This is a genomic window from Pseudomonas sp. S11P7 (assembly GCF_023195435.1).
GTDB lineage: Bacteria > Pseudomonadota > Gammaproteobacteria > Pseudomonadales > Pseudomonadaceae > Aquipseudomonas > Aquipseudomonas fluorescens_G.
Genome location: NZ_JALPKS020000002.1, coordinates 5,138,530 through 5,253,872, shown reverse-complemented (window position 1 = coordinate 5,253,872; position 115,343 = coordinate 5,138,530). Strand labels below are relative to the sequence as shown.

Sequence of the window (115,343 nt, the reverse complement as noted above, 5' to 3'; positions counted from 1 at the left end):
CGGTCTGCAGCCAGGTCAGAGCGATGGGCCATAGTGTGGCTTGGTATGCGCTGCGAAAAAAGGCGAAATGTCCGACTTGTTGTTCGCCGATGTCCTGCGGCTCGATACGCAGGTGAATTTTTGCCGCGTTGCTGAAGTAGTCGAGCAGGCGTTCGATGGCCGGGATCGTGCCGTAAGGGTCATCGCTGATGCTGATGGCCAGAGTTTGCGCGCGGATGTTGGTGAAGGGCAGGGCACCGGTCTTCTGCATCAGAACGCGACCGCTCGGGCGCTGTTCGAAGCGCGCGGCAGGCGTGCTCCAGTCGCGTACAACGCCCTTTGGCGTGTCTTCCAGCCAGCCGAGCCGCTTACCCGGGAAAAAGCCGCAGAGCAGCGTCAGCAAAGGCATGACCACATGCCATTTGCCCAACATGCGCCAGCGCTGTTCGGGAGCGTAATCGCGCCAGTACGCAAACTGCGCGCCGACGGTGACCAGCCGTCGGATGACTCGCCCGGATTCGGCCAGCCCTGCCGCGCAACCGCCGAAACTGTGGCCAACCACATCGATCGGCTGCCCGGGAAACTCCCGCTGCGCACGTTTGAGCATCGCCTGGAAATCCAGCGCGCCCCAATCCGTCCATGACGCGTTCAAGCCTTTGATCGAAGCGCGGCGCGATTCACCGATGCCTCGATAGTCGTAGGTCATCACGTCGAAACCATGGCTGAACAGATAAGCCGCGAAACGTGAATAGTGACGGCAGCGTACGGACGTGGCGGCATTGATGATGACCACCGGGCGTTGCGGGTCGGGCGAGGTGTGGCGCCAGGTGAAACCGCCGAGTGCATAGCCGTCGTCGGCGGTTTCCTTGAAGGCGATACCTTCGCTTGCAGTCAGAACCGGTTGGCTCAATTCAGCGTTTTGCAGTTCGGTTGTGTGCTGACTGCTCATGGCGCGCGACCTCGGCGGAGAGTTGCCAACGATAGTCTCAGCGTTGTCCGAGAACAATCCAGCTCGTTTATTCAGGGGATTGGGTGAGCAGGCGTTCTTCAATCAGCGCCTGTTCGCGGTTCAGTTCGGCGCGTAACTCTTCTTCGCTCGGCAATATCGTTTTGTAACTGCTGGCGAACAGTTGCTCATTGCCTTTGAGCATCGAATAACGCGCAACCGAGTCGTTGCTCTCGGCGCTCAGAATGATGCCGACAGTCGGCTTGTCGCCCTCGCTGCGCTTGAGCTCGTCGTACATGCGCACATACATGTCCATCTGCCCGACATCGCGGGCGCTGAGCTTGCCGCGTTTGAGGTCGATAATCACGAAGCACTTGAGCAGGTAGTTGTAGAACACCAGATCGATGTAGAGATCAACGCCGTCAGTGCTGATGCGTTGCTGCCGAGCGACAAAGGAGAAGCCTTTGCCCAGTTCAAGCAGAAAGCTTTGCAGGTGATCGATGAGCGCTTGTTCGAGTCCGCTTTCCCTGACTTTTCCCGCCGAGGGCAGGCCAAGGAACTCGAGCATGACCGGATCGCGAATGAATTCCCGTGGGTTGCATTTCATTGCGTTGATATTGGTGGTCGCTTCCTCGATCATCTCGGTTTTGTCCTGACTCATGAGCAGGCGCTCGTAATAGAGCGTCAGGATCTGCCGATCAAGGGCGCGGCTTGACCAGTTGAGGTCGGCACATTCGTTCATGTACCACAGGCGCGCTTTCTCGCTTTCGACGCGTAGCAGGCGACGGTAATGGGTCCAGCTCAATTCGTGACGCAGTGCGTCACGAATTGGAAACGCCTGATAAAAGAGGCGCATGTAGCGCAGATTGGAGGCGTCGAACCCCTTCCCGAACTGCTCCGTCAGATCCTTTGCCAGCAGCGCCAGCAACTGCTGACCATAACCTGCACGCTGGGCGCCCTTCTGTTCTAATTCGACAATGTGCCGGCCGATCTGCCAACACGTCTGCACTTGAATCGTATCAACCGCGCGCAGCACTTTTTGCCGCGCCTGGCGAATCAGCTCGCCCAGCTCGCCCCGCAGTGAATCGATTTTCGGGTCTTGCGTGTCAGCAGGTTTTAGCTGGCTCATGGGGTCTTCCGCGTCAGGGTGAACAGACGTAAAAGCATGACGATTGTCGCCGCTTGAGTATGTCGGGGGAGACGGTGAAGTCCGCAGGAAGAAGAGATTGCCATTGCAGGACGTTGCCGAGGACCGAAGCTTTGCCGGGCTGGCGTCTGTAGTCCGTTTCGTACGCGTGGCGACAACCGTTAGCGCGAGCGCGATTTGCGTTGGGTTCTGGCCGCGGGTTTGTCGAGGCGCGTCAGTCTGTGCCACGCCAGGCCTGCGACCAGCAACAAGACGCCGAAGAGACCTTGAAGTACGACATGGAACCAGTACGCGCCTGGCTGCCCGGCGAGTGTGTAGACCTTGGCCGGCCCGCCGCGCGTGGCGGTGGTGATCGTCTCGTGGATAACGCCGTCGATGGCTGAGTAGCCCAGCAGCGCGCCGGTGCCGATCAGAAACAGGCAAATCACGATTGCCAGTCCTCTGGACACCGGACTTTCCTGGTGCGGCGGCGGATGGGGCAGGGGCACGCGGGTTCGTTTCTGGTTCATTGCGGCAATAGCCCTCTTCCGTAAGGGGTGCTGATGGTAGCGCGGATCAAGGGGCGGGACGCCACCTTCACCAAATCGCAGGCATAAAAAAACCCTGAATCTTGCGATTCAGGGTTTTCGGTATTTGGTGCCCAGAGACGGAATCGAACCGCCGACACGGGGATTTTCAATCCCCTGCTCTACCGACTGAGCTATCTGGGCAACGGGGCGCATTAAAAGGGTTTTTCGGATTTACGTCAACGACTTTTTGAAAATTTCTTAAATTAATTCCGTCGCTTACGAAAAACCCGGGTTATTCGGATGGCGGCACGTAGCCTTCGGCCTTGGCGTATTCCTCGCCGGAGAAGTACTTGTCCATTTCGCCCTGAAGGAATTTGCGGTCTTCGGCATTCATCATGTTCAGGCGCTTTTCGTTGATCAGCAGGGTCTGGTGTTTCTGCCAGTCGGCCCAGGCCTTGGCGGACACGTTGTCATAGATGTCCTGGCCCTTGGCGCCGGGGAACGGTGCGCGTTCAAGGCCTTCGAGTTGTTCTTTGTACTTGCGGCACATTACGGTGCGGGTCATGGCGATACTCCTGCATTCAAGACGGCGGCCGCGCGTTCGAGCAAGGTCTTGACCGGGGCGGCGAGGCCCAGGCGCGGCGGGGTGGCGAGGTTATACCAGAGCCAGTCGGCCTCGGCCACGTGATGGGTGGCCTCCTGTACCTGAACCAGCCAGGGTTCGATCGACAGCTGGAAATGGCTGAACGTGTGGACAAGGCTTGGCAGCGCCTGCTGCTGGCCCATGGTCAGCGAGTGTTGATCGGCCAGATGTTGCAGATCGTCCAGATCATCCAGCTCCGGCAGACTCCACAAGCCGCCCCACAGACCCGTCGAAGGGCGGCGATAAAGCAGAATCGCGCCTTCGCCGTTGGCGAGCATCGGCATCAGCGTGCGCTTTTGCGGGATGGCTTTGCGCGGCTTGGGAATCGGGTAGCGGGTTTCCAGGCCGAGCATGTGCGCTTCGCAGCCACGCTCCAGCGGGCACAGCAGGCAGCTCGGTTTGCTGCGCGTGCACAGCGTGGCGCCGAGATCCATCATCGCCTGGGTGTAGGCGTTGACCCGATCATGCGGCGTGAAGCGTTCAGCGTTGGCCCACAGCTGTTTGGCCACCTTCGGCTCGCCGGGGTAACCCTCCTGCGCGGTAAAACGCGCCAGCACGCGTTTGACGTTGCCATCGAGGATTGGCGCGCGCAGGCCCATGCTGATGCTGGCGATGGCGCCCGCTGTGGACAGGCCAATGCCCGGCAGTTCCGTGAGCTTTTCGACATCGCGCGGAAACTCACCGGCGTACTGGCTGACGACGATCTTCGCGGTCTTTTGCAAATTGCGCGCGCGGGTGTAGTAACCCAGCCCGGTCCACAGATGCAGCACTTCGTCTTCCGGTGCGGCGGCGAGCGCTTCGACGGTCGGCAACGCGGTCATGAAGCGATCAAAGTAATTGAGCACCGTGCTGACCTGGGTCTGCTGCAGCATGATCTCCGACACCCACACCCGATATGGATTGATGTTCTGTTGCCAAGGCAGATCGTGGCGGCCGTGGCGGTCGAACCAGTCGAGCACCGCGGTGGAAAACTGCTCCGCTGTCATCGCTTGAACAGCCCCTTCAATGCGTTCTTCAGTTCCGGGCTGACCTTGTCGCCCAGCTTTTCGTCGATCTTTTCGCTGAGCTTGTCGCCGGCCATTTTGCTCGCGACCTGGCCGAGGCGATCATTGTCGATGCGGCAGGCCTTGGCGCCGAGTTCCAGCGGGCCGCGGCAACGCAGTGGCCATTCGACGCCGACGAATTTTTCGCCGACCTGGCAGGCCGGGTCAGGCATGGCGCTGGTGTCGCCTTCGACGATGATGCCAACGCGATAATCCATGCCGAGTACGCGCAGGTCGATGTCGCCGTCACCGTTGACGGTCATGCCGGGGATGCGCACTTTCAGGTCCGGGTTGCTGGCGATGCCGTTGCGTACGGTCAGGTTGCCCTTGAGTTCTTCGAACGGCGTGTCCTTGCCGCGCGGCTCGCCGCTGAGAGTCTTGCGATTGAGCGTGGCGATGCCTTTGCACAGTTGCTGCTCAAGGTTGGCATTGAGCAGCACGCCGTTGTTGATGACGAAACTGGCGTTGCCGTTCAGCGTGTCGATCAGCGCCTGCTGGCTGTTGCCACTGCCGGTGAAGCTGCTGGTGAGAGTCACCAGACCTTTGACCGGCGGGTTCTTGCCTTGGCTTTCGATGATCTTTTCTGCAGGGACGCGATTGAGTCGGGTCTGCAGATTCAACACCGGCGCGCTCGGGCGCACGTCGAGCGTGCCGTTGGCGACGAATCCGCCGTTGTACAGATCACCGCTGAGGTTGGTCAGAGTCAGCAGGCCACCCTGGCCGCTGGCCTTGAGCGCGGCGTTGTCGATCGGTAGCTTGTCGAGGATCAGTTGGCCGAAGCTAAGGTCAGCGTCCACGTCAAGTTTGGCCAGGCGTTCAACCGGCAGCAGGCGCTCGGTGCTCCAGGCGGTTTTGCTCGGTTTGTCCGGCAGCGGCGTAGTACCTGCGACGGCACCGGCCTCGGTGTTGGCGACTTCGGCCTGACGCGTCTGCGTGGCGCTGTTGGCCTGCGCCGATTTCGGCGGCAGATAACGGTCGGCGTTGAAGGTGTCGGCCTTGAGGATCATCCGCAGCGATTGCTTGGCGAAGTCTTCGACGGCGATACGGCCGCTGATGCTGCTGTCGTCGAGCTTCAGGTTGATGTTGTCGAACGCGACGCTGCTGGGCGTGGCCGCGATGCGGCTGACCAGTTCGACCTTGCTCAGACTGCCTTCGGCCATGGCCGGCAGAGCCTGCCCGACGCTGTCGACGAATTTCGCCAGATCGAACTGGGCAATCGAAATGCCACCGCTGATCTGCGGCGTCTTGTCGAGGTCGTTGGCTTTCAGTTCACCCAAGGCGCGCAGCTGGTTGGCGGAAATCTTGATGCCAGTCCATTCGGCGACATTCGCCGCTTTATCCAGCAACAACTGCCCTTGCGCCGAGAAGGTCATGGTCTTGCCCTGCAGCGGATCGCCGGCCAGTTCGCCCGACAGCTTCAAGTCTTCGAACTTGTAGCGCTGCACGGCGCGTTCGAAGCGCAACTCGCCGCTGAGTTCGGTGCGCACGCGCAGCACCGGTTGATTGGTGCCAAGAAACGCGGTGGCTTTAACCGGAATATTGGTCGAGTCGTGGACCGGGCCAGTGCTCAACTGGATGCTTTCGGCGCTGAACTGCTTGCCGGTCAGCTCGTCGGTGTACTCAACGCGGGCGTTGTTGACGGTCAGGCTGTCGATGTCGAGGCGAATCGGCTGGGCCGGTTTTTCCACGGCTACGGTCGGTTCGCTGGCGGGCGCGTCGGTCTTGGCTGGCGGCGTTGTACCGGGCGCAAACGGCACCTTGCCGATGTCTTCCCAATTGCCGTGGCCGTTCTTGTCGCGGTTCAGGCGCAGGTTCAGGCCCTCGACGCGGACATCGCTCATTTGCACTTCGCGGCGCAGCAGCGGCAGCACGCGCACCGACAGGCCGAGCATCTGCAGGTCGGCGAACGGTTCGGCAGGTTTGGCCAGGGTGGCGACGCTGGCTTCGTGCAATTCCAGGCCGAGCCACGGGAACAGGCTCCAGCCGATATCGCCATTGAGCGTCAGCTCGATGTGGGCCTTGTCGCGAGCTATCTGGCGGATCTCGTCTTTGTAGTCGTTGGGATCGAAGAGGTGGGTCAGGGCAAAGCCTGCCGCCACGATGATCAGCAACAACCCGAGAAGCACCAGACCCAGGATTTTGCCGAACGCTTTCATGGGCGAGTCCTTGTAATGAGTCGAATTCGTAAATTAGCCGGGGAGTATAGCGCTGCAATGGCCCGGTTCGCTGTGGCGTCCTGTTGCCAGTACGTCCAGGGTTATGTGCAATTTGGTCGCGAGCGCTTGCGCCTCGACCTGTCCGGCAGGCGCGAGCAGGCGCAGTTCAGCCCCCGCTTGCGACGCCATTTCCTGCGCTTGGTTCACCAGCCGTTCGGCGACTCCGCGACGGCGGGTAACTTTTCGCACGCATAAATGAGACAAGTACCAGACCTCGTGGTGCCTTTGCAGACGCCCGGCACCGAGCAGGCGATCGTTGAAGCGTGCGGCGATCAGAGCGCCATCGGCGAGGCTGCTTTCGATCAGTTCGCTTTCCCCGGAAAACGGCGCAAACAGCCATGGCAGCGCGTCGCGATAGATCTTCTGCAAGTCCTGCTGATCCTGATAACTGGCGTCTTGGAGCACCTGAACGGTGATCGGCATGGTCGTTTCCTGAGTGGTACGAGAACAGATGACTTGAAAAAAGGTGATATCAGTTTGGTTTTTCTGTCACCTGAGAATGGTAACCTTCGCCAGTTCGTCCGCCCGTCTGCGACTTAAAGTCGCGCCTTCAAGGAGCTTCACCTAAAAAAACGGTCATGCCTGCGTGCATAAGGCCGAGGGTGAGCAGTGGCTGGCGAACCATACTAACAATTGGGGGATACACAATGAGCACGAGCATCACGGCGGACGGCCTGCGCGCCGACCAGCCTGCGTTCCTGTCCAAGGAACGCATCATCGCCAAGCCCGGTTTCAACCGCTGGCTGGTTCCACCGGCCGCTTTGGCCATTCACCTGTGCATCGGCATGGCCTACGGCTTTTCGGTGTTCTGGTTGCCGTTGTCCAAGGCGCTGGGCGTTACCGCTCCGGTGGCTTGCGCACCGGACATGAGTTTCATCGCACAGGTATTTTCTTCGAACTGCGACTGGCCGATCTCCATGCTCGGCTGGATCTACACGCTGTTCTTCATCTTCCTCGGCTGCTCGGCAGCGATCTGGGGTGGCTGGCTGGAACATGCCGGGCCACGCAAAGCTGGCGTTGTTTCGGCACTGTGCTGGTGCGGCGGTCTGTTGATCTCGGCGCTGGGTATCTATACCCACCAGATCTGGCTGATGTGGATCGGCTCCGGGGTGATCGGCGGTATCGGTCTGGGCCTGGGCTATATCTCGCCAGTGTCGACCCTGATCAAGTGGTTCCCGGACAAGCGCGGCATGGCGACCGGCATGGCGATCATGGGCTTCGGGGGCGGCGCGATGGTCGGCGCACCGTTGGCCACTGCGCTGATGAGCCACTTTGCTTCGGCTGAAGGCGTGGGCGTTTGGCAGAGCTTTGTGGCCATGGCTGCGATCTACTTCGTGTTCATGATCGGTGGCGCACTGTCCTACCGCGTGCCGCCAACCGGCTGGAAGCCTGAAGGCTGGACCGCGCCGGCGAAGAAAGCCTCGAACGCGATGATCACCAACCGTCACGTCCACGTGAACGTCGCGTGGAAAACCCCGCAATTCCGTCTGGTGTGGCTGGTGCTGTGCCTGAACGTATCTGCGGGTATCGGCATCCTCGGCATGGCTTCGCCACTGTTGCAGGAAGTGTTCGGCGGCAAGCTGCTGGGCGTTGATGTACCGTTCGGTCAACTTGACGCGGGTCAACTGGCTTCGATCGCTGCGATTGCCGCCGGTTTTACCGGTCTGTTGAGCCTGTTCAACATTGGTGGCCGGTTCTTCTGGGCTTCGTTCTCGGACTACCTGGGCCGCAAGAACACCTACTTCGTGTTCTTCGCCTTGGGTTTTGCCCTGTACGCGCTGATTCCGAACATGGGGCATCTGGGCAACGTTGCGCTGTTCGTGGGCGCGTTCTGCATCATCCTGTCGATGTACGGCGGTGGTTTCGCCACGGTGCCGGCGTATCTGGCCGACTTGTTCGGTACGCAAATGGTCGGCGCGATCCACGGTCGTCTGCTGACTGCCTGGGCTGCCGCGGGCGTGCTGGGTCCGGTGCTGGTGAACTACCTGCGTGAGTATCAGTTGAGCATCGGCGTTGAACGCGCCGCTGCGTATGACATCACCTTGTACATCCTCGCCGGCCTGCTGGTGCTGGGCTTCCTGTGCAACCTGATGGTGCGCCCGGTGGCCGACAAGTACTTCATGACCGACGCCGAACTGGCCGCCGAACAGGCGCTGGGCCATGACAAGGGTGCTGATGGCAGCACTGTCCTTGAGTGGAAAGCCGCACCGGGCAGCAAGCCGCTGGCAATCGCTGCGTGGCTGGTGGTCGGTATTCCGTTGGCGTGGGGTGTGTGGGTAACCCTGCAGAAGACGGCGGTACTGTTTCACTAAGGTCATTTACATTTGATCGTTCCCACGCTCTGCGTGGGAATGCTTCCCGTGACGCTCTGCGTCACATTTGAAGCGGACGCGGAGCGTCCGGGGCTGCACTCCCACGCAGAGCGTGGGAGCGATCATCATCCCTTCTCGCTTGTATGGACATGTCTACCCGCGACCACCGGGCATTCTATCCGTCAGCCATCTCACCTCTCGTGTTTCTGTTTGCCTCCTGCGTGCCTATAATGGCTGCCTTTTTCGCCCAATGATTTTGCGGAGCTGGTGATGGCCGAACGTAAGGCGTCTGTCGAGCGCGACACTCTGGAAACCCAGATCAAAGCCTCGATCAACCTTGATGGCACCGGAAAGGCCCGATTCGATATCGGTGTCCCTTTTCTTGAGCACATGCTGGATCAGATCGCCCGTCACGGGTTGATCGACCTGGATATCGAATGCAAGGGCGATCTGCATATCGACGACCACCATACGGTGGAAGACGTCGGTATCACCCTCGGCCAGGCGTTCGCCAAAGCCATCGGCGACAAGAAGGGCATCCGTCGCTACGGCCACGCCTACGTGCCGCTCGATGAGGCGCTGTCGCGCGTGGTGATCGATTTCTCCGGTCGCCCGGGTCTGCAGATGCACGTGCCGTACACCCGCGCCACGGTTGGCGGCTTCGATGTTGACCTGTTCCAGGAATTCTTTCAGGGCTTCGTCAACCACGCGCTGGTCAGCCTGCACATCGACAACCTGCGCGGCACCAACACTCACCACCAGATCGAAACCGTGTTCAAGGCTTTCGGCCGCGCGCTGCGCATGGCCGTCGAGCTGGACGAGCGCATGGCCGGGCAAATGCCTTCGACCAAAGGCGTGCTGTAATGCAGACGGTTGCAGTTATCGACTACGGCATGGGCAACCTGCACTCGGTGGCCAAGGCCTTGGAGCACGTCGGCGCCGGCAAGGTGCTGATCACCAGCGATGCCAATGTGATCCGCGAAGCCGACCGCGTGGTGTTTCCCGGTGTGGGCGCGATTCGCGATTGCATGGCGGAGATCCGTCGCCTCGGTTTCGACTCGCTGGTGCGTGAAGTCAGCCAGGATCGCCCGTTCCTCGGCATCTGCGTCGGCATGCAAGCCTTGCTCGATACCAGCGAAGAGAACGATGGCGTCGACTGCATCGGCCTGTTTCCGGGTGCGGTGAAGTTCTTCGGCAAAGACCTGCATGAAGACGGCGAGCACCTGAAAGTCCCGCACATGGGCTGGAACGAGGTAAAGCAGAAAGTCAGCCACCCGCTGTGGCATGACATTCCGGACATGGCGCGTTTCTATTTCGTGCACAGCTACTACATCGCCGCCGCCAACGCGCGGCAGGTGGTCGGTGGCGGTCACTACGGTGTCGATTTCGCCGCAGCGCTGGCCGATGGCTCGCGTTTCGCCGTGCAGTTTCACCCGGAGAAAAGCCATACCCATGGCCTGCAGCTCCTGCAGAACTTCGCCGCGTGGGACGGTCGCTGGTAAATGGCCGTCAAGAAGTCCAAGCCGCCGATTCTGACCCTCACTCCCGAACAGGAGAGCGAGGCCAATCGCAAGATTCAGCGATTCATGGAAGACCGTTTCGAACTGGACCTGGGTTCATTCGAAGCGGCGGAAATTCTTGAGCTGTTTACCCGCGAAATTGCTCCGCACTATTACAACAGGGCGATTTTCGATGTGCAGACCCACCTCAAAGAGCGGTTTGAAAGCATCGAAAGCGACCTGTGGGCGCTCGAAAAAAATTAGGAGCAGCGGCAAGCTTCAAGCTACCAGCTGCAAGAAACAGCCATACATGCGTGCTTGCAGCTTATAGCTTGCAGCTTGCAGCTCTTTGACGAAGGAAAAAGCATGCTGATTATTCCCGCTATCGATCTCAAAGACGGCGCCTGCGTACGTCTGCGCCAGGGCCGCATGGAAGATTCCACGGTGTTCTCCGATGACCCGGTGAGCATGGCTGCCAAGTGGGTGGAGGGCGGTTGCCGCCGTCTGCATCTGGTCGATCTGAACGGCGCTTTCGAAGGCCAGCCGGTCAATGGCGAAGTGGTCACTGCGATCGCCAAGCGCTACCCGAACCTGCCGATCCAGATCGGCGGCGGCATCCGTTCGCTGGAAACCATCGAGCATTACGTCAAGGCCGGCGTGAGCTACGTGATCATCGGCACCAAAGCCGTAAAAGATCCGGCCTTCGTCGCTGAAGCCTGCCGCGCGTTCCCGGGCAAGATCATCGTCGGCCTCGACGCCAAGGACGGTTTCGTCGCCACCGATGGTTGGGCGGAAATCAGCACCGTGCAGGTGATCGATCTGGCCAGGCAGTTTGAAGCCGATGGCGTGTCGTCGATCGTTTATACCGACATCGCCAAAGACGGCATGATGCAGGGCTGCAACGTACCGTTCACCGCTGCGCTGGCTGCGGCGACAAAGATCCCGGTGATCGCCTCCGGCGGTATCCACAATCTGGGTGATATCAAGTCGCTGCTCGACGCCAAGGCGCCGGGCATCATCGGTGCGATCACGGGCCGCGCGATCTACGAAGGCACACTCGATGTCGCTGAAGCGCAAGCTTTCTGCGATTCGTACCAAGGCTGAGGACTGACCATGGCGCTGGCCAAACGCATCATCCCTTGCCTGGACGTGGACAACGGCCGGGTCGTCAAAGGTGTGAAGTTCGAGAACATCCGCGACGCCGGTGATCCGGTGGAAATCGCCCGTCGCTACGACGAGCAGGGTGCCGACGAGATTACCTTTCTCGATATCACCGCCAGCGTCGATGGCCGTGACACGACGCTGCATACCGTCGAACGCATGGCCAGTCAGGTGTTCATCCCGCTGACCGTCGGCGGTGGCGTGCGCACCGTGCAGGACATTCGCAACCTGCTCAATGCCGGTGCTGACAAGGTATCGATCAACACCGCAGCGGTGTTCAACCCGGAATTCGTCGGTGAAGCGGCGCAGCATTTCGGCTCGCAGTGCATCGTCGTCGCCATCGACGCGAAGAAAGTTTCCGGCCCCGGCGAAACTCCGCGCTGGGAGATTTTCACCCACGGCGGGCGCAAGCCCACCGGCCTCGACGCGGTCGAGTGGGCGAAGAAAATGGAAGGCCTCGGTGCCGGTGAAATCCTCCTGACCAGCATGGATCAGGACGGCATGAAGAACGGCTTCGACCTCGGCGTGACCCGCGCAATCAGTGACGCGCTGGGCATTCCGGTGATCGCTTCCGGCGGCGTCGGCAACCTGCAGCATCTGGCTGACGGCATCCTCGAAGGCCACGCCAGCGCCGTGCTGGCGGCGAGTATTTTTCACTTCGGCGAGTACACCGTGCAGGAAGCCAAGGCGTATATGGCCAAACGCGGCATCGTGATGCGCTAGTCGCGACGCAAAAAGGTACAGGCCAGTGGACACCATGGCGCACCCAAGGCACTCTTGGGCACGCCATGGATTCCGGTAGCCCGACATGATCAAACGCCTGCTTCTCGTTCTCGCCAGCGCCTCGATGTTGCTCATCCAGACCGCCCGCGCCGAAAACGCTCCCGACACCGATCTGGTGCTTCTCACCGAAAACTTCCCGCCGTACAACATGGCGAAAAACGGCAAGAACTTCGCCCAGGGCGAGAATATCAGCGGCATCGCTACCGATATCGTGCGCGAAATGTTCCAGCGTGCCGGCCTCACCTACAGCCTCACGCTGCGCTTCCCTTGGGAGCGGGTGTACAAACTTGCCCTGGAAAATCCCGGCTACGGCGCCTTTGTCATGGCGCGTCTGCCGGATCGCGAAAAACTCTTCAAATGGGTCGGTCCGATCGGGCCGGACGACTGGATTCTGCTGGCCAAGGCTGACAGCAAGATCACCCTCGCCACACTGGAAGACGCGCGCAAATACAGGATCGGCGCCTACAAGGGCGATGCCATTGCCGAGACCCTGGCCAAGCAAGGTCTCAAGCCAATCGTGGTGCTGCGCGATCAGGATAATGCGAAAAAACTGGTCAACGGGCAGATCGATCTGTGGGCTACCGGTGATCCCGCCGGGCGTTATCTGGCCCGGCAGGATGGCGTGACCGGTCTGAAGACCGTGCTACGCTTCAACAGCGCCGAGTTGTACCTGGCGCTGAACAAGGATGTGCCAGATACAGTCGTTGCCAGGTTGCAGGCTGCGCTTGATCAAATGCGCAAGGACGGTGTTGTCGACGAGATCATGGGACGCTATCTGTAGTCACTGGCAGCTCTGTGCTTGCTGGCAACGCTGTGACTTCGTTATCCGCTTCGTGATCGACTGTTGTGCTTTCCAGGTGCGCGGCCTCGGCAGGCAGGACTGTCGCGTTCGGTTGCGGTGGTGTGTAGACGCTGAAGTGCAGGTTCTTGCCATCGGTGTAGCGGACGGCGCTGCCGATCTGCGTGCCGTCCGCGCGAAGCAGCCTATAGTCACTCTGAATCAGATAAACCGCCATCGCGCTGTTGCTGACCACGATAGCCGCGACGTCGATAGGTGCCGGGTTGAGCCATTCGTTCGAGTGCGTTTCACACAGGGTAAAATCATTGTTCAACCGCGCCGAAAACATAAAGGGGCGCGACAGGTTGCTTTGCCACTGTGCGCCGAATTCGATCCAGGTGGCGTTGCTGAACATGCGCAGTCTGTTGTTTTGCTGCAGGCGGGGTGCGACCCAGTGGACAGTCCTGTTGTTGTTTTCCGTGTTGTGGCAATGGCCAACGAGCTGATAATGATCCGTGCGCTGTAGCAGATACTCAGGTGACTGATCGAGCTGTTGGCGTCGGCTGAGCCTTGGGTCTTTTACGATGAACCATGGCAGTCGAGCGCTGTAAGCAGGTTGCTCGGGCGTCTGCAGGGTGGGTGGTGTTACATCGGCAAGGACTGGCGCGGCGGGGCGCGCATTGGCCTCAATCACAATCGGGATACGCAGGGAATAAAGGTTGAAATTGGCGGGTTTGGAATAACCCTTCACGCCGACGAAGGTGCCTGGTGCCAGATGGATTTCATCCGCAGGCGCCGAAGGCGGAATGGCACTCCATGTGCTGATGCTTTGCCGGGCTCCACTGCCCTTGTCTGTCCACACCGGTACATTGAGGCCAGAAGCAATCACGAGGTCGGCGCGGACGCAGCGCACAGCATTCAAGGAAGGCTTTGCGCGACCGTCGGAGCAGACCGAACCGAGCGCTACGTACCCTGGCGCAGGAATGGGTCGCCAGATCGCCCCGTCCTTTTTCGAACCTGAACCTGAGTCTTGCCAGATCAGTTCATAGTCGTCAGGCCGGCGCAGCGCGCTGCCTTTTGCGGGATCCGCACTGGGTGTCGCCGCTTCGCAAACCACGGCCACTGCATGTCTGTCATTAATGTTGTCATGGTCATCAATTGCCACGTCGCCCAACGGGAAATAACCCGGCAGCACATCGGCAGGTGGCGTGGGCCGCCAGAAGGCCGCCGGTTTCGCTCGGGAACCAGCGGTATCCCAGATGCGCAGAAACTCCGTGGTGAAGCTGATCAGCAAGTTGTCATTGCGGATGGGTTGCGTTTGCCTGGTTGGCAAAGCGGTAGTCTCATGAGTAGGCATTGCATCTCCTGATAGTTGAAAGGCGACGCAAGGGCGTCGCGACCTGTTGCAGGTCGCACTATCGGAAACGGGGACGGTTATCGGGTGGTATTTATGTATTTGCCAACGTCACAGGTTTTACCGGTAAACGCCGTCCTTGCCATGGCCGGCCATGGCGCGGTTGCTGCGTACGCTGATCATTTGCCGGATATCGATCCAGGCGATGCCCTGCGCCTTCAGTTTCGGCAATTCACGCTCGAGCACCGCGAGGGTTTGCGGATACGGATGGCCGATCATCACTGCTGAGCCCTGCTTGTGCGCCAGGCTGATTGCCGTGTGCAACTGCGTGGCGATTGCCGCCTCCGTGCGTTCGTCATCGAGGAATACGTCCCGCGAGACACTCGCCAGATCGATCTTCTGCGCCTGCTGCGCGGCGACCGTCTGGGCGCTGGTGCGGCTGTCGACGAAGAATTTATGACGGCGCTGCAATTCACCCATCAACCACGCCATCGCGGCGGGCTGCGCGGTCATGCGGCTGCCCATGTGGTTGTTGATGCCGGCGGTGAACGGGACTTTCTCGAAGGCGGCGTTCAGGCGTTTTTCGAGCTCTTCGATCGGCAGTTCCGGGTGCCAGGCATACGGCCCGGTGGCCGGGTCCATCGGCATGTGCAGGATGACGATCTTGCCGGCGCGGTGGGCCTCGCGGGCAAACTCGGTGGCGTGTGGGGTGTCCGGCATGATCGCGGTGGTCACCGGGCCGGGCAGGGCGAGCACGCGACGGTCCCGGGGCAGGTTTTGCCCCAGGTCATCGATGATCAGCGTCAGGTAGGCTTTGTGCGGTGCCGGGCTGGCGGGCTCTGCGTGAACAGCACCCGCCAGACAGCACAGCAGAACGAACAGAAAACGCAGCGACATCCTCAACGGCCGGACGTGATGCTCAGCCCTTTGAGCAGGCTCAGGGCCTGGGCCAACTGGTAATCGTCATCCTGCGGCATGGCCTTGGCTTTGCCGCCAGAGCCGGTCGGTTTGTCCGCGCCGCCGTTGCCGTTGCCCAGATGGCCCTGCAGATCGGCTTCCTTGAAGTATTCGCTGTCGGCTTCGTTGGTGATCTTCGCGCGGCGCACTTCGATGTCCGGCACGATGCCCTGCGCCTGGATCGAACGGCCATTCGGTGTGAAGTACAGCGCGGTGGTGATCTTCAGTGCGCGGTCGTTGTTCAGCGGCAGCACGGTCTGCACCGAGCCTTTGCCGAAACTGGTGGTGCCCATGACCACAGCGCGTTTCTGATCCTGCAGGGCGCCGGCGACGATCTCCGATGCCGAGGCGCTGCCGCCGTTGATCAGTACGACCATCGGCACTGCTTCGCTTTCGTCCTTGCCGGTAGCCGAGAAGCGCAATTCGGAGTTGGCGATGCGGCCCTTGGTGTAAACGATCAGGCCTTTGGTGATGAAGTGGTCGACCACTTCCACCGCCGATTGCAGCACGCCGCCCGGGTTGTTGCGCAGGTCGAGAATGATGCCGTTGAGCTTCTTGCCGTTGTCCTTGCGCAGCTTGGCCAGTGCTTTGGAAACTTCGTCGCCGGTCTTGACCTGGAACTGGGTGATGCGAATGTAGCCGTAGCCCGACTCCAGCAGCTGCGCCTTGACGCTCTTCACCTGAATCACTGCACGCGCCAGGGTCACGTCGAACGGCGTGCCGCCATCGCGGACCAGTGTCAGGGTGATTTTCTGGCCGATTTTGCCGCGCATCTTGTCGACGGCTTCGGTCATGGTCTGGCCGCGTGTCGGCTGGCCGTTGATCTTGACGATGAAGTCGCCGGCCTGAATACCGGCCTTCGACGCCGGAGTGTCATCGATCGGCGAGACGACCTTGATAAAACCATCCTCGGCGCCGACTTCGATGCCCAGACCGCCGAATTCACCGCTGGTGCTTTCCTGCAGTTCGGTGAAATCTTCCGGGCCCAGATAGGCCGAGTGCGGGTCAAGGTTGCTGAGCATGCCCTTGATCGCGTTCTCCAGCAGGGTCTTGTCGTCCACAGGTTCGACGTACGCGGCTTTGATCCGGTCCATGACCTCGGCGAAGGTGCGCAGCTCTTCCAGCGGCAGCGGTGCCTTGGCGGTCGCGGCAGTGCCTGCCGGAGCGACGGTCGGGGCCGGTTGCGCGGCGAACGCCAGAGGCGCGCCGATCACCAGGGCGATCGTCAGGGCCAGCGAGGTAAGGCGGGACAAATGCAGCATGTCGAACGAACTCCTGAATTAGGCGGTGCGCTTATCCTTGCGCACGACACCATTGCGCCGGATCACTCGGGTGACCCTGCTGACGAATTGCGAAATACAGCGCGGGTGTGTCCTGGCCGCCACTGTTACCGACAGTGGAGATCGACTCACCCGCTTTGACCACATCACCCGCCGACTTGAGCAGCGTCTGGTTGTGGCCGTACAGACTCAGAAAACCGTTGCCGTGATCGAGGATCACCAGCAAGCCGGCACCGCGCAGCCAGTCGGCAAACACCACGCGGCCGCCATGGACGGCATGCACCTGGCTGCCGGCGGAGGCGCTGATCATCACGCCGTCCCACTTGGTGCGGGCATCGTCGCCGCGGCTTTCACCGAAGCGTGCGAGTAATCGACCATCAACCGGCCATGGAAGTTTTCCCCGGGTTGCAGCAAAAGGCCCGCCAAACGTCTCGCCGCTGCTCGATACCAGGGCGCCGGGGGTTGGTCTGGCGGGTTTTCGTGGGGCGTCGCTGTTATCAGCCTGCGCCTCACGCAAGCGCTTTTTTTCCGCTTCCTGCTGGGCGATCAGCGCTTTCTGTCGCGCTTCTTCTGCCTCACGGGCCTGGCGGGCCAGGGTTTCTTCAATGGTTTTAAGGACTTTAGACAGGTCTGCCTGATCCTGCTCGCGGGCGGCGAGTTTCTGGTCGCGCGCTTTCACATCGTCATTGAGCCTGGCGAGCACCTGCTGGCGCTCCTTGCGCACTTTCTCGAGTGCTTCGCGCTGGGTGTCGAGATCGCTTTTCTGTACCAGCAACTGCGCCTGCTGCAGACCGATGTCTTTTTCGACATTGGCCAGTTGGCGCAGGGTTTCGTTGAAGTTCTTCAGCTGTTCCAGGCGAGCCTGGCTCAGGTAGTCGTAATAGGTCAGGGTGCGGGCGAATTTCTCGGGGTTCTGCTGGTTGAGCAGCAGCTTGAGGTATTCCTGCCGGCCGTTCTGATAGGCCGCTCGGGCCTGAATGGCGATCAGTCGCTGCTGTTCAGTGCGCGCGCTCTGGAGTTTTTTTTTCTCTGCATCGAGCCGCTGCAGCTCGGATTCGCTTTTCTGCAGCTCTTTCTGCAGGGCGTCGACCTGCTTCTGCAGCTTGCCCATCTCGGTTTCGGTGCCCTTGAGCTCTTTCTGCACGCCGGATTTTTCTTCCTGCAGCTTGCCGAGGAGCTTTTTCAGCTCGGCGATATCCTGACGCGTGGCGTCCAACTGTTGTTGGGTTTGCGCGCGCTCGTCGGCGAAGGCCGGCTGGAGCAGACAGGTCAGAGCAAGGGCGATCAGGACGCGAAGCATAGGGGCGGGCGGCACCAGGGTAAGGGACGGCCTAGTATGCCCGCCCGAGGCTGCAAAAAAAACGCCCAATTGGGGCTGTGTGATAACTGGCCTGAAAAACACCACGCACCCGGGTAGGAGTGAGCCTGCTCGCGATGGCATAGTCATATCCGACAGAATAGTTGACTGTTGGATTGCTATCGCGAGCAGGCTCACTCCTACAAGGGTTTTGCGGTGTTTTCCGGATTCGGATCAGACCAGGATCGAGGTACCGGTCATCTCTGCCGGTTTTTCCAGGCCCAGCAGCATCAGCATGGTCGGCGCTACATCCGCCAGTACGCCGCCTTCACGCACCTTGAGATCGCGCTTGCCGACGTAAATGAACGGCACCGGCTCGGTGGTGTGTGCGGTATGCGCCTGGCCGGTGGATTCGTCGGCCATCTGCTCGACGTTGCCGTGGTCAGCCGTGATCAGCGCTTCGCCACCGACTTTTTCCAGGGCTTCAACGATGCGCCCGACGCAGGTGTCCAGGCATTCGACCGCTTTGACCGCTGCGTCGAACACGCCGCTGTGGCCGACCATGTCGCCGTTGGCGTAGTTGACCACGATCACGTCGTAGCGCTGGTTTTCGATGGCATCGACGATGCGGTCGGTCACCTCTGGCGCGCTCATTTCCGGCTGCAGGTCGTAGGTCGCGACTTTCGGCGACGGGATCAGGATGCGCTCTTCGCCCGGAAACGGTTCTTCACGACCGCCAGAGAAGAAAAAGGTTACGTGCGCGTATTTTTCGGTTTCAGCGATGCGCAGCTGGGTTTTGCCGTTTTTCGCCAGATAGTCGCCCAGCACGTTTTCCAGGCTGCCAGCGGCGAAGGCCGACGGTGCAGGAATGCTCGCCGCGTATTGGGTGAGCATGACGAAACCGGCCAGTTTCGGCTGGCGGGCGCGTTCGAATTCCTTGAAGTCGTCCTCGACGAACACGCGAGTCAGCTCGCGGGCGCGGTCGGCACGGAAGTTCATGAACACCACGGCGTCGCCGTCTTCGACTTTGACCGGTTCACCGATGGTCGTGGCTTTGACGAATTCGTCGCTCTCGCCGCGCGCATAGGCGGCTTCAAGACCTTCCTGAGCGGTGGCGGCGTGGAATTCGCTGTTGCCGTCGACGATCAGGTTGTAGGCCTGGGCGACGCGATCCCAACGGTTGTCACGGTCCATGGCGAAATAACGGCCGATGATGCTGGCGATGCGGCCCTTGCCGAGTGCCTGGAAAGTCGCGTCGAGCAGTTCGATCGACGAGGCAGCGCTTTTCGGTGGCGTGTCACGGCCGTCGAGGAAAGCGTGCAGGTAGATTTTTTCCGCGCCGCGCTTGAACGCCAGTTCAGCCATGGCGATCAGGTGATCCTGGTGGCTGTGCACGCCGCCATCGGACAGCAGGCCCATGAAATGCACGGCCTTGCCCGCAGCCACGGCTTTATCCACTGCGGCGCAGATGGTCGGGTTCTCGAAGAACTCGCCGTCGCGGATCGCTTTGGTCACGCGGGTGAAGTCCTGATACACCACGCGCCCGGCGCCCAGGTTCATGTGGCCGACTTCGGAGTTGCCCATCTGCCCGTCCGGCAGACCGACGTCCATGCCGCTGCCCGAGATCAAGCCGTTCGGCACCGTGGCCCAGAGGCGATCAAGAACAGGCTTTTTCGCCGCGAACACGGCGTTCGATTCGGGGCTGTCGCTGTGACCGAAGCCGTCGAGAATCATCAGGACCAAAGGTTTAGGCGTAGTCGTCATGGAATCCACTCGTGGCTAATAAAGAAGAGGGCGATGCAAAACGGAGTTGGAGTTTAAAGCGAAGTTCCGACCGCGTCACCGCCGGACGGGGTTTGGCCGACCATAGTGGCTGTGTATACTGGCCGACATTTTAACGCCCTGGAACCTCCTTCGATGGTTGCTCACCTGATTGAATTTGCCACTAACCACTACATTCTTGTCGGTATCTTCGTCGTATTGCTGGCGCTGCTGCTGGCGCACACGATGCAGGGCGGCGGTAAAAGCCTGAGCACCGGCGAGCTGACCGCGCTGGTCAACAAAGATGCAGGCGTGGTGGTAGACATCCGTCCGGCCAAGGATTTTGCTGCTGGCCACATCGTTGGTGCGGTGAACATTCCCCAGGACAAACTGGCCGCCCGTGCCGGCGAGCTGGAAAAACACAAGGCCAAGACCATCATTCTGGTCGACGCCCTCGGTCAGACTGCTGGCACTCATGCCCGCGAGCTGATGAAATCCGGCTTCACCGCCGCCAAGCTGTCCGGTGGGATTTCCAGCTGGAAAGGCGACAACCTGCCACTGGTGAAATGATATGAGCCACGTCGTCGTCTACTCCAGCGATTACTGCCCTTACTGCTCGCGCGCCAAGCATCTGCTCGCCAGCAAAGGCGTGGCCTTCGAAGAGATCAAGGTCGATGGCAAGCCGCAACTGCGCGCCGAAATGACCAAAAAGGCCGGACGCACGTCCGTGCCGCAGATCTGGATCGGCAGCACGCACATTGGCGGTTGTGATGATTTATATGCTCTGGAGCGCGCCGGCAAACTCGACGCGCTGCTCCAGGGCTGAACGGCTGCACCCACGTACAGCACTCCCTAAAAGACCCAAGATCGATAAGGATCTGAGATGACTGACCAACAGAACACTGCAGCCAGCGAAGAAGAAACCGCACCGCAATTCTCCTTGCAGCGCATCTACGTACGCGACCTGTCCTTCGAAGCCCCGAAAAGCCCGGCGATCTTCCGCCAGCAGTGGGACCCGGCGGTCGCGCTGGATTTGAACACTCGTCAGAAAGCACTGGAAGGCGATTTCTTCGAAGTCGTGCTGACCCTGTCCGTGACCGTGAAAAACGGTGAGGAAGTGGCCTTCATCGCTGAAGTGCAGCAGGCCGGTATCTTCCTGATCAAGAACCTCGACGCCGCTTCGATGAGCCACACCCTGGGTGCGTTCTGCCCTAACATCCTGTTCCCGTACGCGCGCGAAACCCTGGACAGCCTGGTGACCCGTGGTTCGTTCCCGGCACTGATGCTGGCTCCGGTGAACTTCGACGCCCTGTACGCGCAAGAGCTGCAGCGCATGCAGGAAAGCGGCGAGACGCCAACCGTTCAATAAACGGTCTGAGCTGCAACGAAAAAAGCGCCGTAACAGGCGCTTTTTTCTTGGCTGATCGTTCCTGCGCTCCGCGTGGGAATGCCTCTTGTGACGCTCCGCGTCCAGTGACGCGGAGCGTCACGGCTGCATTCCCACGCAGAGCGTGGGAATGATCAGGTGTGGTGTTACTTGAAGTCGTTCTGGCGCCAGGCTTCGTACACGGCGACCGCGACGGTGTTGGACAGATTCAGGCTGCGGCAGCCTTCGCGCATCGGCAGGCGCAGGCGCTGTTCCGACGGCAATGCGTCGAGGACTTCCGGCGGCAAGCCACGGCTTTCCGGGCCGAAGATAAACGCATCGCCCGGCACGAACGCCGCGTCGTGAAACGGCCGCGAGCCCTTGGTGGTAAAGGCGAACAAGCGCGGATTGCCGAGGCTTTCCAGACAAGTGGCGAGGTCCGCATGGCGCTGCAGCGTGGCATATTCGTGGTAGTCGAGTCCGGCGCGACGCAGGCGCTTGTCGTCCATCTCGAAGCCCAGCGGTTCGATCAAATGCAGGTGGCAGCCGCTGTTGGCGCACAGCCTGATAACGTTGCCGGTATTCGGCGGAATTTCTGGTTGAAAAAGGATGACGTGAAACATGCACGGCTCCGAAGGTAAAGATGAGCGGCATTCTACGCCGCCTGTGGACAACCGTTCGAAACTATTCCCGCGGGTGATCGGCTCATTGGCGATTGTCGGCCTGATGGTCGGCTTGATGATCGGTCGCCTGACCACGCCGGACCCCAGCGAGTTGCAAAAGGTCGAGGTCACCGATGGCGGCCTGGTGGTGTGGTTCAACAACGAACCGAAGCTGTACGGCGAGATCATCGACGGTAGCGTGGCGCTGCTGTTTCAGGCTGTAGGCCCCTCGCAAAAAGGCCAGCTCAAGCTCAATGGCCGGGACGTCAACTGGCGCACCCGCAAGAGCGATGGTGGTTTGCTGCTGACAGTGCTGGCGGCACGGCCGCTGAAAGGCGAGTGGGTCGGCAGCGAAGTCGACGACCGCTGGCGGCTGGAGATCCGCTTGAGCGAGCCCTAGCGAATGACCTTTTCTCGGTGTTCACTCCGACGCCTTATGGCGTCATTTCCCACTGCAAGCGTCTCACTTTCCCGTCTCCAACGAACACCGGCTCGCGCTATTGTTCACGCTTTCAAACGGCAGGATGCCGAAACCTTCGCCTCTCGCATGAACGCAGAGCGACTTTTCAAGGAAGAAAAATATGCCAGTCAAACCACCTCGCGGTGGCGGTAGCCACGCAGATGTCCCCGGCAGTTCGCGCTCCACCGACGCGGATAACTTTCAGCCCGGCCTGGCTGGGCGCAGAAACGTCGATACAGGCATGGCTCACGATCCTTTGCAGCCGCAGACCGGATCATCCGGCGCCTCAAGTCTGGATGACGTTCGCGCTGTTGCGGCGGTTGTAGTCCACGCAAATGCCGTTGAAGTTCATCGTCCCGCCCCCTGCCGTCGCTGGACGATTACGCCACCAATGCCCGGGCGATCCTTCCGCAAATCAATGAAGACGGTCTGCGGGTGATCAGCCGCCGCACGTATGCTGACCTGGCCAATGGCGATCTGGTTCTTGTCGCTGCGGATCCCGCCACCGGTTTATATCGCGCTCGGCGCCCGAGCGAATTGCTGCCATCGGGCCCGGTATTGCTACGCGACGTCGCCAGCGGTCATTGGTATCCGCGCCAGTTGGTTGAGCCATCCACGCGCGCGCAGATCAAAAAGTATCTTTCGCAAGCAAGCGATCTCGATGCGGACGCTTTTATCGCCCGGTTTGATGACAAGGATGTGGCGGATGCCGAACTCCAGCGTATCCAGCGTGGTTCGCCTCAGCTGGACAACGAACACATCAGCATCCCGTACCACGAGCCTCGCATGAGCTATGACGGGGAGATGCAGCAGGCATTGGATATGTGGGGCAAGCTGCGGCAAGTGTACAAGTGGCACGGCGAGCCTGATCAGCGAGTCTATAGCGACGGGCGACTGTCAGGTTACAAGCTGGATATCGATCTCACGTTATGGCCGGTCGACAAGCTGCTTTCGTTGAGATTCAGCGCAGTCGTTTCTCTCGCTTTGAAGGGGCACGCGCCGCTGGATGCAGCGGTTTTTTTCAGGCAGTTTCCCAACATCGAAAGTCTGTCGATAACAAGCCAGGCGATAACCAGACGTAGTGCCGGGGGCGGGTTGTTCACGTTCCAGGCCGCTCAATCAAGATTCAGTATGGATTCAAGCTTTGCAGAGCAGTTGACAAGGCTTCCCCGGTTACGGGAGCTGAATCTGCAGAATTGCGACGTGCCGGCAGATTTTTCGTTGAGGGGCTTGAGCAAACTGCAGGTGTTGAGGTTGGTTGATACACGGGTCAAAGTGATGAACGAGTATGCAGGTCCGTGGCGCCCGGGGAACCGGTGCAACACTTGGCTGATTATTCGCAAGTGGAACTGGACTTGTCCGGCATGACCGAGTTACGTGTGTTGGATCTGACTCGCACTGGAATACACCGTCTCCCTTCCGGGCTTGATGCCGGCAATGGACTGTCGAAGCTGGAAGTCTTGAAGCTGGGTGATAATGCGCTATTTGCCGGACCCTCAGTCAAAGCTATGACTGCGCTGCAGGAACTGGATCTTTCCAACATGTGGCTAAAAGGATTTCCAGAGGGCATTACCTCGATGATTCCGGAGAAAGTATTGAATCTGGCGAACAATCGAATCGCAGCGATCCCGGCATCCGTTGAGCTCAGAGCCGGTTTCAATCTCATCGGCAATCCAATAACTGATCCGGCCTCCCTTCGTCGGCTGATACGTGCACGTATCCAGACAGGTACCGACATTTGGCTGGGAACAGAGAGTCATGATGTGTCGGTCGATCTTTGGCTGCAACATGTCCCGGAAGAGCAATTGGATCGAAAGCTAAAGCTCTGGGGCAGCGTTAGACATCTTTCAAGCAGTCTGAAGAAGCTGAGCCGTACGCCGGAGTTTTACGTTGAACGGCCGATTTTGCAGCGGCGCGTCTGGTCGTTTCTCGAGATATACCACAAGGCTGATGTAGACGAGCAGTCGCGACTGAATCGGATTCTGGCTGAGGAACCGAGCCCAGGAAGAATGCTGGACAAGCTGGAAGAGGAAATACGCGTCTACGACAGTGGGCGACAGAACCAGCCCCTGCATCATCTGCCCAAGCGTCCGAAGCCTGGGCCGCAATAAACGCCTCGATTCAGAATGCTGCGCTTGATGATACCGGCAGGATGCCGAACCCGCTCGCGCCTTGCACAAATGCACGGCGCGTTTTTTCAAGGATGAACAGTATGCCAGTCAAACCACCTCGCGGTGGCAGTACCCCGGTGGAGGTCGATGTGCACCTCCAGCCGAACCGGATATCCGACGCGGATGCCCGGCACAATCCCCATCCGGGTCACAAAGGCGCGGAGCCATTGGCTCGTGACGCTGATCCGAAGCGACGTAGTTCGTTACCCGACGATAACGATCCTGATGCAATCCTGCCGGCGCCCAGCGTGACGGTTCGATCGTCGCCGCTTGGCGCTGAAAACCTGCCGGTCATCTCCAGCGCACTGCAAAACTACTGGATAAAGTCTGCCGCCGAGCTGCCGAAAGCCGACGCTGAAGGGTTCAGGCTGTACAGAAATCGTCAATATGTGGATGTACCGGATGGTGGTGTCGTGCTTGTCGCAATAGAGCCGGATACAGGGCTGTGCCGCGCTCGACTGGCAAGCGAATTGACGCCCTCAGGTCCCTTGCTGGTGCGTGATACCGAGAGCGGCATCTGGCATCCGCACAATGACTTCAATGCGCAAACCGTTCCACTGACCGCTGCCAGTCTGCGAAGTTTTCGCACCGGACTCGATTTCAGCGGCGTAGAGCCCGGTAGCGACGGGCTGTTTCGCCATGATGGCAGGCGCTATGTGGTCATCCGTGAGTATGCCTGTCAAGTGATGCAGGATCTGGACGCTTCCAGCCCTGTGCTCAAAGTCTGGCGCCTGGTTAATCCCAGGGATCCCGTCGCCATCGACAGCGCCAATATCTACCGCGCCGGTCGCAGCGGTGAAACCCGAGCCATCGTGCGCAACGAGCACGGCACTTGGGTTTCCATCCTGACTGGATTGAGAGGAGGCATGGATCGCAATGATCCGGCCCCGGCCAATCCGCTTAATCTTCATCGACCCTGGCTCGACAACCCCGGCTCCTCGGCAGCCCAGCCGCCGGTCGTTGCAGCCACGCGGGCACAGGTCAAACGCTACTTCGCCGATGCAACCGATCAGCATGCCGATGACTTCATTGCGCGTTTTGGTGAGGCAACAGTGGCAGAGGCAGAACTCAAGCGACTGCATCTGGAGTTTCCATACCTGGACCGCGAGATTAACCAGTGGGAGAGCGCCTATAAGGGCAGCGACAGCGCCGAGCGCAGTCGGCGGCAGAATATTGGTGCTCGTATGCGTCGGCTGTACAAATGGCAGGGAGATGATTCGCAAAAGGTCTTCCATGACGGACGGCTGGTCGGTTTCAGGCTGGATCTGAACTTCGGGCGCCGGGGAAACCTGGCGCTGCCGGTTTTCGCCACGCGAATCAGCTCTGTGGTTGCTCTTCGACTGGAGGGGACCACGTCGAACAATCTGGGAAAATTGTTCTCGAGTTTTTCTCACATCGAAACCCTTGAGGTACACAGGCTCAGCGGGAAGAACAATGGGCTGGTTGCCGAGCTTGATAAGCTCGGCGCATTGCGGGTCCTGGAGATACGCCAAACCGTCCTCTGGCTGCCGTGAGCCGGGCAGGAGCACTTCACTCGTTTGAGCCAATTGCAGGAATTGAGCCTGACCAATTGCAGTATCTGGCCGCATCTTTCGGTGCGAGGATTGACCAACCTGCGTGTCCTGCGCGCACGTTCCTGTGATTTGCTCCGATTGCCTGCAGGACTCGGCGACATGCCTGCGGCGTCACGTTTACAAGTGCTCGATCTTTACCATAATCCTGAACTGACAGATGCGCCTGATGTGACGCAAATGTCCGAATTGCGGGTTTTGAATCTTGCCTGGACTCGCATTTCCGCGCCGCCGCTCGGGCTTGGTTCGCAGAACGGCCCGTCGCGACTGGAGATATTGGACCTATCGGAAAGCCAACTTGCCGCGACACCGTCACTGCGGGGAATGACAGCGTTGCTGGAGGTCGATCTCAGCCGGACCCATATCAGAAGCTTCCCGGAAGGTGTTACATCCGACATTCCCAGGACACGTCTGGATCTGGTCTATACCGGAATCACGTCAATACCTGAAACCGTTGAACTCAGAAATGGTTTCGACCTGAAATACACGCTGATATCCGACCCCGCCTCTCTTCGGCGGCTCATTGCTGCACGGCGGCGGACAGGCACGGATTTCTGGCTGGCAAGAAATACCAATGATGTGGGGATCGAGCACTGGATGCACAATGTCCCACAGGCGCAACACGCTGCGAAACGTGCGCTTTGGGCCACGTTAACCAACCAGAGCACCATGGCAATGATGGAAAAAATCAGAGATCTGGTTCTCACGCCCGAGTTTCAGGTCGAACGCTCGATTCTGCAGCGTCGGGTCTGGTCGTTTCTTGAGCATTTCAAAGACTCCGATCTCAGCGAACAGGAAGTTTTGCGGAACATCGCGGTTACCGAGCCCAGCCCAGGAAACATGCTGGACAAGCTGGAGGATGAAATGAAGAAGTTCGACCACACGTGGCAGCATCAGCCGCCACATCATTTGCCCAAACATCCGAAGCTCAATTGAGCCTCGGAGCTGGACGCGAGGAATAAAAGCGGGAATCCCTGACCTGCCTGTATCAGGGTTCCCAAAAGAGGCGGACTTCGCTGTGAGCGTCGGTCCGGTGTAAAGAGGGAACCCCCGGCCTGCCTGTACCAAGGATCCCAAAAGGGTGGACGCATCGCGATGCAGCGTGCGCCCGGTGTAAAGAGGGGAATCCCCGGCCTGCCTGTACCAAGGTCCCCGAAACGGGTGGTGAATCGAATCACCTGTGAAGGGTATTGCAGGGGGCGTGCCAGGTTTACATCTGCTGTAACAAAAAGCTTGAACAGAAATACGAAAGCCCCGGAATTCGGGGCTTTCGCGGGTACGGCTTGTGAGGCTTGCAGCTTTTTCAATCGAGAGCGAGGCGATGTCGCTATGCGCGATCTCGGGTCATTGTGCATTGATGCGGTGCACGGCGGCCCTCACCTAACCCTCTCCCGGAGGGAGAGGGGACTGACCGAGTTGCCCGGTCAAGTTACGCCGACCTGGGATACCGAGCCGAACTCAAGCCTCGAAACCACCCGAGATCGGCTCCCTTTCCCCTCTTCCCCTTGGGGAGAGGGCTGGGGTGAGGGGGACCGATCCTGAGTACACGACAAGCCTTAATCGTTAACCCTCATCCCCCTCATCATCATCCCCACCATCAACCTTCATCCCCAATTCCTTGATCTTGCGCGTCAGGGTGTTACGTCCCCAACCCAGCAGCACCGCAGCATCACGGCGGCGGCCGGCGGTATGTTTCAAAGCCGTTTCGATCATGATTCGCTCGAACGCCGGCACGGCGCTGTCGAGCAAACTCGACTGACCACGCGCCAGCGCCTGGTCTGCCCACTGACGCAGCGCCTGCTCCCAGTTGGTCACTGGTGCCGAATCCTGCGGAAGATTCAGCAGTTCTGGCGGCAAATCGCTGATGTGCACTTCGCGCCCGGAGGCCATCACCGTGATCCAGCGGCAGGTGTTCTCCAGCTGACGCACGTTGCCCGGCCATGGCAGGTTTTTCAGGTATTCCTCGGTCTCGCTTTTCAGCAGCTTCGGCTCGACTGCCAGTTCCTGGGCGGCGCGGCTGAGGAAGTGTTTGGCCAGGGTCGGGATGTCTTCGCGACGATCCGACAGGCGCGGGATGTGGATGCGGATCACATTGAGGCGGTGGAACAAGTCCTCACGGAATTTTCCGGCATGCACCAGGGTTTCCAGATTCTGGTGCGTCGCGGCGATGATGCGCACGTCAACCTTGACCGGCACATGCCCGCCCACCCGATAGAATTCGCCGTCGGCCAGCACGCGCAACAGACGCGTCTGGGTATCAGCCGGCATGTCGCCGATTTCATCGAGAAACAGCGTGCCGCCGTCCGCCTGTTCGAAGCGGCCGCGACGCAAATTCGCCGCGCCAGTGAACGCGCCTTTTTCATGGCCGAACAGCTCCGACTCCATCAGATCCTTGGGGATCGCTGCCATGTTCAGCGCAATGAATGGCGACGCCGCGCGGGGGCTGTGGCGGTGCAGGGCGTGGGCGACCAGTTCTTTACCGGTACCGGATTCGCCGTTGATCAGCACGGTGATGTTGGAATGGCTCAGGCGGCCGATGGCGCGAAACACTTCCTGCATCGCCGGCGCTTCGCCGATGATTTCCGGGGTGCGGGTCAGTGCCGGCACGACTTCCAGGCCTTGCTGTTCCTGAGCGTGCTGATTGGCTCGCTTGACCAGCGAAACGGCCTCGTCGACGTCGAACGGCTTCGGCAGATATTCAAACGCGCCGCCCTGATACGAGGCGACCGCGCTGTCCAGATCGGAGTGAGCGGTCATGATGATGACCGGCAACCGCGGGTGCTGTTCGCGAATCCGCGCCAACAGGTCCAGACCGCTGGCCCCGGGCATGCGGATGTCGGAAATGATCACGTCCGGCTGCTGCCGCGCCAGGCGACTCATCACGCCGTCGGCGCTGTCGAAGCTCTGGGTGGTCATGCCTTCCTGCTGCAAGGCCTTTTCCAGAACCCAACGGATAGAACGGTCGTCATCGACGATCCACACGGTTTCACTACGGCTCATGTCGATGTGGCTCCTTGTTCCAGTGGCAGGAAGATCGAAAACGTGGTGTGGCCTGGATGGCTCTCACACTCGATCAGACCCTGATGCTGACTGATGATGTTCTGGGTAATGGCCAGCCCCAGCCCGGTACCGTCCGGGCGTCCGCTGACCATCGGAAAGAAAATGGTTTCCTGCAGCTCCGTCGGGATGCCCGGGCCGTTGTCGATGATCTCGATCTTGGTTACCAGGCGATGGCGGATGTGGCCGATGGTGAACTGGCGCATGGCGCGGGTGCGCAGGCTGATGCGGCCCAGACGCAGCTCGTTCTGGCTGCTGATCGCCTGCATCGCGTTGCGCACGATGTTCAATACGGCCTGGATCATTTGCTCGCGGTCGATCAACACGTCAGGAATGCTCGGGTCGTAGTCGCGCACCAAGGTGATGCAGCCCTGGCTTTCGGCCTCGACCAGTTGGCAGACGCGTTCGAGCACTTCGTGAACGTTGCACATCGCCAGCGACGGCAGCTTGTTGGAGCCGAGCATGCGGTCGACCAGATTGCGCAGGCGATCGGCCTCTTCAATGATCACGTTGGTGTAATCGCGCAGGCTGTCTTCCGGCAGTTCGCGGGCCAGCAACTGCGCCGCGCCACGAATGCCGCCGAGCGGGTTCTTGATTTCGTGGGCGAGGCCGCGCACCAGCATCTTGCTGGTTTCCTGCTTGGACAGCTGCGCCTCTTCCTTGGTGATCCGCAGCAAGCGGTCACGCGGATGGACTTCCAGCAAAAGCAGGGTCTCGCCGTTGCTGAGGATGGGCGTTACCGCGTAATCCACGGTCAGCGTCTGGCCAGTGAGCGCGGTCAGCATCGCTTCGCGCTTGGTAAACGGGTGCGCTTGCTCGACCGCCTGGCGCAGGGAATTGAGCGCCTCGGGGGATTCGGTGAACAGCTCGCTGATGAACTGGCCATGGCTGCGCTGGCCGCTGACGGCCAGCAGCATCTCCGCCGCCGGATTCATGTACTCAAGGCGCAATTGCGCGTCGAGCAGGATGGTCGCGGTGGTCAGGTTGTCGAGCAGCAAACGGTGGATTGCGTCGCTTATGGTCATCTGGACCCCTTTTGGAGCAAGGCGTGCGCGAGAACTAAGCGCTGATACCGGGAAAATGCAAAAACCAAACCAAGGCTCCGAAAAGAAGCGTTTAACCCCTGAAACAGGCGTTTGACGCGCGTTTGTATGGCACGAAGCCAGCTCAATCGGGAAGATTCGAACCAAAATGGGTTGGAATTTGAGTAGGGTGCAGCTTAGCGCACCAATACAGTGCGCATCGCTCGGTGGTGTCAGAAGAAGCGCAGGAAGGGGTTTTTCGGTTCTTCGGGTTTGTCTTTCAGCGGACACTCCGGCCGTACGCCGTAATCGTCCCTGGCGCAGGGTTTGACCTGACGTTTCTGCGCCAGCGAAATGCGCAGCACGTGGAAGGGCTGGTTGGCGGTGCGTTCGACAGTGCGCCCGTCGGCATCGAGAATTTCTGCCGACAGGTTGTGACTGCCGCGATCGATATTGCTCAGCGGGAAGACCGGGCTCAGGCCGGGTTCGCCGGTGGGCTGGCCATCCAGCAGCAAGCGATAGCGGTGGCCCTCCTGAAGACCCGGCTCGCTGGTGATGCTGACGATCAGTTCGCCTGCACTGCTGCGGATAGTTGCGTCCGGTTCGGGCACCAGCACCCGCAGCATGTCGTAATGAAACGGCGGCTGCGGCGTGGCGTTCCTGGTTTTACTGATCGGTGCAGCGATGGTCGGGGTGGCTGACATGCGATTACTGCTGGCGATCGGCACACGCTTGGCATTGCCGCGCGGCTGGTCGGTGTAGACGCGGTTGCCCTGGGCATCGATATAGGTGAACACCTCGGCCGAGGCGGGCAAGGCGAGCAGGCAAAGGATCAGGACCACACCTTTCATGGGCGGTGCACCCGCTGCACGGTGAAGGTCGCGGGTGGGCTTTGCTGGATGACGGTCTGGCCATCGACCACCTGCACCGCGAGACGATGCTCGCCGCGATCGACATTGACCAGTTGCAGGCTCGGCACGTTGCTCGGTTGGCCGTAGGGTTCGTCGTCGAGTACCAGTCTTAATTGATGCGGGGCCTGCAGGCGCGGCTTGATCAGCACATTGACGGTGAAGGTGCCGTTGTTGGCGCGCAACGCTTCGTCAGTGGGCAGGCCGGCCAGTTCAAGGATTTCGTAGGCTTTATGCGGCGGCTGTGGCGTCTTGGCATCAGGCGTTGGCGGTGTGCCCGGCGCTTGTGGCTCGACACGGTTCAATGGCGGCAGCTCAACCGGCTGCGCCTTCACGCCGTCCGGCGAATGATCGCTGTAGACCGTGTTGCCATTGGCATCGGTGTACTTGTAGATCTGCGCAGCGGCGGGCAGGGCGATCAGCAGCAGAATGTAGAGAAAGGTGCGACCCATGAAATCGACCGGGATTGAAAGCGATGGGTGCAGCATAGGTCACGCAGGGCGGTTGGCCAAAACCGTTCATAACTGGAATTGAAAAGACTGGTAGCCACCACACGGATCGTTCCCATGCTCTGCGTGGGAATGCCTCAGGGGACGCTCCGCGTCCAGTGACGCAGAGCGTCACGGGCTGCATTCCCACGTGGAGCGTGGGAACGATCAAGGTGAGCGCACCAAGATCAGTCCCCTCTCTCTCTGGGAGAGGGCCAGGGTGAGGGGCTTTTGATCTGCAATAAAAAGGCCTCCCGAAGGAGGCCTCTTTTTGATCACGCCGCGTTACGCAGCGCTACCGGATCAGCAGCTGTAGTACAGCTCATATTCCAGTGGGTGCACGAAGGTGCGAACCTTGATTTCTTCTTCCGATTTCAGCGCGATGTAAGCGTCGATGAAGTCGTCGGAGAATACGCCGCCCTTGGTCAGGAACGCGCGGCCCTTGTCCAGCTCTTCCAGGGCTTCTTTCAGGCTGCCGCAAACCTGTGGGATCTCTTTCGCCTCTTCAGGCGGCAGGTCGTACAGGTTCTTGTCAGCGGCATCGCCTGGGTGGATCTTGTTCTGGATACCGTCCAGACCGGCCATCAGCAGTGCTGCGAAAGCCAGGTACGGGTTGGCAGCCGGGTCCGGGAAGCGTGCTTCGATACGGCGGGCTTTCGGGCTCGACACGTAAGGAATGCGGATCGACGCGGAACGGTTGCGAGCCGAGTAGGCCAGCATGACCGGCGCTTCGAAACCTGGCACCAGACGCTTGTACGAGTTGGTGGCCGGGTTGGTGAAGCCGTTCAGTGCCTTACCGTGCTTGATGATGCCGCCGATGAAGTACAGAGCGGTATCGGACAGGCCGGCATAGCCTTCGCCGGCGAAGGTGTTCTTGCCGTCTTTCCAGATCGACATGTGCACGTGCATGCCCGAACCGTTGTCGCCGTACAGTGGCTTCGGCATGAAGGTCGCGGTGCGGCCGTAAGCGTCGGCAACGTTATGTACAACGTATTTCAGGGTTTGAACTTCGTCGGCCTTCTTCACCAGGGTGTTGAACTTGACGCCGATTTCGTTCTGGCCGGCAGTTGCCACTTCGTGGTGGTGAACTTCAACCGACTGACCCATTTCTTCCAGTGCGTTGCACATGGCAGTACGGATTTCGTGGTCGTGGTCGAACGGTGGAACAGGGAAATAGCCGCCTTTCACGCCTGGACGGTGACCCTTGTTGCCGCCTTCGATGTCCTGGTCGGACATCCACGAACCTTGCTCGGAGTAGATCTTGAACATCGAGCCGGAGATGTCCGACTTGAATTTCACCGAGTCGAAGATGAAGAATTCTGGCTCTGGACCAGCGAATACGGTGTCACCGATACCGGTGGCTTTCAGGTGCTCTTCGGCGCGCTTGGCGATCGCACGTGGGTCGCGATCGTAGCCTTGCATGCTCGAAGGCTCGATGATGTCGCACACCAGAATCAGCGTCGGGTCTTCGGTGAACGGATCGAGAACGGCAGTTTCGTCGACCGGCATCAGGATCATGTCGGAGGCTTCGATGCCTTTCCAGCCAGAGATGGAGGAGCCGTCGAACATCTTGCCGACTTCGAAGAAGTCATCATCCAGCGCATCGCGAGCCGGCATGGTCACGTGGTGCTGAGTGCCTTTGGTGTCCGTGAAGCGCAGATCAATCCACTTGACGTCATGATCTTTGATGAGTTGAACCGACTTCGACATAGTGTCCTCCGGGTGAATTAGGGCGGGTAGTGGATGCCCTTAATAATGGTGATGCCGGCGCGAATACTCTGCCAAGGCAACCTGCCTCACAAGGGAGCAAATTGCATGCCAGTGCCCCAGCATGGGTTTTTTGCCCCAAATTCACGCTTATTAAGGTGCGCGAGGTACTGAATTGACAAATATCGCCCCGTAATGTTGCGTTTGAATTCGCAAATGACCTGTTTTGGTGCGTGAAAAACCTTCTGCACATTAACTGGTTAAACCTTGAGCAATTTCCGCTATAATCCGCGCCCCCCTTTTTCGGCTGGCCGTTCGCGCGCTGTTTTCATGAAACTAATCGTAAAAGTCTTCCCCGAGATCACCATCAAAAGCCGACCTGTCCGGACGAAGTTCATCCGCCAGCTGGCCAAGAACATCCGCACCGTGCTCCGCGACCTGGACCCGGCAGTGGTGGTGAACGGCGTGTGGGACAATCTCGAGCTGGAAACCCGTGTTACTGACCCCAAAGCCTTGAAAGAGATGGGCGAGCGCCTGACCTGCATGCCGGGTATTGCGCATTTTCTGCAGATCGACGAGTACCCGCTGGGTGACTTCGACGACATCACCGAAAAGTGCAAACAGCATTACGGCGCGGCCCTGGCCGGGAAGATTTTTTCGGTGCGCTGCAAGCGCGCGGGCAAGCACACGTTCAGCTCGATGGACGTGGAAAAATACGTCGGCAGCAAGCTGCGTCGCGAGTGCGGTGCAGCCGGAATCGACCTGAAAGCGCCGGAAATCGAAGTCCGCATCGAAGTTCGCGACAAACGGTTGTTCGTCATCCACAGCCAGCACAACGGTATCGGCGGCTACCCGCTCGGTGCGCTGGAGCAGACGCTGGTATTGATGTCCGGCGGTTTCGACTCGACCGTGGCGGCCTATCAGATCCTGCGTCGTGGCCTGATGACGCACTTCTGCTTCTTCAATCTGGGCGGGCGTGCCCATGAATTGGGCGTGATGGAAGTCGCGCATTTCATCTGGAAGAAGTACGGCAGCTCGCAACGCGTGCTATTTGTCAGTGTTCCGTTCGAAGAAGTGCTGGGTGAAATTCTCGGCAAAGTCGATAACAGTCATATGGGCGTCGTATTGAAGCGTATGATGTTGCGCGCGGCGACGAACATCGCCGAGCGCCTGCACATCGACGCGCTGGTTACCGGCGAAGCGATCTCCCAGGTCTCGAGCCAGACCCTGCCGAACCTGTCGGTGATCGACTGCGTGACCGACAAGCTGGTCCTGCGCCCGCTGATCGTTGCGCACAAACAGGACATCATCGACACCGCCAACGAGATCGGTACCGCCGATTTCGCCCGGCACATGCCGGAATACTGCGGGGTCATTTCGGTCAACCCGAAAACGGCCGCCAAACGCGGTCGGGTTGAGCACGAAGAGCAGGAGTTCGACATGGCGGTGCTCGAGCGTGCGCTCGCCAACGCCAAACTGGTGCCAATCGATCGGGTAATCGACGAACTGGGCCAGGACGTACAGATTGAAGAAGTCAGCGAAGCACTGGCCGGCCAGATCGTGATCGACATCCGTCACCCGGATGCCGCCGAGGATGAGCCGCTGGAACTCGCTGGCGTAGAAGTACAGACGATGCCGTTCTATGCAGTGAACGCTCGTTTCAAGGAGCTGGATCCGACTCGCCAGTACCTGCTGTATTGCGACAAAGGCGTGATGAGTCGCCTGCATGCTCACCATTTGCTCAGTGAGGGGCATGCCAATGTGCGCGTTTATCGACCGAGCTAAGTGCCCGGGGCTGTTTGCCTGTGGCCTGCGTCACCGGCCCCCCGACACCGCCGTCAAGCTGTAACGGCCATGCCGGACACTACTGCTAATCGCTGCCAAGACTTGTCAGCAAACCGAATCCTCTGATCGAGATACACAAGTGATCGAAAATCTACGCAACATCGCCATCATTGCCCACGTTGACCATGGTAAGACCACCCTGGTAGACAAACTCCTGCGTCAATCCGGCACTCTGGAGCGCAACGAGCTCAACGACGAGCGCGTGATGGACTCCAACGACCAGGAAAAAGAACGCGGTATTACCATTCTGGCGAAGAACACCGCCATCAACTGGAACGGCTACCACATCAACATCGTGGACACCCCGGGCCACGCCGACTTCGGCGGCGAAGTTGAACGCGTAATGTCGATGGTTGACTCCGTTCTGCTGCTGGTTGACGCTCAAGACGGCCCTATGCCGCAAACCCGTTTCGTGACCAAGAAGGCTTTCGAAGCCGGCCTGCGTCCAATCGTGGTGATCAACAAGGTTGACCGTCCAGGCGCGCGTCCGGACTGGGTTCTGGACCAGATCTTCGACCTGTTCGACAACCTCGGTGCGACCGAAGAACAACTGGACTTCCAGGTTGTTTACGCTTCGGCCCTGAACGGCATTGCCGGTCTGGACCACACCGCCATGGGCGAAGACATGACTGCGCTGTACCAGGCAGTCGTCGACCACGTTCCGCCTCCGGCCGTTGACCGCGACGGTCCGTTCCAGATGCAGATCTCCGCTCTGGACTACAACAGCTTCCTGGGTGTTATCGGTGTTGGCCGTATCGCTCGCGGTCGCGTCAAGCCGAACACTCCGGTTGTCGCGATCGGTGCCGATGGCAAGCGTCGCAACGGCCGTATCCTGAAACTGATGGGTCACCACGGTCTGCACCGCGTTGACGTTGAAGAAGCTGCGGCCGGCGACATCGTCTGCATCAGCGGTATGGATTCGCTGTTCATCTCCGACACCCTGTGCCACCCGGACACTGTCGAGGCGATGAAGCCGCTGACCGTCGACGAGCCAACCGTTTCGATGACCTTCCAGGTAAACGACTCGCCATTCTGCGGTAAAGAAGGCAAGTTCGTGACGTCCCGTAACATCAAGGACCGTCTGGACAAAGAGTTGCTGTACAACGTTGCACTGCGCGTTGAAGAAGGCGACTCGGCTGACAAGTTCAAGGTTTCCGGCCGTGGTGAGCTGCACCTCTCGGTACTGATCGAAACCATGCGTCGCGAAGGCTTCGAGCTGGCCTTGGGCCGTCCTGAAGTGATCATCCGTGAAGTTGACGGCGTGAAGCAGGAACCGTTCGAAAACGTGACCATCGACATCCCTGAAGAATCCCAGGGCAAGGTCATGGAAGAGATGGGCCTGCGTAAGGGCGACCTGAGCAACATGGTGCCGGATGGCAAGGGCCGTGTACGTCTGGAATACAACATCCCTGCTCGCGGTCTGATCGGTTTCCGTAACCAGTTCCTGACCCTGACCAACGGTGCTGGCATCCTGACCTCGATCTTCGATCGCTACGACACCGTCAAGTCGGGCCACATGTCCGGCCGTCAGAACGGTGTTCTGGTTTCGGTTGAAACCGGCAAGGCACTGACCTACTCGCTGGAAACCCTGCAGGCTCGCGGCAAGCTGTTCGTAGAACACGGCCAGGAGATCTACAACGGTCAGATCGTTGGTCAGAACAGCCGCGACAACGACCTGGGTGTAAACCCGACCAAAGGCAAGAAGCTCGACAACATGCGTGCTTCGGGTAAAGACGAAACCATCGCTCTGGTCCCACCTGTTCGCTTCACTCTGGAACAGGCTCTGGAATACATCCAGGAAGACGAGCTGTGCGAAGTCACGCCTAAGTCGATCCGTCTTCGCAAGAAGATCCTCGACGAAAGCGAGCGTACCCGCGCTGCCAAGAAAGCCAAGGCGTAATCCAGCCCTGGAATAAAAAACGCCCCCGGTCGCGAGACCGGGGGCGTTTTTGTTTGTCTGGGGAAAAGTGGATTAAGCCTTCAAAGATCAAGAACCCCTCACCCTAGCCCTCTCCCGGAGGGAGAGAGGACTGATTGATCGTTCCCACGCTCTGCGTGGGAATGCCTCAACGGACGCTCTGCGTTCGGCTTCAGAAGGACGCAGAGCGTCCCGGGCTGCATTCCCACGCAGAGCGTGGGAATGATCAGGTGCGGTCAGAACTTCTCGATCGCCCGAAAATTCTGCACTCGCTCGACTTCCTTCGGCTTGTACGCGCAATACCCCGGCCGCGGGCCGATCTTCGGGTGGTTGCGGCAGGTGTCCGGGCGTTTGTCATAAATGGTGCACAGGCGGCTCTTACGATCCAGGTAATAGCAATCGTTGTTGCTCATGCGCTGGAGGGTGAAGATCCCCGACTTCTGATTGAAACGCTCGACCAGACCTTCCTTTTGCAAACGCTTGGCGATGTTCTTCGGCGGATCGCCCAGTTCGAATTCGTCGACCACACCGATGCGCACCAGATCCTTGATCTTCACCTCGACCGGCAGCGTGCAGCAGCTGGACATGCACGAGCCGCACATCGGTGCCGAATATTTGGCCCACGTATCGAGACGATCGATCTCGGCGGCGGCGATCAGGTTGGGTTTCATCATCGGGAGTTACCAGAGGTGTATGCATCAGGGCGCGCGATCATACCGGGACGGGTGGATTTTTGAACAACCTTTCGCCAGATTTTTCTCCATGCCGGCACTTTGCCGGGCATTTCGGCATGGCCCCTGCATTCATTGGTTCATCCGCCAAGGTTATGCCGGACCACCTCACAGTCTCAGGAAATACAGCCGAACCAGAGCCGTTACCGTCGGTCAGACCGTCTAGGCTCAGACAATTCCCCGCTCGCTCGAGGTCCAATTGATGACTCAAGAACCACTAGTTCGCGAAGCAGAGGTGGCCGCATTCCGCGACGCCGTCCTGACCAAGCTCACCTACGCGGTGGGCAAGGATCCCGATCACGCCTTTGACCATGACTGGTTCGAAGCCATCGCCCTGGCCGCGCGTGATCACATGGTCGAACACTGGATGGACCACACCCGGCAGATCTACCGCAAAGGTCAGAAGCGGGTGTACTACCTCTCGCTGGAATTCCTCATCGGCCGCTTGCTTTACGACAGCCTGAGCAACCTTGGCCTGCTCGACGTCGCCCGTGAGGCGCTGACCGAACTGGGCGTCGATCTGGAGCGCATCCGTTTGCTGGAGCCCGACGCAGCGCTCGGCAACGGCGGCCTCGGGCGCCTGGCGGCATGCTTCATGGAAAGCATGTCGACCCTCGGCATTGCCGGTCACGGCTATGGCATTCGTTATGAACACGGCTTGTTCCGTCAGGCGATTGTCGATGGCTGGCAGCAAGAGCAGACCGAACACTGGCTGGATTTCGGCAACCCGTGGGAATTCGAACGGCCGGAAGTGGTATACCCGATCGGCTTCGGCGGCAGCGTCGAAACCGTCACCGACGCCAATGGCAAGACCCGTCAGGTCTGGTCGCCGGCGGAAACCGTGCGCGCAATTGCCTACGACACCCCGGTGGTCGGCTGGCGCGGCGCCAGCGTCAATACCTTGCGCCTGTGGCGCGCGCGGGCGATGGAGGAGCTGCACCTGGAGCGTTTCAACGCCGGTGACCACCTCGGTGCCGTTGCCGAAGTAGCTCGCGCCGAAAGTATTTCGCGCGTGCTCTACCCGGCGGACAGCACCGAAGCCGGTCAGGAACTGCGCCTGCGTCAGGAATACTTCTTCGTCGCCGCATCGCTACAGGATCTGCTGCGCCGTCACCGCAACATGCACACCTCGGTGCTGACCCTCGGTGATCATGCGGCGATCCAGCTCAATGACACCCACCCGTCGATTGCCGTCGCCGAACTGATGCGTCAATTGGTCGACGTCTACGACGTAGCGTGGGATGCGGCGTGGCAGGTCACAGTCGACACGCTGTCGTACACCAACCACACCTTGCTGCCCGAGGCACTGGAAACCTGGCCGGTCGGCCTGATGGAACGCATGCTGCCGCGGCACATGCAGATCATTTATCTGATCAACGCCCAGCACATCGACTCGCTGCGGGCCAAGGGCATTCACGATTTCGACGTGCTGCGCGCGGTGTCGCTGATCGAGGAGGACAACGGCCGCCGCGTGCGCATGGGCAACCTCGCGTTTCTCGGCTCGCACAGCGTCAATGGCGTGTCCGGGCTGCACACGCAACTGATGCGCAAAACCGTGTTCGCCGAGTTGCACAAGCTGTACCCGGAGCGGATCAACAACAAGACCAACGGCATTACGTTCCGCCGCTGGCTGTTCCAGGTCAACGCCGAGCTGACCTCGATGCTGGTCGATGCTGTGGGGCCGGAGATACTCGACCATCCCGAAGAGCGTCTGCTTGAACTGGAGCCATTCGCTGAAAAAACCGCGTTCCGTAAAGCCTTTGCCGAACAGCGCCTGCACAGCAAAAAGGCCTTGGCCTACCTGATACACGAGCGCCTGGGGGTTGCGGTCAACCCGGCGGCGATGTTCGACGTGCAGGTTAAACGCATCCACGAATACAAGCGTCAGTTGCTCAATCTGCTGCACACCGTTGCGCTGTATCAAGCGATTCGTGCCGAGCCGGAAGTCGACTGGGTGCCGCGGGTGAAAATCTTCGCCGGCAAGGCCGCGGCGAGTTATCACCAGGCCAAACTGATCATCAAACTGACCAACGATATCGCCCGGGTGGTCAACAACGACCCGACGGTGCGCGGCTTGCTCAAAGTGGTGTTCCTGCCCAACTACAACGTCAGCCTGGCGGAGAGCATCATTCCGGCGGCGGACTTGTCCGAGCAGATTTCCACCGCCGGTTTCGAAGCGTCGGGCACCAGCAACATGAAGTTCGGCCTCAACGGCGCGCTGACCATCGGCACCCTCGATGGCGCCAACGTCGAAATGGCCGAGCGCATCGGTGCCGAACACATGTTTATCTTTGGCTTGAGTGCGCAGCAGGTTGAAGCGCGCAAGCAGAACCATGAGTTCAGCGCCTTGCCGGACATCGCCGCGTCGCATCGTCTGAACGATGTGCTGCAAGCGATCCGCAGCGGTGTGTTCTCGCCGGACGATACTTCGCGTTACACCGGGCTGATCGATTCGTTGATCGACTACGACCGTTTCCTGGTCTGCGCCGATTTCGACTCGTACTGGGAAGCGCAGAAGCGCGTGGAAGCGCACTGGCATGACTCCAATAACTGGTGGCGTTCGGCAGTGCTGAACACCGCGCGGATGGGCTGGTTCTCGTCTGACCGGACCATTCGTGAGTACGCCACCGATATCTGGAAAGCGCTGGAGTAACTTTCCGCAACAAATCTGTGCAAGGCCCAACGTTTGTTGGGCCGGATCGATATACTGAGCGCCGGTTACCGGAAGCTTCAGTCACCACCAATCCAATGTAGGAGTGAGCCTGCTCGCGATAGCGTCATCACATTCAACATCTTCGTTGACTGACTGACTGACTGACAGACCGCTATCGCGAGCAGGCTCACTCCTACAAGGGTTTGTGCCTAGACTGAAGCCATCGCCGGACTCGCCCCGCCCCGGGGCTGCTTAGGGATATCGACCATGCAATGGATGTTCATGTTGATCGGGCTGGTGCTCGGTGGACTGCTCGACGAGTCGTTCAGCGCTGCGCTGTTGGGCGCGCTGCTCGGGCTGGCGATTGCGCAGACGATGCGCATCGCGCGGCTCGGCAAACTGACGGCCGCACAACAGCAACAACTCGAACACGCCAAAGTCGCCTTGCAGGGCGTCGAGCAGCGGCTGTTCCTGCTCGAAGGCGCGCCGCTTCACGCTGCGCCACCGCCGTCTCCTGCGCCCGTCGCTGAGCCTGTCGCCGAGCCCGCCGAAATCCTTGAGCAAGCCCCCGCGCCTGAGCTGATCTGGGAACTGCCGCCCGAGCTTGAACCAGTCGCCGCCGCCACCCGTGAAACCAGCCAGCCGCTGCCGGACGATGTCTGGCGCGCCGAACCGGCCCCTCGTGAACCGCAGAAACCTGCCGAACCCCGTGGCCCGAACCTGATCGAACGTGGCATCAGCGCGGCACGCAACTGGCTGTTCGGTGGTAACACGGTGCTGCGCGTCGGCGTGGTGCTGCTGTTTTTCGGTCTGGCGTTTTTGCTGCGTTACGCCACCGAAGGCATGGTGGTGCCGATCGAGTTGCGTTACGCCGGGGTGGCGGCTGCCGCGTTGGGCCTGCTTGTGCTGGGCTGGTGGCTGCGCCGGCGCAACACCCATTATGCGTTGATGCTGCAGGGTACCGGGATCGCGGTGCTGTACCTGACGGTGTTTGCGGCGATGCGTTTGCATCCGCTGCTCGATCCTTCGGCCGCGCTGGGCCTGCTGGTGGCGGTGACGGTGTTCTCGGCCATTCTGGCAATCACCCAGGATGCGTTGGGGCTGGTGGCAGCGGCGGCATTGGGCGGTTTTGCCGCGCCGATCCTGACCTCAACGGGTGAAGGCAACCACGTCGCGCTGTTCAGTTATTTTGCCCTGCTCAATGCCGGCATTCTGGCCATTGCCTGGTTCAAGGCCTGGCGCCTGCTCAACTTGATCGGCTTCGTTGGAACCTTTGGCATCGGCTTCGCCTGGGGCCTGCGTTCTTATGTTCCGGAACTGTTGTGGAGCACCGAGCCGTTTCTGATCCTGTTTTTCCTGATGTACCTGGCCATCGGCTTGCTGTTTGCCCGACGCAAGCTGCTCGACCTGAGCGATGCCCCGGCGGACGCTGATCGCGAGGCGTTGTTGCACTGGTCGGCGCGCAAGGGCGATTACGTCGACGGTACGATGTTGTTCGGCCCGCCGATCATTGGTTTCGGTTTGCAGTTCGCCATCGTTCAGCACCTGGAGTTCGCGGCGGCGTTCAGTGCCCTGGCGCTGGGCATGCTCTATATGGCGCTGGCCAGGCTATTGATGGGTGGACGCGCAGTGCTGCTGGGCGAAACCTGCTTGGCGCTCGGGGTGATTTTTGCCAGTCTGGCGATTCCGTTGGGGCTCGATGCGCGCTGGACTTCAGCGGCATGGGCCGTCGAGGGGGCAGGGATTTTCTGGCTTGGCCTGCGTCAGCATCGACCATTTGCGCGGGCCTTTGCGCTGTTGCTGCAATTGGGCTCGGCGTTGGCCTTCCTCAGTGAATTACGCGTCGGCGAAAACAGTTTGCTCGACGGTGCGCCACTGGGCGCGTTGATGCTCGGCGGTGCGCTGTTGTTCAGCTTCTACCAATTGCGCAAAGCAGTAGCGGAGCAGACCGCGCGGTGGGAGCGCCAGGCGTTGCCAGTGCTGGCGAGTCTGGGCCTGACGTTCCTGTACCTGCTGGCGCCGCTGTTCTTCTTCACCCAAGGCACAGCGATCAGTTGGGCGCTGGCCGGGCTGGCAACGTTGTGGGTCGGCCTGCGCATTCAATCGCGCACGTTCCTGTTCAGCGCGTTTGCCGTGCAATTGCTCGGCGGCGCGTTGTTCCTGCTGCGGCTGCAAGGCGCGGGCGAGGATTCGTCAGCAGTGTTCAGCGCGGGCTGGAGTGGTTTGCTCAGCGCATCGCTGATCGGTCTGGCATTGATCGCCGGCATGTTGCTGGCGGCGCGCGATGACATGGTACGCAGCGACGTGCGTCTGCTGCGCGGCTTGTCCGTGGTGCTGTTGGCCGGCCTGGTGCTGATCAATCTGGCGGTGCTGTTTGTCCTGCCGTGGCAGACCGCGAGTGCGGTGTGGGCGGCCAGTGGTTTGCTGATCATCTGGCTGAGCCTGTATCTGCAGCAGCGCGTCAGCTTCGTTTTTGGCCTGCTGTTGCAGGTGATCGGCGGCGCTGCATTTTTGCTGGCTGGCCCGGAGCTGCTGGGGCCGTTGTCCAGCGAAGGCTTGAAACCGCTGGCCCATGGTGGATTCTGGACGCCGCTGGTGCTGGGACTGGCGGCGATGGTCGGCGCGTGGCGCTTGCAACTGGGCAACCATGCCTCGGCGTTTGATGCGTTGAGTTTGCAGCGCTTGTCCGAAATATTGTTGGTATGGGGCGCCGCTTGGTGGACGCTGGCGTGGGTCAGTGAGGTGCTGCGCTTTGCCCCGGCCAATCTGCAAGCGACGCTGTTGCTATTGGTCGCGGCGCTCAGTGTGGTGCTGTGGACGCTGGCGTCACTGCGGCTGAAATGGCCGGCGCTGGGTTTGCTTTGCACCTTGCTGATTCCCGCGGCTGCGCTGGTATTGCTCGGTGCATGGCAGTCGCGTTATCACCCGGCGGCCGACTTCGGCTGGCTGGCCTGGACGCTAGTATTTGCCGCGCATTTCTTCAGCCTGCGCCGCCTCGCGCCGATGCTGCCGGCACGCGCTTTAAGTTCCGCGCATGTACTCGGTTGCTGGCTGCTGATCGGCGTGCTGGCGCTGGAGTTGCGTTACGGTCTGCTGCTGTTGTCCGAGCAGTACAACGCTTGGCGCTGGCTGGGCTGGGCGATTCTGCCGAGCGTCTATCTGTTGCTGGCAGCGGCACCGCGCACCTGGCCTTGGCCGGTATCGACGTTTGCCCGCGAGTACCGTTTGTACGCCGCTGCGCCGCTGGCCGTGTTGATGTTGGCGTGGTTCTGGCTGGCTAACGGTGTCAGCGATGGCAATGCCGAACCGCTGCCTTATGTACCGCTGCTCAACCCTCTGGAGCTGGGGCTGCTGTTTGCCTTGTTCGGCGTTTATGTGTGGTCGCGCAGTGCTTTGGCACAACTGTCGATCCGCCGGGACTACGCCGACACCGCCACGCAACTGATTGCCGGAGTTTCGCTGTTCGCCTTCTGCACGGCGCTGGTGACCCGCGCTGCGCATCATTGGGCCGGGATCCCGTTCGAACTGGACACGTTGCTCGCCTCAATGCTGGTGCAGGCCGGGTTGTCGATCGTCTGGACGCTGATGGCGCTGGGGCTGATGATCGGCGGTCATCTGCGCCATCGCCGCGAAGTGTGGCTGATCGGCGCGGCGCTGATTGCGCTGGTGGTGGCGAAACTGATTTTTGTCGAACTGAGCAACCGTGGCGGCCTCGCCCGGATCGTCTCGTTTATCGGCGTCGGCGTGTTGCTGCTGGTGGTGGGCTATTTTGCCCCGTTGCCGCCCAAGCGCGTCGAAGCCGAACCGGCGGCGGACAAACCCGCCACGGAAACCGAAGGAGTTGTCTCTTGAGTCGCATGCTGAATCTGGGTTGGTTGGCGTTGGGCGTGGTGATGGCTGCCGGCGCCCAGGAAAAACCCGCGGGCTTCGCCACGCAGGTGCCACTGTCGGTCAGCGGCAACGGCCCGTGGTATCGCCTCGAATTGCCGCTGAGCGTGCAATTGCAGGCGCGCCAGACCGATCTCGGCGACTTGCGCGTGTTCAACGCCGCCGGTGAACCGCAGGCTTACGCGCTGGCTCGCGAATCCGCGCAGACCCGCGACGACGGTCAGTTGCATGAGGTCAAATGGTTCCCGCTCTACAACGCCGCGGACGCCAGCGAACGCGCGCCCAACGTGCGCGTGCAATCGACCACCAATGGCACGCTGGTTGAAGTGCAGCCGTCCAGTCAGTTGGAGGCCGGCGAAGAAGTACTGCGCGGCTGGCTGCTCGATGCCAGCGCGATCAAAGCGCCGTTGCAGCAGTTGATTCTCGACTGGACCAGCGAGCGCGACGGTTTTCAGCGTTTCAGCATCGAAGCCAGCGACGACCTGCAACATTGGCAGGCGTGGGGTGAAGGCCAGGTTGCACGGCTGACATTCTCTGATGAGCGCATCGAACAGCACGAAGTGACCCTGCCGGGGCAGACCGCGCGTTATGTGCGCCTGCTCTGGGAGTCGCCGGGTTCGGCGCCCATCCTTACTTCGGCGCAACTGAAAAGCAGCGACCCGCGTCATTTACCGCTGCCGTTGGTCTGGTCGCAAACCGTGGCCGGCAGCAGCACCAAGGCCGGGGAATACACCTGGCAGCTGCCGATGGGGCTGAATGTCGAGCGGGTGCAAATCGAGCTGAAGCAGCCAAACAGTCTGGCGCCGGTGACACTGGCCGGCCGCCGCGAGAGCAGTTTGCCGTGGCAGACACTGAGCAGTGGCTTGTTGTATCGCCTGATCCAGAACAATCAGGACGTGGTGCAAAACGAAATCCCCCTCGCCGGGCAGACCGTGCAGCAATTGAAGCTGACCGTGGACGAGCGCGGCGGTGGGCTGGGTGAGCAGGCGCCGGATCTGAAATACGCGGTGCGCGCCACCCAGGTGATTTTCCTCGCCCGGGGCGATGGGCCGTACAGCCTTGCCTTGGGCAATCCCACGGTGAAAACCGCGAACCTGCCGTTGACCACGCTGATCCCGGATTTCAAACCGCAGATGCTGGCGACGCTGGGCAAGGCCTCGGTGCAGGGCGAAGCTGTGGTGACGCAGACCTCGACGACGACCGCGGCGGCGGTGGCCGGTACCAATTGGAAGAAGATCGGACTGTGGGCGGTATTGCTGTTGAGCGTGGTGTTTCTCGGAGCGATGGCGTTCAGCCTGTTGCGCAAGCCGCCCGCCAATACCTGAGAAGGGCTGGCGCTGCGCGCCAATCGCTGGCAAGCCAGCTCCCACAGTGATCTCGGTCGTTCACATATTTTGTGTACACCACACATCCTGTGGGAGCTGGCTTGCCAGCGATGGCGTCCGGTCAAACAACAAAAATTCATCAGACTGCCGCTATCACTCAACCGCCGCCCGCTGCATTTCCAACTACGCTAAATCCGTCACCTGAACTCTCCACCGACAATCACGTCTGATGCAGGCAAATACGCCCCGACGCACGTTAGCGGGCGTCTTCGCTCGCTAGGTTTTCAGACTCCCTGTAAACTGCGCGGGTTTTTAGCCCCCCATTCCACCGGAGCCGTCCATGTCCCGCGTTACCTTGAGTCGCTATTTGATTGAGCAGACCCGCAGCAACAACACTCCTGCCGATCTGCGCTTTTTGATCGAAGTGGTGGCGCGTGCCTGCAAGGAAATCAGCCACGCCGTGTCCAAAGGCGCCCTGGGTGGTGTTCTGGGCAGCATGGGCACTGAAAACGTCCAGGGCGAAGTGCAGAAGAAGCTCGACGTGCTGTCGAACGAAATTCTGCTCGAAGCCAACGAATGGGGTGGTCACCTGGCCGGCATGGCGTCCGAGGAAATGGACAATGCCTACCAGATTCCGGGCAAATACCCGAAAGGCGCCTACCTGCTGGTTTTCGACCCACTGGACGGTTCGTCGAACATCGACATCAACGCGCCGGTTGGCACCATTTTCTCGGTACTGCGTTGCCCGAATGAATACCTGAGCCAGAACGAGCCGCTGAACGAAAAAGCCTTCCTGCAACCAGGCACCCAGCAAGTGGCCGCCGGTTACGCGATCTACGGCCCGCAAACCATGCTGGTGCTGACCCTGGGCGACGGCGTCAAAGGCTTCACCCTCGACCGCGAAATGGGCAGCTTCGTGCTGACTCACGAAGACATCACCATTCCTGAAACCACCCAGGAATTCGCCATCAACATGTCCAACCAGCGTCACTGGGAAGCCCCGGTCCAGCGCTACGTCGGCGAGTTGCTGGCCGGTGAAGAAGGTCCGCTGAAAAAGAACTACAACATGCGTTGGGTCGCAGCGATGGTTGCCGACGTGCACCGCATCCTCACCCGTGGCGGTCTGTTCATGTACCCGCGCGACAGCCGTGAGCCGTCCAAGCCGGGCAAGCTGCGCCTGATGTACGAAGCCAACCCGATGTCGTTCCTTGTCGAACAAGCGGGCGGCGCCTCCACTGACGGCCATCAGCGCATCCTCGACATTCAGCCTGAAGGCCTGCACCAGCGTGTCGCGGTGTTCCTCGGCTCGAAAGAAGAAGTCGCGCGCGCCACGGCTTACCACAAGGAGTAACCGTGACTGCGCCCTGGCAGCTGTTGCTCGACTGGTGGTTCGGACACGCCGAATCACCGGACGCAGTCGCGGCTGACAAGGGCAAGTTGTGGTTCGGCAAGCGAACCAGCCAAGACCTCGAAGCGCAGACGCGTTTCGGGGTCTTTGTCGATCAGGCCCTGGCCGGCGAATTGACCGAGTGGACGCAATGTCCCGAAGGTTGGCTGGCGGTTGTGCTTTTACTCGATCAACTGCCGCGCATGATCCATCGCAACACCCCTAAAGCCTACTCCGGTGATTTGCGCGCGCAGAAACTCGTCGCCCAAGGCATTGCTGCGGATTTCGACCGGCAGTTGAAACCGATCCAGCGTGTGTTCATTTATCTGGTATTTGAACACTGCGAAAACCTCGCGGTGCAGAACGAGGCAGTGTCCCGATTTATCGCGCTGGTGGCTGAACAGCCGGAAGCGCAGAGGGCGGTGTTTGCAGATAATCTGGATTATGCCGAGCGGCATCGCCAGGTGATTGCCCGTTTTGGCCGGTTTCCGCATCGCAATGCGGTGTTGGGGCGGGAATCTACGGCTGAGGAATTGGCGTTTCTTTCTGAGCCTGGGTCGCGGTTTTAAAGGCTTTCCCTCACCCTGACCCTCTCCCGGAGGGAGAGGGGACTGACGGTGTGTTTAAGCATGATGCGTCGACTGCAATTTCTGAGTCGAACTCAGGACTGGAATATTGCCCGATCGGCTCCCTTTCCCCTCGCCCCCTTGGGGGAGAGGGCTAGGCGGGCGGCGTTCCGATGAGGGGGTAAGCCCTTGATCTTCAGATCCTGAAACTACCCACCAACTGCTTCAACCGCGCCGCCTGCTGCTCCAGGTCCGAACACGCGCGCAAGGTCGCCTGCAGGTTTTCCACACCTTCCTGATTCAGCGTGTTGATCTCGCTGATATCCACATTGATCGACTCAACCACGGCGGTCTGCTCTTCGGTCGCGGTGGCCACCGACTGGTTCATGCCGTCGATTTCGCCGATGCGCTGGGTCACGCTGCCGAGGCGTTCGCCGGCCTGGTTGGCGATGCCGACGCTGCTTTCGCTCTCGCGCTGGCTCTCGGTCATGATGCTCACCGCCTGACGCGCGCCGACTTGCAGTTCTTCGATCATCTTCTGCACTTGCTGCGCCGAATCCTGAGTGCGGTGGGCGAGGTTGCGCACCTCGTCGGCGACCACGGCGAAACCACGACCGGCCTCACCGGCGCGCGCCGCTTCAATCGCGGCGTTGAGCGCGAGCAGGTTGGTTTGCTGGGAAATGCTGGTGATCACTTCGAGAATCTGGCCGATGTTCACCGTGTTGCTGTTGAGGGTTTCGATGTTGCCGCACGAATCGCTGATCTTCGCCGACAGCTGCTGCATGGCGTGGATGGTTTTATCCACCACTTGCTGGCCTTCTACGGCGAGGCCGCGCGCATCGCTGGAATGCTGCGAGGCGAGGGCGGCGTTCTGGGCGATTTCCTGGGCGGCGGCGCCGAGCTGGTTGATCGCGGCGGCGACGCTGTTGGTACGGCTGGCTTGCTGGTCGGAGTTATACATCGACGAGTTCGACGCGGCGACCACGCGCAGGGCGACTTCGTTGACCTGGCCGGTAGCCGAGGACACTTCGCGGATCGAGGTGTGAATACGCTCGACGAAGCGGTTGAACGAGGTGCCCAGCGCGCCAAATTCATCGTTGCCGTGAATCACCAGACGCTTGGTCAGGTCGCCTTCACCTTCGGCGATATCGTGCATGGCGCGGCCCATGGTCAGCAGCGGTTGCATCAGCACGCGAATCAGCATGCCCAGCAGGGCCAGAATGATGACCACGGCAATGGCCATGGCGATCAGCGCTGAGGTGCGGAACTCGCTGAGCATGGCGAAAGCGGTGTCTTTATCGAGCACCAGCGCCACATACCAGTCCGCCGACGGCACGCCGTTGACGCGGGTGAAGGAGATCAACTGAGTCTTGCCGTCGAATTCGACTTCCTTCAGGCCCGGGCTGACTTTGGGTGCGCCATTCGGATAGGCCTCGGCGAGGGTCTTGAGCACCAGTTTGCTGTCCGGGTGAATGAGGATTTTGCCTTCAGCGCTGACAATGAACGCATGACCGTGACCGCCGAAGTTCAGCGAGTTGATGATTGCGCTGACACTGGTCAGATCGATATCTGCACCGGCGACGCCGAGCATCTGGCCCTGGCGCTGCACCGGCGTGGCGACGGTAATCACCAGTTTGCCCGACGAAGCGGCGATGTACGGTTCGGTGACGATGGTCTGTTGCGCGGAGTTGGCCGCTTTGTACCAGCCGCGGGCGCGCGGGTCGTAATCCGGCGCGCGATTGCCGGCCGGCACCGAGAACATCACGCCGTCCGCGCCGCCGAAATAGCTGAGCTGAAAATTACCGGTGTAGGCGGGCAGGTCGATGATGCGCTTGAGGCTGGCCGGCGCGTTGCCGTCGACCGCGACCTGCTGGGATAACGATTGCAGCAGCTGGATGCGACTTTCCAGCCAGGTCTGGATGTTGCTGGTGGTCAGACTGCCCAGTTCCTGCATGGTCGCTTCGGTACTGCTGCTCAGGGCCTGACGTTGTCGATAGTCGTTGAACAGAATGAAACAGGCGAATGCAACGGCCACCACGAGGGCGGCAGCCAACAAGATCTTGTGGCTGAATTTCAGGTTTCTGGTCATCGAATGAACTACCGAGCAAGGGCTGGTCAGGAAAGGGCGGCAATTTGCCATATTCCCTGGCGTTGCGCTGCTCTTATTTCGACCGGCGCGCGCCAAAGATTAGGCGTGCTGGCGGAAAATCGACGAAATGCTCAATAGCCCTACAAAGTGTCTGATTTAACCGATAAATGCCGGACGAGCGGATGAACAAATAGCCATCTCGCCAGGGAACCAGAGGAGGGTTTTCTCTTCTAAGCTTCTGGTTGGCACCATGCCAGCCCCCTTCCGCTCCAGGAGTTACACCATGTCGCTGCGATCTCTCGCCCTTCTGTGCTTTTGCGTGCTGCTGGCCGCATGCAGCAAGGTCAATCAGGAAAACTACTCGAAGCTCTCGGCCGGCATGGCCAAGGCCGAAGTCGAGACCCTGCTGGGCAAACCGACTGATTGCTCGGGTGCGCTCGGCATGTCCAGTTGCACCTGGGGCGACAAGAACAGCTTTATCAGCGTGCAGTACGCCGGTGACAAAGTGCTGATGTTTTCCGGCCAAGGCCTGAAGTAAACCGGGGCTTTGCGCCCACGGAGAAAAAAATGAAGCGGTTATTGTTAGTTCTTTTTGCCGGCCTGGTTTTGGCTGGCTGCGCCACTTCCGGCGTCGACTCGTTGGCACCGAAAACCGTCAACAGCGTCAATCTCAAGCGTTATCAAGGCACCTGGTACGAACTGGCGCGTCTGCCGATGTACTTCCAGCGCAACTGCGCGCAATCCGAAGCGCATTACACCCTCAAGCCTGACGGCAACGTCGCGGTGCTCAACCGCTGCCTGACCCCGGACTGGCAATGGGAAGAGGCCAAGGGCACGGCGTATCCGCAAGTGCCGGGCAAGACCGACAAGCTCTGGGTGGAGTTCGACAACTGGTTCTCGCGCCTGCTGCCGGGCGTCGCCAAAGGCGAATACTGGGTGTTGTACGTCAGCGACGATTACAAGACCGCCATTGTCGGCGACCCGAGTCGCAAGTACATGTGGCTGTTGTCACGCACGCCGACCGTCAACGGTGTGGTGCGCGAGGACTTGCTGAGCAAGGCGCGTCAGCAAGGGTATGACACCACCCGGCTGATCTGGCGGGCGACGGATCGGCAGATGGCCAAGACCTCGAATTAAGCATTTGTATTGATCGCTCCCACGCTCCGCGTGGGAGTGTCTCAATGGGACGCTCTGCGTCCGCTTTGGGACGTAGAGCGTCCCGGGCTGCATTCCTGTGCTGCGCGTGGGAACGATCAATCGTCAGCCTAGAAGATCGCGCAGGACTTGGGTGAAGGCTCGGGCGCTGTCTTCTTCGCCGGCATGCCTGCCGTCGCGCACCACCCACTGACCATTGACCATCACATCACGCACCTGCCGGTCGCCACCGGCGAACAACCAGCGATTCAAAATCCCGTCGCCACTGGCTGTCGCCAGATAAGGGTCGTTGCCATCGAGCACAATCCAGTCGGCACGCTTGCCAACTTCCAGTGCGCCAATCGCCTGCCCCAACGCCTGCGCGCCGCCATCCAGCGCAGCGTCATACAGCGTGCGCCCGACCATCGGCTGATCCGCGCCGTACAAGCGATTGCGGCGCTGATCACGCAGGCGCTGGCCGTATTCAAGCCAGCGCAACTCCTCCACCACGCTCAGCGACACATGGCTGTCGGAGCCGATGCCCATGCGCCCGCCCTGAGCGAGGAAATCCACCGCCGGGAAAATCCCGTCGCCCAGGTTCGCTTCGGTGGTCAGGCACAGACCGGCGATGGCGCGACTGTTGGCCATCAGCGTGACTTCTTCCGGGTTGGCGTGGGTGGCGTGGACCAGGCACCAGCGTTGATCGACCTCGACATTTTCATACAGCCATTGCAGCGGCCGACGCCCGCTCCAGCTCAGGCAGTCGTCGACTTCTTTTTGTTGTTCGGCAATGTGGATATGCACCGGGGATTGTTTGTCGCTGGCGGCGAGAACTTCGTTGATCTGCTGTGGCGTCACCGCGCGCAGCGAGTGGAAACACAGGCCCAGCGATTGCGCCTTTTGCTGCGCCAGTAATGGCTGCAGGCGCGATTGCAGATTGAGGTAATTTTCCGTGCTGTTGATAAACCGTCGCTGGCCTTCGTTGGGCGTCTGGCCGCCGAAACCGGCGTGGCTGTAGAGCACCGGCAGCAGGGTCAGGCCGATGCCGCTGTCACTGGCAGCCTGGCTGATGCGCAAGGCCAGTTCGGCCGGGTCGGCATACGGCTGACCGTTGCTGTCGTGGTGCACGTAGTGGAATTCAGCAACCGAGGTGTAACCGGCCTTGAGCATTTCGATGTACAGCTGACGGGCGATGATGCCGAGCTGATCCGGGCTGATTTTTCCGACGAGCCGGTACATCAGATCGCGCCAGGTCCAGAAACTGTCGTTCGGGTTGCCGGCCACTTCGGCTAGCCCGGCCATCGCCCGCTGGAACGCGTGGGAGTGCAGATTCGGCATGCCCGGCAGCAACGGGCCGCTCAGTCGTTCGGCGCGGTCTGCGCTGGCATCGGCCTGGATTTGGGTCAACAAGCCATCGGCGCTGACCTCAAGACGTACATTATTGGCCCATCCATTAGGCAGCAGTGCGCGTTCGGCAAAGAAGGCGGACATGGTTCGGCACCCCATCGTGTGTTATTTGTATATACATATACAGACGTTTGCCTGCCCGGTAAACTCCGGCAAGCTAGCCACTTTCATCCAAGAACAGGGATCCACCGTGCCGACTCCGCCTCCAGTCTCCCCGTTGGCCGCGAACATGGGCGACAGTCCGGCGCCCTTGTACGCCCGCGTCAAACAGATGATCACCCAGCAGATCGACAGCGGTAACTGGCCGCCGCATTACCGCGTGCCGTCCGAGAGCGAACTGGTCAGCCAACTGGGTTTCAGCCGCATGACCATCAACCGCGCCTTGCGCGAGATGACCGCCGACGGCTTGCTGGTGCGTATGCAGGGTGTCGGCACTTTCGTTGCTGAACCCAAAAGCCAGTCGGCGCTGTTCGAAGTGCACAACATCGCTGATGAAATCGCCTCCCGCGGCCATCGCCACACCTGCCAGGTCATCACCCTTGAAGAAGAGGCCGCCGGTTCCGAGCGCGCGCTGGCGCTGGACATGCGCGAGGGGCAGAAGGTGTTTCACTCGCTGATCGTGCATTACGAAAACGACATTCCCGTGCAAATCGAAGACCGCTTCGTCAATGCGCTGGTCGCCCCTGAATACCTCAAGCAGGATTTCACCCTGCAAACCCCTTACGCCTATCTCAACCAGGTCGCGCCGCTGACCGAGGGCGAGCACGTGGTCGAGGCGATTCTCGCTGAGCCGTCCGAGTGCAAATTGCTGCAGATCGAAAAGGGCGAGCCGTGCCTGCTGATTCGGCGCCGCACGTGGTCGGGCCGTCAACCGGTGACCGCTGCGCGCTTGATTCACCCCGGCTCCCGTCATCGTCTCGAAGGGCGGTTCCATAAATGAGTAACGAAGTGAAGGTTCTGCGCGCCGCAGGCTACCCGCGCATGCCATGGAAAAACGGCGGCGGCAGCACCGAAGAAATCACCCGCGATGCAGGTGCCGGTCTCGACGGTTTCGGCTGGCGTCTATCGATTGCCGACATCGCTGAATCGGGCGGCTTCTCGACGTTCGCCGGTTATCAGCGGGTCATCACCGTGTTGCAGGGTGACGGCATGACCCTGTGCGTCGATGGCGAAGACACCCGGCCGCTGTTACCGCTCGACCCGTTCGCCTTCAGTGGCGAAAGTCAGGTGTCGTGCACGCTGCTCGGCGGCGCGATTCGCGATTTCAACCTGATCTACGCACCGCAGCGTTACAGCGCGCGGTTGCAGTGGCTGGAGGGCGAGCAACGCTTGTTCAGTTCGGCGTCGACGCTGCTGGTGTTCAGCGTCAGTGACGCGCTGCAGGTGCAGATCGGTGACAGTGCTTCGCAGTTGGGGCGACATGATTGTCTGCAACTGGACGGTAACACCGGGTTGATCGAAGTCTCGACCTATGCCGCTTGTTGCGTGATCGAGCTGACAGCTCGCTAATGACCCCTTTCTCTTGATCGTTCCCACGCTCTGCGTTGGAATGCATCCATTGACGCTCTGCGTCACCAGCGAACGCGGAGCGTCGTGGCGGCGTTACCACGCAGAGCGTGGGAACGATCCCGAAACCTGTTTCCCGCACGCACCAACTTGTTACCGAACGCCCCAGCGTGGCGCAATACCACGCCCATCTGGCAAACCCCCAATTCACAAAAACACTCCTGCAAAAAATTTCATTCACGCCTGAGCCCTTGATCCAGAGGCTCTCCAGCCCTTTACGCAATTTTTCCTGAACGCCCCTCCAACAAGTTGGCCGCTTGATTGCATATGCTTGTATGTACAAGTAAAGACGTATGCGTATGAGTCGCTCGAGACTCTCCGCAGCGTCCACTGATTCGCTTGTCGCGCATTGATGCACGCAGGCTGCTTACCCACTGCCAGGGTTGGTTTGAATTGATCGCTGAGGAGTCTTTTTCGTGACTGACAATAAGCCTACTAAGGTTCGTAACGTCGAAATCCGTGCATCGCGCGGCAACAAGCTGACCGCCAAGAGCTGGCTGACCGAAGCGCCACTGCGCATGCTGATGAACAACCTCGATCCGGAAGTCGCCGAGAACCCGAAAGAGCTGGTGGTCTACGGTGGCATCGGTCGCGCTGCGCGTAACTGGGAGTGCTACGACAAGATCGTCGAAAGCCTGACCAATCTGAATGACGACGAGACCCTGCTGGTGCAATCCGGCAAACCGGTCGGCGTGTTCAAGACCCACAGCAACGCCCCGCGCGTACTGATCGCCAACTCCAACCTGGTGCCGCACTGGGCGAGCTGGGAACACTTCAACGAACTCGACGCCAAAGGCCTGGCCATGTACGGCCAGATGACCGCCGGCAGCTGGATCTACATCGGCAGCCAAGGCATCGTGCAGGGCACCTACGAAACCTTCGTCGAAGCCGGGCGCCAGCATTACAACGCTGACCTCAAAGGTCGCTGGGTGCTGACTGCCGGTCTCGGCGGCATGGGCGGCGCGCAGCCGTTGGCCGCGACACTGGCCGGCGCCTGCTCGCTGAACATCGAATGCCAGCAGGTCAGCATCGATTTCCGCCTGAAAAGCCGTTACGTCGACGAGCAGGCCAAAGACCTCGACGACGCGCTGGCGCGTATCGACAAATACACCAAGGAAGGCAAAGCGATCTCCATCGCCCTGCTGGGTAACGCCGCCGAAATCCTCCCGGAGCTGGTCAAGCGCGGTGTGCGCCCGGACATGGTCACCGACCAGACCAGCGCCCACGACCCGCTCAACGGTTACCTGCCAGCCGGTTGGAGCTGGGACGAATACCGCGCCCGCGCCAAGACCGAACCGGCCGCGGTGATCAAGGCCGCCAAGCAGTCGATGGCCGTGCACGTCAAAGCCATGCTGGAATTCCAGAAGCAGGGCATTCCGACCTTCGACTACGGCAACAACATCCGTCAGATGGCTCAGGAAGAAGGCGTCGAAAACGCCTTTGATTTCCCAGGCTTCGTGCCGGCCTATATCCGTCCGCTGTTCTGCCGTGGCATCGGCCCGTTCCGCTGGGCGGCATTGTCGGGTGATCCACAGGACATCTACAAAACCGACGCCAAGGTCAAAGAGCTGATCCCCGACGACGCACACCTGCACAACTGGCTGGACATGGCCCGCGAGCGCATCAGCTTCCAGGGTCTGCCGGCACGTATCTGCTGGGTCGGCCTGGGCCTGCGCGCCAAGCTCGGTCTGGCCTTCAACGAAATGGTCCGCAGCGGCGAGCTGTCGGCGCCGATCGTCATCGGTCGCGACCACCTCGACTCCGGCTCGGTCGCCAGCCCGAACCGCGAAACCGAATCGATGCAGGACGGTTCCGACGCCGTGTCCGACTGGCCACTGCTCAACGCCTTGCTCAATACCGCCAGCGGCGCGACCTGGGTTTCCCTGCACCACGGCGGCGGCGTCGGCATGGGCTTCTCGCAGCACTCGGGCATGGTGATTGTCTGCGACGGCACGGACGAAGCGGCCGAACGCATCGCCCGCGTTCTGCACAACGACCCGGCGACCGGGGTCATGCGTCACGCCGATGCCGGTTACCAGATCGCCATCGATTGTGCCAAGGAGCAGGGGCTGAACCTGCCGATGATCACCGGCGGCAAGTAACACACATCCCTGTGGGAGCTGGCTTGCCAGCGATAGCGGTGGCACTGCTGGAGATGATGTTGAAGGTAGCGACGTCATCGCTGGCAAGCCAGCTCCCACAAGGTCCGTGTAAGCCCGAGAGAACTGTTAAAACAATCCACAGAGGTTGAATCATGGCTGTCAACACCGATCGTGCAGGCAACAAACCGTTGATCGAGAGGCGTTCGATCGACTACATCCCGGAAGCGGAAAGACACGGTCGTCTGTTCAGCCAGTTCACCCTGTGGATGGGCGCCAATCTGCAGATCACCGCGATTGTCACCGGGGCCTTGGCCGTGGTGCTGGGCGGTGATGTGTTCTGGTCGTTGATCGGCTTGCTGATCGGCCAATTGCTTGGCGGGGGCGTGATGGCGCTGCATGCCGCGCAAGGGCCGAAACTGGGCCTGCCGCAGATGATTTCCAGCCGCGTGCAGTTCGGCGTTTACGGCGCGGCGATTCCGATCGTGCTGGTGTGTCTGATGTACCTGGGGTTCACCGCGACCGGCACCGTGCTGTCCGGGCAAGCGCTGGGGCAGTTGTTTGGTGTCAGCGACAGCGTCGGCATTCTGCTGTTTGCCAGCGTTATCGTGCTGGTGACCGTGCTCGGCTATCGGGTGATTCACTTCATTGGCCGGGTCGCCAGCATCATCGGCGTGATTGCTTTCATCTTTCTGTTCTGGCGGTTGATGAGCCAGACCGACGTCGGCGCGCTCCTGCAAATCCGTCATTTCAGCTGGAGCAGTTTCCTGCTGGCAATGTCGTTGGCGGCGTCCTGGCAGATCGCGTTCGGCCCGTATGTCGCAGACTATTCGCGCTACTTGCCGAGCAACACCTCGGCGGTGAAAACCTTTTTCGCCGCCGGTGCCGGTTCGGTGCTCGGTGCGCAAGTGGCGATGATCTTCGGCGTGTTCGCGGCGGCTTCGGCCAACGGCCAGTTCGCCGGGCATGAAGTGGCTTATATCGTCGGTCTGGGCGGCACCGGTGCCACTGCGGCGTTGCTGTACTTCAGCATTGCCTTCGGCAAGGTGACCATCTCCACGCTCAACTCCTACGGCAGCTTCATGTGCATCGCGACGATCATCAGTGGTTTCAAAGGCCACTTGACCGTTACGCGCATGCAGCGCCTGGTGTTTGTGCTGGTCATCGTCGGCGCGGCCACGCTGATCGCGCTGCTCGGTCAGCACTCGTTCCTCGGCGCGTTCAAGTCTTTCATCCTGTTTTTGCTCGCGTTCTTCACACCGTGGAGCGCGATCAATCTGGTCGACTATTACTGCATTACCCGTGAGCGCTACGACGTGCCGGCACTCGCCGATCCGAAAGGACGTTACGGTCGCTGGAACCTGTTGGGGATCAGCGTCTACGTGTTCGGTGTGCTGGTGCAGCTGCCGTTCATCTCGACCAAGTTCTACACCGGTCCGCTGGTGGCCGCCCTCGGTGACGTGGATATCTCCTGGATCATCGGTCTGGTGCTGCCTGCCGCCGTTTACTACGTGTGCGCAAAAAAATGGCACAGCGCAGTGCCCGATCAGCTGATTCTGCCAGTCGAGCAGAGCAGCGAAGTACAACCCGAAACAAGCGGGGCCGGTCGCGCTGCGGCGCAGGCCTGATCTGGACGTGGACAGGGCTGGATGCCTCTTGAACTGCCGTAAGCCCATTCATGATTAGGAGCGTCATTACAATGAAATCGAACAAGACCCTGCTGACCACATTGCTGTCCATGGGCCTGTTGGCCAGTGCCGGCGCTACTCAGGCTGCAGGCTGGTGCGAATCGGGCAAACCGGTGAAATTCGCCGGCCTGAACTGGGAAAGCGGCATGCTCCTGACCGACGTGCTGCAAGTGGTGCTGGAGAAAGGCTACGACTGCAAGACCGACAGCCTGCCGGGCAATTCCATCACCATGGAAAACGCCTTGAGCAGCAACGACATTCAAGTGTTTGCCGAAGAATGGGTCGGCCGCAGCGAGGTCTGGAACAAGGCCGAGAAGGCCGGCAAGGTGGTCGGCGTTGGCGCGCCGATCGTCGGAGCGATCGAAGGCTGGTACGTGCCGCGCTACGTCATCGAAGGTGATGCCAAGCGCAAGCTCGAGCCGAAAGCCCCGGACCTGAAAAATATCGCTGACCTGGGCAAATACGCCGCGGTGTTCAAGGATGCCGAAGAGCCGTCCAAGGGCCGCTTCTACAACTGCCCGGCCGGCTGGACCTGCGAGCTCGATAACAGCGAAATGCTGAAAAGCTACGGCCTGGAAAACAGCTACACCAACTTCCGTCCGGGCACCGGCCCGGCACTGGATGCGGCGGTGCTGTCGAGCTACAAGCGTGGCGAGCCGATCCTGTTCTACTACTGGTCGCCCACCCCGCTGATGGGCCAGATCGATGCGGTCAAACTCGAAGAGAAAGCCGGCGTCGACAAGAGCGTGAGCATCAAGGTCGGCCTGTCGAAAACCTTCCACGACGAAGCCCCGGAACTGGTCGCCGTGCTGGAAAAGGTCAACCTGCCGATCGACCTGCTGAACCAGAATCTGGGGCGCATGGCCAAGGAACGTATCGAGTCGCCGAAACTGGCGAAAATCTTCCTCAAGGAACATCCTGAAGTCTGGCATGCGTGGGTCAGTGCAGACGCAGCCAAGAAAATCGACGCGGCGCTGTAGGTCGATACCTCCCGGTCAACCGCGAGGCTGGCCGGGAGATACGCCGTAAACGCTGGATTGAGATTGCTGACTGAGAGCCGCTTATGTTTCCCGAGAGCTTTACCTTTTCCATCGCCGACTGGGTCAACGGTTGGGTCGATTCGCTGGTCACCAACTACGGTGATGTGTTCCGCCATATCTCCGACACGCTGTTGTGGGCCATCGTCAACCTCGAAGGCCTGCTGCGCGCAGCGCCATGGTGGCTGATGCTGGCGATCGTTGGTGTGGTCGCCTGGCACGCCACGCGCAAAGTCGTGACCACGGCGGTCATCGTCGGTCTGCTGTTCCTGGTTGGCGCGGTCGGTCTGTGGGACAAGCTCATGCAGACGCTGGCACTGATGATGGTCGCGACGATCATTTCGGTGTTGATCGGCATTCCGCTGGGGATTCTCTCGGCACGCAGCAATCGCCTGCGTTCGGTGCTGATGCCGCTGCTCGACATCATGCAGACCATGCCCAGTTTCGTGTACCTGATTCCGGTGCTGATGCTGTTCGGTCTGGGCAAGGTACCGGCGATTTTCGCCACGGTGATCTACGCCGCACCGCCGCTGATTCGTCTGACCGATCTGGGCATTCGCCAGGTTGACGGCGAAGTGATGGAAGCGATCAACGCGTTCGGCGCCAACCGCTGGCAGCAGCTGTTCGGCGTGCAACTGCCGCTGGCCCTGCCGAGCATCATGGCCGGGATCAACCAGACCACCATGATGGCCCTGTCGATGGTGGTGATCGCCTCGATGATCGGCGCCCGTGGCCTGGGTGAAGATGTGCTGGTGGGGATTCAGACCCTCAACGTCGGACGTGGCCTTGAAGCCGGTCTGGCGATCGTGATTCTCGCAGTGGTCATCGACCGCATTACTCAGGCGTATGGTCGGCCACGGCATGAGGTGAGCAAATGAGCAACGCAACCGTGAGCAAGATCGAAGTCAAAAACGTCTTCAAGATTTTCGGCAACCGCGCCAAGGATGCTTTGGCGATGGTTGGCCAGGGCAAGACCAAGGATCAGGTGCTGAACGAAACCGGTTGCGTGGTCGGAGTGAATGACCTGTCGCTGAGCATCGGCACCGGAGAGATCTTCGTGATCATGGGCCTGTCCGGCTCGGGTAAATCGACGCTGGTGCGCCACTTCAATCGCCTGATCGATCCCACCAGCGGGGCGATCCTCGTCGACGGCGTGGACATCCTGCAATACGACATGGACGCGCTGCGCGAATTTCGCCGGCACAAGATCAGCATGGTGTTCCAGAGCTTCGGCCTGCTGCCGCACAAGAGCGTGCTCGACAACGTCGCCTACGGTTTGAAAGTGCGCGGCGAGAGCAAGCAGCTGTGTACCGAGCGCGCGCTGCACTGGATCAACACCGTGGGCCTCAAAGGCTACGAAAACAAATACCCGCACCAGCTCTCCGGCGGCATGCGCCAGCGTGTCGGTCTGGCCCGCGCTTTGGCGGCGGACACCGACATCATTCTGATGGACGAAGCCTTCAGTGCGCTCGACCCGCTGATCCGTGCCGAGATGCAGGACCAGTTGCTGGAGCTGCAAAAGACCCTGCACAAGACCATCGTGTTCATCACTCACGACCTCGACGAGGCCGTGCGCATCGGCAACCGCATTGCGATTCTCAAGGATGGGAAGTTGATTCAGGTCGGTACGCCGAGAGAGATCCTGCATTCGCCGGCGGATGAGTATGTCGACCGGTTCGTGCAGCGGCGGGCGGCAGTAGTCTGATCTGAACAAAGCGTTGCACCGACTGGCCCCATCGCTGGCAAGCCAGCTCCCACAGGGATTGTGTGAACACTGATGACTCTGTGGGAGCTGGCTTGCCAGCGATGGCGCCGGTGAAGCTGCATCAATATCAAGGTTGAGGTTTTAGATGTCCCAGGCTGAAAAAATCATCATCACCGGCGACCACCTGCAATGGCAGGACGTGGTCGCCGTGGCTCGGCGCGGTGCGCAACTGGAGCTGTCGCAGGGCACCTGGGCGCGTATCGACAACGCGCAGGCCATCGTTCAGCGCATCGTCGAAAGCGGCGAGCGGGCCTATGGCGTCAACACTGGTCTGGGCGCCTTGTCCAACGTCTCGCTCAAAGGCGAACAGCTCAGCCAGCTCTCGCGCAACACCTTGCTCAGCCATGCCTGCGGCGTCGGCCCGGTGCTTAGCGACGAACAGACTCGGGCGATCATCTGCGCGGCAATCCACAACTACAGCCACGGCAAATCCGGCATTCATCGCCGTGTGGTCGAAGGCCTGCTGGCGCTGCTCAATCGCGGCATCACCCCGCAGGTGCCGTCGCAAGGTTCGGTGGGCTACCTGACGCACATGGCGCACATCGGTATCGCGTTGCTGGGCGTCGGCAACGTCAGCTATCGCGGGCAGATTGTGCCGGCGCAACAGGCGCTGACCGCAGAAGGCTTGCAACCGGTGCAGCTTGGTGCCAAGGACGGTTTGTGCTTGGTCAACGGCACGCCGTGCATGACTGGCCTCAGTTGCCTCGCGATCGCCGACGCAACGCGCCTGCTGCAATGGGCCGACGTTATCGCGGCGATGAGTTTCGAAGCGCAGCGCGGACAGATTGCCGCGTTCGACGCCGAGATCATCGCGCTAAAACCGCACCCGGGCATGCAGCAGGTCGGCAGCAATTTGCGCGCACTGCTCGATGGCAGTGAAGTGATCGCCACGAGCAAAGGCATTCGCACGCAGGACGCCTTGAGCATCCGCTCGATCCCGCAGGTGCATGGCGCCGCGCGTGATCAACTGGAACACGCGATCAGACAGGTCGAGATCGAACTCAACGCCTGCACCGACAACCCGTTGCTGCTGGGTACGCCGGAGAGCTTCCGGGTGATGTCGCAAGCCAACCCGCACGGGCAATCGGTGGCGATGGCCGCTGATCTGCTGGCGATCGCCATGGCCGAGATCGGCTCGATCGCCGAGCGCCGACTCGATCGCCTGATCAATCCGCACGTCAGCGGTCTGCCAGCGTTTCTGGTGGCCAATCCGGGGGTCAATTCCGGGATGATGATCGTCCAATACGTCGCCGCCTCGCTGTGTGCGGAAAATCGCCAATTGGCGCAACCGGCGGTGCTCGATAACTACATCACCTCAGGCCTGCAGGAAGACCATCTGAGCATGGGCACCAATGCCGCACTGAAGCTGCATCGCGCCGTGGAAAACTGCACGCAAATCCTCGCCATCGAGTATCTGCTGGCGGCCCAGGCGTTTGAATTTCTCAAGGAGCAACGCTTCGGCGCCGGCACCGATATCGCCTGGCGTCTGCTGCGTGAAAAGGTCACGGCCTACGATCAGGACCGCTGGCTGGCGCCGGACATCGCCGCCGCGGCGAGCGTGCTGAAAGACCCGAATCTGCCACACAACGTTTTACCGAATCTGCACTGACACTACCCCTGCCAGCGTGCCAAGGCGCGGCTCTCCAAAAGATGAGCGGCGACGGACAACGGACATTTCCGGAGCGACTGGTCAGTTAATAAGAAACTCTCAAAAGGAGCACAAACATGACTGCGCTGAACCTGATTCCCGGCCAACTGAGCCTGGCCCAACTGCGTGACGTCTACCAGAACCCGGTCAAGCTGAGCCTCGACAACAGCGCCTCTGCGCAGATCGAGGCCAGCGTCGCTTGCGTCGAGCAGATCCTCGCCGAGAATCGCACCGCGTACGGCATCAACACCGGTTTCGGTCTGTTGGCGTCGACACGCATCGCCAGCGAAGACCTGGAAAACCTGCAGCGCTCGCTGGTGCTGTCCCATGCCGCCGGTGTCGGCGAGCCGATCAGCGATGCGCTGGTGCGGCTGGTCATGGTGCTCAAGGTCAACAGCCTGAGCCGGGGTTTCTCCGGCATCCGCCGCGTGGTCATCGATGCGCTGATCGCGTTGATCAATGCCGAGGTTTATCCGCACATTCCGCTGAAGGGTTCGGTCGGTGCCTCGGGCGATCTGGCGCCGCTGGCGCACATGTCGCTGGTGCTGCTGGGCGAGGGCAAGGCGCGCTACAAGGGCGAGTGGATGGAAGCCACCGAGGCGCTGAAAATCGCCGGTCTGACCCCGCTGACCCTGGCGGCAAAAGAAGGTCTGGCGCTGCTCAACGGCACTCAGGTGTCCACCGCGTTTGCACTGCGTGGTCTGTTTGAAGGTGAAGATCTGTTCGCCGGTGCACTGGCGCTCGGCAGTCTCAGCGTTGAAGCCGTGCTGGGCTCGCGCTCGCCGTTCGACGCACGCATTCATGCCGCGCGTGGGCAGAAAGGCCAGATCGACGCCGCGGCTGCTTACCGCGATCTGCTCGGTGAGCGCAGCGAAGTCTCCGAGTCGCACCAGAACTGCGAAAAGGTCCAGGATCCATACTCTCTGCGCTGCCAGCCGCAGGTCATGGGCGCCTGCCTGACCCAGTTCCGTCAGGCTGCTGAAGTGCTCGCCGTCGAAGCCAACGCGGTGTCGGACAACCCGCTGGTCTTCGCCGCTGAAGGCGATGTGATTTCCGGCGGCAACTTCCACGCCGAACCGGTGGCCATGGCCGCCGACAACATGGCACTGGCCATAGCTGAAATCGGCTCGCTGAGCGAGCGGCGTATCTCGCTGATGATGGACAAGCACATGTCGCAACTGCCGCCGTTCCTGGTTGCCAATGGTGGCGTGAACTCCGGTTTCATGATCGCCCAGGTCACCGCTGCGGCGTTGGCCAGCGAAAACAAGGCGTTGTCCCATCCTCATTCGGTGGACAGCCTGCCGACCTCGGCCAACCAGGAAGATCACGTCTCGATGGCCCCGGCAGCGGGCAAGCGTCTGTGGGAGATGGCCGAAAACACCCGCGGCATTCTCGCGGTGGAATGGCTAGCGGCGGCACAGGGGCTGGACCTGCGCAACGGTCTGAAGACCTCACCGAAGCTGGAACAGGCACGGGCGATTTTGCGCAAGGAAGTGCCGTTTTATGAGAAGGACCGCTTCTTTGCCCCGGATATCAATGCGGCGACTGAGCTGTTGGCTTCGCGGTGTCTGACCGAGCTGGTGCCGGCGAAGTTGCTGCCTAGCCTTTAACCCCACTTACTGATCGTTCCCACGCTCTGCGTGGGAATGCAGCCCGTGACGCTCCGCGTCACTGGACGCAGAGCGTCCCTTGAGGCATTCCCACGCAGAGCGTGGGAACGATCACAATCCAAACGGAGGCCAACAGTGAAAACCCTCTGGCAACACTGCCACGTCGCAACCATGGCCCACGGCGTCTATTCGATCATTGAGGACGCCGCCATCGTCACCTCCGGTGCGCTGATCGAGTGGATCGGCCCGCGCCAGCAATTGCCGTCCGGTGAATACCCGGCGGTCAATGATCTGCAAAACGCATGGGTCACCCCCGGGCTGATCGACTGCCACACCCACACCGTGTTCGGCGGCAACCGCAGCGGTGAATTCGAAAAACGTCTGCAAGGCGTCAGCTATGCCGAGATCGCCGCGCAGGGCGGTGGTATCGCCAGCACCGTGCGTGCGACTCGCGAAGCTACTGAAGACGAATTGTTTGCCAGCGCCGCCAAGCGCCTGAAGAGCCTGATGCGCGACGGTGTGACCACGGTCGAAATGAAATCCGGCTACGGCCTCGATCTGGCCAACGAACGCAAGATCCTGCGGGTCATTCGTCGTCTGCAGAAGGAACTGCCGATCAGCGTTCGCAGCACCTGCCTGGCCGCTCATGCACTGCCGCCGGAATACAAGGATCGCGCCGACGATTACATCGACCTGGTCTGCAACGAGATGCTCCCGGCGCTGGCCGGGGAAGGGCTGGTCGATGCGGTCGATGCCTTCTGCGAATACCTGGCGTTCTCGCCGGAGCAGGTCGAGCGCGTGTTCGTCGCCGCGCAAAAACTCGGTCTGCCGGTGAAGCTGCACGCCGAGCAACTGTCATCGCTGCACGGTTCCAGTCTCGCCGCGCGCCATAAAGCGCTGTCTGCCGATCATCTGGAATTCATGGACGAAGCCGACGCCATCGCCATGGCCGAAGCCGACACCGTCGCCGTGCTGCTGCCGGGCGCGTTCTATTTCCTGCGCGAAACCCAGCTGCCGCCGATGGACGCCCTGCGCAAGCACAACGTGAAAATTGCGATTGCCAGCGACCTCAACCCCGGCACGTCGCCGGCGCTGTCGTTGCGCCTGATGCTGAACATGGCCTGCACCTGTTTCCGTATGACCCCGGAAGAAGCCCTGGCCGGCGCGACGATCCACGCGGCGCAAGCGCTGGGCATGGCTGCCACCCATGGCTCGCTGGAAGTCGGCAAGGTCGCCGATTTTGTCGCCTGGCAGATCGATCGTCCGGCGGATCTGGCTTATTGGCTCGGCGGCGATCTGGACAAGCGCGTCGTGCGCCACGGCGTTGAATCAAATCTGTAGGAGAGCGGTTGTGGATAAGGTTCTGCATTTCAAACAAGGTCGCGTGCCGCTGCTGATCAGCATGCCGCATGCCGGGGTACGCCTGACGCCTGCGGTCGAGGCCGGGCTGATCCCGGCGGCGAAAAGCCTGCCGGACACCGATTGGCACATCCCCAAACTTTATGACTTCGCTGAAGCGTTGGGCGCCAGTACCTTGGCCGCCGAGTATTCGCGCTTCGTCATCGATCTGAATCGTCCATCCGATGACAAGCCGATGTACGCCGGGGCCACCACCGGCCTGTACCCGGCGACGCTATTCGATGGCATTCCATTGTTCCGTGAAGGTCTGGAGCCGTCGAAAGAGGAGCGCGCCACCTATCTGGAGCAGATCTGGGCGCCCTATCATCGCAAGCTGCAAGAGGAGCTGGCGCGGCTCAAGGCTGAATTCGGCTACGCGCTGCTGTTCGACGCGCACTCGATCCGCTCGATCATCCCGCACCTCTTCGACGGCAAGCTGCCGGACTTCAACCTCGGCACGTTCAACGGCGCAAGCTGCGACGCGGACCTGGCCGCTCAACTGGAAGCGATCTGCGCGCAGCACAGCAACTTCAGCCACGTGCTCAACGGTCGGTTCAAGGGCGGCCACATCACCCGCCACTACGGCAACCCGTCCGAAAACATCCACGCGGTGCAACTGGAACTGTGCCAGTCCACCTACATGGAAGAGTTCGAACCGTTCCGCTACCGCGCCGACCTGGCCGAGCCGACGCAGGTGGTGCTCAAGGAGTTGCTGCAGGGCTATCTGGCTTGGGGCCAAAGCCATTACGCAAAATAAAGCCTGGCGCCTACCCCTGTAGGAGTGAGCCTGCTCGCGATAGCGTCCTTTCAGGCAGCATGATCGTTCCCACGCTCTGCATGGGAACGCCTCCAGGGACGCTCCGCGTCCAGTGACGCGGAGCGTCACGGGCTGCATTCCCACGCAGAGCGTGGGAACGATCTGAAACCCTGAGGTTGATCGCTGACAAACGGCGACAACGCACAGGCATGCTCATTGACGTAAATCGGGTTTATGATGCCCAACGGCAGAATAATAGAAGTCCCCTCAGGGATGACCTCGACCCCTTACGGAGCGCGCAATGCAGACTTTGTTTCCGCAGATCAAACCCCACGCCCGGCACGATCTGGCTGTCGATGACACCCATACGCTGTACGTCGATGAAAGCGGCTCGCCCGAAGGCTTGCCGGTGGTGTTCATCCACGGTGGGCCCGGCGCCGGGTGCGACGCGCAGAGCCGCCGCTACTTCGATCCGAACCTGTATCGCATTGTCACCTTCGACCAGCGTGGCTGCGGACGCTCGACGCCTCACGCCAGCCTGGAAAACAACACCACCTGGGATCTGGTCGAAGACCTCGAGCGCATCCGCAAACACCTGGGCATCGACAAATGGGTGCTGTTCGGCGGCTCATGGGGCTCGACCCTGGCGCTGGCTTACGCGCAAACCCACCCGGAGCGCGTCCATGGCTTGATCCTGCGCGGGATCTTTCTCTGCCGCCCGCAGGAAATCGAGTGGTTCTATCAGGCCGGCGCCAGCCGTTTGTTCCCCGATTACTGGCAGGACTACATCGCACCGATCCCGCTGGACGAGCGCGACGACCTGCTCAACGCCTTCCACAAACGCCTGACCGGCAACGACCAGATCGCGCAGATGCACGCGGCCAAGGCGTGGTCGACGTGGGAAGGGCGCACCGCGACCCTGCGGCCGAACCCGCTGGTGGTCGATCGCTTCTCCGAGCCGCAGCGCGCGTTGTCGATTGCGCGGATCGAATGCCATTACTTCACCAACAATGCCTTCCTTGAGCCGAACCAGCTGATTCGCGACATGGCCAAGATTGCGCATCTGCCGGGCGTGATCATTCACGGTCGCTACGACGTGATCTGCCCGCTCGACAACGCCTGGGAACTGCATCAGGCCTGGCCGAACAGCGAACTGCAGGTAATCCGCGATGCCGGCCACGCGGCGTCCGAGCCGGGCATTACCGATGCGCTGGTGCGCGCGGCAAGCAAAATGGCTCAGCGTCTGCTTGATCTGCCCCCTGAAGAAGCATGAAGGGGCTGTTACAGCGGGTGCGCGGCGCGCGAGTCGAGGTCGACGGTGATGTCGTCGGTGTGATCGATCAAGGCTTGCTGGTGCTGGTCGCGGTAGAACCCGACGACACGCGTGCCAGCGCCGACAAACTTCTGCATAAGCTGCTTAACTATCGGGTATTCAGTGACGCCGAGGGCAAGATGAACCTGTCCCTTGCCGATGTCGGCGGAGGGTTGCTGCTGGTCTCCCAGTTCACCCTCGCGGCGGATACCAGAAGCGGCTTGCGCCCGAGCTTTTCGAGCGCGGCGCCGCCGGCCCTTGGCGAGGAGTTGTTCGACTATCTATTGAGCAAAGCGAAACAGGTGCATGGCACTGTGGCATCAGGTAGATTCGGCGCCGATATGCAGGTGCATCTGGTCAACGATGGCCCGGTTACCTTTTTGTTACAGACCTGAAAATGCTTGAAACACCTTCTTTAGGAAATTTCGACTGTTTTTAGGGTGTTTACGCGATAAATACTTTGTTACCCCTGATGCGTTGTCATGCGGGCTACTAGATAATCGCGCGCTACGGGGATCGGCGTTCGTTGGTCCGTTTTGACTTAGGTAGAGACTTGTCCGGATCCGATTGGGGAATCATTTTGCCCCAGCGGAGTCGGAACAATGCTCGCCAACTTGGCAAGGGTGCGCTGGAAGGTCGGTTTTTTATTGCCGAAATCCCCACAGGCACTTCATCTGGCCGTTGGTTTATTGATCTGTTTTCGGCGAGGGTTGCTCGTGATTGTTAGTCCCTGTAATGCAGCAAAAATGTCTGCCAAACGCATGCGAAGTGCCCTGGTAGCGGGTTCGGCGCTCCTGTGCCTGCTCAGCGCCGGTCAGCTTTGGGCGTTCAATCTTGACGATGTGTCGGCCAAGGCCAAAGAGCTGGCCGGGCAGAAGTTCGAAGCCCCGCGCAGCAACCTGCCGAACGAATTCCGCGATATGAAGTTCGCGGACTATCAGAAAATCCGCTTCCTCACCGAGAAGGCTGAGTGGGCCGATCAGAAGACGCCGTTCAAGCTGTCCTTCTATCACCAGGGCATGCACTTCGACACGCCGGTGAAAATCAACGAAATCACGGCGAACACCGTCGAAGAGATCAAATACGATCCGACCCGCTTCGATTTCGGCGACCTGAAATTCGATCCGAAGGCCACCGAACAACTGGGCTATGCCGGTTTCCGTGTGCTGTACCCGATCAACAAGGCTGACAAGCAAGACGAAATCATGACCATGCTCGGCGCGAGTTACTTCCGCGTGGTCGGCAAGGGTCACACCTACGGTCTGTCGGCCCGTGGTCTGGCGATCGACACCGCGCTGCCGTCGGGCGAAGAATTCCCGCGTTTCCGCGAGTTCTGGATTCAACAGCCGAAGCCGGGCGACAAGCATCTGGTGATCTTCGCACTGTTGGATTCGCCGCGTGCCACCGGTGCCTACCGCCTGATCCTGCGTCCGGGCAGCGACACCATCGTCGACGTCAAGGCGCAGATGTTCCTGCGTGACAAGGTCGGCAAACTGGGTATCGCGCCGCTGACCAGCATGTTCCTGTTCGGCGCCAACCAGCCGTCGAAAGTCCTCAACTACCGTCGTGAACTGCACGATTCCAGCGGTCTGTCGATTCACGCCGGCAATGGCGAGTGGATCTGGCGTCCGCTGAACAACCCGAAACACCTGGCCGTGAGCAACTTCAGCGTCGAGAACCCGCGTGGTTTCGGCCTGCTGCAACGTGGTCGCGACTTCAGCCACTACGAAGATCTCGACGACCGCTACGACAAGCGTCCAAGCGCCTGGATCGAGCCGAAGGGCGAGTGGGGCAAGGGCACCGTTGATCTGGTAGAAATTCCGACCGCCGATGAAACCAACGACAACATCGTTGCGTTCTGGAGCCCGGAAAAAATGCCGGAGCCGGGTCAGCCACTGGACTTCGCCTACCGCCTGCACTGGACCATGGATGAAGCCGCCCTGCATGCACCTGACAGTGCCTGGGTTGCACAAACCCTGCGTTCTACCGGTGACGTCAAGCAATCGAACCTGATCCGTCAGCCGGATGGCAGCGTCGCTTATCTGGTCGACTTCGAAGGTCCATCGCTGGCCGCTCTGGCGCCAGACGCCGATGTGCGCAGCCAGGTCAGTGTCGGCGACAACGCCGAACTGGTGGAAAACAGCGTGCGCTACAACCCGGAAACCAAGGGCTGGCGCTTGACCCTGCGGATGAAAATCAAGGACGCGAGCAAGTCGACCGAGATGCGTGCCGCACTGGTTCAGCCGGTGGTCACGGCCGATCTGGCCAAGTCTGCGGTGCCGGCTTCGAACTCGTCGGTGGCCAAAGCCGACAAGGTTGCCGCCAAGCAACAAGAGAAAGCCGACAAGGAAGCCAAGGCCGCCGAGGCCAGACAGGCCGAAGCCAAGCCGGTGACAGAGGCCAAGGACAAGGCCACCAAAGACGCCAAGCAGCCAGCCGCTGCGGACGCGGCCCCAGCCACACCGGAATCGGCACCGACTGAAGAAGTCCTGACCGAGACCTGGAGCTATCAGTTGCCTGCCGATGAGTAACTCTCAAGTACAGCCAGAGACTCTGTCCGAGTATCTGGCGCATCTGCCGATGACCGACGAGCAGCGCGCGGAACTCGCGGGCTGCCAGTCGTTCAGCGAGCTGCATCAACGCCTGTCGTCCTCGACGTTCGACGCGCCTGCCGAAGCCGCCCAGGCTTCGGTGGGCAAGCGCCTGACCCTGAGCACCGCCGAAGAGCTGGAAGAAGCGGAAATGCTGGTGCTCGACGCCAGCGGCCGGATCAGCATGAAAGCCACCCCGCCGATCCGTCGCACCAAGGTCGTGCCGGAGCCATGGCGCACCAATATCCTGGTGCGTGGCTGGCGCCGCCTGACCGGGCGCACCAACCCGCCGCAGCCGCCGAAGGACGAGAATGTCCTGCCGGCCGCGCGCTGGCGCACCGTCGGTTCGATCCGTCGCTACATCCTGCTGTTGCTGATGCTCGGCCAGACCATCGTTGCCGGCTGGTACATGAAAGGCATCATGCCGTACCAGGGCTGGTCGTTCGTCGATCTGGACGAAGTGCTGCATCAGCCGTTGCTGCAAACCGCCACGCAAGTGCTGCCGTATGCGCTGCAAACCAGCATCCTGATTCTGTTCGGGATTCTGTTCTGCTGGGTCTCGGCCGGTTTCTGGACCGCGCTGATGGGCTTCCTAGAGCTGCTCACCGGTCACGATAAATACCGCATCTCCGGGAAAAGTGCCGGCAACGAGCCGATTGCCAAAGACGCACGTACCGCGCTGGTCATGCCGATCTGCAATGAAGACGTACCGCGCGTGTTCGCCGGTCTGCGCGCGACGTTCGAATCGGTCGCCGCCACCGGTGATCTGGATCGCTTCGACTTCTTTGTCCTCAGCGACAGTAACGAAACCGATATCTGCGTGGCCGAGCAACAGGCCTGGCTGGATGTCTGCCGCGAAGCCAAAGGCTTCGGCAAGATCTTCTACCGCCGCCGTCGCCGTCGGGTGAAACGCAAGAGCGGTAACCTCGACGACTTCTGCCGTCGTTGGGGTGGTGACTACAAGTACATGGTCGTGCTCGACGCCGACTCGGTGATGAGCGGCGAATGCCTGACCAGTCTGGTGCGCCTGATGGAAGCCACGCCGGACGCCGGGATCATCCAGACCGCGCCGCGTGCGTCGGGCATGGACACCCTGTATGCGCGCATGCAGCAGTTCGCCACCCGCGTATACGGTCCGCTGTTCACTGCCGGTCTGCACTTCTGGCAGTTGGGTGAATCGCACTACTGGGGTCACAACGCGATCATTCGCATGAAGCCGTTCATCGACCACTGCGCCCTGGCGCCGTTGCCGGGCAAAGGTGCGTTCTCCGGTGCGATCCTCTCTCACGACTTCGTTGAAGCCGCGCTGATGCGCCGTGCCGGTTGGGGTGTGTGGATTGCCTACGATCTGCCGGGCAGTTACGAAGAGCTGCCGCCGAACCTGCTCGACGAGCTCAAGCGTGACCGTCGCTGGTGCCACGGCAACCTGATGAACTTCCGCCTGTTCCTGGTCAAGGGCATGCACCCGGTGCACCGTGCGGTATTCCTCACTGGCGTGATGTCGTACCTGTCGGCGCCGTTGTGGTTCTTCTTTTTGGTGCTGTCGACTGCGCTGCTGGCGGTCAACACGCTGATGGAGCCGCAGTACTTCCTTGAACCGCGCCAGCTCTATCCGCTGTGGCCACAATGGCACCCGGACAAAGCCATCGCGCTGTTCTCGACCACGATCGTGCTGTTGTTCCTGCCGAAACTGCTGAGCATTATCCTGATCTGGGCCAAGGGCGCGAAAGAGTTCGGCGGCAAGTTCAAGGTGACCCTGTCGATGCTGCTGGAAATGCTGTTCTCCATGCTGCTGGCGCCGGTGCGGATGATCTTCCACACCCGTTTCGTCCTCGCCGCGTTCCTCGGCTGGGCCGCCACCTGGAACTCGCCACAGCGTGACGACGATTCGACGCCATGGAGCGAAGCGGTCAAGCGTCACGGCCCGCAGACCCTGCTGGGCTTCTGCTGGGCGCTGCTGGTGATCTGGCTGAACCCAAGCTTCCTCTGGTGGCTGGTGCCGATCGTCGGTTCGCTGATGCTGTCGATCCCGGTGTCGGTGATTTCCAGCCGTGTCGGCCTGGGCTTGAAGACCCGTGACGCGAGCCTGTTCCTCATTCCCGAGGAATACAATCCGCCACAGGCGCTGCTGGCGACCGACCAGTACACCCACGAGAACCGCTACCACGCCCTGAACGACGGCTTCGTCCGCGCAGTGGTCGATCCGCAGCAGAACGCCCTGGCGTGCTCGCTGGCGACCTCCCGTCACGGTCAGGCCGAGCCGATCGAATGGTTGCGTCAGGAGCGCGTGCGGCACGCGGTCAAGGTCGGCCCAGCGGAGCTGAGCAACCATGATCGTCTGCAACTGCTGAGCGACCCGGTAGCGCTGGCGCGTCTGCACGAACAGGTCTGGGCTGAAGGCCTGACCGAGTGGCTGGACGCGTGGCGGGCCTCGGTGAAAGCCGATCCGCATGCACCGCTGCTGCCGTTGCGACCGGCGGCGATGCAGGCGCAACTGGCCTGATGAAAAAACCCCGCTGAGTCAGCGGGGTTTTTTTATGCGTGATTCAAAAGCCCCTCACCCTAACCCTCTCCCAGAGGGAGAGGGGACTGACCACGGGATGCTTGAGAGATACGACTGGTCTTATTGACGTCGCCGAATCCAGACGCGACGCGGTATCTGAGCCTGATGCATAGCGTAAAGACAACTCGGTCGGCTCCCTCTCCCTCGGGAGAGGGCTGGGGTGAGGGGGCGGGTTCGCAGATCAATCAGCCGTTGCTGGAGATCGTCCTTCAGTCATCACACCGCCAATCGCTGGCAGGGGTAGCTCCAACAGGGGTTTGGGGGTGGCCGAGTATCTGGCCGCACCACCGAACCCTGTGGGAGCTGGCTTGCCAGCGATAGCCTCACCTCGGTCGCAAGCGAACCCAGGCGATCCATCACTTCAAACCTTGAACCGGCCCACCAGCGTCTGCAAATGCGTCCCCAATCGCGCCAGCTCAACGCTCGACGCTGCTGTCTCTTCACTCGCCGCCGAGGTCTGATCGGACACATCGCGAACATTCAACACGCTGCGGTTGATCTCTTCGGCCACGGCGCTCTGCTGTTCTGCCGCTGCGGCGATCTGCTGGTTCATCGCCTGAATCGCCGAGACGGTGCGGGTGATGCTTTCCAGTGAACCGCCGGCGCGGCGGGTCAGTTCGACGCTGCTGTCGGTCAGGGTGCGGCTGTTGTCCATGATCGTTGCCACTTGCTGGGTGCCGTTTTGCAGGCCGACGATCAGTTCTTCAATCTCTTCAGTGGACTTCTGCGTGCGCTGGGCAAGGCTGCGCACCTCATCAGCCACCACGGCGAAACCGCGACCGGCCTCACCGGCACGGGCGGCTTCGATGGCGGCGTTGAGCGCCAGCAGGTTGGTCTGCTGGGCCACGGATTTGATCACGTCGAGGACGCTGCCGATCTTGTCGCTTTCGCGCTTGAGTTCGCCCATGGCCTCGGTGGAGTGGCTGACTTCAGCGGCCAGACGCTCGATTTGCGCGATGGCTTCACCGACCACCTTGTCGCCTTCGCGGGCCTGCTGGTCGGCCGCAACAGCGGCTTCCGAGGCTTCCTCGGCATTGCGCGCGACTTCCTGCACGGTGGCGGCCATTTCGTTCATGGCGGTGGCGACCTGGTCGGTCTCGACTTTCTGATTATTGACCCCGGCGCTGGTCTGCTCGGTCACCGCCGACAACTCTTCGGCAGCGCTGGCGATCTGCGTGACGCCGTCGCTGATGCCACCGATCAACTCACGCAGGCCTTGGGTCATGCTTTGCATCGAGCGCTGCAGCTGGCCGAGTTCGTCGCGGCGTAGGGAGACCAGGTTTTGAGTGAGATCGCCGGCAGCGACGCGCTCGGCGACTTGCAGGGTCTGGTTCAGCGGAATGATGATCTGCCGGGTGATCGCCAGGGCAGCAATCAAGCCGAAGACCAATGCCAGCGCGGTGGCGATCAGCAGCATGTTCTTGGCGTGTGCGGCATCGGTATCACGCACCACGGTTTGCGATTCGGTGAGCTTCTTGCTCACGGCGATCAGAATGTCGCCCTGGGCCGACATGGCCGTCAGCGCAGCGGCGTTTTTCACCTGCGAATCGCGGAACTGGCTGACTGCAGCGCGGTAGGCCTTGAGCGAGTCGGTGGCCTGCTGCAGGTTGGCGATGTGCTGTTCCGGCACGCGGCCTGGCAGGCTTTCGAGGTTTTTCAGGGCGTTTTCAATCGCGGTCAGCGCTGGTTGCTCGGCATCGGCCTTGCCGCTGTAGGTGTAGCCGCGCACCTGATAGCGCGCCTGCTGCAACAGTTTGCTCAGCTCGATCACCGCGTTGTATTGCGCCACGCTGTCACCTTGCAACAGCGCCTTTTCGACTTCGCCGACCTTGGCCACGGCGTTGTCGGCATTCGCGCCCAGTTTGCTGCGGGCGTCCTCACGCTGAACGGTGGCCTGGGTCATTTCACCGAAGGCGCGCTTGTACTCGGCCACGGCCGCCAGTTGCTGGTCGACCATCGCCGCATCGGCCGGCTGTTCGATCATGCCGCGCGCCTCTCGCAGACCGCTGTCCAGCTTGGCCAGCAATTCATTGACCGCGCCCGGCCCTTGATCGCCACGGCGCATGTCGTAGTCCATGCGCGCCAGGCGCAGGTCCTTGGTCAGCTCGTTGAGGCTGGAAATGAAGCCGAGTTTATCGCCGCGGCTGATGATGCCGCTCATACCGGTCCAGCCGGTGAACGTGATCAACAGCGTCAGTAACAGCACCAGGCCGAAGCCGATGCCCAGCTTGCGTTTGACGCTGACGTTCCCAAGACTTTCGGCTAACCAACGGTACATGCGACCACTCCCTTCGGACCACTAAATTGGACTTATGGGCAATGTATCGGCTGGAGGATGGCAATCTGTAACACCATCTGTCTGGGGCGGAAAATCAGAACAAGCGGGCGAGCAGGGCGGTGACCGCGGTTTCGACGCGCAGGATCCTTTCGCCGAGCTGCACCGGTTGCAGGCCGGACCTGGCCAGCAGATCGATCTCGTAAGGGATCCAGCCACCTTCCGGGCCGATCGCCAGGGTCACCGGTTCACTCAGCGCGCGAGGGCAGGGCGGGTAATTGCCCGGGTGGCCGACCAGGCCGAGGGTGCCGTCGCTGATCGCTGGCAGTCGATCCTCGACGAAAGGCTTGAAGCGCTTCTCGATGATGATCTCTGGCAGCACAGTATCGCGAGCCTGTTCGAGGCCGAGGATCAGTTGTTCACGAATCGCCTCGGGTTCGAGAAACGGCGTTTGCCAGAAGCTTTTCTCGACCCGGTAGCTGTTGACCAGAATTACCTTCGAGACGCCCATGGTCGCCACCGTCTGAAAAACCCGACGGAGCATTTTCGGGCGTGGCAGCGCCAGCACCAGGGTCAATGGCAGTTTCGCCGGCGGCGGCTGATCGAGGCTGACGCGCAGCTCGGCTTCACCTGCGTCGAGGCGCAGCAGTTCGGCCGAGCCCATCAGCCCGTTGATGCGCCCGACGCGCAGGCTGTCACCGACTTGCGAGCGATGGACTTCCTGCATATGAGTCAGGCGCCGATCACGCAGGACCACACGGTCCGCCGCAATGAAGTCGGCTTCTTCGAGCAGCAGCAGGTTCATGCCTGGGTCGCTGGCGGCTGGTCGTTGTGATCGTCGGCCGGGTTGTCTTCCGGACGTTCGCGCTTACTGATCAGACCGCCGAACAGAATGCCGATCTCGAACAGCATCCACATCGGCACGGCCAGCAGGGTTTGCGAGAAGATGTCTGGCGGCGTGAGGATCATGCCGACCACGAAACAGCCGATGATCACGTACGGGCGGATCTTCTTCAGGTAGGCGACATCGACCACGCCGATCCACACCAGCAGGACCACCGCCACCGGAATCTCGAAGGCGACGCCGAAGGCGAAGAACAGCGTCATGACGAAATCGAGGTAACTGGCGATGTCGGTCATCATTTCCACGCCGGCCGGGGTGGCGGCGGCGAAGAATTTGAAGATCAGCGGAAAGACGAAGTAATAGGCGAACGCCATGCCGGTGTAGAACAGCAGGATGCTCGACACTAGCAGCGGCACGGCGATGCGCTTCTCGTGCTTGTACAGGCCCGGCGCGATGAAGCCCCAGATCTGATGCAGGATCACCGGGATCGCCAGAAACAGCGAGACCATCATCGTCAGCTTCAGCGGCGTCAGGAACGGCGACGACACGTCGGTGGCGATCATCGTCGCGCCGACCGGCAGGTACTGGCGCAACGGCGTCGAGACGAAGGTGTAGATCTGCTGGGTGAAGGCGAACAGCCCGGCAAAGATGATGAAAATCGCCGCCACGCAACGCAGCAGGCGGGTGCGCAACTCGGTGAGGTGCGAAACCAGCGGCATGTGCTGGTCGTTTTCGGGGAGATCGCTCATGGGGCTCGCGGCGGCAGAGTGGAGTCGTGAGGCGCTGGTGCAGTCGGCGCGGCGGTTGGAGCTATGTGTTCAACCGACGTTGGCGCGACAGCAGGCGCAGGTTCGGTTGTCGCTACGGCAGGTGCAGGTGCAGGTCGGTGCAGGTGCAGGTGCAGGTGCAGCAGGCGCATGAATCGTCTGCTCGCCCGCGTGATCAACCGGCGTAGGCTCTTGCTGAACCGGGCTGAAAATCTTCCGCGCCTCCTGCTCCAGCGAGAGGATGTGCTCGTTGTGCAGTTGCCGGCGAATTTCGTCGGCACCGATTTCACGTTCAACTTCCTGTTTGATCGCGTTGAAGCTGCGCTTCAGCCGACCGACCCACAGGCCAGCGGTGCGCGCAGCGCCCGGCAGACGCTCGGGGCCCAGCACCAGCAGGGCGACGAGGCCGACGAGCAGCAGTTCAGAGAAGCTGATACCAAACATTAGTCAGTGCTCACACGTCTTTGCGGATCGGCTCTTCAACTTTCTGCGCCTGCACGTCGATGGTGTGCGGCGGGTTGGCCTGCGCGGTGGTCTGCGGCTGTACCGGCGGCACTGGCTGCGCCGGCGGGGTCACGCTCGGTTCGGCAGGTTTTTCATCGTCGTTCATGGCCTTGCGAAAGCCCTTGATCGACTCGCCGACATCGGTGCCGAGGTTTTTCAGTTTCTTGGTGCCGAACACCAGCACCACGACAACCAGGATGACGATCCAGTGTTTCCAGTCAAAAATGCCCATGTTGCTGTTCCTCTCGAATAGTTGTTCAGGCGGACGGACGCGAGGCTTTCTCGACGTGTCCGGACAGGCCGAAGCGGCGATCCAGTTCATCGAGCACGGCCTGCGGATGCTGCCCCAGTTGGGCAAGCATGACCAGGCTGTGAAACCACAGGTCGGCGGTCTCGTAGATGACATCGCTGCAGTCACCGCTGATGGCGGCATCCTTGGCGGCGATAATGGTTTCGACCGACTCTTCGCCGACCTTCTCCAGAATCTTGTTCAGCCCCTTGTGGTACAGGCTGGCGACATACGAACTGTCGGCGGCTGCGCCTTTGCGCTCTTCGAGCACTTCGGCCAGACGGGTGAGTGTGTCACTCATGCTTGTGTCCTGCGGAATAAATGGCGTGCGGGTCTTTCAGTACCGGGTCGACCGTTTTCCAGTCGCCGTTTTCGAAGACGCGGTAAAAGCAGCTTTGACGGCCGGTATGGCAAGCGATGTCGCCGATCTGTTCAACCATCAGGATGATCACGTCGGCGTCACAGTCCAGACGCATTTCATGCAGGGTCTGTACATGGCCGGACTCCTCGCCCTTGCGCCACAGCTTGCCACGGGAACGTGACCAGTAGATGGCACGATTCTCCGCGGCGGTCAGTTCGAGCGCCTCGCGGTTCATCCAGGCCATCATCAGCACGCGTCCGGTCTTGTGATCCTGAGCGATCGCCGGCACCAGGCCGTCAGCGTCCCACTTGATCTCGTCCAGCCAGTTTTTCATCTTCAAATCTCGAAAAGCAGCAGCAAGCCATGAGCTTCAAGCTGCAAGTAAAAGCAGGTTGCGGTGGACCTGTATCGTCAAGCTCAAGGCTTGCAGCTTATAACTTGCAGCTGATTCGTGCTATCGGCGAACGACCAGATACAAGCCGACCGCCACCATGATTCCCGCTGGCCAGTGCGCCCAATCGGTCAGTGGGCCACCGGCGGCGAGGATTGCTCCGCCGGCCAGATGCGCGCAACCGAGCAGGCGCAGAAACCAGTCATCCTTGCGGCGGTGCCATGGCGGCGGCGGGTCGTTGGCATGTGGCTGCGACATGCGTTCGAGCAGGTCGCGGGCCATGTTGGCCAAGTGCGGAATCTGTTCGAACTGGCTCTGCACGTTGCCCAGCAAGGCTTTCGGGCTGACGCGCTCACGCATCCAGCGTTCGAGGAACGGCTGCGCGGTGTTCCACAGATCCAGATCCGGGTACAGCTGACGCCCGAGGCCTTCGATATTGAGCAGGGTCTTTTGCAACAGTACCAGCTGCGGCTGCACTTCCATGTTGAAGCGCCGCGCCGTCTGGAACAGGCGCATCAGCACCTGACCGAATGAAATATCTTTTAACGGTTTTTCGAAGATCGGTTCGCAGACTGTGCGGATCGCCGCTTCGAATTCGTTGAGCTTGGTTTCCGCCGGCACCCAGCCCGAATCGATGTGCAGTTGCGCGACGCGACGGTAATCACGCTTGAAGAAGGCGAACAGGTTACGCGCCAGATAATCCTGGTCTTCCGGGGTCAGGCTGCCGACGATGCCGCAGTCGATCGCGATGTACTGCGGGCTCCACGGGTTGACGGTGCTGACGAAGATGTTGCCCGGGTGCATGTCGGCGTGGAAGAAGCTGTCGCGAAACACCTGGGTGAAGAAGATCTCCACGCCACGCTCGGCGAGCATTTTCATGTCGGTGCGCTGGTCGGCAAGGGTCGCCAGATCGGTAACCTGAATGCCGTAGATGCGCTCCATCACCAGCACTTTCGGCCGGCACCAGTCCCAATACACTTGCGGCACGTAGAGCAGTGGCGAGCCCTCGAAATTGCGCCGCAGCTGGCTGGCGTTGGCCGCCTCACGCAGCAGATCGAGTTCGTCGTAAATGGTTTTTTCGTAATCCAGCACCACGTCGACCGGGTGCAGCAGACGCGCATCGGCCGAGAGTTTTTCGGCGGCGCGGGCGAGGATGAACAGCCACGCCAGGTCTTGCGCAATGATCGGTTTCAGACCCGGGCGGATCACCTTCACCACCACTTCTTCACCGGACTTCAACTGCGCGGCATGCACCTGCGCCACCGAAGCCGAGGCCAGCGGCTCGACGTCGAAACGGCTGAACACTTCGCTGATCTTCTTGCCCAGCTGCTCTTCGATGAGCTTGACCGACAGCTGCGAATCGAACGGCGGTACCCGGTCCTGCAGGAGCATCAGCTCGTCGGCGATGTCTTCAGGCAACAGGTCGCGGCGGGTCGAAAGAATTTGCCCGAACTTGATGAAGATCGGCCCCAGATCCTGCAACGCCAGACGCAGGCACGCGCCACGGCTCAGCTCCAGGCGTTTGCGCGGCAACCAGCGCCACGGCAGCACGAAGCGCAGCGCCAGCAGAAACCAGGGCAGCGGCAGGGCGAACAGCAGGTCATCGAGGCGGTAGCGAATCACGACGCGCTGGATGCGCAACAAACGGCGGACGGCAAGCAGCTTCATGCGTTATCGCTTGGGTCGAGGGATCGGGAAAGGCGCTCGAAACGCGCCTCGAGTCGTTCCAGATCAAGTTTGATCCGGTCCAGTTCACTGAAGCGCGCTTCGGCTTCGCGCTGCCCGACGAGGGTGCGCGACTCTTCGGCGAGATATTCGGCGAGGTTCTGGTTGAGGCTGGCAAATCCTTGCTGATACCAGCGTGCGCGGCTGCGCAGATGGCCACCGAGCAGTTGCGTGGCGACCGGGCCGAGCCAGCGCGAGAGTTCGTACTCCCAGTCCAGTTCGAGGTCCTGCAGCACACCGGCCAGCTCCAGCAGCACGCCGCTGTCGCCATCGAGTTCGACTTCCGGCGCGTGCAGCACGGCGGTTTTGTCTTTGCTCAGGGCCAGTTTGACCAGGCTCGAAGCCGGCGCACGCAAGGTGCAGTCGACGTCTGCTGCCCACTGCGAAGCGAGCATCAAGCCCTCATCACTGGGCAGAATGAACAATTGCAGCGCCGGGCTGCGGCAATCGACGGCAATCACCTTGCCGGTCAAATGCGCCAGCCGCGGCAGCGCCGTGCTGTCGAGACGCAGCACCCGGTTGAGGCCGAGTTCAACGCTGGCGAGCAGCCCGGTGAGCAACATCAGGGCTTGATGCCGCGGTGCAGGGCAACGATGCCTGCGGTCATGTTGTGATAGGTCACGCGGTCGAAACCGGCGTCGACCATCATCGACTTCAAGGTTTCCTGATTCGGGTGCATGCGGATCGACTCGGCCAGATAGCGATAGCTTTCCGAATCATTGGTGATCAGCTTGCCCATCAGCGGCATGAAGGCGAATGAGTAGGCGTCGTAGGCTTTCGACATCAGCGCGTTGGTCGGTTTGGAGAACTCCAGCACCAACAGGCGGCCGCCGGGCTTGAGCACGCGCAGCATCGAACGCAGGGCGTCCTCTTTGTGCGTCACGTTGCGCAGGCCGAAAGCGATGGTCACGCAGTCGAAATGGTTGTCCGGGAACGGCAGTTTTTCAGCGTCCGCCTGGACGAATTCGACGTTGCCGGCGACACCCAGATCCAGCAGGCGGTCGCGGCCGACCTTGAGCATGGATTCGTTGATGTCGGCCAGCACCACCTGACCGGTCGGGCCGACCAGGTGCGAGAATTTGCGCGTCAGGTCGCCGGTGCCGCCGGCGATGTCGAGCACGCGGTTACCGCTGCGTACGCCGGAGAGTTCGATCGCGAAGCGCTTCCACAGACGGTGCATGCCGCCCGACAGAAGGTCGTTCATCAGGTCGTATTTAGCGGCTACGGAATGGAAAACCTCAGCGACTTTTTCCGCTTTCTGGCTTTCCGGAACGTTTTTGAAGCCGAAGTGAGTGGTGGGTTCGGCATCGCTGCCTTTGCGCTGATCAGTCATATCGCTGTCACCAAAAGAGAATGCGCGACATTCTAATCCCCAAGCCATGCTTTGTCTTCGAATGGCTAAAGGTAAGATGGGCCACCTTCGGGACGATTTGCCGCAGTGGCGGTCAAGATCTACCGACACACCTTCATCTATCAGGAGTCATTCGATGGCCAAAATCAGTGTTGAGCGTGCCCACACCCTGGGCAAGGAAGCCGCCCGCGAGAAGGCCGACAAGCTGGCCAAAAAGCTCAATGAGCAATACGGCCTGGAGCCGCAGTGGTCTGGCGACACCCTGAACCTCAAGCGCTCGGGCGTGAAAGGCGAAGTGCATGTAGCGGACGATTCGATCAGGGTCGACGTTGAACTGGGCCTGATGATGTCGGCCATGAGCGGCATGATCAAAGCCGAGATCGAAAAGGCGTTGGATAAAGCCCTGGCCTGATTTCCAGATTGAAATCCAGTCCCCTGTGGGAGCGAGCCTGCTCGCGAAAGCGGTCCTTCAGTCAGATTATCCGTGACTGACAAACCGCTTTCGCGAGCAGGCTCGCTCCCACATTTGTTTAGAGTTGCTCCCGCTGGTTAGGGTGCCCTTTCTAATTTTTCTACCTACTTTGTGCCTGAGCCCGACACTCGTCCGGCAGTTCCTCAAACCTTCTGCGCGTGAGGTGCACCATGGCCAAAGTTATTTTGAAGAAAAAAATCGACGCTTCGACTTCGACTCTGAGCGACGTCCGATCCTATGCCCGCAAGATCTGGCTGGCTGGCCTGGGTGCCTACGCCAAGGTCGGGCAAGAGGGCAGCGAGTACTTTCAGGAGTTGATCGAAGCCGGTCAAGCTGTTGAAAAGAAAGGCAAAAAGGCTGTCACCGAAAAACTGGTCGCGGCCAACGTCGAGATCGACGAAGCCGCCACTCAAGTCAGCTCCTTCAAAGGTCGCGTCGAGGTTCAACTGGACAAGGTCGAGAAGGCCTTCGACAGCCGCGTAGCAAGCGCCTTGAATCGTATCGGCATTCCGTCTAAACATGACGTTGAGACACTCTCTGCTAAGCTCGATGAGCTGACGGCATTGCTCGAACGCGTCGCGCGTAAATCTTAAGGAGAACGGGATGGCTGGTAAAAAGAACACCGATAAAGAAAGCAGCTCGTGGGTCGGGAAGGTCGAGTCGTACTCCCGCAAAATCTGGCTGGCGGGTTTAGGCGTGTACTCGAAGATCGACACTGACGGCAGCAAGCTCTTCGACACATTGGTCAAAGACGGCGAGAAAGCCGAGAAGCTCACCAAGTCCGCGGTCGGCAAGAAAGTCGAGGACTCGACCTCTTCGGCGAAGTCGCGCATCAGCGGCGTGAAAGATCGCGCAATGGGCAAGTGGGACGAGCTGGAAGGGGCTTTCGACAAGCGCCTGAACAGCGCGATTTCACGTCTCGGTGTGCCGAGCCGCAATGAGGTCAAGGCGCTCAACGCCAAGGTCGATACGCTGACTAAACAGATCGAAAAACTCACCGGTCTGAAAGCCCAGCCTGTAGCGGCGAAAACCGCTGCGGCGAAACCTGCAGCCAAGACTGCGGCGGCCAAGCCTGCGGCGAAAACTGCGGCAAAGCCACTGGCGAAAGCAGCAGCCAAACCTGCAGCGAAAGCCGCCGCCAAACCGGCAGCGAAAACGGCCGCCGCCAAGCCAGCAGCTAAAGCTTCCGCCAAACCGGCGGCCGCTAAAGCCGCGGCGAAACCAGCAGCCAAACCTGCGGTTAAGGCGGCAGCGAAACCTGCGGCCAAACCAGCCGCGAAAGCCGCTGCCGCCAAGCCAGCCGCCAAGCCAGCTGCGGCGAAAAAAGCCTGCGGTGAAAAAACCGGCTGCACCGAAAGCCGCTGCGCCAAAACCGGCCGCTGCTGCATCGACTGCTCCAACCGCTCCGGCCAATGCGGCGAACTCCGCTGCGGCACCCACGGCAGCAGCCACCCCGACTCCGGCATCGACTCCGTCGACGCCATCCAGTCAGTCCTGATTCATCAGGGCAAAACAAAACGCCCGGCCTGTGAAGGTCGGGCGTATTTGTTTGTGCATTCCAAGTCTGCCCTCACCCCAGCCCTCTCCCGGAGGGAGAGGGGGCCGACCGCGGTGTCTTGCGTTATACATCGACCTGAAAAATCCAGTCGATTATGGATTTGCCAGGCGCATTCAACAGCCGATTGTGGATTCAACGAAGCTCGCTCAGGTCGGCGTACCTCTTGAGCATCCCCCTCTCGGTCCCCTCTCCCTCTGGGAGAGGGCTAGGCGGGCGGCGTTCCGATGAGGGGCTTTTGCCGTCAGTCATGATCCTCAAGATACTGCAGCGCCATCCGCTCCGTCGCGACCTTCACCGGCGGCAACAGATGCGGCGCCACCAGCATCATGATCTGATACACCACCAACCGCACCTCACCCTCACGATCGAGAATCCGCTGGTAATCCAGGGAAAACAGCAGCGTCAGGGTGATCTGCTCCACCAGTTGTCCCAGCGCCTGCGTATCGCTGACAAGCTGCCCGGCGGCCTTCAACCGCGCCAGCAATGACGCCAGTGTGCGCTTCAACGCGTTGAGCAGATGACGTATGCCCTTGGCCAGTTTCGGCAGGCGCCCGGCGAGGTTCGACAGGTCCTGGAACAGGAACCGGTATTGCGCCAGGCGCTCGACGATCAGGTGCAGAAACAGCCAATAATCCTCCGGCGCCAGCTCCACGTCCGACGGCGGATCGAGCAGCGGTGCCAGTTCCTGCTGGAAGCGTTCGAACAAGCCAAGTATCAGCGGTTCCTTGCCATGGAAGTGGTAGTAGAGGTTGCCGGGGCTGATCCCCATTTCATTGGCGACCTCCATGGTCGAAACGTTCGGTTCGCCCTTTTCGTTGAACAGGTGCAGCGCACATTCGAGAATCCGGTCGCGGGTTTTCATCCAGTCTTCTTAGAAAAATGTCGTTGAACGTCAGCGCACTCGCACGTAGGTACCGGGTGCGGCTTCCATCGGCGGATAGTTGGGGTTGCCCAGGGTCATGCGGGTTTCGTGCTGCGCGCCCGAGCGCTGTTGAATCCATTCCAGCCACTGCGGCCACCAGCTGCCGTCGACACGTTTGGCGTCGTAGTACCAGGCGCGCGGGTCGCTGCTCATTCTGGCGTTTTCGACGTAATTGGCTTTCGGATTGCTCGGCGGATTGAGGATGCTCTGCACATGGCCACTGTTGGACAGCACGAAGCGCTTGTCGCCACCCAGCAGCAGGGTCGAGCGATACACCGCGTCCCACGGCGTGATGTGGTCGTTCATGCCGGCGACGCTGAAGCTGTCGACATTGACCTTCTGCAGATCGATCGGCGTGCCGCACACTTCCAGCCCGCCGGGATGGGTCAGCGGGTTGTGTTTGAAAAAATCCAGCAGATCGCCGTGCAGCGCTGCCGGCAAGCGTGTGTTGTCGTTGTTCCAGTAGAGAATGTCGAAGGCCGGCGGCTCCTTGCCCAGCAGGTAGTTGTTGACGAAGTAGCTCCAGATCAGATCGTTGGGGCGCATCCAGGCGAAGACCTTGGCCATGTCGCGACCGTCGAGCACACCCTGCTGATAGGAGCGCCGCTTGGCCGCTTCGAAGGTCTGTTCATCGACGAACAGCGTGGCCGGGGTTTCGATCTGGCTGTCGAGCAGGCTGACCAGATAGGTTGCGCTGGCAACACGTCGCAGCTGCCGCTTGGCCTGCAGATGCCCTTGCAGCGCGGCGATGGTCAAGCCGCCGGCGCAGGCGCCCATCAGGTTGACCTCGCGGGCGCCAGTGATCGCCCGGCAGATGTTCATCGCCTCTTCCACGGCCTCGACGTAGCTCGACAGGCCCCATTCGCGATGACGCACATCCGGGTTGCGCCAGCTGATCATGAAGGTCTGCAAGCCGTTTTTCAGCGCGTACTGAACGAAGCTGTTGTGCGGGCTGAGGTCGAAAATGTAGTACTTGTTGATCTGCGGCGGCACCACCAGCAGCGGCTTGGCGTACTGCTTTTCGCTCATCGGCCGGTACTGGATCAGTTCGAGCATTTCGTTGCGAAACACCACCGAGCCGGTGGTGGTGGCAACGGTCTTGCCGACTTCGAATGCCTGCCGGGTGACCTGACGTGGCAGGCCATCGTTGTGCAGCAGATCGTCGAACAGATGGCTGAGGCCGCGCACCAGACTGTGGCCGCCGGAATTGAACAGCTCCTTGACCGCCAGCGGATTGAGCAGCGTGTTGGACGGTGCCACGGCATCGTTGAGCAGGGTGAAGAGGAATTGCGCGCGGGCGCGGTCTTCCGGGCTCATGTCGCTGTCGTCGATCCAGCTCTTGACCTGCTTCTGCCAGGCCAGATACGCCTGCAGGCTGCGCCGATAGAACGGGTTGAGGCTCCAGGCCGGATCGGCAAAACGGCTGTCGTTGGGATGGGTCGGGTGCACGGTTTCGCCGAGCAGCACGCGGCCCAATTGACCGCCCAGTTTCAAGGCATGCTTTGCCGTGTGCACCGGATTGCGCAAGCCATGGGCGGCGACGCTGCGCAAGGTCGAGAGCAGGTCGCGGCCGCGCAGGCCGGTGATCGCATTTTGTGCGTTGATAAACACGGCGGGGCTGGGCACCACGCCCGTCGCTGGTTTGTCGCGCATGACTCAACACTCCTTCGTCTTCAGGGCAAAAACAAACTCACCGAACCAGAACACCATAGACGCTGTTACGGGTTGCTGCCTGCGCGGCGTCCTGCCGCGCACTTGTGGGTAAAGCCCTGCATAAAGCCTGCCGCTGCGTTTAGCCGCCGAGCGGCGTTGGATGCGGATGCATCACCGCGCGCTGACGTTCCTCCTGGAGGAATTTCATGATGATCGGCGCCACGGCTTCGGCGCGGGTGATCAGGAACAGATGACCGTCATCGATGATGTGCAGCTGCGCATTGGGAATTCGCCAGGCGAGCATGCGCATGTTGATCAGCGGGATCAGCGGGTCGTCATCGCCGGCCAGCACCAGCGTCGGCTGATGGATCTTGTGCAGCCAGTGAATGCTGGTCCAGCCGAGGCCGGCGAACAGTTGCCAGTAGTAACCGAGCTTGCCCGCCGAACGCACTTTCGCCGCATGGCTGGCCGCCAGCGTCGGGTCGCGCCGGAATGAGCCGCCGTAGATCATCGGCGCGATGCGAATCACGTGGGACGGCTGAATGTAGCGCCGCGGACTGGCCATCATCCACAGCACTTTCGGTTTGCCCGGCACCATCACCGCACCGGCGGCAGTGGCCGCCAGCACCAGTTTCTTGCAGCGCTCGGGGTAGTCGTAGGCGAACTGCTGCGCCAGCGCGCCACCCCACGACACGCCGATGACGTTGACCTGACCGTAGTCGAGGTAATCGAGCATCCGCGCCGTCAGTTTGGCCAGACCGGGAAAGCGATACGGCCGGTTCGGCGTCGAGGAACCGCCGACCCCGGGAACGTCGAAGGCGATCACTTCCAGATCCGGGTCCAGCGCCGCGACGAACGGAAACACCAGCTCCAGGTTGGCGCCGATGCCGTTGAAAATCAGCAAGGGCGTCAAGTGCGGCTTGCCGGGACGCACCGCCGTGCGAAGGGTCTGGCCATCCAGATCGACGGTGCGGAATATGAACGGTTGCGGCATGGGTCAAACCCTTCGGGTCAGTTGGGAGCAGCTGCAAGCCGCAAGCTTCAAGCAGAACCCGCTCAGCTTGTCGCTCTCAGCTTGACGCTTGCCGCTATCTTTCATGTACATAAGTGCCCGGCGAAGCCTCGCCCGCCGGATACGCCTTGTTGCCCAGTTTCACCGGGGCCTTTTTCAGGTTGCCCGAGCGCTCGGCCAGCCACGCCTGCCAATGCAGCCACCAGGAATCGGTGTGCTTGGTCGAGTTCTCTTGCCATTCATCGGCATTGGCAGCCATTTCTTCACTGGTCATGTAGCGCGATTTCGGATTGCCCGGCGGATTGAGAATGCTCTGGATATGGCCGCTGCTCGACAGCACGAATTCAACTTTTCCGCCGAACAGCTGCGCCGACTTGTAGCAGGACTTCCACGGGGTGATGTGGTCGTTGGTGCCCGCCAGCGAAAAGATGTCAGCGGTGACCTGCTTGAGGTCGATCGGCGTGCCGCACACTTCCAGTGCGTTGGGGCGGATCAGTGGATTGTTTTTGAACATCTCGATCAGGTCGCCGTGGAACGCCGCGGGCAAGCGCGTGGTGTCGTTGTTCCAGAACAGAATGTCGAACACCGGCGGCTCGTTGCCGAGCAGGTAGTTGTTGACCCAGTAGTTCCAGATCAGGTCGTTGGGGCGCATCCAGGCGAAGACCTTGGCCATGTCCTTGCCTTCGAGCACGCCGGCCTGGTACGAGTGGCGCTTGGCGGTTTCCAGAGTCTGCTCGTCGACGAACAGGGCGACGTCGCTGTCCAGGGTGGTATCGAGCACGCTGACCAGCAGAGTCAGTGAGTTGACCTTGTTTTCGCCGATCGCCGCGTAATGGCCGAGCAGGGCGGTGCAGGTGATGCCGCCGGAGCAGGCGCCGAGCATGTTCACGTCTTTGCTGCCGGTGATCGCGGTGACCACGTCGACCGCTTCTTTCAGCGCCTCGATGTAGGTCGACAAGCCCCACTCACGCTGGGCCTTGGTCGGGTTGCGCCAGCTGATGATGAAGGTCGGCACGTTATTGCGCAGGCAGAAACGCGCCAGGCTCTTGTCCGGGCTTAAATCGAATACGTAGAACTTGTTGATCTGCGGTGGCACCACCAGCAAGGGCCGTTCGTGGACCTGCTCGGTGATCGGCCGATACTGGATCAGCTCCAGCACATCGTTGCGAAACACCACCGCGCCTTCGGTCACGCCGAGGCTCTTGCCGACCTCGAACGCACCCATGTTGACCTGGCTCGGCATACCGCCGTTGTGCACCAGATCCTTGGCCAGATGCGAGAGGCCATCGAGCAGGCTCTTGCCGCCGGTTTCGAAGAAACGCTTGACCGCCGCCGGGTTGGCCGCGGTGTTGGTCGGCGCCATGGCCTCGGTCATCAGATTGATGACGAAGTGGCCACGGGCGATATCTTTGGGGGTCAGGCTGCTGTCGTCGATCCAGGCATGGAGCTCCTTGCGCCAGGCCAGATAGGTTTGCAGATAACGTTTGTAGAGCGGGTTCTGGCTCCACGCCGGATCGGCGAAGCGACGGTCGTCACCGGCCGGTTGCAGTTCGGATTTGCCGAACAGCACGTTCTTCAGCTCAAGGCCGAAATGGGTCACGTGTTTGACACTATGGATCGGTTGTTTGATGGCCTGTTTCAGCACCATCCGAGCAGAGGCCAGCAGATCCTTTCCGCGTAGCCCAACGACGGGATTAAGCCCCAGGGTGTTTTCCGAGGCTTGATACTTCAGGTCATCGTTATTCTTGTTACTCATCTACGACGCTCCATTGTCCTGAGACGAGTACCCGGTTTATTGCTGTGCAGTTCCACAGCCAATGCCAGGTACTACTGCTCGGGTGACCGTTGATTCTGCATAGCTGCTTTACAGTCGTAGAGCATTGCAGGGAACTTGCCAGCTCCATTGGTTACCCGAGTTTAATTTTTTTCGCAAGCAGGCCGATCCTCGGCCATACAGCGGAGCATTCAAACAGATGAAGTTAGAAAATGCCCTCTAATGAGCGCAAGGCTCGGGCTAGAGCATCAGCTTGACGAACGACTCGTTCGGATCGCGGGTTTTTCCAGCGGCACGCAACTCGGCGAGATAATCGTCCCAGAGTTCTTTTTGGCGTTTGCCGAGTTCGTAGAGGTATTCCCACGTGAACAAGCCGCTGTCATGGCCGTCATCGAAGGTCAGTTTCAGTGCGTAGTTGCCGGCCGGTTCCAGCTTGCTCAAACCAACGTTGAGCTTGCCGAATTGCAGGATCGGTTTGCCGTGGCCCTGGACCTCGGCGGAGGGGGAATGCACGCGCAGGAATTCGGCGGGCAGGGTGAATTCTTCACCGGACGCGTAGGTGAGCGTCAGGGTTTTCGAGGCTTTGTGCAGTTTGATGTCGGTAGGAATCATAGGAGAAGCCTTTGGCTGCTAGCTACAAGCGGCAAGCTTAACTCAGCTTGCCGCTTGTAGCTTGTAGCTCGCCGCTTTACAGAATGTAGCGGGACAGGTCTTCGTTCTGCGCCAATTCGCCCAGGTGGCTGTTGACGTATTCGGCGTCGATCAGGATCGGCTTGTCGTCATGGGCGCTGGCCAGATCGCCGGCACTGAACGATACCTCTTCGAGCAGACGCTCAAGCAGCGTGTGCAGGCGACGGGCACCGATGTTCTCGGTCTTTTCGTTGACCTGCCAGGCGATTTCCGCCAGACGCTTGATGCCTTCCGGCTGGAACTGGATATGCAGCCCCTCGGTTTTCAGCAGGGCGCAGTATTGCTCGGTGAGCGAAGCGTGCGGTTCGCTGAGGATGCGCTCGAAGTCTTCCGGGCTCAGCGCCTTGAGTTCGACGCGGATCGGCAGACGGCCTTGCAGTTCCGGGACCAGATCGCTCGGCTTGCTCAGGTGGAACGCGCCGGAGGCGATGAACAGGATGTGGTCAGTCTTGACCATGCCCAGCTTGGTGTTGACGGTGCAGCCTTCGATCAGCGGCAGCAGGTCGCGCTGCACGCCTTCACGGGACACATCGGCACCGCCGACGTTACCGCGCTTGGCGACTTTGTCGATTTCGTCGATGAACACGATGCCGTGCTGCTCGACCGCTTCCAGCGCTTTGGCTTTCAGTTCTTCTTCGTTGACCAGACGTCCGGCTTCTTCGTCGCGCACCAGTTTCAGCGCTTCCTTGACCTTGAGCTTGCGCGACTTCTTCTTGCCTTTGCCCATGTTGGCAAACAGCGATTGCAGCTGATTGGTCATCTCTTCCATGCCCGGCGGCGTGGCGATTTCGATGCCGGACACTTCGGCGACTTCGATCTCGATTTCCTTGTCGTCCAGCTGACCTTCACGCAGACGCTTGCGGAACAACTGACGGGTATTGGAATCGCTCGCCGGTGCTTCTTCATTGCTGAAGCCCATGCGTGCCGGTGGCAGCAGCGCGTCGAGGATGCGGTCCTCGGCTGCGTCTTCGGCGCGGTGGCGCACGCGGGTCATTTCCTGCTCGCGGAGCATCTTGATCGCCGCGTCAGCCAGATCACGGATGATCGATTCGACGTCGCGGCCGACGTAGCCGACCTCGGTGAATTTGGTCGCTTCGACCTTGATGAACGGCGCGTTGGCCAGTTTTGCCAGGCGACGGGCGATCTCGGTTTTACCGACACCGGTCGGGCCGATCATCAGGATGTTCTTTGGCGTCACTTCAACGCGCAGCTCTTCAGGCAGCTGCATGCGGCGCCAGCGGTTGCGCAGGGCAATCGCGACGGCGCGCTTGGCATCGTCCTGGCCGATGATATGGCGATTGAGTTCGTGGACGATTTCGCGGGGAGTCATGGACATAATAATTGACGGTCCTCAAGCACAAACAAGCCGTGGCACAAAGGCCGCGACAGGCTTATTCGGCGAGATCCTGCTCCTCAATGGTCTGGGTGTGGTTGGTGAATACACAGATGTCGCCGGCGATGCCGAGTGCGGTCTCGACGATCTCGCGGGCCGACAGGTCGGTCTTTTTCAGCAGGGCGCTGGCCGCGGCCTGGGCGAAAGCGCCGCCCGAACCCATAGCGATCAGGCCGTCTTCGGGTTCGACCACGTCACCGTTGCCGGTGATGATCAGCGAGGCATCCTTGTTGGCGACCGCGAGCATCGCTTCGAGGCGGCTCAGGGAGCGGTCGGTGCGCCACTCTTTGGCCAGTTCGACAGCGGCGCGGATCAAGTGGCCCTGATGTTTTTCCAGCTGGCCTTCGAAACGTTCGAAGAGCGTAAAGGCGTCGGCAGTGGCACCGGCAAAACCGGCGATGACCTGGCCGTGGTACAGGCGACGGACTTTTTTCGCGTTGCCTTTCATCACGGTATTGCCGAGAGAAACCTGGCCGTCGCCGCCCATGACGACTTTGCCGTGACGGCGGACTGAAACGATGGTGGTCAAGGGAAGAGTCTCCACACAGCGGGGCGAAAGTGCCTTATGCCCATTCATATGGGGGTGCTGAAAGGGATTTCAACCTTGGTGCGGGAGAGGGGACGAGCGGTGTCAGTCAACTGATCGTTCCCACGCTCCGCGTGGGAATGCAGCCCGGGACGCTCCGCGTCCCTTTGCTGCCGGGGACGCAGAGCGTCCCTTGAGGCATTCCCACGCAGAGCGTGGGAACGATCAGCGGCGAGTCAGCGGCTCTGGCGTTGTTGTAACAGCAGGTTGCTGAAGCCGGCGCCGGCCAGTTGTTTCTGCGCGGTGGTCAGCTGTTCGCGGTTGCTGAACGGGCCAACCAGAACGCGGTACCAGGTTTCGTCCTTCACCGTGCCGGACTCAACTGCCACGGCCTGGCCCAGCAGAATGATCTGCGCGCGGACCTTGTCGGCATCAGTCTCTTTGCGGAACGAGCCGGCCTGCAGAAAGAACTTGGTCACCGGCGCCGCTTTGCTTACCGGTGGCGCGGGTGGCGGAGTAATCCCGGCCAGTGCAGCCTGAGCGCGCGCGGTGTCGATCTTCGCCGCTTCCGCCGGGGTGACCGGCGTGGTCGGGATCGCCGGCACTTGCGGCGTCGGCAGGGTCTTCTCCGGCACGGCATCCGGCGGCACGATCACTTCCGATTCCGGCAGCAGCGTGTAGAAGTCGTACTTCGGCTTGACCGGTTGCGTCGGGCTCGGCGGGGTCTTGTTGGCTTCGGCGATTTTCGTCGCTTTCTGCTGTTGCGCCTGCTCGACTTTCTCACGCTTGACCGTGTCGCTGCCCTTGCCCGGCTCCAGCTTCATCAAAAACACGATGAACGCGCCGACCGTCAGACCGATGGCCATCCACAGCCAGCCCGGAATCGGTTGCTTCGCCGGAGCCTGATAGCGGCTGGCGCCGCGCTTGGGTGCAGGTTTTTTCTTGGCAGCCAACTTACATACGCTCCAGAGTTTCCAGACCCAACAGCTCCAGGCCTTGCTTGAGGGTGCGACCGGTCAGTGCGGCCAGACGCAGACGGCTCTGCATTTGGGCCGGGGTGTCGGCGGCGAGGATCGGGCAGTTTTCGTAGAAGCTGGAGAACAGGCCGGCAACGTCGTACAGGTAAGTGCAGAGAATGTGCGGCGTGCCCTTGTCGGAGACGTTGTTGAGCACTTCGCCGAACTGCGCGAGTTTCGCCGCCAGCTCCAGTTCATGCTCCGCTTCGAGGACGATCTGGCCGTCGACTTCGCTGAAGTCCTTGCCCAGTTTGCGGAACACACCGGCGACGCGGGTGTAGGCGTACAGCAGGTACGGTGCGGTGTTGCCTTCGAAGTTCAGCATCAGGTCGAAGTTGAAGCTGTAGTCGCTGGTGCGGTGCTTGGACAGGTCAGCGTATTTCACCGCGCCGATGCCGACGACTTTGGCGATGTTGCGCAATTCGTCTTCGGCAAGCTGCGGGTTTTTCTCTTTGACCAGGTTGTAGGCACGTTCCTGCGCTTCGGTGAGCAGGTCGATCAGCTTCACGGTGCCACCGTCACGGGTCTTGAACGGACGGCCATCGGCGCCGTTCATGGTGCCGAAACCCATGTGCTCCATTTCCATCGGATGGGTGACGAAACCGGCCTTGCGCGCCACGGCGAAGACTTGCTGGAAGTGCAGGGCCTGACGCTGGTCGACAAAGTACAGCGCACGATCGGCTTTCAGCTTGCCACTGCGGTAGCGCACGGCGGCGAGGTCAGTGGTGGCATAGAGATAACCGCCGTCCGCCTTGACGATGATCACCGGCAGCGGGTCGCCATCGGCATTCTTGAACTCGTCGAGGAACACGCACTGCGCGCCGTTGCTCTCGACCAGCATGCCCGCGGCTTTCAAGTCGTTGACCACATTGATCAGGTCATCGTTGTAGGCGCTTTCGCCCATCACGTCGGCCATGGTCAGTTTGACGTTGAGCAGTTCGTAGATCTTCTGGCAGTGCGACAGCGAGATGTCCTTGAACCGGGTCCACAGCGCCAGGCACTCGGCATCGCCGGCCTGCAGCTTGACCACCAGACCGCGGGCGCGGTCGGCAAATTCTGCGGACTCGTCAAAACGCTGTTTGGCGGCGCGGTAGAAGTTTTCCAGATCGGACAGCTCGTCGCTGGTGATCGGGTTTTCCTGCAGATAGGCCATGAGCATGCCGAACTGCGTGCCCCAGTCGCCAACGTGGTTCTGGCGGATCACTTCGTCGCCGAGGAATTCGAGGACGCGGGCCACGCCGTCGCCGATGATGGTCGAGCGCAAGTGGCCGACGTGCATCTCTTTGGCCAGGTTCGGCGCCGACAGGTCAACCACGGTGCGCTGCGCCGGGCCGGCCTTGCGCACGCCGATATGGGCGTCAGCCAGCGCGGCATCGAGACGGTTGGCCAGCGCCTGGGTGTTCTGAAAGAAGTTGATGAAGCCCGGGCCGGCGATTTCCGCCTTGGTGACGTTCTCGTCCGCCGGCAGCGCGGCGATGATTTTTTCCGCCAGATCGCGCGGTTTCATCCCGGCCGGTTTGGCCAGCATCATCGCGATGTTGCTGGCGAAGTCGCCGTGAGTCTTGTCGCGGGCGTTTTCCACTTGAATCGCCGGCGACAGGCCTTCAGGCAACACACCTTCGTTGACGAGTTGGGTGAGGGCTTGTTGGATCAGCTGGCGAATGGTGTCTTTCATGGTCTTCTCTTTCGACCGCAAGCGCGGCGGGCGCATCGGTGCGCGGGTGGAAAAACTGGGCATTATCCGTGGCGGAGCCGGGCTTGCCAACCTTAGCAGGCCGGTTGTGGATATGTGGTGACAAAAACTCTGCTTTCGCGAGCAGGCTCGCTCCCACAGGGGGCAAGCAGGACGCAAAAGTGCAGCGCTGATCCATTGTGGGAGCGAGCCTGCTCGCGAAAGCGATCTTCAGCTCAATACAAATCCACAGGGTCGACATCCAGCGACCAGCGCACCGCCCGCCCGCTCGGCATCTGCTCCAGCGCCAGCAACCAACTGGCCAGCAACCGATGCAGCGGCGCTCGGGCGGTCGCCTGCAACAGCAATTGCGCCCGATAGCGCCCGGCGCGCCGCTCCATCGGCGCCGGCACCGGCCCGAGCAGTTCGATGCCGCTCAGATTCAATTCGCTGAGCAGGCGCTCGGCCTCGCTGCAGGCTTCATCAAGGAAACCTTCAGCCTGCCCGGGTTTGTGCGCTTCGGCGCGCAACAGTGCCAGATGGGCAAACGGCGGCAGCCCGGCGGCGCGACGCTCGCTCAACGCCTGCTCGGCAAAAGCGAAATAACCCTGCTCGGTCAGTTGCACCAATAAAGGATGGTCGGCCAGGTGCGTCTGAATAATCACTTTGCCCGGCTCTTCTGCCCGCCCCGCACGGCCTGCGACTTGAACAATCAACTGCGCCATGCGCTCGCTGGCGCGGAAGTCGCCGGAGAACAGGCCGCCGTCGGCGTCGAGGATCGACACCAGCGTCACCCGTGGAAAATGGTGACCCTTGGCCAACATCTGCGTGCCGACGAGGATGCACGGCTGGCCCTTTTGAATCGTCGCGAACAGCTGATTCATCGCATCCTTGCGCGAGGTGCTGTCGCGATCGACGCGCAGCACCGGGTAATCCGGGAACAGAATCGCCAGCCGTTCCTCAGCACGCTCGGTACCGGCACCCACCGGGCGCAAGTCGACTTTGTTGCACTTCGGGCACTGGCGCGGCGTGCGTTCGACGTTGCCGCAATGGTGGCAGCGCAGCTCGCCGTAGCGCTGGTGCACGGTCATCCGCGCATCGCAGCGTGAACACTCGGACATCCAGCCGCAATCGTGGCAGAGCAAGGTCGGGGCAAAACCGCGGCGGTTGAGGAACACCAGCACCTGCTGGCCGTTGGCGAGGGTCTGGCCAATGGCTTGTTGCATCGGCCCGGAAATGCCGCTGTCCAGCGGACGGCTTTTTACATCCAGACGTAGGAAACGCGGCTGTTTGGCGCCGCCAGCTCGCTCGTTCAGGCGCAACAGGCCGTAACGCCCGGTGTACGCGTTGTGCAGGCTTTCCAGCGACGGCGTGGCCGAGCCGAGCACGATCGGGATGTTTTCCTGACGTGCTCGCACCAGCGCCAGATCACGGGCGTGGTAGCGCAAGCCTTCCTGCTGTTTATAAGAGCCGTCGTGCTCTTCATCGATGATGATCAGCCCCGGGTTTTTCATCGGCGTGAACAGCGCCGAGCGGGTGCCGATAATAATGTCGGCCTCGCCATCGCGGGCGGCGAGCCAGGCGTCGAGGCGTTCGCGATCGTTGACCGCCGAGTGCAGCAGGGCGATGCGTGCATTGAAACGCTGCTCGAAGCGCGCCAGGGTCTGCGGGCCAAGGTTGATCTCCGGGATCAGCACCAGCGCCTGTTTACCGGCTTCGAGGGTTTCACGGATCAGCTGTAAATAGACTTCGGTTTTGCCGCTGCCCGTAACGCCGGCCAGCAGAAACGCGTGATAACTGTCGAAACCGGCGCGAATCGCTTCATACGCCGCACGTTGCTCGCTGTTGAGCGGCAGTTCCGGTTGCGCCAGCCAGTGTTCATGCCGCGCGCCGGGGAGGTGGCGGCGGATTTCCACTTGCACCAGACCCTTGGCCAGCAACAGGTCGAGACTGTCCTTGCTCAGCATCAGTTTGCTCAGCAACTGGTGGGCGACACCGTGGGGGTGCTGGGCCAGTGTCGCCAGGGCTTCACGCTGACGCGGAGCGCGGGCGATGCGCGGATCATCAAGGCTGGCACCGGGCGCCGCTGACCAGAAACGTTCCTGGCGGGCCTCGGCCAGTTCGCCTTGGCGCAGTAGCACCGGCAACGCCCAGCTCAAGGTGTCGCCGAGGCTGTGCTGGTAATACTGCGACGTCCACAGGCACAGCTTGAACAGCGCCGGCGGCAATGGCGGGGTGGTATCGAGCAGCGCCAGCGCCGGTTTGAGTTTTTCCACCGGCACCTCGCTGGTATCCGCGATCTCGACCAGAATCCCGATCATCTCGCGCCGCCCGAACGGCACGCGCAGACGCATGCCCGGCTGCAATTGCTCGCGCCGCACCCCGGCCGGCGCCCGGTAATCGAACAGGCGGCGCAGGGGCGAAGGCAAGGCAAGGCGCAGAATGGCGTCGGGCACGCGGCGGAATCTCGATACGCAAGATGATCGGATATGCATGACCTGTGGGAGCGAGCCTGCTCGCGAAGGCGGTGGGTCAGGCAACACATGTGTCGACTGACATGACGTCTTCGCGAGCAGGCTCGCTCCCACAGGGAAGCGTTCAAGGCCGGGAGCCTAGCAGACGGTCGGTCTCGGTGACAGCTTGCGCGTTTGAAAAGGTCTGGTAGAATCCGCGGCCTAATTACGTGCGGTATTCAACAATAGTGTTGGGTGGCGGCACGCTAGCCTGAGGAAGACACCATGAAAGCCGAAATCCATCCGAACTACCCGCAAATCGCTGTTACCTGCAGCTGCGGTAACAAGTTCGAAACTCGTTCGACCTACGGCAAAGCCCTGGCGATCGACGTTTGCAACGAATGCCACCCGTTCTACACCGGTAAGCAGAAGACTCTGGACACCGGCGGCCGCGTGCAGAAGTTCGCAGACCGTTTCAAATCTTTCGGCGTCGGCAACAAAGCCTGAGGCTGATCATTTTGGAAGGTCGTATCGACTTCTCCAGACTGATGAAAAAGGCGTCCCTTGCGGGCGCCTTTTTTGTGTCTGCGATTTGGCTTTCGGGTGCGCAAGCGTTCTGTCCAGCACCCACTGGGCTGGCCAGCGTCAGTGTGCAGCGCGTGGTCGATGGCGACACGCTGCGCCTGAGCGATGGCCGCAGCGTGCGGATGATCGGCCTTAATACGCCGGAGCTGGGCAAGCAGGGTCGCAGCGACGAGCCGTTCGCCGTGGCCGCGCGCAAACGCCTCGAAGCGTTGGTGGCGGACAGCGGCGGGCGTGTCGGCTTGCGTCCCGGCCGGCAGGGAAAGGACCACTACGGCCGAACGCTCGCGCATGTCTACAGTGCCAGCGGTGCCAATCTCGAAGCGCAAATGCTGGCTGATGGCCTCGGTTTCCAGGTGGCCGTTGCGCCGAACGTCGATCTGGTCGCCTGTCAGCGGGCCGCCGAAGCCTCGGCGCGGCAGGCCGGACGCGGCATCTGGCGGCAATCACCGGTACTCAAGGCACAGCAGATTCAGCGTTCCGGCTTCGCCGTGGTCAGCGGTCGGGTGAGCAAGGTGCAGCGCAATCGCGGCGGAATCTGGATTGAGTTGCAGGATGCGCTTGTACTGCGCATTGCACCCAATCTGGTCGAACAATTCGACAATGCCCGTCTGCAGGCGCTGAAGGGCCAGCAGATCGAGGCGCGCGGCTGGATCGTCGATCGCTCGCGTCGCGGCGGCTTGCAGACGGGGCAGGCGCGCTGGCTGTTGCCATTGACCGATCCTTCGATGCTGCAGGGTTCGCGCTGAAGAAAAATTGTAGACATTTTTCGGATCGATTGTGAACAGTCCAGCCCTTGTGCGCCGTGGCTCTTGGCCCAAAGTCGTAGGGCAGGGCGCTTGACAGTGGTGACTGCCCAGTCTTGTGGGGACTTTGCGAGGCGCGTATCCTCGCTGACCAGTCTGTCCAACAGTAAAAAGCGGAATGCCAAAATGTCTGATCTGAAAACTGCCGCTCTCGAATATCACGCCAATCCTCGTCCGGGGAAGCTGAGTGTCGAGCTCACCAAGGCCACTGCTACCGCTCGCGACCTGTCGCTGGCGTACAGCCCCGGCGTAGCTGAACCAGTGCGCGAGATCGCCCGCGATCCCGAACTGGCCTACAAGTACACCGGCAAGGGCAACCTGGTTGCAGTGATTTCCGATGGCACCGCGATTCTCGGCCTGGGTAACCTCGGCCCGTTGGCGTCCAAGCCAGTGATGGAAGGCAAGGGTGTACTGTTCAAGCGCTTCGCCGGTATCGACGTGTTCGACATCGAAGTCGACTCGGAAAGCCCGCAGGCCTTCATCGACACGGTCAAGCGCATCTCCATCACCTTCGGCGGCATCAACCTCGAAGACATCAAGGCACCAGAGTGCTTTGAGATCGAGCGCGCGCTGATCGAGCAGTGCGACATTCCGGTATTCCACGATGACCAGCACGGCACCGCGATCGTTACCGCGGCCGGCATGATCAACGCCCTGGAAATCGCTGGCAAAACCCTGCCAGAAGCGAAGATCGTCTGCCTGGGCGCCGGCGCTGCCGCCATCTCCTGCATGAAGCTGCTGGTGAGCATGGGCGCACGCATCGAAAACATCTTCATGGTTGACCGTACCGGCGTGATCCACTCCGGCCGTGACGACCTGAACCAGTACAAAGCCGTATTCGCCCACGCCACCGAGAAGCGCAGCCTGGCTGACGCACTGGCAGGCGCTGACGTGTTCGTCGGTCTGTCGGGCCCGAACCTGCTGAGCGCTGAAGGCCTGCTGTCGATGGCACCGAACCCGATCGTGTTCGCCTGCTCCAACCCGGACCCGGAAATCTCCCCGGAACTGGCTCACGCCACCCGTAGCGACGTGATCATGGCGACCGGCCGTTCGGACTACCCGAACCAGGTCAACAACGTTCTGGGCTTCCCGTTCATCTTCCGCGGTGCCCTGGACGTTCGCGCCAAGCGCATCAACGAAGAAATGAAAGTCGCCGCGGCCAACGCCCTGCGCGAACTGGCCAAGCTGCCGGTGCCACAGGACGTCTGCGATGCCTACGGTGGTGCTCCGCTGGAATTCGGCCGTGAGTACATCATTCCCAAACCAATGGACAAGCGCCTGATCACCCTGATCTCTGACGCTGTGGCCAAAGCGGCGATCGAGACCGGTGTGGCAACTCTGCCGTATCCGAAGAACTACCCGCTGAAAAGCGTGGATGACGTGTTCAACGGCTAAAAGCAGCCGCCCATAAAAAAACCCAGCCTGGTGCTGGGTTTTTTTATGGGCTGCAAGCTGCAAGCTGCAAGCTACGAGCTACAAGCAGTGCGCATTCCCGCTTTTACTTGCAGCTCAGAGCTTGCCGCTTGCAGCGGCCCCTCTAGAACAAGTCGATCGGCGCCTGCTCATCCGCCGGCAGCGGGCTGCCCGGTGCGACGCCGTTGCCCAGCTCATTCATCGACGGCGGAGAGTCCTCAGCCTTGAACAGCTCGAAGTACGCGCCCGGAGTGCTCGGCGACGCTGCACGGCCACTGACCGGGTCGACGCGCAGGCTGAGGATGCCTTCCGGTTCTGGCTGCACATGCGGCGGCTTGTCCTTCAACGCGGCCGACATGTAATTCATCCAGATCGGCAGCGCCACAGTGCCGCCGAACTCGCGGCGGCCGAGGCTTTCCGGCTGGTCGAAACCGGTCCACACGGTGGTCACGTAATCGGCGTTGTAACCGGAGAACCACGCATCTTTCGATTCATTGGTGGTACCGGTCTTGCCAGCGATGTCGCTACGGCCCATGGCCAGGGCGCGGCGGCCGGTGCCGAGCTTGATCACGTCCTGCAGCATGCTGTTGAGGATGTAGGTGGTGCGACCATCGACAATCCGCTCGGCCACCGCTGGCGCTTGCGGCACTGCCTGGTTGCCTGGTGCTTCGCCGGGAACCGGTGCGGCGTTGACTTTGAACGACTCGGTGTCCGGCGCGGCGATACCGTCCGTCGCCGAGCCACCCTGCGGAACAGTCGGCGGGTTGGCCACGAACAGCGTGTCACCGTTACGGCTTTCGATCTTGTCGATGATGTACGGGGTGATCTTGTAACCGCCGTTGGCGAAGGTGCTCCAGCCGGTAGCGATTTCCATTGGAGTCAGCGTCGCGGTACCCAATGCCAGCGACAGGTTCGGCGGCAGGTCCTGCTTGTTGAAGCCGAAGCGGGTGATGTAGTCGATGGTTTTACCCACGCCCATCGCCTGCAGCAGACGGATCGACACCAGGTTACGCGACTTGTACAGCGCCTCACGCAGACGGATCGGACCGAGGAAGGTGTTGGTGTCGTTCTTTGGACGCCAGACCTTGTCCAGGTACTCGTCGACGAACACGATCGGCGCATCGTTGACCAGGGTTGCAGCGGTGTAGCCACTGTCCAGGGCGGCGCTGTAGACGAACGGTTTGAAGCTCGAACCCGGCTGACGCTTGGCCTGCATGGCGCGGTTGTAGTTGCTCTGCTCGAACGCGAAACCACCGACCAGCGAACGGATCGCGCCATTCTGCGGATCCAGCGACACCAACGCACCTTGCGCCTGCGGGATCTGGCTGAATTTCAGCGAATTGTCTTTCTGGCGCTGCACGCGGATCAGATCGCCGACCTGCGCGACATCTGCCGGCTGACGCGGATTGGCGCCCATGCTGTTGGTGTTGAGGAACGGCCGCGCCCACTTCATGGTGTCCCAGGCGACATGTTCTTCGCCGGTGCGGGTCAGCACTTGCAGGCCGTTCTTGTCGACTTGGGTAACGATTGCCGGTTCGAGACTGCTGATGGTGCGTTGCTTGGTGAGTTCGCTGGCCCAGGCTTCGCGGGTCTTGCCCGGCAAGCGCGACTCGGGGCCGCGGTAGCCGTGGCGCTGGTCGTAGGTCATCAAGCCTTCGTGCAGCGCGGTGTTGGCCATTTCCTGCAGGTTGCTCGGCACCGTGGTGGTGACGCGGAAACCCTCGGTATAGGCGTCGCTGCCATAGCGGCCGACCATTTCCGCGCGGGCCATTTCAGCGATGTACGGCGCGTTCACTTCAGGGGTCGGGACGTGGTAACTGGCGTTCAGCGGCTCGTTGATCGCTGCGGTGTAGTCGGCCTCGGTGATCTTGCCGAGCTTGTACATGCGCCCCAGGATCCAGTCGCGGCGCTCTTTGCTGCGCGCCGGGTTGGCTAGCGGGTTAAAGCGCGACGGGGCTTTCGGCAGGCCGGCAATCATCGCCATCTGCGCCAGGCTGACGTCACGGATCGATTTGCCGTAATACACCTGCGCCGCCGCCTCGATGCCGTAGGCGCGGTTGCCCAGATAGATCTTGTTGACGTACAGCTCAAGGATTTCGTCCTTGGTCAGCTGCCGCTCGATCTGCAGGGCCAGAAGAATTTCCGTGGTTTTACGCGAGAAGCTGCGTTCGCTGGTGAGGAAGAAGTTCTTCGCCACCTGCATGGTGATGGTGCTGCCGCCGGACTGGATGTGCCCGCTTTTGACCAGTTGCGTCGCGGCGCGCATCAGGCTGCTCGGATCGACGCCATAGTGATTGGCGAAATTGTCGTCTTCAGCACTTAGTAACGCATTAATGAAATTGGGCGGAATGTCGGCGAAACGGATCGGTGTGCGGCGCATTTCGCCAAACTCTGCGATCAACTTGTTATCGCTGCTGTAGACCCGCAGGGGAATCTGCAACTGAATGCTTCGCAGAGCCTCCACAGATGGCAAACCCGGACTAAGGTAAAGAAACGCGCCGCTGAGACCTAATAGCAGTCCGCAGAAAACGGCGACGATGGACCAACCGAAAAATTTCAGCAGACGAATCAAGGCTTTTGGACATCCAGAGCAAAGAATGAATTTGGCGACGGGGTTCCGGTTACACACAGAACGGTCCGCGCGGGCAGTAAAAAGCGGAAAAAAACGCTGGGCATTATAAGCACTTTTCCGCAGGGGGCGTCATTTGCGCTTCTGTCAAGACGGGGTGAAGGAACGCAATGCGTATTACAGAGTCCGTAACTCACGGAAAGTCATAGGGAATTGGTAGTGCTGGGACTCTTCAATAAAAAAGCCAATACGTTACTGGGGATCGACATCAGTTCTACGTCAGTGAAGCTGCTGGAACTGAGCCGTCAGGGCGAGCGCTACCGGGTCGAGGCCTATGCCGTCGAGCCCTTGCCGGCCAACGCGGTGGTGGAAAAGAACATCGCCGAACTCGAAGGCGTCGGCCAGGCGCTCAGTCGCGTGCTGAGCAAGGCGCGCACCGGGCTCAAGAGCGTGGCGGTGGCCGTGGCCGGCTCGGCGGTGATCACCAAGGTCATCGAAATGGACGCCGGGCTGTCCGACGACGAGCTGGAAAACCAGCTGAAGATCGAAGCCGACCAATACATTCCCTATCCGCTGGATGAAGTCGCCATCGACTTCGAGGTCCAGGGCGTATCGCCGCGCAATCCCGAACGAGTCAACGTCCTGCTAGCGGCCTGTCGCAAGGAAAACGTCGAAGTCCGCGAAGCGGCGTTGGCCCTGGCCGGGCTGACGGCCCGCGTGGTGGACGTCGAGGCCTACGCGCTGGAGCGCTCATACGCTTTGCTGGCGACGCAACTGGCGGCGTCCCAGGAGCGCCTGACCGTCGCCGTAGTCGACATCGGCGCGACCATGACCACCCTCAGCGTCCTTCATAACGGCAAGATCATCTATACCCGCGAGCAACTGTTCGGCGGTCGCCAATTGACCGAGGAAATCCAGCGGCGTTATGGCCTTACCGTCGAGCAGGCCGGGCTGGCGAAGAAACAGGGCGGCCTGCCCGACGATTACATCAGTGAAGTTCTGCAGCCGTTTCGCGAGGCGCTGGTGCAGCAGGTGTCACGCTCGCTGCAATTCTTCTTCGCCTCCGGGCAATACAACGCCGTCGATCACATTTTGCTGGCGGGCGGCACGGCCTCGGTACCGGGTCTGGATCGCTTGATCGAACAGCGCCTGAACACGCCGACGCAGGTGGCCAACCCGTTCGCCAACATGTCCTTGAGCAGCAAGGTCAATGCCGGTGCGCTGGCCAGCGACGCGCCAGCGCTGATGATTGCTTGCGGGCTCGCGCTGAGGAGTTTCGACTGATGGCGCGGATCAACCTTTTACCCTGGCGCGAAGAGCGTCGCGAGGAACGGCGCAAGCGCTTTCTGCTGGCATTGACTGGCGTGTTCGTCGGCTCGGTCGGTGCCTTGCTGATTGCCGATCAGATCATCAGTGCCGCCATTGACCGGCAAGTGGCGCGCAATGACTACATCAGCAAGCAAATCGCCGTGGTCGACGAGCGGATCAAGCAGATCAGTGAGCTCAAGGCGCGCCGCCAACAACTGGTCGAGCGCATGCGCATCATCCAGGACCTGCAGGGCAACCGGCAGGTCAGCGGGCGGATCTTCGATCAACTGGCGCGCACGCTGCCGGACGGTGTGTATTTCACCGAAGTGAAAATGACCGGCAAAGCCCTGTCGATCAGCGGCGCCGCTGAGTCCAACAACCGCGTTTCCGACCTGATGCGCAATCTGGAAGCATCGGACTGGTTCGATGCGCCTAGCCTCAACGAAGTCAAGGCGACCACTGCCGGGCAAGTCGATCAGGCCAACACCTTTGAGCTGACCGTGCGCCAGACGCAGCCCAAGACTGCCGAGGACGACCAATGAAGCCGTCCGAATGGCTGGAAAGCCTGCGCAGCGTCGATTTCAACGATCTGGACACCAGCAACATCGGTTCGTGGCCGGCAGCGGTGAAGTTCATTGCCGGCGCGCTGTTGATGGTGCTGGTGTTGGCGCTTGGCTATAACTTTTTCATCAGCGATCTGGAAAACCAGCACGACCTCAAGCGCGAGGAAGAGCTGACGCTCAAGGAACAGTTCGCCAGCAAGGCGCGCCTGTCGGCCAATCTGGAGCTGTACACCCAACAGATGAAAGAGATGGAGAATACCTTCGGTGAGTTGTTGCGGCAGTTGCCCAGCGACACCGAAGTGCCGGGCCTGCTCGAAGACATCACCCGCACGGGCCTGGGCAGCGGCCTGGAATTCGAAGAGATCAAGCTGCTGCCGGAAGTCACCCAGCCGTTCTACATCGAACTGCCCATCCAGATCACCGTTACAGGTGCATATCACGACCTTGCCACATTCGTCAGCGGTGTAGCCGGATTGCCGCGCATCGTTACCCTTCACGATTTCGATCTCGCACCGGCCAACAAGGAAGGCGGACCGAAGCTGCGCATGAGCATCCTCGCCAAGACTTATCGCTATAACGACAAGGGGCTGCAGAAATGACCCCGATTCGTTACATGGCCTGGGCGATGACGCTGCTCGCATTGAGCGGGTGTGGCGGGGGTGATGACTTCAGTGATCTCGACGCCTACATGAATGAAGTGCGCCTGCGTCCGGCCGGCAAGATTGAACCAACGCCGACATTCCGGTCTTACCCGACATTCACTTACAGCGCAGCCAACCTGCGCAGTCCGTTTTCACCGCAGGTGCGGGTCGATCTGGCCGGGCGCAAACACGGCTCGCGCAACGTCAAGCCCGACCCCAATCGGGTCAAACAATATCTGGAAGGTTTCAACATCGAGCAGTTCGAGATGGTCGGCACGATTGCCAATGCCTCAGGCTCGTTCGCGCTGCTGCGCGGTGCGGGCGGTGTGCATCGCTTGAAAGTCGGCGACTACCTGGGGCGTAACGACGGGCGCATCGTCGCCATCAGCGCGACTCAGGTCGACGTCGTCGAAATCGTGCCCGACGGGCAGGGCGCCTGGCTCGAGCGGCCGCGCACCATTCCTTTGAAAGAGCACTCATAGTGGAAGTCGAACAATGAACAGGATTTTCTCCACCCTCGGTTTTTCGCTATGGATAGCGCTGATGTCGCCGATGGTAAATGCGGCCAACCTGAAAGCGCTGGATGTGGCGGCGTTGCCGGGTGACCGCGTCGAACTGAAGCTGTCGTTCGACGGCCCGCCACCGTCGCCCAAGGGCTATACCACCGAATCGCCGGCGCGGATCGCTGTCGATCTGCCCGGTGTTGCCAGCCAATTGACCAACAAGAATCTTGACCTGGGCAGCGGCAATGCGCGTACCGCCACGGTGGTCGAGGCCAAGGATCGCACGCGGCTGATCGTCAGCCTCACCCAGCTAGCGCCTTACACCACGCGCATCGAGGGCAACAATCTGTTCGTGGTGGTTGGTCAGGGCGCCCCGGTGCCTGCCTCGCGCCCCGTCGCCGTTGCGCCGCGCACGAATACGGCAACTGCGCCAGCGGCAAAGGCATTCGCACCGAAACCCCGCGGCATTCGTGGCGTCGATTTTCAGCGCGGCACCGAGGGCGAGGGCAACGTCGTCATTGATCTCTCCGACCCGACCATCGCCCCGGATATCCAGGAACACGACGGCAAAATCATCCTCAGCTTCGCCCGCACGCAATTGCCGGAAAAGCTGCGCGTGCGCCTCGACGTCAAGGACTTCGCCACGCCGGTGCAGTTCGTCAATGCCGCAGTGAGCGGTGATCGCACGCTGATCTCCGTCGAGCCCAGCGGCACCTATGACTACTCGACCTTCCAGACCGACAACAAGCTGACCGTCAGCGTCCGCCCGATGAGCGTCGACGACCTGCAAAAACGCAACGCCGACCGTCAGGCCTACATCGGCGAAAAGCTCTCGCTGAATTTCCAGGACATCGACGTGCGCTCGGTGCTGCAATTGATCGCCGACTTCACCAACCTCAATCTGGTGGCCAGCGATACGGTGCAGGGCGGCATTACCTTGCGCCTGCAAAACGTACCGTGGGATCAGGCGCTGGATCTGGTGCTGAAAACCAAGGGCCTGGATAAACGCAAGATCGGCAACGTGCTGCTGGTCGCGCCGGCCGATGAGATCGCGGCCCGCGAACGCCAGGAACTCGAGTCGCAGAAACAGATTGCCGAACTGGCGCCGCTGCGCCGCGAACTGTTGCAGGTCAATTACGCCAAGGCGGCGGACATCGCCAAGCTGTTCCAGTCGGTGACCAGCGCCGAAGCGAAGATCGATGAGCGCGGTTCGATCACCGTCGATGAGCGTACCAACAACATCATCGCCTACCAGACTCAGGATCGCCTCGACGAGCTGCGGCGAATCGTGGCGCAACTGGATATTCCGGTGCGTCAGGTGATGATCGAGGCGCGCATCGTCGAGGCCAACGTCGATTACGACAAGAGTCTCGGTGTGCGCTGGGGTGGTTCAGTGCAGAACAAGGGCAACTGGAATGCGTCCGGGGTCAACGGTTCGTCGAGCACCATCGGTACGCCGGGCAGCACCAGCACCAACTCGCCGTTCGTCGACATGGGCACCGTCAACAATACCTCGGGGATCGGCATCGCCTTCATCACCGACAACGTTCTGCTCGACCTTGAATTGACGGCGATGGAAAAGACCGGCAACGGTGAAATCGTCTCACAACCGAAAGTGGTCACCTCCGACAAGGAAACCGCGAAAATCCTCAAGGGCACGGAAATTCCCTATCAGGAAGCCAGTTCCAGTGGCGCGACGTCGGTGTCGTTCAAGGAGGCCTCGCTGTCGCTGGAGGTCACGCCACAGATCACGCCGGACAACCGCATCATCATGGAGGTCAAGGTCACCAAGGACGAGCCGGATTACCTGAACAAAGTGCAGGATGTGCCGCCGATCAAGAAAAACGAGGTCAACGCCAAGGTGCTGGTCAACGACGGCGAAACCATCGTGATTGGCGGTGTTTTTTCAAATACTCAGAGCAAGGTTGTAGATAAGGTGCCATTTCTTGGCGATGTGCCGTATCTTGGCCGCCTTTTCCGGCGTGATGTGGTTTCGGAGAAAAAATCCGAGCTGCTGGTATTTCTCACTCCGCGTATCATGAATAACCAGGCGATTGCTGTGAGTCGTTGATTCTGTGCGAAATTTGATACTTGTAGGACCGATGGGTGCTGGCAAAAGCACCATCGGCCGATTGCTGGCCAAAGAGCTGCGCCTGCCGTTCAAGGATTCCGACAAGGAAATTGAGCTGCGCACGGGTGCCAATATCCCATGGATCTTCGACAAGGAAGGCGAGCCCGGCTTTCGTGACCGTGAGCAGGCGATGATCGCCGAGCTGTGCGCGTTCGACGGCGTGGTGCTGGCGACCGGCGGTGGCGCGGTGATGCGTGATGCCAATCGCAAGGCCCTGTTCGAGGGCGGGCGGGTGGTGTATCTGCACGCGTCCGTCGAACAGCAGGTCGGCCGCACCTCGCGTGACCGCAACCGGCCGTTGCTGCGCACCGCCGATCCGGCGAAAACCTTGCGCGACCTGTTGGCGATCCGCGATCCGCTTTATCGGGAAATTGCCGATCTGGTGGTGGAAACCGACGAACGGCCGCCGCGCATGGTGGTACTCGATATTCTCGACCGTCTGGCGCAGCTTCCGCCCCGTTAAAGCCGCGCGCGAAATGCGCTATCCTCGGCGTCCTGTCACAGCCTGCCGAGGGTGTGGCGGATGGCCGGCAAGTGGCGTCACACCCGCTATAGACGGCAGATAACCAATAATTCAGGGCAGGATGCCTGCTTCCATCTTCACTGTGGGGACACATGCAGACACTCAAGGTCGACCTGGGCGAGCGCAGCTACCCGATTCATATTGGCGAAGGTCTGCTGGACCAGCCCGAACTGCTGGCGCCGCACATCCACGGGCGGCAAGTGGCAATCATCTCCAACGAGACCGTTGCGCCGCTCTATCTTGAACGTCTGACCCGCAGCCTGGCGCAGTTCTCGGTGATTTCCGTGGTGCTGCCCGACGGCGAAGCCTTCAAGAACTGGGAAACCCTGCAGTTGATCTTCGACGGTCTGCTGACCGCTCGACATGACCGCCGCACCACCGTCATCGCCCTCGGCGGCGGTGTGATCGGCGACATGGCCGGATTCGCCGCTGCCTGCTACCAGCGCGGCGTCGATTTCATCCAGATTCCGACCACGCTGCTGTCCCAGGTCGATTCGTCGGTGGGCGGCAAGACCGGCATCAACCATCCGCTGGGCAAGAACATGGTCGGCGCGTTCTATCAGCCGAACGTGGTGCTGATCGATACCGCGTCGCTGAAAACCCTGCCCGAGCGCGAACTGTCCGCCGGTCTGGCTGAAGTCATCAAATACGGTCTGATCTGCGACGAACCGTTCCTGACCTGGCTCGAAGACAACGTCGACGCCCTGCGCGCGCTGGACCAGACAGCCCTGACGTATGCGATCGAGCGCTCGTGCGCGGCCAAGGCTGCGGTGGTCGGCGCCGATGAAAAGGAAACCGGCGTGCGCGCCACGCTCAATCTCGGCCATACCTTCGGCCACGCCATCGAAACCCATATGGGCTATGGTGTCTGGCTGCACGGTGAAGCAGTCGCGGCTGGCACGGTGATGGCGCTGGAAATGTCTGCGCGTCTCGGCTGGATCAGTGAGCAGGAGCGCGATCGCGGTATTCGTCTGTTCCAGCGCGCCGGTCTGCCGGTGATTCCGCCTGAAGAAATGCGCGAAGCGGATTTTCTGCAACACATGGCAATTGATAAAAAAGTGATCGACGGTCGTCTGCGCCTGGTGCTGTTGCGCCGGATGGGTGAAGCGGTCGTGACCGACGATTATCCGAAAGAGGTTCTACAGGCCACGCTGGGAGCGGATTACCGCGCCCTGGCTCAGCTTAAAGGTTAAAAAGATTCCGATGACCAGTTTGCATGCCGACGAGGCGTTTCTCGGCCATTTCCAGTTAAGTCACGACCCGTTTGCGCCACGCGTGCCGGGCTTCAAATTCTTTCCGGCCCAGCGCAAGCCGGTGCTCGGTCAGCTGCATCATCTGGCGCGCTACAGCCAGTTGTTGCTGGTCGTCACCGGCCCGCAGGGCAGCGGCAAGACCTTGCTGCGTCAGGCGCTGGTCGCCAGCACCAACAAGCAGTCGGTGCAGAGCGTGGTGGTTTCCGCCCGTGGCGCCGGCGATGCTGCCGGTGTGCTGCGCCAGGTCGCGCAGGCGCTGGACGTTGCCCAGGCTGAGGTCGGTGCGATTCTCGAACAGGTCGTCCAGCTCGCCCTAACCGGCCAGGAAGTCTATCTGCTGGTGGACGACGCCGAGCAGCTCGACGAATCCGCTCTCGAAGCGCTGATGGCGCTAGGCGCCGGTACGCCGGAAGGGCGTCCGCATGTGTTCCTGTTCGGTGAGTCGTCGCTGATCGCTCAGCTTGAGGCGTTGCAGCTTGAAGAAGAGCGTTTCCACGTCATCGAACTGCAGCCGTACACCGAAGAAGAGACCCGCGAATATCTCGACCAGCGGCTCGAAGGCGCGGGCCGGGGTGTCGAACTTTTCACCGCGGATCAGATCTCTGATATTCACGAAAGCTCCGAGGGTTGGCCGGGCAACATCAACCAGGTCGCTCGCGATGCTCTGATCGAAGTCATGATTGCCAGCCGCTCTGCGGTGAAGCGTCCAAGTATGGGGTTCAACATGCCGAAGAAACACGTATTGGCGATTTCCGCCGTCGTGGTGGTCGCGGTCGCCGCCGCCTGGCTGATGCCGGGTCGCAACAAGGCACCAACCACCGGCGCGCCAGCCAATGAACAGGCGCAGTTGCCTCTGGGTCAGGCCCCCGCCAATGGCGCGGCACCCAACGTCGAATTCGCTGGCAACACCCAGCCGATGCCGCTGCCGTTGGTCGGCAACTCGCAACCGGTCATGCGCGGGCCGCTGGCCGAAGCGGCCGGTGGCATCACCGAAGGCGACGACGGCGTGCCGCTGGAAGGCTCCAGCGATACCCCGCCCACCGTGACCACATCCGCGCCGCCAGCCGGTGTGCCGGCCGGTCCGGCGCCGACTCCGGTGCCGTTGCCAGCCGCCAAGCCGACGCCAGCACCGACACAGGTTGCTACCGCCAAGCCTGCTCCGGTCGCACCCGCCGCCAAACCGGCGCCAGCCCCGGCCAAACCAGTCGCTGCAGCGAAACCGGCCGATAAGCCGGTCACCGTTGCCAAAGCCGCCGGTGGCAGCTGGTACGCCGGTCAGCCGACCAGCAACTACGTGGTGCAGATCCTTGGCACCAGCTCGGAAACCGCTGCGCAGAACTTCGTCAAGGAGCAGGGCGGCGAGTACCGTTATTTCAAGAAAGTCCTCAACGGCAAGCCGCTTTACGTGATTACCTATGGCAACTTTGCCAATCGTGATGCGGCCGTTTCTGCCATCAAGGCCTTGCCAGCGAAGGTTCAGGCTGGTAAACCTTGGCCTCGCACTGTCGCCAGCGTCCAACAGGAACTGGCAACAACTCGCTGAAGATTCGGCGGCCTTACCCAGGCCGCCTCTCCCGGCACCTCAAAATCTCCATGAGTGCGCGCTTTCTGAAAAGGATGCGTGCCTTGTGGTGTCTGCGTCACAGTAGTCTTTGAGTCGTTGCAGTCATAATTTAAAAAAGTTTTGACTAGCACAGCAGATCGCTTTAAACCTTTCACAAATGCGACATGAATTTGCGACAGTTCGTCGTCAAATTTGTGAGCCTCTGTGTCGCTGTGTACAATGACCACCCTTTTGCCCCCGCGAAGCCGGCGTACGTTCGGCGCGGAACGCAAGTGGTTGAATTGAAAAGAAATTTGCCTCGAATAGAGGCAGCCTGGTGAGAAAGTGTCTATGAAAGCAGGTCTGTACCAACCAGATGAATTCAAGGATAACTGCGGTTTCGGCCTGATAGCCCATATGCAGGGCGAGCCCAGTCATACCCTTTTGCAAACGGCCATCGAGGCCCTGACCTGCATGACCCACCGCGGTGGGATTAATGCCGACGGCAAGACCGGTGACGGTTGCGGTCTGCTGATTCAAAAGCCTGATGCGTTCCTGCGAGCCATTGCCCAGGAAACCTTTAGCGTCGAGTTGCCCAAGCAGTACGCCGTCGGCATGGTGTTCTTCAACCAGGACCCGGCCAAGGCCGAAGCCGCTCGCGAGAACATGAATCGCGAGATCCTCGCCGAAGGCCTGCAACTGATCGGCTGGCGCAAAGTGCCGATCGACACCAGCGTCCTCGGCCGTCTGGCCCTTGAGCGCCTGCCGCAGATCGAGCAGGTTTATATCGGCGGTGAAGGCCTGAGCGATCAGGACATGGCGGTCAAGCTGTTCAGCGCCCGCCGCCGTTCGTCGGTGGCCAACGCCGCGGACACCGACCATTACATCTGCAGCTTTTCGCACAAGACCATCATCTATAAAGGCCTGATGATGCCGGCCGATCTGGCCGCGTTCTATCCAGACCTCAGCGACGAGCGCCTGCAAACCGCGATCTGCGTGTTCCACCAGCGCTTTTCCACCAACACCCTGCCGAAATGGCCGCTGGCGCAGCCGTTCCGCTTCCTCGCGCACAACGGCGAGATCAACACCATCACCGGTAACCGCAACTGGGCGCAGGCCCGTCGGACCAAGTTCAACAACGATCTGATGGATCTGGAAGAGCTCGGCCCGCTGGTCAACCGTGTCGGTTCCGACTCCTCGAGCATGGACAACATGCTCGAACTGATGGTCACCGGTGGCATCGACCTGTTCCGTGGCGTGCGCATGATCATTCCGCCTGCGTGGCAGAACGTCGAAACCATGGACCCGGATCTGCGTGCGTTCTACGAGTACAACTCGATGCACATGGAGCCGTGGGACGGCCCGGCCGGCGTGGTCATGACCGACGGTCGCTACGCGGTGTGCCTGCTCGACCGTAACGGTCTGCGTCCGGCACGCTGGGTCACCACCAAGAACGGTTTCATCACCCTCGCCTCGGAAATCGGCGTGTGGAACTACCAGCCCGAAGACGTGCTCGCCAAGGGCCGCGTCGGCCCGGGTCAGATCTTCGCCGTGGACACCGAAACCGGGCAGATCCTCGACACCGATGCGATCGACAACCGTCTGAAATCCCGTCATCCGTACAAGCAATGGCTGCGCAAGAATGCCCTGCGCATTCAGGCGACCATGGAAGACAACGACCACGGTTCGGCGTTCTACGACGTCGACCAGCTCAAGCAGTACATGAAGATGTATCAGGTCACGTTCGAAGAGCGCGATCAGGTACTGCGTCCGCTCGGCGAGCAAGGCTACGAAGCCGTCGGCTCGATGGGCGACGACACGCCGATGGCCGTGCTGTCGCAGCGTGTGCGTACGCCGTACGACTATTTCCGCCAGCAGTTCGCCCAGGTGACCAACCCGCCGATCGACCCGCTGCGTGAAGCGATCGTGATGTCGCTGGAAATCTGCCTCGGCGCCGAGCGCAACATTTTCCAGGAGTCGCCGGAACACGCCTCGCGAGTGATCCTCAGCTCGCCGGTCATTTCTCCGGCCAAGTGGCGCTCGTTGATGAACCTTGACCGTCCGGGTTTCGAACGGGCCATCATCGACCTCAACTACGACGAAAGCCTCGGCCTCGAAGCGGCGATCCGCAACGTTGCCGATCAGGCTGAAGAAGCCGTGCGCGCCGGGCGTACCCAGATTGTCCTGAGCGATCGCCATATCGCCCCGGGCAAACTGCCGATCCACGCCTCCCTGGCGACCGGCGCGGTGCACCACCGCCTGACCGAAAAAGGCCTGCGTTGCGATTCCAACATCCTCGTTGAAACCGCTACCGCCCGTGACCCGCATCACTTCGCCGTACTGATCGGTTTCGGCGCCTCGGCGGTCTATCCGTTCCTGGCCTACGAAGTGCTGGGCGACCTGATCCGCACCGGTGAAGTGCTGGGCGACCTCTACGAGGTGTTCAAGAACTACCGCAAAGGCATCACCAAAGGCCTGCTGAAGATCCTGTCGAAGATGGGCATTTCGACCATCGCTTCGTACCGCGGTGCGCAGCTGTTCGAGGCCATCGGCCTGTCCGAAGAAGTCTGCGACCTGAGCTTCCGTGGCGTGCCGAGCCGCATCAAAGGCGCGCGTTTCGTCGACATCGAAGCCGAGCAGAAAGCCCTCGCCGTCGAAGCCTGGAGCCCGCGCAAGCCGATCCAGCAGGGCGGTTTGCTGAAGTTCGTCCACGGTGGCGAATATCACGCCTACAACCCGGACGTGGTCAACACCCTGCAAGCCGCTGTGCAACAGGGCGACTACGCCAAGTTCAAGCAATACACCTCGTTGGTCGACAACCGCCCGGTGTCGATGATTCGCGACCTGTTCAAGGTCAAGACCCTCGACACGCCGCTGGACCTCAGTGAAGTCGAGCCGCTGGAATCGGTGCTCAAGCGCTTCGACTCCGCCGGTATCTCGCTCGGCGCATTGTCGCCGGAAGCGCACGAAGCCCTGGCCGAAGCCATGAACCGCCTCGGGGCGCGTTCCAACTCCGGCGAAGGCGGTGAGGACCCGGCGCGTTACGGCACCATCAAGAGCTCGAAAATCAAGCAGGTCGCCACTGGCCGTTTCGGCGTGACCCCGGAATACCTGGTCAACGCCGAAGTGCTGCAGATCAAGGTTGCTCAGGGCGCCAAGCCGGGCGAGGGCGGGCAATTGCCGGGCGGCAAGGTCAACGGGCTGATCGCCAAGCTGCGCTATGCAGTGCCGGGCGTGACCCTGATTTCGCCGCCGCCGCACCACGACATCTATTCGATCGAAGACTTGTCGCAGCTGATTTTCGACCTCAAGCAGGTCAACCCGCAGGCGCTGGTTTCGGTGAAACTGGTGGCAGAAGCGGGCGTTGGCACCATCGCTGCCGGTGTGGCCAAGGCTTATGCGGACTTGATCACCATCTCCGGCTACGACGGTGGCACCGGTGCTTCGCCGCTGACCTCGATCAAATACGCCGGCGCACCATGGGAACTCGGCCTCGCTGAAACCCATCAGACCCTGCGCGGCAACGACTTGCGCGGCAAAGTCCGGGTGCAGACCGACGGCGGCCTGAAAACCGGCCTCGACGTGATCAAGGCTGCGATCCTCGGCGCTGAAAGCTTCGGCTTCGGCACCGCGCCAATGATCGCGCTGGGCTGCAAATACCTGCGTATCTGCCACCTGAACAACTGCGCCACCGGCGTCGCCACTCAGAACGAGAAGCTGCGCAAGGATCATTACATCGGTACCGTCGACATGGTGGTGAACTTCTTCACCTACGTCGCCGAAGAAACCCGTGAGTGGCTGGCCAAACTCGGCGTGCGCTCGCTGGAAGAGCTGATCGGTCGCACCGATCTGCTGGAAATCCTCGAAGGCCAGACCGCCAAGCAACATCACCTGGACCTGACGCCGCTGTTGGGCAGCGACCACATCCCGGCGGACAAACCGCAGTTCTGTGGCGTTGAGCGCAACCCGCCGTTCGACAAAGGTCTGCTGGCCGAGAAAATGGTCGAGATGGCTTCGGCGGCGATCAACGACATGAGCGGCGCCGAGTTCGACCTGGATATCTGCAACTGCGACCGTTCGATCGGTGCGCGGATCTCCGGCGAGATCGCCCGCAAGCACGGCAACCAGGGCATGGCGAAAGCGCCGATCACCTTCCGCTTCAAAGGCACGGCTGGTCAGAGCTTCGGCGTGTGGAACGCTGGCGGTCTGAACATGTACCTCGAAGGCGATGCCAACGATTACGTCGGTAAAGGCATGACCGGCGGCAAGCTGACCATCGTGCCGCCCAAGGGCAGCGTTTACAAGACTCAGGAAAGCGCCATCATCGGCAACACCTGCCTGTACGGCGCGACCGGCGGCAAGCTGTTCGCCGCCGGCACCGCAGGCGAGCGTTTTGCCGTGCGTAACTCCGGTGCCCATGCGGTTGTGGAAGGCACCGGCGATCACTGCTGCGAGTACATGACCGGTGGTTTCGTCTGCGTGCTGGGCAAGACCGGTTACAACTTCGGCTCAGGCATGACCGGTGGTTTCGCCTACGTGCTCGATCAGGACAACACCTTCGTTGACCGGGTCAACCACGAACTGGTGGAAATCCAGCGGATCAGCGGCGAGGCGATGGAAGCCTATCGCAGCCACCTGCAAAACGTGCTGAACGAGTACGTCGCGGAAACCGACAGCGAGTGGGGTCGTGAACTCGCCGAGAACCTCGATGACTATCTGCGTCGTTTCTGGCTGGTCAAACCTAAGGCGGCGAGTCTGAAATCTCTGCTCTCCAGTACTCGTGCGAGTCCGCAATAACGACGCAGCTGCAAGTCACTAGCTTCAAGCGACAAGCTGAAGCTAGTGCGCGTTGTACCGGACTAATGTGATTTTCTTGCAGCTTGAAGCTAGTAGCTTGGAGCTGTCGTGTAAGAGGTTTTAGTGATGGCCGAACGTCTCAGTAACGACTTTCAATTCATCGATGTCGGGCGCAAGGATCCGAAGAAGAAACTGTTGCGTCAACGCAAGAAAGAGTTCGTCGAAATCTACGAACCGTTCAAACCCCAGCAGTCGGCCGACCAGGCCCATCGCTGCCTGGGTTGCGGCAACCCGTATTGCGAATGGAAGTGCCCGGTGCACAACTTCATTCCCAACTGGCTGAAGCTGGTGGCCGAGGGCAACATCCTCCAGGCCGCCGAGCTGTCGCACCAGACCAACACCCTGCCGGAAGTCTGCGGCCGGGTGTGCCCGCAGGATCGTCTGTGCGAGGGTGCCTGCACCCTCAACGACGGCTTCGGCGCGGTGACCATCGGTTCGGTCGAGAAGTACATCACCGACACCGCGTTCGCCATGGGCTGGCGCCCGGACATGTCCAAGGTCAAACCGACCGGCAAGCGTGTCGCGATCATCGGCGCGGGCCCGGCGGGTCTGGGCTGTGCCGACGTGCTGGTACGCGGTGGCGTAACCCCGGTGGTGTTCGACAAGAATCCGGAAATCGGTGGTCTGCTGACCTTCGGCATCCCCGAGTTCAAGCTGGAAAAGACCGTGCTGAGCAATCGTCGCGAAGTCTTCACCGGCATGGGCATCGAGTTCCGTCTCAATACCGAAGTCGGCAAAGACGTGACCATGGAGCAACTGCTCGCCGAGTACGATGCGGTATTCATGGGCATGGGCACCTACACCTACATGAAGGGCGGTTTTGCCGGAGAGGATCTGCCAGGCGTTTATGACGCGCTGGACTTCCTGATCGCCAACGTCAACCGCAACCTGGGCTTTGAAAAGTCGCCGGAAGATTTCGTCGACATGAAAGGCAAGAAGGTCGTGGTGC

General features: G+C 60.8%; 96 protein-coding genes, 1 tRNA gene and 4 pseudogenes (2 of these 101 only partly in view). 56 read left to right on the top strand and 45 right to left on the bottom strand.

Annotated elements, in window-relative coordinates; genetic code table 11:
• The 8 genes from M0746_RS24055 to M0746_RS24020 form a co-directional block, all read right to left on the bottom strand.
• Positions 1–928: the 5' portion of an alpha/beta hydrolase family protein gene (locus M0746_RS24055; protein WP_258450843.1), read on the bottom strand. Its footprint begins 47 nt before the window's first position; only the first 928 of its 975 coding nucleotides appear in the window; the start codon lies at positions 926–928; the stop codon falls past the left edge of the window.
• A 67-nt stretch (positions 929–995) separates the two neighbouring features.
• Positions 996–2,054, bottom strand: a complete 1,059-nt coding sequence (locus tag M0746_RS24050) for a PDDEXK nuclease domain-containing protein (RefSeq protein WP_258450842.1) — start codon at positions 2,052–2,054, stop codon at positions 996–998.
• Between the two features lie 179 nt (positions 2,055–2,233).
• Positions 2,234–2,521: a hypothetical protein gene (locus M0746_RS24045; protein ID WP_258450840.1), complete on the bottom strand. Its 288-nt coding sequence runs from the start codon at positions 2,519–2,521 to the stop codon at positions 2,234–2,236.
• Between the two features lie 185 nt (positions 2,522–2,706).
• Positions 2,707–2,782, bottom strand: a tRNA-Phe gene (locus M0746_RS24040).
• A 91-nt stretch (positions 2,783–2,873) separates the two neighbouring features.
• Positions 2,874–3,146: an oxidative damage protection protein gene (locus tag M0746_RS24035; RefSeq protein ID WP_258450837.1), complete on the bottom strand. Its 273-nt coding sequence runs from the start codon at positions 3,144–3,146 to the stop codon at positions 2,874–2,876.
• A complete protein-coding gene (gene mutY, locus M0746_RS24030) occupies positions 3,143–4,210 on the bottom strand; it encodes an A/G-specific adenine glycosylase (protein WP_258450836.1) in 1,068 nt (355 codons plus the stop codon). The genes M0746_RS24035 and mutY overlap by 4 nt, the downstream gene beginning before the upstream one ends.
• A complete protein-coding gene (locus M0746_RS24025; RefSeq protein ID WP_258450835.1) occupies positions 4,207–6,423 on the bottom strand; it encodes an AsmA family protein in 2,217 nt (738 codons plus the stop codon). The genes mutY and M0746_RS24025 overlap by 4 nt, the downstream gene beginning before the upstream one ends.
• 33 nt (positions 6,424–6,456) lie before the next feature.
• A complete protein-coding gene (locus M0746_RS24020) occupies positions 6,457–6,906 on the bottom strand; it encodes a PanM family protein (protein ID WP_258450834.1) in 450 nt (149 codons plus the stop codon).
• A 224-nt stretch (positions 6,907–7,130) separates the two neighbouring features.
• Between M0746_RS24020 and M0746_RS24015 the strand changes: the two genes are divergently transcribed.
• From M0746_RS24015 to M0746_RS23985, 7 genes are all read left to right on the top strand, one after another.
• Positions 7,131–8,795 carry an OFA family MFS transporter gene (locus tag M0746_RS24015; RefSeq protein WP_208939116.1) on the top strand — a complete coding sequence of 555 codons (1,665 nt, stop codon included), beginning with the start codon at positions 7,131–7,133 and terminating at the stop codon, positions 8,793–8,795.
• Between the two features lie 270 nt (positions 8,796–9,065).
• Positions 9,066–9,659, top strand: a complete 594-nt coding sequence (gene hisB, locus M0746_RS24010; RefSeq protein ID WP_007909204.1) for an imidazoleglycerol-phosphate dehydratase HisB — start codon at positions 9,066–9,068, stop codon at positions 9,657–9,659.
• On the top strand, positions 9,659–10,297 hold the full coding sequence (gene hisH, locus M0746_RS24005; protein WP_008080553.1) for an imidazole glycerol phosphate synthase subunit HisH: 639 nt from the start codon (positions 9,659–9,661) through the stop codon (positions 10,295–10,297). The genes hisB and hisH overlap by 1 nt, the downstream gene beginning before the upstream one ends.
• Positions 10,298–10,558, top strand: coding sequence for a DUF2164 domain-containing protein (locus tag M0746_RS24000; RefSeq protein WP_011332018.1), 261 nt, complete (start codon positions 10,298–10,300; stop codon positions 10,556–10,558).
• A gap of 102 nt (positions 10,559–10,660) precedes the next feature.
• On the top strand, positions 10,661–11,398 hold the full coding sequence (hisA, locus tag M0746_RS23995) for a 1-(5-phosphoribosyl)-5-[(5-phosphoribosylamino)methylideneamino]imidazole-4-carboxamide isomerase (RefSeq protein WP_041071396.1): 738 nt from the start codon (positions 10,661–10,663) through the stop codon (positions 11,396–11,398).
• A 9-nt stretch (positions 11,399–11,407) separates the two neighbouring features.
• Positions 11,408–12,178: an imidazole glycerol phosphate synthase subunit HisF gene (gene hisF / locus M0746_RS23990; RefSeq protein ID WP_007909211.1), complete on the top strand. Its 771-nt coding sequence runs from the start codon at positions 11,408–11,410 to the stop codon at positions 12,176–12,178.
• Between the two features lie 85 nt (positions 12,179–12,263).
• Positions 12,264–13,019: a substrate-binding periplasmic protein gene (locus M0746_RS23985; RefSeq protein WP_258450826.1), complete on the top strand. Its 756-nt coding sequence runs from the start codon at positions 12,264–12,266 to the stop codon at positions 13,017–13,019.
• Here the strand turns inward: M0746_RS23985 and M0746_RS23980 are convergent.
• The 5 genes from M0746_RS23980 to gpmI all read right to left on the bottom strand — a co-directional run bounded on the left by M0746_RS23980 (position 13,000) and on the right by gpmI (position 19,668).
• Positions 13,000–14,373: a Vps62-related protein gene (locus M0746_RS23980; protein WP_258450824.1), complete on the bottom strand. Its 1,374-nt coding sequence runs from the start codon at positions 14,371–14,373 to the stop codon at positions 13,000–13,002. The two genes, M0746_RS23985 and M0746_RS23980, sit on opposite strands and share 20 nt — an antisense overlap.
• A gap of 117 nt (positions 14,374–14,490) precedes the next feature.
• The gene (locus M0746_RS23975; RefSeq protein WP_258450823.1) at positions 14,491–15,267 is read right to left on the bottom strand and encodes a divergent polysaccharide deacetylase family protein; all 777 of its coding nucleotides are present in this window, start codon (positions 15,265–15,267) and stop codon (positions 14,491–14,493) included.
• 2 nt (positions 15,268–15,269) lie between these two features.
• The gene (locus M0746_RS23970) at positions 15,270–16,589 is read right to left on the bottom strand and encodes a S41 family peptidase (RefSeq protein ID WP_093105959.1); all 1,320 of its coding nucleotides are present in this window, start codon (positions 16,587–16,589) and stop codon (positions 15,270–15,272) included.
• A 31-nt stretch (positions 16,590–16,620) separates the two neighbouring features.
• On the bottom strand, positions 16,621–17,907 hold the full coding sequence (locus M0746_RS23965; protein WP_208941156.1) for a murein hydrolase activator EnvC family protein: 1,287 nt from the start codon (positions 17,905–17,907) through the stop codon (positions 16,621–16,623).
• Between the two features lie 231 nt (positions 17,908–18,138).
• Positions 18,139–19,668, bottom strand: coding sequence for a 2,3-bisphosphoglycerate-independent phosphoglycerate mutase (gene gpmI / locus M0746_RS23960; protein WP_258450822.1), 1,530 nt, complete (start codon positions 19,666–19,668; stop codon positions 18,139–18,141).
• A gap of 153 nt (positions 19,669–19,821) precedes the next feature.
• Between gpmI and M0746_RS23955 the strand changes: the two genes are divergently transcribed.
• From M0746_RS23955 to secB, 3 genes are read left to right on the top strand one after another with little or no spacing between them, the layout of a single operon-like run.
• A complete protein-coding gene (locus tag M0746_RS23955; RefSeq protein WP_208939109.1) occupies positions 19,822–20,235 on the top strand; it encodes a rhodanese-like domain-containing protein in 414 nt (137 codons plus the stop codon).
• A 1-nt stretch (position 20,236) separates the two neighbouring features.
• Complete coding sequence (gene grxC, locus M0746_RS23950) at positions 20,237–20,491, top strand: glutaredoxin 3 (RefSeq protein WP_258450821.1); 255 nt, start codon at positions 20,237–20,239, stop codon at positions 20,489–20,491.
• A gap of 57 nt (positions 20,492–20,548) precedes the next feature.
• Complete coding sequence (secB, locus tag M0746_RS23945) at positions 20,549–21,034, top strand: protein-export chaperone SecB (protein WP_064117041.1); 486 nt, start codon at positions 20,549–20,551, stop codon at positions 21,032–21,034.
• A 164-nt stretch (positions 21,035–21,198) separates the two neighbouring features.
• Here secB and M0746_RS23940 read toward each other — a convergent pair whose 3' ends face one another.
• Positions 21,199–21,654 carry a tRNA (cytidine(34)-2'-O)-methyltransferase gene (locus M0746_RS23940; protein ID WP_208939107.1) on the bottom strand — a complete coding sequence of 152 codons (456 nt, stop codon included), beginning with the start codon at positions 21,652–21,654 and terminating at the stop codon, positions 21,199–21,201.
• On the opposite strand from M0746_RS23940, the gene M0746_RS23935 reads away from it, so the two are divergent.
• The 5 genes from M0746_RS23935 (at position 21,653) to M0746_RS23915 (ending at position 26,831) form a co-directional block, all read left to right on the top strand.
• Positions 21,653–22,093 (top strand): hypothetical protein, encoded by a 441-nt coding sequence (locus tag M0746_RS23935; RefSeq protein ID WP_258450819.1) that lies wholly within the window; start codon positions 21,653–21,655, stop codon positions 22,091–22,093. The genes M0746_RS23940 and M0746_RS23935 overlap by 2 nt on opposite strands.
• A 495-nt stretch (positions 22,094–22,588) precedes the next feature.
• Positions 22,589–23,521 carry a hypothetical protein gene (locus M0746_RS23930; protein WP_258450817.1) on the top strand — a complete coding sequence of 311 codons (933 nt, stop codon included), beginning with the start codon at positions 22,589–22,591 and terminating at the stop codon, positions 23,519–23,521.
• Entirely contained in the window at positions 23,518–24,264 is a 747-nt protein-coding gene (locus tag M0746_RS23925; protein ID WP_258450816.1) for a hypothetical protein, read from the top strand. Before M0746_RS23930 ends, M0746_RS23925 begins: the two co-directional genes overlap by 4 nt.
• A 101-nt stretch (positions 24,265–24,365) precedes the next feature.
• Positions 24,366–25,838, top strand: coding sequence for a hypothetical protein (locus tag M0746_RS23920; RefSeq protein WP_258450814.1), 1,473 nt, complete (start codon positions 24,366–24,368; stop codon positions 25,836–25,838).
• Between the two features lie 24 nt (positions 25,839–25,862).
• On the top strand, positions 25,863–26,831 hold the full coding sequence (locus M0746_RS23915; protein ID WP_258450813.1) for a leucine-rich repeat domain-containing protein: 969 nt from the start codon (positions 25,863–25,865) through the stop codon (positions 26,829–26,831).
• A 627-nt stretch (positions 26,832–27,458) separates the two neighbouring features.
• Here M0746_RS23915 and ntrC read toward each other — a convergent pair.
• The 5 genes from ntrC to glnA form a co-directional block, all read right to left on the bottom strand.
• Positions 27,459–28,895, bottom strand: a complete 1,437-nt coding sequence (gene ntrC / locus M0746_RS23910; protein ID WP_090280245.1) for a nitrogen regulation protein NR(I) — start codon at positions 28,893–28,895, stop codon at positions 27,459–27,461.
• The gene (gene glnL, locus M0746_RS23905) at positions 28,892–29,977 is read right to left on the bottom strand and encodes a nitrogen regulation protein NR(II) (RefSeq protein ID WP_208939104.1); all 1,086 of its coding nucleotides are present in this window, start codon (positions 29,975–29,977) and stop codon (positions 28,892–28,894) included. The genes ntrC and glnL overlap by 4 nt, the downstream gene beginning before the upstream one ends.
• Before the next feature lie 230 nt (positions 29,978–30,207).
• Positions 30,208–30,825 carry a DUF4124 domain-containing protein gene (locus M0746_RS23900; protein ID WP_258450811.1) on the bottom strand — a complete coding sequence of 206 codons (618 nt, stop codon included), beginning with the start codon at positions 30,823–30,825 and terminating at the stop codon, positions 30,208–30,210.
• Positions 30,822–31,334 carry a DUF4124 domain-containing protein gene (locus M0746_RS23895; RefSeq protein ID WP_258450810.1) on the bottom strand — a complete coding sequence of 171 codons (513 nt, stop codon included), beginning with the start codon at positions 31,332–31,334 and terminating at the stop codon, positions 30,822–30,824. The genes M0746_RS23900 and M0746_RS23895 overlap by 4 nt, the downstream gene beginning before the upstream one ends.
• A gap of 339 nt (positions 31,335–31,673) precedes the next feature.
• On the bottom strand, positions 31,674–33,080 hold the full coding sequence (gene glnA, locus M0746_RS23890; RefSeq protein ID WP_016772104.1) for a type I glutamate--ammonia ligase: 1,407 nt from the start codon (positions 33,078–33,080) through the stop codon (positions 31,674–31,676).
• Positions 33,081–33,407: 327 nt separating this feature from the next.
• Here glnA and thiI point away from each other — a divergent pair, with 327 nt between their 5' ends.
• On the top strand, positions 33,408–34,862 hold the full coding sequence (gene thiI / locus M0746_RS23885) for a tRNA uracil 4-sulfurtransferase ThiI (protein ID WP_258450806.1): 1,455 nt from the start codon (positions 33,408–33,410) through the stop codon (positions 34,860–34,862).
• Between the two features lie 139 nt (positions 34,863–35,001).
• Positions 35,002–36,822, top strand: a complete 1,821-nt coding sequence (typA, locus tag M0746_RS23880) for a translational GTPase TypA (RefSeq protein ID WP_208939100.1) — start codon at positions 35,002–35,004, stop codon at positions 36,820–36,822.
• A gap of 254 nt (positions 36,823–37,076) precedes the next feature.
• On the opposite strand, the gene M0746_RS23875 is transcribed toward typA, so the two are convergent.
• Positions 37,077–37,514, bottom strand: coding sequence for a YkgJ family cysteine cluster protein (locus M0746_RS23875; protein ID WP_025110918.1), 438 nt, complete (start codon positions 37,512–37,514; stop codon positions 37,077–37,079).
• Between the two features lie 259 nt (positions 37,515–37,773).
• On the opposite strand from M0746_RS23875, the gene M0746_RS23870 reads away from it, so the two are divergent.
• The 5 genes from M0746_RS23870 (at position 37,774) to M0746_RS23850 (ending at position 47,393) form a co-directional block, all read left to right on the top strand.
• Positions 37,774–40,224 (top strand): glycogen/starch/alpha-glucan phosphorylase, encoded by a 2,451-nt coding sequence (locus M0746_RS23870; protein WP_258450804.1) that lies wholly within the window; start codon positions 37,774–37,776, stop codon positions 40,222–40,224.
• A 267-nt stretch (positions 40,225–40,491) separates the two neighbouring features.
• Positions 40,492–44,076: a DUF2339 domain-containing protein gene (locus M0746_RS23865; RefSeq protein ID WP_258450803.1), complete on the top strand. Its 3,585-nt coding sequence runs from the start codon at positions 40,492–40,494 to the stop codon at positions 44,074–44,076.
• Positions 44,073–45,437, top strand: coding sequence for a DUF3999 domain-containing protein (locus M0746_RS23860; RefSeq protein WP_258450802.1), 1,365 nt, complete (start codon positions 44,073–44,075; stop codon positions 45,435–45,437). Before M0746_RS23865 ends, M0746_RS23860 begins: the two co-directional genes overlap by 4 nt.
• Before the next feature lie 340 nt (positions 45,438–45,777).
• The gene (locus M0746_RS23855; RefSeq protein ID WP_039756611.1) at positions 45,778–46,788 is read left to right on the top strand and encodes a class 1 fructose-bisphosphatase; all 1,011 of its coding nucleotides are present in this window, start codon (positions 45,778–45,780) and stop codon (positions 46,786–46,788) included.
• A gap of 2 nt (positions 46,789–46,790) precedes the next feature.
• Positions 46,791–47,393: a DUF924 family protein gene (locus tag M0746_RS23850; protein ID WP_258450801.1), complete on the top strand. Its 603-nt coding sequence runs from the start codon at positions 46,791–46,793 to the stop codon at positions 47,391–47,393.
• A 193-nt stretch (positions 47,394–47,586) separates the two neighbouring features.
• Here the strand turns inward: M0746_RS23850 and M0746_RS29635 are convergent, their stop codons facing one another.
• Together M0746_RS29635 and M0746_RS29630 are read right to left on the bottom strand one after the other, a co-directional pair.
• A complete protein-coding gene (locus M0746_RS29635; protein ID WP_394599419.1) occupies positions 47,587–48,351 on the bottom strand; it encodes a methyl-accepting chemotaxis protein in 765 nt (254 codons plus the stop codon).
• 93 nt (positions 48,352–48,444) lie between these two features.
• Positions 48,445–49,479 (bottom strand): annotated as a pseudogene (locus M0746_RS29630) (HAMP domain-containing protein); the annotation flags it as partial.
• 283 nt (positions 49,480–49,762) lie between these two features.
• Here M0746_RS29630 and M0746_RS23840 point away from each other — a divergent pair.
• Together M0746_RS23840 and M0746_RS23835 are read left to right on the top strand one after the other, a co-directional pair.
• Positions 49,763–50,017, top strand: a complete 255-nt coding sequence (locus M0746_RS23840; protein WP_093105895.1) for a hypothetical protein — start codon at positions 49,763–49,765, stop codon at positions 50,015–50,017.
• Positions 50,018–50,046: 29 nt separating this feature from the next.
• Positions 50,047–50,616, top strand: coding sequence for a lipocalin family protein (locus M0746_RS23835; protein WP_090280288.1), 570 nt, complete (start codon positions 50,047–50,049; stop codon positions 50,614–50,616).
• A gap of 123 nt (positions 50,617–50,739) precedes the next feature.
• On the opposite strand, the gene M0746_RS23830 is transcribed toward M0746_RS23835, so the two are convergent.
• Positions 50,740–52,104 carry a formimidoylglutamate deiminase gene (locus M0746_RS23830; RefSeq protein WP_258450799.1) on the bottom strand — a complete coding sequence of 455 codons (1,365 nt, stop codon included), beginning with the start codon at positions 52,102–52,104 and terminating at the stop codon, positions 50,740–50,742.
• Between the two features lie 145 nt (positions 52,105–52,249).
• Between M0746_RS23830 and hutC the strand changes: the two genes are divergently transcribed.
• From hutC to mdoH, 15 genes are all read left to right on the top strand, one after another.
• The gene (gene hutC, locus M0746_RS23825) at positions 52,250–52,960 is read left to right on the top strand and encodes a histidine utilization repressor (protein ID WP_162803449.1); all 711 of its coding nucleotides are present in this window, start codon (positions 52,250–52,252) and stop codon (positions 52,958–52,960) included.
• Complete coding sequence (locus M0746_RS23820; RefSeq protein WP_258450798.1) at positions 52,957–53,529, top strand: HutD/Ves family protein; 573 nt, start codon at positions 52,957–52,959, stop codon at positions 53,527–53,529. The genes hutC and M0746_RS23820 overlap by 4 nt, the downstream gene beginning before the upstream one ends.
• A 473-nt stretch (positions 53,530–54,002) precedes the next feature.
• Positions 54,003–55,688 (top strand): urocanate hydratase, encoded by a 1,686-nt coding sequence (gene hutU / locus M0746_RS23815; protein ID WP_093105877.1) that lies wholly within the window; start codon positions 54,003–54,005, stop codon positions 55,686–55,688.
• A gap of 152 nt (positions 55,689–55,840) precedes the next feature.
• Entirely contained in the window at positions 55,841–57,313 is a 1,473-nt protein-coding gene (locus M0746_RS23810) for a purine-cytosine permease family protein (RefSeq protein WP_258450797.1), read from the top strand.
• Positions 57,314–57,384: 71 nt separating this feature from the next.
• Positions 57,385–58,353 (top strand): ABC transporter substrate-binding protein, encoded by a 969-nt coding sequence (locus M0746_RS23805; RefSeq protein ID WP_208939091.1) that lies wholly within the window; start codon positions 57,385–57,387, stop codon positions 58,351–58,353.
• 83 nt (positions 58,354–58,436) lie between these two features.
• Entirely contained in the window at positions 58,437–59,288 is an 852-nt protein-coding gene (locus M0746_RS23800) for an ABC transporter permease (RefSeq protein WP_007949591.1), read from the top strand.
• Positions 59,285–60,115 (top strand): quaternary amine ABC transporter ATP-binding protein, encoded by an 831-nt coding sequence (locus M0746_RS23795; protein ID WP_258450796.1) that lies wholly within the window; start codon positions 59,285–59,287, stop codon positions 60,113–60,115. Before M0746_RS23800 ends, M0746_RS23795 begins: the two co-directional genes overlap by 4 nt.
• A 145-nt stretch (positions 60,116–60,260) precedes the next feature.
• Positions 60,261–61,784, top strand: coding sequence for a histidine ammonia-lyase (gene hutH / locus M0746_RS23790; RefSeq protein ID WP_258450795.1), 1,524 nt, complete (start codon positions 60,261–60,263; stop codon positions 61,782–61,784).
• A gap of 116 nt (positions 61,785–61,900) precedes the next feature.
• Complete coding sequence (gene hutH, locus M0746_RS23785; protein WP_258450794.1) at positions 61,901–63,433, top strand: histidine ammonia-lyase; 1,533 nt, start codon at positions 61,901–61,903, stop codon at positions 63,431–63,433.
• A gap of 135 nt (positions 63,434–63,568) precedes the next feature.
• On the top strand, positions 63,569–64,774 hold the full coding sequence (gene hutI, locus M0746_RS23780; RefSeq protein ID WP_258450793.1) for an imidazolonepropionase: 1,206 nt from the start codon (positions 63,569–63,571) through the stop codon (positions 64,772–64,774).
• Positions 64,775–64,784: 10 nt separating this feature from the next.
• Positions 64,785–65,588 (top strand): N-formylglutamate deformylase, encoded by an 804-nt coding sequence (hutG, locus tag M0746_RS23775; RefSeq protein ID WP_258450792.1) that lies wholly within the window; start codon positions 64,785–64,787, stop codon positions 65,586–65,588.
• Positions 65,589–65,889: 301 nt separating this feature from the next.
• Complete coding sequence (gene pip / locus M0746_RS23770; protein ID WP_208939085.1) at positions 65,890–66,861, top strand: prolyl aminopeptidase; 972 nt, start codon at positions 65,890–65,892, stop codon at positions 66,859–66,861.
• Positions 66,858–67,295: a D-aminoacyl-tRNA deacylase gene (dtd, locus tag M0746_RS23765; protein WP_258450791.1), complete on the top strand. Its 438-nt coding sequence runs from the start codon at positions 66,858–66,860 to the stop codon at positions 67,293–67,295. Before pip ends, dtd begins: the two co-directional genes overlap by 4 nt.
• A 351-nt stretch (positions 67,296–67,646) precedes the next feature.
• On the top strand, positions 67,647–69,431 hold the full coding sequence (locus M0746_RS23760; protein ID WP_258450790.1) for a glucan biosynthesis protein G: 1,785 nt from the start codon (positions 67,647–67,649) through the stop codon (positions 69,429–69,431).
• Positions 69,424–71,994, top strand: a complete 2,571-nt coding sequence (mdoH, locus tag M0746_RS23755) for a glucans biosynthesis glucosyltransferase MdoH (protein ID WP_258450789.1) — start codon at positions 69,424–69,426, stop codon at positions 71,992–71,994. Before M0746_RS23760 ends, mdoH begins: the two co-directional genes overlap by 8 nt.
• A gap of 421 nt (positions 71,995–72,415) precedes the next feature.
• On the opposite strand, the gene M0746_RS29625 is transcribed toward mdoH, so the two are convergent.
• The 11 genes and pseudogenes from M0746_RS29625 to ubiE form a co-directional block, all read right to left on the bottom strand.
• Positions 72,416–73,129 (bottom strand): methyl-accepting chemotaxis protein, encoded by a 714-nt coding sequence (locus M0746_RS29625; protein WP_394505909.1) that lies wholly within the window; start codon positions 73,127–73,129, stop codon positions 72,416–72,418.
• Positions 73,130–73,270: 141 nt separating this feature from the next.
• Positions 73,271–74,215, bottom strand: a pseudogene (locus M0746_RS29620) (methyl-accepting chemotaxis protein); the annotation flags it as partial.
• A 211-nt stretch (positions 74,216–74,426) separates the two neighbouring features.
• Complete coding sequence (locus M0746_RS23745; protein WP_258450787.1) at positions 74,427–75,134, bottom strand: 16S rRNA (uracil(1498)-N(3))-methyltransferase; 708 nt, start codon at positions 75,132–75,134, stop codon at positions 74,427–74,429.
• A complete protein-coding gene (gene tatC / locus M0746_RS23740; RefSeq protein WP_203420396.1) occupies positions 75,131–75,922 on the bottom strand; it encodes a twin-arginine translocase subunit TatC in 792 nt (263 codons plus the stop codon). The genes M0746_RS23745 and tatC overlap by 4 nt, the downstream gene beginning before the upstream one ends.
• Positions 75,919–76,384 (bottom strand): annotated as a pseudogene (gene tatB / locus M0746_RS23735) (Sec-independent protein translocase protein TatB). Before tatB ends, tatC begins: the two are co-directional and overlap by 4 nt.
• A 10-nt stretch (positions 76,385–76,394) precedes the next feature.
• Positions 76,395–76,676 carry a twin-arginine translocase TatA/TatE family subunit gene (locus tag M0746_RS23730; RefSeq protein ID WP_090280346.1) on the bottom strand — a complete coding sequence of 94 codons (282 nt, stop codon included), beginning with the start codon at positions 76,674–76,676 and terminating at the stop codon, positions 76,395–76,397.
• A 25-nt stretch (positions 76,677–76,701) separates the two neighbouring features.
• Positions 76,702–77,034, bottom strand: a complete 333-nt coding sequence (locus M0746_RS23725) for a phosphoribosyl-ATP diphosphatase (RefSeq protein WP_208939078.1) — start codon at positions 77,032–77,034, stop codon at positions 76,702–76,704.
• Positions 77,027–77,428: a phosphoribosyl-AMP cyclohydrolase gene (gene hisI / locus M0746_RS23720; protein WP_007909357.1), complete on the bottom strand. Its 402-nt coding sequence runs from the start codon at positions 77,426–77,428 to the stop codon at positions 77,027–77,029. Before hisI ends, M0746_RS23725 begins: the two co-directional genes overlap by 8 nt.
• 120 nt (positions 77,429–77,548) lie before the next feature.
• Positions 77,549–79,153, bottom strand: coding sequence for a ubiquinone biosynthesis regulatory protein kinase UbiB (gene ubiB, locus M0746_RS23715; RefSeq protein WP_258450786.1), 1,605 nt, complete (start codon positions 79,151–79,153; stop codon positions 77,549–77,551).
• Positions 79,150–79,773, bottom strand: a complete 624-nt coding sequence (locus M0746_RS23710) for a ubiquinone biosynthesis accessory factor UbiJ (RefSeq protein WP_016772070.1) — start codon at positions 79,771–79,773, stop codon at positions 79,150–79,152. Before M0746_RS23710 ends, ubiB begins: the two co-directional genes overlap by 4 nt.
• Positions 79,773–80,543, bottom strand: coding sequence for a bifunctional demethylmenaquinone methyltransferase/2-methoxy-6-polyprenyl-1,4-benzoquinol methylase UbiE (gene ubiE / locus M0746_RS23705; RefSeq protein WP_186531921.1), 771 nt, complete (start codon positions 80,541–80,543; stop codon positions 79,773–79,775). Before ubiE ends, M0746_RS23710 begins: the two co-directional genes overlap by 1 nt.
• 154 nt (positions 80,544–80,697) lie before the next feature.
• Here ubiE and M0746_RS23700 point away from each other — a divergent pair, with 154 nt between their 5' ends.
• The 3 genes and pseudogenes from M0746_RS23700 to M0746_RS23690 all read left to right on the top strand — a co-directional run bounded on the left by M0746_RS23700 (position 80,698) and on the right by M0746_RS23690 (position 82,531).
• A complete protein-coding gene (locus tag M0746_RS23700) occupies positions 80,698–80,973 on the top strand; it encodes a polyhydroxyalkanoic acid system family protein (RefSeq protein WP_056787308.1) in 276 nt (91 codons plus the stop codon).
• Positions 80,974–81,203: 230 nt separating this feature from the next.
• The gene (locus M0746_RS23695) at positions 81,204–81,626 is read left to right on the top strand and encodes a phasin family protein (protein ID WP_208939077.1); all 423 of its coding nucleotides are present in this window, start codon (positions 81,204–81,206) and stop codon (positions 81,624–81,626) included.
• A 10-nt stretch (positions 81,627–81,636) separates the two neighbouring features.
• Positions 81,637–82,531: pseudogene (locus M0746_RS23690) on the top strand (phasin family protein).
• Positions 82,532–82,832: 301 nt separating this feature from the next.
• On the opposite strand, the gene M0746_RS23685 reads toward M0746_RS23690, so the two are convergent.
• The 9 genes from M0746_RS23685 to argS all read right to left on the bottom strand — a co-directional run bounded on the left by M0746_RS23685 (position 82,833) and on the right by argS (position 93,252).
• The gene (locus M0746_RS23685) at positions 82,833–83,453 is read right to left on the bottom strand and encodes a TetR/AcrR family transcriptional regulator (RefSeq protein WP_090280368.1); all 621 of its coding nucleotides are present in this window, start codon (positions 83,451–83,453) and stop codon (positions 82,833–82,835) included.
• Positions 83,454–83,483: 30 nt separating this feature from the next.
• The gene (gene phaC / locus M0746_RS23680; RefSeq protein ID WP_258450785.1) at positions 83,484–85,166 is read right to left on the bottom strand and encodes a class II poly(R)-hydroxyalkanoic acid synthase; all 1,683 of its coding nucleotides are present in this window, start codon (positions 85,164–85,166) and stop codon (positions 83,484–83,486) included.
• Positions 85,167–85,305: 139 nt separating this feature from the next.
• On the bottom strand, positions 85,306–86,160 hold the full coding sequence (gene phaZ, locus M0746_RS23675) for a poly(3-hydroxyalkanoate) depolymerase (protein ID WP_258450784.1): 855 nt from the start codon (positions 86,158–86,160) through the stop codon (positions 85,306–85,308).
• Positions 86,161–86,254: 94 nt separating this feature from the next.
• Positions 86,255–87,934, bottom strand: coding sequence for a class II poly(R)-hydroxyalkanoic acid synthase (phaC, locus tag M0746_RS23670; RefSeq protein ID WP_258450783.1), 1,680 nt, complete (start codon positions 87,932–87,934; stop codon positions 86,255–86,257).
• A 258-nt stretch (positions 87,935–88,192) separates the two neighbouring features.
• Positions 88,193–88,564 (bottom strand): DUF971 domain-containing protein, encoded by a 372-nt coding sequence (locus tag M0746_RS23665; protein WP_258450782.1) that lies wholly within the window; start codon positions 88,562–88,564, stop codon positions 88,193–88,195.
• A gap of 76 nt (positions 88,565–88,640) precedes the next feature.
• On the bottom strand, positions 88,641–89,978 hold the full coding sequence (hslU, locus tag M0746_RS23660) for an ATP-dependent protease ATPase subunit HslU (protein WP_090280386.1): 1,338 nt from the start codon (positions 89,976–89,978) through the stop codon (positions 88,641–88,643).
• Positions 89,979–90,033: 55 nt separating this feature from the next.
• Positions 90,034–90,564 (bottom strand): ATP-dependent protease subunit HslV, encoded by a 531-nt coding sequence (gene hslV / locus M0746_RS23655; protein ID WP_090280391.1) that lies wholly within the window; start codon positions 90,562–90,564, stop codon positions 90,034–90,036.
• Between the two features lie 233 nt (positions 90,565–90,797).
• Positions 90,798–91,514: an SPOR domain-containing protein gene (locus M0746_RS23650; protein ID WP_203420403.1), complete on the bottom strand. Its 717-nt coding sequence runs from the start codon at positions 91,512–91,514 to the stop codon at positions 90,798–90,800.
• A 1-nt stretch (position 91,515) separates the two neighbouring features.
• The gene (argS, locus tag M0746_RS23645) at positions 91,516–93,252 is read right to left on the bottom strand and encodes an arginine--tRNA ligase (RefSeq protein ID WP_258450781.1); all 1,737 of its coding nucleotides are present in this window, start codon (positions 93,250–93,252) and stop codon (positions 91,516–91,518) included.
• Here argS and M0746_RS23640 point away from each other — a divergent pair.
• A complete protein-coding gene (locus tag M0746_RS23640) occupies positions 93,251–93,373 on the top strand; it encodes a hypothetical protein (RefSeq protein ID WP_258450780.1) in 123 nt (40 codons plus the stop codon). The two genes, argS and M0746_RS23640, sit on opposite strands and share 2 nt — an antisense overlap.
• A 112-nt stretch (positions 93,374–93,485) precedes the next feature.
• Here the strand turns inward: M0746_RS23640 and M0746_RS23635 are convergent, their stop codons facing one another.
• Positions 93,486–95,705, bottom strand: coding sequence for a primosomal protein N' (locus tag M0746_RS23635; RefSeq protein WP_258450779.1), 2,220 nt, complete (start codon positions 95,703–95,705; stop codon positions 93,486–93,488).
• Between the two features lie 282 nt (positions 95,706–95,987).
• On the opposite strand from M0746_RS23635, the gene rpmE reads away from it, so the two are divergent.
• From rpmE to M0746_RS23620, 3 genes are all read left to right on the top strand, one after another.
• A complete protein-coding gene (gene rpmE, locus M0746_RS23630; RefSeq protein WP_258450778.1) occupies positions 95,988–96,209 on the top strand; it encodes a 50S ribosomal protein L31 in 222 nt (73 codons plus the stop codon).
• A gap of 41 nt (positions 96,210–96,250) precedes the next feature.
• Positions 96,251–97,033: a thermonuclease family protein gene (locus tag M0746_RS23625; RefSeq protein WP_258451518.1), complete on the top strand. Its 783-nt coding sequence runs from the start codon at positions 96,251–96,253 to the stop codon at positions 97,031–97,033.
• Positions 97,034–97,216: 183 nt separating this feature from the next.
• The gene (locus tag M0746_RS23620; protein WP_093105782.1) at positions 97,217–98,485 is read left to right on the top strand and encodes a malic enzyme-like NAD(P)-binding protein; all 1,269 of its coding nucleotides are present in this window, start codon (positions 97,217–97,219) and stop codon (positions 98,483–98,485) included.
• 142 nt (positions 98,486–98,627) lie between these two features.
• Here M0746_RS23620 and M0746_RS23615 read toward each other — a convergent pair whose 3' ends face one another.
• Positions 98,628–101,072, bottom strand: coding sequence for a penicillin-binding protein 1A (locus M0746_RS23615; RefSeq protein WP_446731310.1), 2,445 nt, complete (start codon positions 101,070–101,072; stop codon positions 98,628–98,630).
• Between the two features lie 219 nt (positions 101,073–101,291).
• Between M0746_RS23615 and M0746_RS23610 the strand changes: the two genes are divergently transcribed.
• The 10 genes from M0746_RS23610 to M0746_RS23565 form a co-directional block, all read left to right on the top strand.
• Positions 101,292–102,356: a type IV pilus assembly protein PilM gene (locus M0746_RS23610; RefSeq protein WP_208939067.1), complete on the top strand. Its 1,065-nt coding sequence runs from the start codon at positions 101,292–101,294 to the stop codon at positions 102,354–102,356.
• Positions 102,356–102,922, top strand: a complete 567-nt coding sequence (locus M0746_RS23605; RefSeq protein WP_258450776.1) for a PilN domain-containing protein — start codon at positions 102,356–102,358, stop codon at positions 102,920–102,922. Before M0746_RS23610 ends, M0746_RS23605 begins: the two co-directional genes overlap by 1 nt.
• Positions 102,919–103,542, top strand: coding sequence for a type 4a pilus biogenesis protein PilO (gene pilO, locus M0746_RS23600; RefSeq protein WP_208939065.1), 624 nt, complete (start codon positions 102,919–102,921; stop codon positions 103,540–103,542). Before M0746_RS23605 ends, pilO begins: the two co-directional genes overlap by 4 nt.
• Positions 103,539–104,066, top strand: coding sequence for a pilus assembly protein PilP (locus tag M0746_RS23595; RefSeq protein WP_208939064.1), 528 nt, complete (start codon positions 103,539–103,541; stop codon positions 104,064–104,066). The genes pilO and M0746_RS23595 overlap by 4 nt, the downstream gene beginning before the upstream one ends.
• 13 nt (positions 104,067–104,079) lie before the next feature.
• A complete protein-coding gene (gene pilQ, locus M0746_RS23590) occupies positions 104,080–106,158 on the top strand; it encodes a type IV pilus secretin PilQ (protein ID WP_258450775.1) in 2,079 nt (692 codons plus the stop codon).
• Positions 106,159–106,162: 4 nt separating this feature from the next.
• Positions 106,163–106,681 carry a shikimate kinase AroK gene (aroK, locus tag M0746_RS23585; RefSeq protein WP_090280433.1) on the top strand — a complete coding sequence of 173 codons (519 nt, stop codon included), beginning with the start codon at positions 106,163–106,165 and terminating at the stop codon, positions 106,679–106,681.
• A 152-nt stretch (positions 106,682–106,833) separates the two neighbouring features.
• Complete coding sequence (gene aroB / locus M0746_RS23580) at positions 106,834–107,934, top strand: 3-dehydroquinate synthase (RefSeq protein WP_258450773.1); 1,101 nt, start codon at positions 106,834–106,836, stop codon at positions 107,932–107,934.
• Positions 107,935–107,944: 10 nt separating this feature from the next.
• Complete coding sequence (locus tag M0746_RS23575; protein ID WP_258450772.1) at positions 107,945–109,537, top strand: AAA family ATPase; 1,593 nt, start codon at positions 107,945–107,947, stop codon at positions 109,535–109,537.
• Between the two features lie 351 nt (positions 109,538–109,888).
• The gene (gltB, locus tag M0746_RS23570) at positions 109,889–114,334 is read left to right on the top strand and encodes a glutamate synthase large subunit (RefSeq protein ID WP_258450771.1); all 4,446 of its coding nucleotides are present in this window, start codon (positions 109,889–109,891) and stop codon (positions 114,332–114,334) included.
• Positions 114,335–114,460: 126 nt separating this feature from the next.
• Positions 114,461–115,343, top strand: partial view of an FAD-dependent oxidoreductase gene (locus M0746_RS23565; protein ID WP_039757038.1) — the 5' portion only. 536 nt of this gene lie beyond the right edge of the window; 883 of the gene's 1,419 nt are visible here — the first part of the coding sequence; the start codon lies at positions 114,461–114,463; the stop codon falls past the right edge of the window.

Coding starts and splice junctions, on each gene's coding strand:
- M0746_RS24050 (WP_258450842.1), bottom strand. CDS start 2,054: ATGAGCCAGCTAAAACCTGCTGACACGCAAGACCCGAAAATCGATTCA.
- M0746_RS24035 (WP_258450837.1), bottom strand. CDS start 3,146: ATGACCCGCACCGTAATGTGCCGCAAGTACAAAGAACAACTCGAAGGC.
- mutY (WP_258450836.1), bottom strand. CDS start 4,210: ATGACAGCGGAGCAGTTTTCCACCGCGGTGCTCGACTGGTTCGACCGC.
- M0746_RS24025 (WP_258450835.1), bottom strand. CDS start 6,423: ATGAAAGCGTTCGGCAAAATCCTGGGTCTGGTGCTTCTCGGGTTGTTG.
- M0746_RS24020 (WP_258450834.1), bottom strand. CDS start 6,906: ATGCCGATCACCGTTCAGGTGCTCCAAGACGCCAGTTATCAGGATCAG.
- M0746_RS24015 (WP_208939116.1), top strand. CDS start 7,131: ATGAGCACGAGCATCACGGCGGACGGCCTGCGCGCCGACCAGCCTGCG.
- hisB (WP_007909204.1), top strand. CDS start 9,066: ATGGCCGAACGTAAGGCGTCTGTCGAGCGCGACACTCTGGAAACCCAG.
- hisH (WP_008080553.1), top strand. CDS start 9,659: ATGCAGACGGTTGCAGTTATCGACTACGGCATGGGCAACCTGCACTCG.
- M0746_RS24000 (WP_011332018.1), top strand. CDS start 10,298: ATGGCCGTCAAGAAGTCCAAGCCGCCGATTCTGACCCTCACTCCCGAA.
- hisA (WP_041071396.1), top strand. CDS start 10,661: ATGCTGATTATTCCCGCTATCGATCTCAAAGACGGCGCCTGCGTACGT.
- hisF (WP_007909211.1), top strand. CDS start 11,408: ATGGCGCTGGCCAAACGCATCATCCCTTGCCTGGACGTGGACAACGGC.
- M0746_RS23985 (WP_258450826.1), top strand. CDS start 12,264: ATGATCAAACGCCTGCTTCTCGTTCTCGCCAGCGCCTCGATGTTGCTC.
- M0746_RS23980 (WP_258450824.1), bottom strand. CDS start 14,373: ATGCCTACTCATGAGACTACCGCTTTGCCAACCAGGCAAACGCAACCC.
- M0746_RS23975 (WP_258450823.1), bottom strand. CDS start 15,267: ATGTCGCTGCGTTTTCTGTTCGTTCTGCTGTGCTGTCTGGCGGGTGCT.
- M0746_RS23970 (WP_093105959.1), bottom strand. CDS start 16,589: ATGCTGCATTTGTCCCGCCTTACCTCGCTGGCCCTGACGATCGCCCTG.
- M0746_RS23965 (WP_208941156.1), bottom strand. CDS start 17,907: ATGCTTCGCGTCCTGATCGCCCTTGCTCTGACCTGTCTGCTCCAGCCG.
- gpmI (WP_258450822.1), bottom strand. CDS start 19,668: ATGACGACTACGCCTAAACCTTTGGTCCTGATGATTCTCGACGGCTTC.
- M0746_RS23955 (WP_208939109.1), top strand. CDS start 19,822: ATGGTTGCTCACCTGATTGAATTTGCCACTAACCACTACATTCTTGTC.
- grxC (WP_258450821.1), top strand. CDS start 20,237: ATGAGCCACGTCGTCGTCTACTCCAGCGATTACTGCCCTTACTGCTCG.
- secB (WP_064117041.1), top strand. CDS start 20,549: ATGACTGACCAACAGAACACTGCAGCCAGCGAAGAAGAAACCGCACCG.
- M0746_RS23935 (WP_258450819.1), top strand. CDS start 21,653: ATGCACGGCTCCGAAGGTAAAGATGAGCGGCATTCTACGCCGCCTGTG.
- M0746_RS23940 (WP_208939107.1), bottom strand. CDS start 21,654: ATGTTTCACGTCATCCTTTTTCAACCAGAAATTCCGCCGAATACCGGC.
- M0746_RS23925 (WP_258450816.1), top strand. CDS start 23,518: ATGACCGAGTTACGTGTGTTGGATCTGACTCGCACTGGAATACACCGT.
- M0746_RS23920 (WP_258450814.1), top strand. CDS start 24,366: ATGCCAGTCAAACCACCTCGCGGTGGCAGTACCCCGGTGGAGGTCGAT.
- ntrC (WP_090280245.1), bottom strand. CDS start 28,895: ATGAGCCGTAGTGAAACCGTGTGGATCGTCGATGACGACCGTTCTATC.
- glnL (WP_208939104.1), bottom strand. CDS start 29,977: ATGACCATAAGCGACGCAATCCACCGTTTGCTGCTCGACAACCTGACC.
- M0746_RS23900 (WP_258450811.1), bottom strand. CDS start 30,825: ATGAAAGGTGTGGTCCTGATCCTTTGCCTGCTCGCCTTGCCCGCCTCG.
- M0746_RS23895 (WP_258450810.1), bottom strand. CDS start 31,334: ATGGGTCGCACCTTTCTCTACATTCTGCTGCTGATCGCCCTGCCCGCC.
- glnA (WP_016772104.1), bottom strand. CDS start 33,080: ATGTCGAAGTCGGTTCAACTCATCAAAGATCATGACGTCAAGTGGATT.
- thiI (WP_258450806.1), top strand. CDS start 33,408: ATGAAACTAATCGTAAAAGTCTTCCCCGAGATCACCATCAAAAGCCGA.
- M0746_RS23875 (WP_025110918.1), bottom strand. CDS start 37,514: ATGATGAAACCCAACCTGATCGCCGCCGCCGAGATCGATCGTCTCGAT.
- M0746_RS23870 (WP_258450804.1), top strand. CDS start 37,774: ATGACTCAAGAACCACTAGTTCGCGAAGCAGAGGTGGCCGCATTCCGC.
- M0746_RS23865 (WP_258450803.1), top strand. CDS start 40,492: ATGCAATGGATGTTCATGTTGATCGGGCTGGTGCTCGGTGGACTGCTC.
- M0746_RS23855 (WP_039756611.1), top strand. CDS start 45,778: ATGTCCCGCGTTACCTTGAGTCGCTATTTGATTGAGCAGACCCGCAGC.
- M0746_RS29635 (WP_394599419.1), bottom strand. CDS start 48,351: ATGTATAACTCCGACCAGCAAGCCAGCCGTACCAACAGCGTCGCCGCC.
- M0746_RS23840 (WP_093105895.1), top strand. CDS start 49,763: ATGTCGCTGCGATCTCTCGCCCTTCTGTGCTTTTGCGTGCTGCTGGCC.
- M0746_RS23835 (WP_090280288.1), top strand. CDS start 50,047: ATGAAGCGGTTATTGTTAGTTCTTTTTGCCGGCCTGGTTTTGGCTGGC.
- M0746_RS23830 (WP_258450799.1), bottom strand. CDS start 52,104: ATGTCCGCCTTCTTTGCCGAACGCGCACTGCTGCCTAATGGATGGGCC.
- hutC (WP_162803449.1), top strand. CDS start 52,250: ATGGGCGACAGTCCGGCGCCCTTGTACGCCCGCGTCAAACAGATGATC.
- M0746_RS23820 (WP_258450798.1), top strand. CDS start 52,957: ATGAGTAACGAAGTGAAGGTTCTGCGCGCCGCAGGCTACCCGCGCATG.
- M0746_RS23810 (WP_258450797.1), top strand. CDS start 55,841: ATGGCTGTCAACACCGATCGTGCAGGCAACAAACCGTTGATCGAGAGG.
- M0746_RS23805 (WP_208939091.1), top strand. CDS start 57,385: ATGAAATCGAACAAGACCCTGCTGACCACATTGCTGTCCATGGGCCTG.
- M0746_RS23800 (WP_007949591.1), top strand. CDS start 58,437: ATGTTTCCCGAGAGCTTTACCTTTTCCATCGCCGACTGGGTCAACGGT.
- M0746_RS23795 (WP_258450796.1), top strand. CDS start 59,285: ATGAGCAACGCAACCGTGAGCAAGATCGAAGTCAAAAACGTCTTCAAG.
- hutH (WP_258450795.1), top strand. CDS start 60,261: ATGTCCCAGGCTGAAAAAATCATCATCACCGGCGACCACCTGCAATGG.
- hutH (WP_258450794.1), top strand. CDS start 61,901: ATGACTGCGCTGAACCTGATTCCCGGCCAACTGAGCCTGGCCCAACTG.
- pip (WP_208939085.1), top strand. CDS start 65,890: ATGCAGACTTTGTTTCCGCAGATCAAACCCCACGCCCGGCACGATCTG.
- dtd (WP_258450791.1), top strand. CDS start 66,858: ATGAAGGGGCTGTTACAGCGGGTGCGCGGCGCGCGAGTCGAGGTCGAC.
- M0746_RS23760 (WP_258450790.1), top strand. CDS start 67,647: ATGTCTGCCAAACGCATGCGAAGTGCCCTGGTAGCGGGTTCGGCGCTC.
- mdoH (WP_258450789.1), top strand. CDS start 69,424: ATGAGTAACTCTCAAGTACAGCCAGAGACTCTGTCCGAGTATCTGGCG.
- M0746_RS29625 (WP_394505909.1), bottom strand. CDS start 73,129: ATGAACGAAATGGCCGCCACCGTGCAGGAAGTCGCGCGCAATGCCGAG.
- M0746_RS23745 (WP_258450787.1), bottom strand. CDS start 75,134: ATGAACCTGCTGCTGCTCGAAGAAGCCGACTTCATTGCGGCGGACCGT.
- tatC (WP_203420396.1), bottom strand. CDS start 75,922: ATGAGCGATCTCCCCGAAAACGACCAGCACATGCCGCTGGTTTCGCAC.
- M0746_RS23730 (WP_090280346.1), bottom strand. CDS start 76,676: ATGGGCATTTTTGACTGGAAACACTGGATCGTCATCCTGGTTGTCGTG.
- M0746_RS23725 (WP_208939078.1), bottom strand. CDS start 77,034: ATGAGTGACACACTCACCCGTCTGGCCGAAGTGCTCGAAGAGCGCAAA.
- hisI (WP_007909357.1), bottom strand. CDS start 77,428: ATGAAAAACTGGCTGGACGAGATCAAGTGGGACGCTGACGGCCTGGTG.
- ubiB (WP_258450786.1), bottom strand. CDS start 79,153: ATGAAGCTGCTTGCCGTCCGCCGTTTGTTGCGCATCCAGCGCGTCGTG.
- M0746_RS23710 (WP_016772070.1), bottom strand. CDS start 79,773: ATGTTGCTCACCGGGCTGCTCGCCAGCGTTGAACTCGGCCTCAACCGG.
- ubiE (WP_186531921.1), bottom strand. CDS start 80,543: ATGACTGATCAGCGCAAAGGCAGCGATGCCGAACCCACCACTCACTTC.
- M0746_RS23700 (WP_056787308.1), top strand. CDS start 80,698: ATGGCCAAAATCAGTGTTGAGCGTGCCCACACCCTGGGCAAGGAAGCC.
- M0746_RS23695 (WP_208939077.1), top strand. CDS start 81,204: ATGGCCAAAGTTATTTTGAAGAAAAAAATCGACGCTTCGACTTCGACT.
- M0746_RS23685 (WP_090280368.1), bottom strand. CDS start 83,453: ATGAAAACCCGCGACCGGATTCTCGAATGTGCGCTGCACCTGTTCAAC.
- phaC (WP_258450785.1), bottom strand. CDS start 85,166: ATGCGCGACAAACCAGCGACGGGCGTGGTGCCCAGCCCCGCCGTGTTT.
- phaZ (WP_258450784.1), bottom strand. CDS start 86,160: ATGCCGCAACCGTTCATATTCCGCACCGTCGATCTGGATGGCCAGACC.
- phaC (WP_258450783.1), bottom strand. CDS start 87,934: ATGAGTAACAAGAATAACGATGACCTGAAGTATCAAGCCTCGGAAAAC.
- M0746_RS23665 (WP_258450782.1), bottom strand. CDS start 88,564: ATGATTCCTACCGACATCAAACTGCACAAAGCCTCGAAAACCCTGACG.
- hslU (WP_090280386.1), bottom strand. CDS start 89,978: ATGTCCATGACTCCCCGCGAAATCGTCCACGAACTCAATCGCCATATC.
- M0746_RS23640 (WP_258450780.1), top strand. CDS start 93,251: ATGGTCTTCTCTTTCGACCGCAAGCGCGGCGGGCGCATCGGTGCGCGG.
- argS (WP_258450781.1), bottom strand. CDS start 93,252: ATGAAAGACACCATTCGCCAGCTGATCCAACAAGCCCTCACCCAACTC.
- rpmE (WP_258450778.1), top strand. CDS start 95,988: ATGAAAGCCGAAATCCATCCGAACTACCCGCAAATCGCTGTTACCTGC.
- M0746_RS23625 (WP_258451518.1), top strand. CDS start 96,251: ATGAAAAAGGCGTCCCTTGCGGGCGCCTTTTTTGTGTCTGCGATTTGG.
- M0746_RS23620 (WP_093105782.1), top strand. CDS start 97,217: ATGTCTGATCTGAAAACTGCCGCTCTCGAATATCACGCCAATCCTCGT.
- M0746_RS23605 (WP_258450776.1), top strand. CDS start 102,356: ATGGCGCGGATCAACCTTTTACCCTGGCGCGAAGAGCGTCGCGAGGAA.
- pilO (WP_208939065.1), top strand. CDS start 102,919: ATGAAGCCGTCCGAATGGCTGGAAAGCCTGCGCAGCGTCGATTTCAAC.
- M0746_RS23595 (WP_208939064.1), top strand. CDS start 103,539: ATGACCCCGATTCGTTACATGGCCTGGGCGATGACGCTGCTCGCATTG.
- pilQ (WP_258450775.1), top strand. CDS start 104,080: ATGAACAGGATTTTCTCCACCCTCGGTTTTTCGCTATGGATAGCGCTG.
- aroB (WP_258450773.1), top strand. CDS start 106,834: ATGCAGACACTCAAGGTCGACCTGGGCGAGCGCAGCTACCCGATTCAT.
- M0746_RS23575 (WP_258450772.1), top strand. CDS start 107,945: ATGACCAGTTTGCATGCCGACGAGGCGTTTCTCGGCCATTTCCAGTTA.
- gltB (WP_258450771.1), top strand. CDS start 109,889: ATGAAAGCAGGTCTGTACCAACCAGATGAATTCAAGGATAACTGCGGT.